92 protein-coding genes and 4 pseudogenes are annotated in these 100,734 nt (G+C 70.4%); 44 read left to right on the top strand and 52 right to left on the bottom strand.

The window, feature by feature from the left end:
* From AC27LF_RS33915 to AC27LF_RS33875, 9 genes are all read left to right on the top strand, one after another.
* Nucleotides 1–487 (top strand): cupin domain-containing protein (locus tag AC27LF_RS33915; RefSeq protein ID WP_479663262.1); only part of this gene is annotated, 487 nt, incomplete at its 5' end.
* A complete protein-coding gene (locus tag AC27LF_RS33910) occupies nucleotides 484–1,011 on the top strand; it encodes a YbhB/YbcL family Raf kinase inhibitor-like protein (RefSeq protein WP_479663263.1) in 528 nt (175 codons plus the stop codon). The genes AC27LF_RS33915 and AC27LF_RS33910, both read left to right, overlap by 4 nt.
* 23 nt (nucleotides 1,012–1,034) lie before the next feature.
* A complete protein-coding gene (locus AC27LF_RS33905) occupies nucleotides 1,035–2,195 on the top strand; it encodes an FAD-dependent oxidoreductase (RefSeq protein ID WP_479663264.1) in 1,161 nt (386 codons plus the stop codon).
* Nucleotides 2,189–3,130, top strand: coding sequence for an MBL fold metallo-hydrolase (locus tag AC27LF_RS33900; RefSeq protein ID WP_479663265.1), 942 nt, complete (start codon nucleotides 2,189–2,191; stop codon nucleotides 3,128–3,130). Before AC27LF_RS33905 ends, AC27LF_RS33900 begins: the two co-directional genes overlap by 7 nt.
* Before the next feature lie 32 nt (nucleotides 3,131–3,162).
* Nucleotides 3,163–3,546, top strand: a complete 384-nt coding sequence (locus tag AC27LF_RS33895; RefSeq protein ID WP_479663266.1) for a carboxymuconolactone decarboxylase family protein — start codon at nucleotides 3,163–3,165, stop codon at nucleotides 3,544–3,546.
* A complete protein-coding gene (locus AC27LF_RS33890; protein ID WP_479663267.1) occupies nucleotides 3,543–4,445 on the top strand; it encodes an NAD(P)-dependent oxidoreductase in 903 nt (300 codons plus the stop codon). The genes AC27LF_RS33895 and AC27LF_RS33890 overlap by 4 nt, the downstream gene beginning before the upstream one ends.
* Nucleotides 4,442–5,872 carry an aldehyde dehydrogenase family protein gene (locus AC27LF_RS33885; RefSeq protein ID WP_479663268.1) on the top strand — a complete coding sequence of 477 codons (1,431 nt, stop codon included), beginning with the start codon at nucleotides 4,442–4,444 and terminating at the stop codon, nucleotides 5,870–5,872. The genes AC27LF_RS33890 and AC27LF_RS33885 overlap by 4 nt, the downstream gene beginning before the upstream one ends.
* 46 nt (nucleotides 5,873–5,918) lie before the next feature.
* Nucleotides 5,919–7,406: an aldehyde dehydrogenase family protein gene (locus tag AC27LF_RS33880; protein ID WP_479663269.1), complete on the top strand. Its 1,488-nt coding sequence runs from the start codon at nucleotides 5,919–5,921 to the stop codon at nucleotides 7,404–7,406.
* On the top strand, nucleotides 7,403–8,989 hold the full coding sequence (locus AC27LF_RS33875; protein WP_479663270.1) for a GMC family oxidoreductase: 1,587 nt from the start codon (nucleotides 7,403–7,405) through the stop codon (nucleotides 8,987–8,989). The genes AC27LF_RS33880 and AC27LF_RS33875 overlap by 4 nt, the downstream gene beginning before the upstream one ends.
* Here the strand turns inward: AC27LF_RS33875 and AC27LF_RS33870 are convergent.
* On the bottom strand, nucleotides 8,956–9,549 hold the full coding sequence (locus AC27LF_RS33870; protein ID WP_479663271.1) for a CAP family protein: 594 nt from the start codon (nucleotides 9,547–9,549) through the stop codon (nucleotides 8,956–8,958). The genes AC27LF_RS33875 and AC27LF_RS33870 overlap by 34 nt on opposite strands.
* Before the next feature lie 243 nt (nucleotides 9,550–9,792).
* Here AC27LF_RS33870 and AC27LF_RS33865 point away from each other — a divergent pair, with 243 nt between their 5' ends.
* Nucleotides 9,793–11,346 (top strand): bifunctional metallophosphatase/5'-nucleotidase, encoded by a 1,554-nt coding sequence (locus tag AC27LF_RS33865; protein ID WP_479663272.1) that lies wholly within the window; start codon nucleotides 9,793–9,795, stop codon nucleotides 11,344–11,346.
* A 39-nt stretch (nucleotides 11,347–11,385) separates the two neighbouring features.
* Here the strand turns inward: AC27LF_RS33865 and AC27LF_RS33860 are convergent, their stop codons facing one another.
* The 9 genes from AC27LF_RS33860 to AC27LF_RS33820 form a co-directional block, all read right to left on the bottom strand.
* The gene (locus AC27LF_RS33860) at nucleotides 11,386–11,928 is read right to left on the bottom strand and encodes a DapH/DapD/GlmU-related protein (RefSeq protein WP_479663273.1); all 543 of its coding nucleotides are present in this window, start codon (nucleotides 11,926–11,928) and stop codon (nucleotides 11,386–11,388) included.
* A gap of 378 nt (nucleotides 11,929–12,306) precedes the next feature.
* Nucleotides 12,307–13,233, bottom strand: a complete 927-nt coding sequence (locus AC27LF_RS33855) for a LysR family transcriptional regulator (RefSeq protein ID WP_479663274.1) — start codon at nucleotides 13,231–13,233, stop codon at nucleotides 12,307–12,309.
* Between the two features lie 40 nt (nucleotides 13,234–13,273).
* Nucleotides 13,274–14,641, bottom strand: a complete 1,368-nt coding sequence (locus tag AC27LF_RS33850) for an MFS transporter (RefSeq protein ID WP_479663275.1) — start codon at nucleotides 14,639–14,641, stop codon at nucleotides 13,274–13,276.
* Between the two features lie 61 nt (nucleotides 14,642–14,702).
* Nucleotides 14,703–15,194 carry a hypothetical protein gene (locus AC27LF_RS33845; protein ID WP_479663276.1) on the bottom strand — a complete coding sequence of 164 codons (492 nt, stop codon included), beginning with the start codon at nucleotides 15,192–15,194 and terminating at the stop codon, nucleotides 14,703–14,705.
* Nucleotides 15,191–16,336, bottom strand: coding sequence for a M20 family metallopeptidase (locus AC27LF_RS33840; protein WP_479663277.1), 1,146 nt, complete (start codon nucleotides 16,334–16,336; stop codon nucleotides 15,191–15,193). Before AC27LF_RS33840 ends, AC27LF_RS33845 begins: the two co-directional genes overlap by 4 nt.
* Nucleotides 16,336–17,010: a DUF1028 domain-containing protein gene (locus AC27LF_RS33835; RefSeq protein WP_479663278.1), complete on the bottom strand. Its 675-nt coding sequence runs from the start codon at nucleotides 17,008–17,010 to the stop codon at nucleotides 16,336–16,338. The genes AC27LF_RS33840 and AC27LF_RS33835 overlap by 1 nt, the downstream gene beginning before the upstream one ends.
* Nucleotides 17,007–17,477, bottom strand: a complete 471-nt coding sequence (locus tag AC27LF_RS33830; protein ID WP_479663279.1) for a RidA family protein — start codon at nucleotides 17,475–17,477, stop codon at nucleotides 17,007–17,009. The genes AC27LF_RS33835 and AC27LF_RS33830 overlap by 4 nt, the downstream gene beginning before the upstream one ends.
* A 9-nt stretch (nucleotides 17,478–17,486) precedes the next feature.
* Nucleotides 17,487–18,773 (bottom strand): flavin-containing monooxygenase, encoded by a 1,287-nt coding sequence (locus AC27LF_RS33825; protein WP_479663280.1) that lies wholly within the window; start codon nucleotides 18,771–18,773, stop codon nucleotides 17,487–17,489.
* 290 nt (nucleotides 18,774–19,063) lie between these two features.
* The gene (locus AC27LF_RS33820; RefSeq protein WP_479663281.1) at nucleotides 19,064–20,197 is read right to left on the bottom strand and encodes a saccharopine dehydrogenase NADP-binding domain-containing protein; all 1,134 of its coding nucleotides are present in this window, start codon (nucleotides 20,195–20,197) and stop codon (nucleotides 19,064–19,066) included.
* A gap of 124 nt (nucleotides 20,198–20,321) precedes the next feature.
* On the opposite strand from AC27LF_RS33820, the gene AC27LF_RS33815 reads away from it, so the two are divergent.
* A complete protein-coding gene (locus tag AC27LF_RS33815; protein WP_479663282.1) occupies nucleotides 20,322–20,888 on the top strand; it encodes a TetR/AcrR family transcriptional regulator in 567 nt (188 codons plus the stop codon).
* Nucleotides 20,889–20,915: 27 nt separating this feature from the next.
* On the opposite strand, the pseudogene AC27LF_RS33810 reads toward AC27LF_RS33815, so the two are convergent.
* Nucleotides 20,916–21,071: pseudogene (locus AC27LF_RS33810) on the bottom strand (GntR family transcriptional regulator); the annotation flags it as partial.
* 206 nt (nucleotides 21,072–21,277) lie between these two features.
* Between AC27LF_RS33810 and AC27LF_RS33805 the strand changes: the two are divergent.
* Nucleotides 21,278–21,544 carry an ATP-binding cassette domain-containing protein gene (locus AC27LF_RS33805; RefSeq protein WP_479663283.1) on the top strand — a complete coding sequence of 89 codons (267 nt, stop codon included), beginning with the start codon at nucleotides 21,278–21,280 and terminating at the stop codon, nucleotides 21,542–21,544.
* A complete protein-coding gene (locus AC27LF_RS33800; protein WP_479663284.1) occupies nucleotides 21,541–22,272 on the top strand; it encodes a DUF1045 domain-containing protein in 732 nt (243 codons plus the stop codon). Before AC27LF_RS33805 ends, AC27LF_RS33800 begins: the two co-directional genes overlap by 4 nt.
* Nucleotides 22,273–22,620: 348 nt before the next feature.
* On the opposite strand, the gene AC27LF_RS33795 is transcribed toward AC27LF_RS33800, so the two are convergent.
* The 3 genes from AC27LF_RS33795 to AC27LF_RS33785 all read right to left on the bottom strand — a co-directional run bounded on the left by AC27LF_RS33795 (nucleotide 22,621) and on the right by AC27LF_RS33785 (nucleotide 24,993).
* Nucleotides 22,621–23,010: a RidA family protein gene (locus AC27LF_RS33795; protein WP_479663285.1), complete on the bottom strand. Its 390-nt coding sequence runs from the start codon at nucleotides 23,008–23,010 to the stop codon at nucleotides 22,621–22,623.
* A complete protein-coding gene (locus AC27LF_RS33790) occupies nucleotides 23,007–24,134 on the bottom strand; it encodes a mandelate racemase/muconate lactonizing enzyme family protein (protein WP_479663286.1) in 1,128 nt (375 codons plus the stop codon). Before AC27LF_RS33790 ends, AC27LF_RS33795 begins: the two co-directional genes overlap by 4 nt.
* Before the next feature lie 94 nt (nucleotides 24,135–24,228).
* On the bottom strand, nucleotides 24,229–24,993 hold the full coding sequence (locus tag AC27LF_RS33785) for a creatininase family protein (RefSeq protein WP_479663287.1): 765 nt from the start codon (nucleotides 24,991–24,993) through the stop codon (nucleotides 24,229–24,231).
* 41 nt (nucleotides 24,994–25,034) lie between these two features.
* Between AC27LF_RS33785 and AC27LF_RS33780 the strand changes: the two genes are divergently transcribed.
* Entirely contained in the window at nucleotides 25,035–25,994 is a 960-nt protein-coding gene (locus AC27LF_RS33780) for an ROK family protein (RefSeq protein ID WP_479663288.1), read from the top strand.
* 38 nt (nucleotides 25,995–26,032) lie between these two features.
* Here the strand turns inward: AC27LF_RS33780 and AC27LF_RS33775 are convergent, their stop codons facing one another.
* From AC27LF_RS33775 to AC27LF_RS33755, 5 genes are read right to left on the bottom strand one after another with little or no spacing between them, the layout of a single operon-like run.
* A complete protein-coding gene (locus tag AC27LF_RS33775; protein WP_479663289.1) occupies nucleotides 26,033–26,950 on the bottom strand; it encodes an ATP-binding cassette domain-containing protein in 918 nt (305 codons plus the stop codon).
* Complete coding sequence (locus AC27LF_RS33770; RefSeq protein ID WP_479663349.1) at nucleotides 26,947–27,786, bottom strand: ATP-binding cassette domain-containing protein; 840 nt, start codon at nucleotides 27,784–27,786, stop codon at nucleotides 26,947–26,949. The genes AC27LF_RS33775 and AC27LF_RS33770 overlap by 4 nt, the downstream gene beginning before the upstream one ends.
* A 14-nt stretch (nucleotides 27,787–27,800) precedes the next feature.
* The gene (locus AC27LF_RS33765; protein WP_479663290.1) at nucleotides 27,801–28,715 is read right to left on the bottom strand and encodes an ABC transporter permease; all 915 of its coding nucleotides are present in this window, start codon (nucleotides 28,713–28,715) and stop codon (nucleotides 27,801–27,803) included.
* Nucleotides 28,712–29,704, bottom strand: coding sequence for an ABC transporter permease (locus AC27LF_RS33760; RefSeq protein WP_479663292.1), 993 nt, complete (start codon nucleotides 29,702–29,704; stop codon nucleotides 28,712–28,714). Before AC27LF_RS33760 ends, AC27LF_RS33765 begins: the two co-directional genes overlap by 4 nt.
* A complete protein-coding gene (locus AC27LF_RS33755) occupies nucleotides 29,701–31,239 on the bottom strand; it encodes an ABC transporter substrate-binding protein (RefSeq protein WP_479663350.1) in 1,539 nt (512 codons plus the stop codon). Before AC27LF_RS33755 ends, AC27LF_RS33760 begins: the two co-directional genes overlap by 4 nt.
* An 87-nt stretch (nucleotides 31,240–31,326) precedes the next feature.
* Here AC27LF_RS33755 and AC27LF_RS33750 point away from each other — a divergent pair, with 87 nt between their 5' ends.
* Both AC27LF_RS33750 and AC27LF_RS33745 read left to right on the top strand, forming a co-directional pair.
* On the top strand, nucleotides 31,327–32,184 hold the full coding sequence (locus tag AC27LF_RS33750) for an IclR family transcriptional regulator (RefSeq protein ID WP_479663293.1): 858 nt from the start codon (nucleotides 31,327–31,329) through the stop codon (nucleotides 32,182–32,184).
* Nucleotides 32,181–33,218, top strand: a complete 1,038-nt coding sequence (locus tag AC27LF_RS33745) for a serine hydrolase domain-containing protein (RefSeq protein WP_479663294.1) — start codon at nucleotides 32,181–32,183, stop codon at nucleotides 33,216–33,218. The genes AC27LF_RS33750 and AC27LF_RS33745 overlap by 4 nt, the downstream gene beginning before the upstream one ends.
* Nucleotides 33,219–33,395: 177 nt before the next feature.
* On the opposite strand, the gene AC27LF_RS33740 is transcribed toward AC27LF_RS33745, so the two are convergent.
* Entirely contained in the window at nucleotides 33,396–33,866 is a 471-nt protein-coding gene (locus AC27LF_RS33740; protein WP_479663295.1) for an RICIN domain-containing protein, read from the bottom strand.
* A 254-nt stretch (nucleotides 33,867–34,120) separates the two neighbouring features.
* Between AC27LF_RS33740 and fxsT the strand changes: the two genes are divergently transcribed.
* On the top strand, nucleotides 34,121–36,397 hold the full coding sequence (gene fxsT / locus AC27LF_RS33735) for an FxSxx-COOH system tetratricopeptide repeat protein (protein WP_479663296.1): 2,277 nt from the start codon (nucleotides 34,121–34,123) through the stop codon (nucleotides 36,395–36,397).
* A 146-nt stretch (nucleotides 36,398–36,543) separates the two neighbouring features.
* On the opposite strand, the gene snpA is transcribed toward fxsT, so the two are convergent.
* The 3 genes from snpA to AC27LF_RS33720 all read right to left on the bottom strand — a co-directional run bounded on the left by snpA (nucleotide 36,544) and on the right by AC27LF_RS33720 (nucleotide 39,787).
* A complete protein-coding gene (snpA, locus tag AC27LF_RS33730) occupies nucleotides 36,544–37,218 on the bottom strand; it encodes a snapalysin (RefSeq protein WP_479663297.1) in 675 nt (224 codons plus the stop codon).
* A gap of 400 nt (nucleotides 37,219–37,618) precedes the next feature.
* A complete protein-coding gene (locus AC27LF_RS33725) occupies nucleotides 37,619–38,479 on the bottom strand; it encodes a methyltransferase domain-containing protein (RefSeq protein ID WP_479663351.1) in 861 nt (286 codons plus the stop codon).
* Between the two features lie 102 nt (nucleotides 38,480–38,581).
* Nucleotides 38,582–39,787 carry an MFS transporter gene (locus tag AC27LF_RS33720; protein ID WP_479663352.1) on the bottom strand — a complete coding sequence of 402 codons (1,206 nt, stop codon included), beginning with the start codon at nucleotides 39,785–39,787 and terminating at the stop codon, nucleotides 38,582–38,584.
* A gap of 60 nt (nucleotides 39,788–39,847) precedes the next feature.
* On the opposite strand from AC27LF_RS33720, the gene AC27LF_RS33715 reads away from it, so the two are divergent.
* A complete protein-coding gene (locus AC27LF_RS33715; RefSeq protein ID WP_479663298.1) occupies nucleotides 39,848–40,213 on the top strand; it encodes an ArsR/SmtB family transcription factor in 366 nt (121 codons plus the stop codon).
* Nucleotides 40,214–40,252: 39 nt separating this feature from the next.
* Here the strand turns inward: AC27LF_RS33715 and AC27LF_RS33710 are convergent, their stop codons facing one another.
* The 4 genes from AC27LF_RS33710 to AC27LF_RS33695 all read right to left on the bottom strand — a co-directional run bounded on the left by AC27LF_RS33710 (nucleotide 40,253) and on the right by AC27LF_RS33695 (nucleotide 44,366).
* Nucleotides 40,253–41,221, bottom strand: a complete 969-nt coding sequence (locus tag AC27LF_RS33710) for an ABC transporter substrate-binding protein (RefSeq protein WP_479663299.1) — start codon at nucleotides 41,219–41,221, stop codon at nucleotides 40,253–40,255.
* A 29-nt stretch (nucleotides 41,222–41,250) separates the two neighbouring features.
* Complete coding sequence (locus AC27LF_RS33705) at nucleotides 41,251–41,967, bottom strand: amino acid ABC transporter ATP-binding protein (protein ID WP_479663353.1); 717 nt, start codon at nucleotides 41,965–41,967, stop codon at nucleotides 41,251–41,253.
* Nucleotides 41,968–42,062: 95 nt separating this feature from the next.
* Entirely contained in the window at nucleotides 42,063–43,034 is a 972-nt protein-coding gene (locus tag AC27LF_RS33700) for an amino acid ABC transporter permease (RefSeq protein WP_479663300.1), read from the bottom strand.
* A gap of 210 nt (nucleotides 43,035–43,244) precedes the next feature.
* On the bottom strand, nucleotides 43,245–44,366 hold the full coding sequence (locus AC27LF_RS33695; protein ID WP_479663354.1) for a pyridoxal phosphate-dependent aminotransferase: 1,122 nt from the start codon (nucleotides 44,364–44,366) through the stop codon (nucleotides 43,245–43,247).
* A gap of 395 nt (nucleotides 44,367–44,761) precedes the next feature.
* Between AC27LF_RS33695 and AC27LF_RS33690 the strand changes: the two genes are divergently transcribed.
* The 3 genes from AC27LF_RS33690 (at nucleotide 44,762) to AC27LF_RS33680 (ending at nucleotide 46,652) form a co-directional block, all read left to right on the top strand.
* Entirely contained in the window at nucleotides 44,762–45,646 is an 885-nt protein-coding gene (locus tag AC27LF_RS33690; protein ID WP_479663301.1) for a MurR/RpiR family transcriptional regulator, read from the top strand.
* Nucleotides 45,647–45,826: 180 nt separating this feature from the next.
* The gene (locus tag AC27LF_RS33685; protein WP_479663302.1) at nucleotides 45,827–46,225 is read left to right on the top strand and encodes a VOC family protein; all 399 of its coding nucleotides are present in this window, start codon (nucleotides 45,827–45,829) and stop codon (nucleotides 46,223–46,225) included.
* A 208-nt stretch (nucleotides 46,226–46,433) separates the two neighbouring features.
* Nucleotides 46,434–46,652: a hypothetical protein gene (locus AC27LF_RS33680; RefSeq protein ID WP_479663303.1), complete on the top strand. Its 219-nt coding sequence runs from the start codon at nucleotides 46,434–46,436 to the stop codon at nucleotides 46,650–46,652.
* A 92-nt stretch (nucleotides 46,653–46,744) separates the two neighbouring features.
* On the opposite strand, the gene AC27LF_RS33675 is transcribed toward AC27LF_RS33680, so the two are convergent.
* On the bottom strand, nucleotides 46,745–47,281 hold the full coding sequence (locus AC27LF_RS33675; protein ID WP_479663304.1) for a Chromate resistance protein ChrB: 537 nt from the start codon (nucleotides 47,279–47,281) through the stop codon (nucleotides 46,745–46,747).
* A 507-nt stretch (nucleotides 47,282–47,788) separates the two neighbouring features.
* Here AC27LF_RS33675 and AC27LF_RS33670 point away from each other — a divergent pair.
* From AC27LF_RS33670 to AC27LF_RS33635, 8 genes are all read left to right on the top strand, one after another.
* On the top strand, nucleotides 47,789–48,613 hold the full coding sequence (locus AC27LF_RS33670) for a COG4280 domain-containing protein (RefSeq protein ID WP_479663305.1): 825 nt from the start codon (nucleotides 47,789–47,791) through the stop codon (nucleotides 48,611–48,613).
* A 788-nt stretch (nucleotides 48,614–49,401) separates the two neighbouring features.
* Nucleotides 49,402–50,328, top strand: coding sequence for a phosphate/phosphite/phosphonate ABC transporter substrate-binding protein (gene phnD / locus AC27LF_RS33665; protein ID WP_479663306.1), 927 nt, complete (start codon nucleotides 49,402–49,404; stop codon nucleotides 50,326–50,328).
* 19 nt (nucleotides 50,329–50,347) lie between these two features.
* Nucleotides 50,348–51,163: a phosphonate ABC transporter, permease protein PhnE gene (phnE, locus tag AC27LF_RS33660; RefSeq protein ID WP_479663307.1), complete on the top strand. Its 816-nt coding sequence runs from the start codon at nucleotides 50,348–50,350 to the stop codon at nucleotides 51,161–51,163.
* A 158-nt stretch (nucleotides 51,164–51,321) separates the two neighbouring features.
* Nucleotides 51,322–52,188, top strand: a complete 867-nt coding sequence (locus tag AC27LF_RS33655; RefSeq protein WP_479663308.1) for a phosphonate ABC transporter ATP-binding protein — start codon at nucleotides 51,322–51,324, stop codon at nucleotides 52,186–52,188.
* The gene (locus AC27LF_RS33650) at nucleotides 52,185–53,291 is read left to right on the top strand and encodes an NAD(P)/FAD-dependent oxidoreductase (RefSeq protein ID WP_479663309.1); all 1,107 of its coding nucleotides are present in this window, start codon (nucleotides 52,185–52,187) and stop codon (nucleotides 53,289–53,291) included. Before AC27LF_RS33655 ends, AC27LF_RS33650 begins: the two co-directional genes overlap by 4 nt.
* Nucleotides 53,292–53,609: 318 nt before the next feature.
* Nucleotides 53,610–54,614 carry an NAD/NADP octopine/nopaline dehydrogenase family protein gene (locus AC27LF_RS33645; RefSeq protein WP_479663310.1) on the top strand — a complete coding sequence of 335 codons (1,005 nt, stop codon included), beginning with the start codon at nucleotides 53,610–53,612 and terminating at the stop codon, nucleotides 54,612–54,614.
* 220 nt (nucleotides 54,615–54,834) lie between these two features.
* Nucleotides 54,835–55,455, top strand: coding sequence for a hypothetical protein (locus AC27LF_RS33640; RefSeq protein ID WP_479663311.1), 621 nt, complete (start codon nucleotides 54,835–54,837; stop codon nucleotides 55,453–55,455).
* Between the two features lie 488 nt (nucleotides 55,456–55,943).
* The gene (locus tag AC27LF_RS33635) at nucleotides 55,944–57,080 is read left to right on the top strand and encodes a PQQ-dependent sugar dehydrogenase (RefSeq protein WP_479663312.1); all 1,137 of its coding nucleotides are present in this window, start codon (nucleotides 55,944–55,946) and stop codon (nucleotides 57,078–57,080) included.
* Nucleotides 57,081–57,330: 250 nt separating this feature from the next.
* Here AC27LF_RS33635 and AC27LF_RS33630 read toward each other — a convergent pair whose 3' ends face one another.
* The 4 genes from AC27LF_RS33630 to AC27LF_RS33615 all read right to left on the bottom strand — a co-directional run bounded on the left by AC27LF_RS33630 (nucleotide 57,331) and on the right by AC27LF_RS33615 (nucleotide 62,351).
* Entirely contained in the window at nucleotides 57,331–59,577 is a 2,247-nt protein-coding gene (locus tag AC27LF_RS33630) for an alpha-galactosidase (protein ID WP_479663313.1), read from the bottom strand.
* A 67-nt stretch (nucleotides 59,578–59,644) separates the two neighbouring features.
* Nucleotides 59,645–59,950, bottom strand: a complete 306-nt coding sequence (locus AC27LF_RS33625) for an FAD-dependent oxidoreductase (protein ID WP_479663314.1) — start codon at nucleotides 59,948–59,950, stop codon at nucleotides 59,645–59,647.
* A 121-nt stretch (nucleotides 59,951–60,071) separates the two neighbouring features.
* Nucleotides 60,072–61,055: a LacI family DNA-binding transcriptional regulator gene (locus AC27LF_RS33620; RefSeq protein ID WP_479663315.1), complete on the bottom strand. Its 984-nt coding sequence runs from the start codon at nucleotides 61,053–61,055 to the stop codon at nucleotides 60,072–60,074.
* Nucleotides 61,056–61,328: 273 nt separating this feature from the next.
* A complete protein-coding gene (locus AC27LF_RS33615; RefSeq protein ID WP_479663316.1) occupies nucleotides 61,329–62,351 on the bottom strand; it encodes a LacI family DNA-binding transcriptional regulator in 1,023 nt (340 codons plus the stop codon).
* Between the two features lie 182 nt (nucleotides 62,352–62,533).
* Between AC27LF_RS33615 and AC27LF_RS33610 the strand changes: the two genes are divergently transcribed.
* The 10 genes from AC27LF_RS33610 to AC27LF_RS33565 all read left to right on the top strand — a co-directional run bounded on the left by AC27LF_RS33610 (nucleotide 62,534) and on the right by AC27LF_RS33565 (nucleotide 75,407).
* Entirely contained in the window at nucleotides 62,534–65,308 is a 2,775-nt protein-coding gene (locus tag AC27LF_RS33610) for a sugar-binding protein (protein ID WP_479663317.1), read from the top strand.
* 133 nt (nucleotides 65,309–65,441) lie between these two features.
* On the top strand, nucleotides 65,442–66,905 hold the full coding sequence (locus AC27LF_RS33605) for an ABC transporter substrate-binding protein (protein WP_479663318.1): 1,464 nt from the start codon (nucleotides 65,442–65,444) through the stop codon (nucleotides 66,903–66,905).
* Nucleotides 66,902–67,861 (top strand): carbohydrate ABC transporter permease, encoded by a 960-nt coding sequence (locus AC27LF_RS33600; RefSeq protein WP_479663319.1) that lies wholly within the window; start codon nucleotides 66,902–66,904, stop codon nucleotides 67,859–67,861. The genes AC27LF_RS33605 and AC27LF_RS33600 overlap by 4 nt, the downstream gene beginning before the upstream one ends.
* On the top strand, nucleotides 67,858–68,796 hold the full coding sequence (locus tag AC27LF_RS33595) for a carbohydrate ABC transporter permease (RefSeq protein ID WP_479663320.1): 939 nt from the start codon (nucleotides 67,858–67,860) through the stop codon (nucleotides 68,794–68,796). Before AC27LF_RS33600 ends, AC27LF_RS33595 begins: the two co-directional genes overlap by 4 nt.
* A gap of 76 nt (nucleotides 68,797–68,872) precedes the next feature.
* Nucleotides 68,873–70,168: an enolase C-terminal domain-like protein gene (locus tag AC27LF_RS33590; RefSeq protein WP_479663321.1), complete on the top strand. Its 1,296-nt coding sequence runs from the start codon at nucleotides 68,873–68,875 to the stop codon at nucleotides 70,166–70,168.
* Nucleotides 70,168–71,070, top strand: a complete 903-nt coding sequence (locus AC27LF_RS33585; protein ID WP_479663322.1) for an NAD-dependent epimerase/dehydratase family protein — start codon at nucleotides 70,168–70,170, stop codon at nucleotides 71,068–71,070. Before AC27LF_RS33590 ends, AC27LF_RS33585 begins: the two co-directional genes overlap by 1 nt.
* Before the next feature lie 55 nt (nucleotides 71,071–71,125).
* Nucleotides 71,126–71,362 (top strand): hypothetical protein, encoded by a 237-nt coding sequence (locus tag AC27LF_RS33580; RefSeq protein WP_479663323.1) that lies wholly within the window; start codon nucleotides 71,126–71,128, stop codon nucleotides 71,360–71,362.
* On the top strand, nucleotides 71,319–72,278 hold the full coding sequence (locus AC27LF_RS33575; protein WP_479663324.1) for an acetylxylan esterase: 960 nt from the start codon (nucleotides 71,319–71,321) through the stop codon (nucleotides 72,276–72,278). The genes AC27LF_RS33580 and AC27LF_RS33575 overlap by 44 nt, the downstream gene beginning before the upstream one ends.
* Before the next feature lie 132 nt (nucleotides 72,279–72,410).
* On the top strand, nucleotides 72,411–74,036 hold the full coding sequence (locus AC27LF_RS33570) for an FAD-dependent oxidoreductase (RefSeq protein ID WP_479663325.1): 1,626 nt from the start codon (nucleotides 72,411–72,413) through the stop codon (nucleotides 74,034–74,036).
* A 144-nt stretch (nucleotides 74,037–74,180) separates the two neighbouring features.
* On the top strand, nucleotides 74,181–75,407 hold the full coding sequence (locus AC27LF_RS33565) for a glycoside hydrolase 5 family protein (protein ID WP_479663326.1): 1,227 nt from the start codon (nucleotides 74,181–74,183) through the stop codon (nucleotides 75,405–75,407).
* A 78-nt stretch (nucleotides 75,408–75,485) separates the two neighbouring features.
* Here the strand turns inward: AC27LF_RS33565 and AC27LF_RS33560 are convergent, their stop codons facing one another.
* The 3 genes and pseudogenes from AC27LF_RS33560 to AC27LF_RS33550 form a co-directional block, all read right to left on the bottom strand.
* Complete coding sequence (locus AC27LF_RS33560) at nucleotides 75,486–75,923, bottom strand: hypothetical protein (RefSeq protein WP_479663327.1); 438 nt, start codon at nucleotides 75,921–75,923, stop codon at nucleotides 75,486–75,488.
* A gap of 197 nt (nucleotides 75,924–76,120) precedes the next feature.
* On the bottom strand, nucleotides 76,121–76,408 hold the full coding sequence (locus AC27LF_RS33555) for a hypothetical protein (protein ID WP_479663328.1): 288 nt from the start codon (nucleotides 76,406–76,408) through the stop codon (nucleotides 76,121–76,123).
* 46 nt (nucleotides 76,409–76,454) lie between these two features.
* Nucleotides 76,455–76,967, bottom strand: a pseudogene (locus tag AC27LF_RS33550) (ferredoxin reductase domain-containing protein); the annotation flags it as partial.
* 55 nt (nucleotides 76,968–77,022) lie between these two features.
* On the opposite strand from AC27LF_RS33550, the gene AC27LF_RS33545 reads away from it, so the two are divergent.
* Nucleotides 77,023–78,224, top strand: a protein-coding gene (locus AC27LF_RS33545) for an IS3 family transposase (RefSeq protein WP_479663329.1) whose coding sequence is annotated in 2 segments (ribosomal slippage) — nucleotides 77,023–77,308 and nucleotides 77,308–78,224 — 1,203 coding nt in all. Because the reading frame shifts where the segments join, the coding sequence is not laid out codon by codon here.
* 20 nt (nucleotides 78,225–78,244) lie between these two features.
* Here the strand turns inward: AC27LF_RS33545 and AC27LF_RS33540 are convergent.
* Nucleotides 78,245–78,967 (bottom strand): annotated as a pseudogene (locus AC27LF_RS33540) (globin domain-containing protein); the annotation flags it as partial.
* A gap of 454 nt (nucleotides 78,968–79,421) precedes the next feature.
* On the bottom strand, nucleotides 79,422–80,084 hold the full coding sequence (locus AC27LF_RS33535) for a TetR/AcrR family transcriptional regulator (RefSeq protein ID WP_479663330.1): 663 nt from the start codon (nucleotides 80,082–80,084) through the stop codon (nucleotides 79,422–79,424).
* Nucleotides 80,085–80,149: 65 nt separating this feature from the next.
* On the opposite strand from AC27LF_RS33535, the gene AC27LF_RS33530 reads away from it, so the two are divergent.
* On the top strand, nucleotides 80,150–81,658 hold the full coding sequence (locus AC27LF_RS33530) for a monooxygenase (protein ID WP_479663331.1): 1,509 nt from the start codon (nucleotides 80,150–80,152) through the stop codon (nucleotides 81,656–81,658).
* Nucleotides 81,659–81,767: 109 nt separating this feature from the next.
* On the opposite strand, the gene AC27LF_RS33525 is transcribed toward AC27LF_RS33530, so the two are convergent.
* Together AC27LF_RS33525 and AC27LF_RS33520 are read right to left on the bottom strand one after the other, a co-directional pair.
* Nucleotides 81,768–82,187: a hypothetical protein gene (locus tag AC27LF_RS33525; RefSeq protein ID WP_479663332.1), complete on the bottom strand. Its 420-nt coding sequence runs from the start codon at nucleotides 82,185–82,187 to the stop codon at nucleotides 81,768–81,770.
* A 433-nt stretch (nucleotides 82,188–82,620) separates the two neighbouring features.
* Nucleotides 82,621–82,794 carry an alpha-L-rhamnosidase-related protein gene (locus AC27LF_RS33520; RefSeq protein WP_487231285.1) on the bottom strand — a complete coding sequence of 58 codons (174 nt, stop codon included), beginning with the start codon at nucleotides 82,792–82,794 and terminating at the stop codon, nucleotides 82,621–82,623.
* A gap of 285 nt (nucleotides 82,795–83,079) precedes the next feature.
* On the opposite strand from AC27LF_RS33520, the gene lanKC reads away from it, so the two are divergent.
* The 3 genes from lanKC to AC27LF_RS33505 all read left to right on the top strand — a co-directional run bounded on the left by lanKC (nucleotide 83,080) and on the right by AC27LF_RS33505 (nucleotide 87,898).
* Nucleotides 83,080–85,647 (top strand): class III lanthionine synthetase LanKC, encoded by a 2,568-nt coding sequence (gene lanKC / locus AC27LF_RS33515; protein WP_479663335.1) that lies wholly within the window; start codon nucleotides 83,080–83,082, stop codon nucleotides 85,645–85,647.
* An 85-nt stretch (nucleotides 85,648–85,732) separates the two neighbouring features.
* Nucleotides 85,733–85,861, top strand: a complete 129-nt coding sequence (locus AC27LF_RS33510) for a SapB/AmfS family lanthipeptide (RefSeq protein ID WP_479663336.1) — start codon at nucleotides 85,733–85,735, stop codon at nucleotides 85,859–85,861.
* A 114-nt stretch (nucleotides 85,862–85,975) separates the two neighbouring features.
* On the top strand, nucleotides 85,976–87,898 hold the full coding sequence (locus tag AC27LF_RS33505) for an ABC transporter ATP-binding protein (RefSeq protein ID WP_487231284.1): 1,923 nt from the start codon (nucleotides 85,976–85,978) through the stop codon (nucleotides 87,896–87,898).
* A gap of 288 nt (nucleotides 87,899–88,186) precedes the next feature.
* On the opposite strand, the gene AC27LF_RS33500 is transcribed toward AC27LF_RS33505, so the two are convergent.
* The 13 genes and pseudogenes from AC27LF_RS33500 to AC27LF_RS33440 all read right to left on the bottom strand — a co-directional run.
* On the bottom strand, nucleotides 88,187–88,447 hold the full coding sequence (locus AC27LF_RS33500) for a hypothetical protein (protein ID WP_479663337.1): 261 nt from the start codon (nucleotides 88,445–88,447) through the stop codon (nucleotides 88,187–88,189).
* Nucleotides 88,448–88,822: 375 nt separating this feature from the next.
* Nucleotides 88,823–89,623 (bottom strand): class I SAM-dependent methyltransferase, encoded by an 801-nt coding sequence (locus AC27LF_RS33495; RefSeq protein WP_479663338.1) that lies wholly within the window; start codon nucleotides 89,621–89,623, stop codon nucleotides 88,823–88,825.
* 38 nt (nucleotides 89,624–89,661) lie between these two features.
* The gene (locus AC27LF_RS33490; protein WP_479663339.1) at nucleotides 89,662–90,531 is read right to left on the bottom strand and encodes a phytanoyl-CoA dioxygenase family protein; all 870 of its coding nucleotides are present in this window, start codon (nucleotides 90,529–90,531) and stop codon (nucleotides 89,662–89,664) included.
* The gene (locus AC27LF_RS33485) at nucleotides 90,528–92,135 is read right to left on the bottom strand and encodes a phosphoketolase family protein (RefSeq protein ID WP_479663340.1); all 1,608 of its coding nucleotides are present in this window, start codon (nucleotides 92,133–92,135) and stop codon (nucleotides 90,528–90,530) included. The genes AC27LF_RS33490 and AC27LF_RS33485 overlap by 4 nt, the downstream gene beginning before the upstream one ends.
* Nucleotides 92,136–92,250: 115 nt before the next feature.
* Nucleotides 92,251–93,144: pseudogene (locus AC27LF_RS33480) on the bottom strand (enolase C-terminal domain-like protein); the annotation flags it as partial.
* Entirely contained in the window at nucleotides 93,144–94,208 is a 1,065-nt protein-coding gene (locus tag AC27LF_RS33475) for a radical SAM protein (RefSeq protein ID WP_479663341.1), read from the bottom strand. The gene AC27LF_RS33475 and the pseudogene AC27LF_RS33480, both read right to left, overlap by 1 nt.
* Nucleotides 94,209–94,283: 75 nt before the next feature.
* Nucleotides 94,284–94,709 carry an ATP-binding protein gene (locus AC27LF_RS33470; RefSeq protein WP_479663342.1) on the bottom strand — a complete coding sequence of 142 codons (426 nt, stop codon included), beginning with the start codon at nucleotides 94,707–94,709 and terminating at the stop codon, nucleotides 94,284–94,286.
* Nucleotides 94,710–94,984: 275 nt separating this feature from the next.
* Nucleotides 94,985–96,226 (bottom strand): helix-turn-helix domain-containing protein, encoded by a 1,242-nt coding sequence (locus tag AC27LF_RS33465; RefSeq protein WP_479663343.1) that lies wholly within the window; start codon nucleotides 96,224–96,226, stop codon nucleotides 94,985–94,987.
* An 85-nt stretch (nucleotides 96,227–96,311) separates the two neighbouring features.
* The gene (locus AC27LF_RS33460; RefSeq protein WP_479663344.1) at nucleotides 96,312–97,436 is read right to left on the bottom strand and encodes a helix-turn-helix domain-containing protein; all 1,125 of its coding nucleotides are present in this window, start codon (nucleotides 97,434–97,436) and stop codon (nucleotides 96,312–96,314) included.
* Nucleotides 97,437–97,604: 168 nt separating this feature from the next.
* Nucleotides 97,605–97,877, bottom strand: a complete 273-nt coding sequence (locus AC27LF_RS33455) for a hypothetical protein (protein ID WP_479663345.1) — start codon at nucleotides 97,875–97,877, stop codon at nucleotides 97,605–97,607.
* A 398-nt stretch (nucleotides 97,878–98,275) separates the two neighbouring features.
* Complete coding sequence (locus tag AC27LF_RS33450; protein ID WP_479663346.1) at nucleotides 98,276–98,512, bottom strand: hypothetical protein; 237 nt, start codon at nucleotides 98,510–98,512, stop codon at nucleotides 98,276–98,278.
* 406 nt (nucleotides 98,513–98,918) lie between these two features.
* Nucleotides 98,919–99,986 (bottom strand): aldose 1-epimerase family protein, encoded by a 1,068-nt coding sequence (locus AC27LF_RS33445; protein ID WP_479663347.1) that lies wholly within the window; start codon nucleotides 99,984–99,986, stop codon nucleotides 98,919–98,921.
* The coding region (locus tag AC27LF_RS33440; protein WP_479663348.1) for an SDR family NAD(P)-dependent oxidoreductase at nucleotides 99,983–100,734 on the bottom strand (752 nt) is incomplete at its 5' end. The genes AC27LF_RS33445 and AC27LF_RS33440, both read right to left, overlap by 4 nt.

Below are 100,734 nucleotides of genomic sequence, written 5' to 3'. Positions count from 1 at the left end.
CGGTGACGCCACCATCACCGACGCCGACGGCACCAGCCACGAACTGACACCCGACAGCGTGCTCGTCCTGCCCTACGCCTGGGAGGGCACCTGGCAGATCCGGGACACCATCCGCAAGGTCTATCTGCACACCACCCCCGTGCCCCCGCTGCCCGGCGCCCCCGTGCCCTGCGCGTTCACCCCCGCAGAACAGGTCCTGCACGCCCCGCTGCCGGGCGGGCGGGCCGTCCTGTCCGACGGGCCCGACGGCCGCTGCGCCCTGCTCGCATGCGAGCCCGGCGGCGCCCCGCCGACCGAGCCGGGCCGCGCGGTGTTCCTGCACGTCCTGGACGGCGAGGCCACCGTCACCGACGCCGACGGCACCCGCCACGAACTGACCGCGGGCAGCTCCGCCGCCCTTCCCTCCGGCTGGACGGGCACCTGGGACGTCCACCGCACCCTGCGCATCCTCGCCGTCCACAGCACCCCCCGACAGGACACGCCATGATCCACGACGACCCGTACGCGGCGGTCACCCCCGCACCCGCCCTGAACCTGCGCAGTGACGACCTGCGCCACGGCGAGCGGATGCCACAGCCCTTCCACGACCCGCAGATCGGCGGCGAGAACACCTCGCCGCACCTTTCCTGGACCGGCTTCCCGGAGCGGACCAGGAGCTTCGCGGTCAACTGCTACGACCCCGACGCGCCGACCGGTGTCGGCTTCATGCACTGGGCCGTGGCCGACATCCCCGCGGACGTCACCTCGATTCCCAGGGGCGCGGGATCTGCCGGCGGCCTGCTGCCGCCGGGCTCGCTGACCGTCCCCAACGACCTGCGGATGCGCCACTACATCGGCCCCAACCCGCCGCCGGGCACCGGCCGCCACCGCTACGTCTTCATCGTCCACGCCGTCGACGTTCCCCGACTGGACCTGGACCCCGACACGACGCCGGTCGTCCTCGGTTTCCACCTGCACTTCCACACCCTGGCCCGCGGCAGCATGACCGTCTGGGTCGACGCGGCGGACTGAGATCCGGCCCGGGAGGTACCGACATGACAACGCAACGCACCACCGCCCGGCACGCCGAGATCGCGGGAGCCGGTTTCGCGGGCCTGACCGTCGCCACCGCCCTGGCCCAGCGCGGCTGGACCGTGCGCCTGCACGAACAGAACGACGACGTCCGCGACTTCGGCGCCGGCATCCTGCTGTGGCGCAACGCGATGCTCGCCCTCGACGTCATCGGCGTCGCCGACGCCATCCGCGCCGACGGGGTACAGCCCCGGTACTACGAGACCAGCCTCGGCGGCAGCACCGTCTCCGCCGAACTGCCCGGCTACCCCTACTGGGCCATCACCCGGCCCCGGCTGCACGCCCTGCTGGCCGACGCCGCCCGCGCCGCGGGCGTGGAGATCGTCACCGGCTCCCGCGCCGTCGGCGCCGATCCGGCGGGCGCCCTGCTGCTGGCCGGCCGGGGCCGGGCCGAGGCCGACCTGGTCATCGGCGCCGACGGCGCCGGCTCGGCCGTACGCGACTCACTGACCGACCTCTCCCAGGAGCGCAGGAAGTACACCGACGGGGTGTGCCGTCTGCTCGTCCCGCGCCCCGAGACCTTCCGCAGCGAGCGGTGGGACCGGGTCATCGACTTCTGGACCCTGGAACCGGACGCGATGCGCATCCTGTTCATCCCGACCGGCCCCGACACCATCTACCTGGGCATGATGGCCGAGACCCGCAACCCGCGCGCCTCGCGGATCCCCGTCGACGTCGAGGTGTGGTCGCAGCGCTTCCCGCACCTGGCGCAGGTCATCGAACTCGCCGGCAAGGCCGAGGGCGGTCGGCACGACACCTACCAGACCACCCGGGTCACCCCCTGGTCCACCGGCCGTGCCGTCCTCGTCGGCGACTCCGCGCACGCCATGTGCCCGGCACTGGGCCAGGGAGCCAGCGTCGGCATCGTCAACGCCGTCGACCTCGCCCACGCCCTGGAGCAGGGGGACGACATCGAGGCGTCCCTCGCACGGTGGGAGGCCCGCGAGCGCCGCATGACCGACGACGCTCAGGCCCGCAGCGCCCACATGGCCGCCACCCGCGGCCTGGCCCGCGGCAACGGATTCACACCGGAGCTGTTGGAGACCGCCAACTTCGTCTCGGCGGCCGTCTCCGAAGAACTCCAGGCCCGCTACCCCGTGCCGGAGGCGAACCGCTCATGGTGAGACCCCAGCCCGTCATGGTCGGCGACGCCGAGGTCCTGCGGATCAGCGAGTACGCGGGGCCCAGCCCCGCCACGCCCGCCTTCCTGTTCCCCGACAGCGACCCGGCCTACTGGAGCGACAACGCGGACCGGCTCGACCCGGACTTCTACGACGCCAGGCGCGGCACCCTGCGCTCGGTGCTGCACACCTGGCTGATCCGCAGCCAGGGCATGGTCATCCTGGTCGACACCGGCGCGGGCAACGGCAAGGAACGCCCGTACGCCCCCGTCTACGCCCACCACCACACGCCGTACCTGGAGAACCTGCGGGCCGCCGGGGTCCGCCCGCAGGACGTCGACATCGTGGTCAACACCCACCTGCACGTCGACCACGTCGGCTGGAACACCCGGCTGGACGACCGGGAGTGGGTTCCCACCTTCCCCAACGCCCGCTATCTGATGGGCGAACCGGACTTCGTGCGCTGGGACCCCGTGCGCACGCCCCGCCCACAGGGCGACGGCAACCAGAACGTCTTCGAGGACAGTGTCGCGCCGGTCCACCGGGCCGGGCAGGTCGGCCTGTGGCACGGCAGCCACCGCGTCAACGGCGAACTCGTCCTGGAGGCCGCCCCGGGCCACACCCCGGGATCAGCCGTCGTACGACTGCAGTCCCGAGGCGAAGGCGCGCTGTTCGTCGGGGACATCCTGCACTCGCCCGTGCAGATCGCCCGCCCCGACGTCAACAGCTGCTTCTGCGAGGACCCGGCGCTCGCCCGGTCCACCCGGCGCAGGCTGCTCGCCGAGGCGGCCGACCGCGAACTGCTCGTCTTCCCCGGCCACTTCGGCGGCCGGTCGGCCTGCCGAGTACGGCGGACGGCCCCGGCCGACCCGGCGGCGCGACCGCCGGGCACCGACGCCTTCGCCGTCCGTGACTGGGCCGGCTTCGACCCGGTCTGACCACTCCCGTCCACTCTCCCGAGGAGCCCGCAGTGAACCACGATCTCTACGACGACGGCCTCGCCCTGCGCCGCCGGGTGCTCGGCGACGCCCATGTCGACGCCTCGCTGGCGGCGGTCACCGACTTCTCCCGCGACATCCAGGAGTACGTCACCCAGTACTGCTGGGGCGACCTGTGGCACCGCCCCGGCCTCGACCTCCAGGAACGCAGCCTGGTCAACCTCGCCATGATCACCGCTCTCAACCGGGGCCACGAGTTCAAGGCCCATGTCCGCGGCGCCGTCAACAACGGCGTGTCCCGCGAGAAGATCAAGGAAGTGCTCATGCAGAGCGCCTTCTACTGCGGCGGCCCCGCCGCCCTGGAGTCCTTCCGGCTGGCCGCCGAGGTCCTCGACGCGATGGACGCCGAACGGTGAGCGCCGAGATCGGTTTCGTCGGCCTGGGCAACATGGGCGGGCCGATGGCGGCGCGGCTGGCCGCCGAGGGCCACCGGCTGACGGTCGCGGACGCCGCCCCCGGCGTGGCCGCCGCCTTCGCCGCCGAGCACCCCACCGCCCAAGTCGCCGACGGCAACGCCTCGTTCGCACGGGCGCAGACCCTGGTGCTCATGCTGCCCGACTCGGACGTCGTCGAGCAGGCGCTGGAGGGCGACGGCCTGGCCGAGGCGCTGCCGCCGGGCTGCCTGGTCATCGACATGAGTTCGTCCGAGCCGCTGCGCACCCGGGCGCTGGCCCGCCGGCTGGCCGGCCGTGGCCTGTCCCTGCTGGACGCGCCGGTGTCCGGCGGCGTCCGCGGCGCCCGGGCCGGCACCCTGTCGGTGCTGGCCGGCGGGGCACCGAAGGACCTGGCACGGGCGGCCCCGCTGCTGCGCGCCATGGCCCGTACCGTCGTCCCCGTCGGCGGCATCGGCTGCGGCCACGCCGCCAAGGCGCTCAACAACCTGGTCTCGGCCGCCACGGTGTCCGTCACCGTCGAGGCGCTGGCGCTCGGCGAGGCGTTCGGCATCCCGCCCGAGACGATGACACAGGTGCTCAACAGCTCATCGGGCCGCACCAACACCAGTGAGAACAAGGTGGCCCAGTTCATGACGAGCGGCACCTTCGACTCCGGGTTCGCCCTGCGGCTGATGTCCAAGGACGTGGACATCGCCGTCGGCCTGGCGCGCTCCCTGGACCGTACCGCGGAGCTGTCCGACCACGTCGCCGACCAGTGGCGCCGCGTCGCCCGCTCGGTCCCGCCGCAGACCGACCACACCGCGATGTACGCGCTGCTGGGCGCGGCGGCCGACGAGGACGACAAGGAGGCGACCCGATGACCGGGGCGCTGCTGCACTGGATCGACGGCGCCGCCGTACCCTCGGCGGACGGCACCACCCGCGTCGGCACCGACCCGGCCACCGGCGGCCCGGGCGCCGAGGTCACCCTCGGCACCGCCGCCGACGTCGACCGCGCCGCACGCGCCGCCCAGGCCGCCGCCCGCGGCTGGCGGCACCTCGCCTCCGCGGAACGCGGACGGCTGCTGGCCGCCATCGGCCGCCGGCTGCTCGCCGAAACCGACACCCTGGCCGCCGCGGAGAGCGCCGAGACCGGCAAACCGCTCGCCCTGTCCCGGGCCGAGATCCAGGGCGCCGCCGAGTACTTCGAGTTCTACGCCGCCCTCGTCAACCTCCCGGCGGGCGACGTCCTCGACATCAGGCCCGACCTGCACGTCTACACCCTGCGCGAGCCGCTGGGCGTGGTCGGCGTGATCACCCCGTGGAACCTGCCGCTCAACCAGGCGGCCCGCGCCTGCGCCCCGGCCCTGGCCGCCGGCAACACCGTGGTGGCCAAACCCGCCGAGTCCACTTCCCGCACCACCGTCGCGCTGGCCCGTATCGCCGGCGAGGTGGGCCTGCCACCGGGTGTGTTCAACGTCGTCCTCGGCCGCGGCACCGAGGTCGGCACCGCGATCGTGCGGCACCCCCTGGTGCGCAAGGTGGCCTTCACCGGCTCCGTGCCCGTCGGGCAGGAGATCGGGCGGATCGCCGCCGACCGTGTGCTGCCGCTCACCCTGGAACTCGGCGGCAAGTCCGCCAACATCGTCTTCGCCGACGCCGACCTGGGGTTCGCCGCGACCGAGGCCGTACGCGCGTTCACCACCAACGCCGGCCAGGTCTGCTCCTCCGGAACCCGGTTGTTCGTCGAGCGCACCGTTCACAAGGAGTTCACCGCCGCCGTGGTGGCCGCCACCCGCCGGCTGCGGCCCGGCCGGGAGATCGGCCCGATGATCACCCGCGGCCAGTGGGAGACCGTCCAGCGGTACTTCCGGATCGCCGAGCAGGAGGGCGCCACCGCCGAGACCGGCGGCCGGGTGCCGGACGAACCGGGCCTGGCCGGCGGCTTCTTCGTCGAGCCCACCGTCTACTCCGGTGTCACCAACGACATGCGCATCGCCCGCGAGGAGGTCTTCGGACCGGTCCTGGTCGTCCTCCCCTTCGACACCGAGGACGAGGCGGTGGCCCTGGCCAACGACTCCGAATTCGGCCTGGCCGGCGGGGTGTTCACCGCGGACATCTCCCGGGCCTTCCGGGTGGCCGAGGCCCTGGAGGCCGGACAGGTCTACATCAACTCCTGGTCCACCCAGTCCGTCCAGATGCCCTTCGGCGGCCACAAGAACAGCGGGTACGGCCGTGAGAAGGGCATCGAGGCCCTGCACCACTACACGCACGTCAAGAGCATCAGCATCCGCCTGACGGGCCGCTGAGGACCCGCGCACCCCCAACCGGCGCAACCACAGGAAGGGCACAGCCATGGCCGACACCCGTGACGTCCAGGACGACATCCTCCTCGCACGCACCATGTTCATCGACGGCGAGTGGGTCGGCGCCCTCGACGGCGGGACCTTTCCGGTCCACGACCCGGCCGACGGACGGGTCATCGTGCACGCCCCGGACGGGCAGGCCGCAGACGTCGACCGGGCGGTGGCCGCGGCCCGCGCCGCCTTCGCCCCCGGCAGCGCATGGCGGACGATGACGCCCCAGGAGCGCGGACGGCTGATCTGGCGGCTCGCCGACCTCGTCGAGCACCACGCCGAACGGCTGTCCGCGCTCGACTCGGTCGACAGCGGCAAACCCCTGGACGAGATGCGCCACTTCGACGTGCCGTTCTCGGTGGACGTCCTGCGCTACTACGCCGGCTGGACCACCAAGATCACCGGCGACACCATCCCGATCTCCTACCCCGCCTCCTTCGGAGGCCGCTTCCACGCCTACACGCTCAAGGAGCCCGTCGGTGTCGTCGCCGCCGTCGTGCCCTGGAACCTCCCGCTGCTGATGGCCGTCAAGAAGCTCGCCCCGGCCCTGGCCACCGGCTGCACCATCGTGCTCAAGCCCGCCGAGCAGACCCCCGTCTCCCTCGCCCTGCTGACCCGGCTCACCATCGAGGCCGGCATCCCCGCCGGCGTCGTCAACTACGTGACCGGAGACGGCGAGAGCGCCGGCGCGGCCCTGGTCCGCCACCCGGGCGTGGACAAAGTGACGTTCACCGGGTCGGTCACGACCGGCAAGGCCATCGTCCGCAGCGCCGCCGACGACCTCAAGCGGGTGTCCCTGGAACTGGGCGGCAAATCCCCCAACATCGTCTTCGACGACGCCGACCTCGACGCCGCCGTCGCCGGGGCCGCGGCCGGCGCCTTCGCCACCCAGGGGGAGAGCTGCATCGCGGGATCGCGGCTCTACGTCCAGCGTGGCGTCTTCGACGAGGTGGTGCGGCGGCTGGCCGACCACGCGGCCTCGCTCAAGCTCGGTCGCGGCACCGAACCGGGCACACAGATGGGTCCGCTCATCTCCGCACAGCACCGCGACCGGGTGCTGGAGTACATCCGGATCGGCCTCGCCGACGGCGGCCGGGCGGTCACCGGCGGACGCGCCCCCGAGCGCGAGGGCTACTTCGTCGAGCCGACCGTACTGGTCGGTGTCCGGCCCGACTCGCGCGCCATACGCGAGGAGATCTTCGGCCCGGTCGTCTGCGCCGTCCCCTTCGACACCGAGCAGGAGGTGGTGCGCCTAGCCAACGACACCCGCTTCGGGCTGGGCGCCGCCGTGTGGACCAGGGACGTCTCGCGCGCCCACCGGATGGCCGCCGCCGTGGAGTCGGGGCAGGTCTGGGTCAACTGCTACCAGGCCGCGGACTCCGCGCTGCCGTTCGGCGGTGTGAAGGAGTCCGGCTGGGGCCGCGAGACCTGCCGGGAGAACCTGGACGAGTACCTGGAGACCAAGACGGTGGTGGTGGCGCTGTGACCCGTACCCTCACCCACGACTACGTGGTCGTCGGCGCGGGGACAGCCGGCTGCGTGGTGGCGGCCCGGCTCACCGAGGACGGCGCGCGCAGCGTCCTGCTGGTCGAAGCCGGCGCCCCCGACAGCAGTGAGCGGATCACCACCCCGCACACCTGGCCGGCGCTGTACGGCACGGACGTCGACTGGGCGTTCCGCACGGTACGCCAGCTCGCGACAGGTCATGTGCACGATATTCCCCGCGGTCGCACGGTGGGCGGCACCGGCAGCACCAACGCCATGGCGTTCCTGCGTGGCGACCCCGGCGACTTCGACACCTGGGCCCGCCAGGGCTGCACGGGCTGGGACTACGCTTCCGTCCTCCCGTACTTCCGGCGCTCGGAGACGGCGCCGCACGGTGACCCGCGCTACCGAGGCAGCGGCGGACCGCTGCGTCCTGCGCCCGCGGCGGCACCGCACCCGCTGTCCCTCACCTACCTGGAGGCGGCGCAGGAGGCCGGCCACCCGCTCACCCAAGACCTCAACGGGCCACAGCTGCGCGGAGCGAGCAGCCACGACCTGCTCATCGCCGACGGACGCCGGCAGAGCACCGCCACGGCCTACCTGGAACCCGCCCTCGGACGCCCGGGACTGGACCTGCTGCCCAGGGCCCTGGTGGAGCGGATCACCTTCGACGGCGACCGCTGCACCGGAGTCGACGCGGTCGTGGACGGTGAGCCGGTCCACTGCGCGGCGGGCACCGAAGTGGTGCTGTGCGCCGGGGCGATCGGCTCGCCGCACCTGCTGCTGCGCTCCGGCGTGGGGCCGGCCGAGGAGATCGAACGGTCCGGAGTGAAGGCCCTGCACGACCTGCCCGGCGTCGGCCGCAACCTTCAGGACCACATCATCCTCGCCGGGCTGACCGTGCCGTCACGCGGGCCGCTGCCCCCGCCCTCGCACAACCTGGGGGAGGTGACCCTGCTGCTCGACAGCGAGCCGGGACGCGCCTCGGTGGACCTCCAGATCGTGTTCATCCACGTGCCGTTCACCAATCCCTGGCAGCGCGCGCCCGAACACGGCTACACCTTCGGCGTCGGGCACATGCGCCCGGCGAGCCGGGGGCGGCTGTCACTGGCGAGCGCCGACCCCGAGGCGCCGCCGCTGCTGGATTTCCGCTACCTGGACCAGGCACAGGACCTGCGCGCCCTGGTCGCGGGCGTCCGGCACGCGCTGGAGATCAGCCGGACCGCGCCGTTCGACGCCTGGCGCGGCGCCGAGCACCCGCTGGTCGACGCCGACGACCGGGCGGTGGAGGCGTTCGTCCGGGACGCGGTGCAGTCCTACGGGCACGCCGCCGGGTCGTGCCGGATGGGCGTGGACGCGCTGTCCGTCGTCGATCCTGAGCTGCGGGTGCACGGCCTGACGGGCCTTCGGGTGGCCGACGCCTCGGTCATGCCGGAGATCGTGTCGACCAACACCAACGCGGCCACCGTCATGATCGGCGAGAAGGCGGCGGACCTGCTGCGCGGGCGCGACCGAGCCGAGGACTGGGACGCCGGCCCACGGCCGCCGGGTCAGCCGGGCCTGCCGACGTTCCGCGAGAAGTAACTCCCGTCCGAGGTCACGATGTTCCCCGCGGGCTGGTACAGGCACACGATGTACGTCTCGTACCAGGCGGAGCCGCGGCCGGTCGCCCGTGCGCAGCCCAGCGCGTTCGTGGACTTCCACACCACCTGGGTGAAGAATCCCGTGTCCTTCGAGAAGCCAGGGTGGCCGTAGTCGTACGTGACTCCCTCCGAATACCACGCCTTCACGGCATCGGAGCAGGTCGCCACCTGGCCCGGAGAGGAGGAACCGAACCAGAAGACATTCTCGCCGTACCCCTGACGAAGACCCGCGTGACCATGGCTCAGCCCCTCGTACTGGCTGATCAAGGTGACGCGCTCCCTGGATTGGTCCACGGTGGCCTGATCCGTCTTCAGGGGCGGAGCGCCGTGCCGCGCTCGGTAACCGTTGTGGGCCTTGAGGCAGTCCTGCTGGAAGGCGTCATCGGTGCTCAGCGGCAGAGGAGGGCGCGCCCACGCCGGTGCGCAGAGGCCGAGTGACAGTGCCAGCACGAGCGCGGTGAACCCGCTGAGTGCGGCCGCTGAGCGGGTTCTTGTACACATGTGGGGCATGACCACTCCAGGGAGCTGCTTGCTGATTGCGTGTCAACCAGGCAAACGTCGCAGCCCTGCGAAAGACACGAAGTGCCGTGGAACCGGCGCACTTCGTCCTGGACAGCCGCCTTGCCCCCACCGGCGCAGGCATCCGCCGCCGGTCACGCACCGTTCACCCGTGGGGGATCATGCCTTCAACGCCGCGGGCTAGCGTGCCGAGCCGTAAGCGATGCGTTCGTCGGAGGTTCTGCCATGCACCGTCCTCTCGCCCGCGCAGCCGGGCTCCTCGGCGCGCTCGTGCTCGTGTCCGGGCTGACCGTCTCGGGTCTGACCCCCGCGGCCGCCGAGACACCCACGGCACGGCCTCAGGGGCACGCCGAGGCGCGTCCCCAGCACACGGCGTCCCTCCTGTACTTCAACGACGCGCACGAGATCGGCCCGGTCCTGACCGGCGGCCAGGACCGGGGCGGCGTCGCACGGCTGGCCACGGCGGTGCGCTCGGTCGAGGCTCAGAACCAGGCCACGGCGGTCGTCTTCGGCGGGGACCTCGCCGGCGGCACCCTCTTCGGCGGCCTCTACAAGGGCGTGCCCATGGTCGACGCGTTCAACAAGATCGGCGTGGACCTGGCGAACTTCGGGCAGCACGACTTCGACTTCGGCGTGGAGCACGCCCGCGAGCTGGTCGCGGCGTCCGACTTCCCGTGGATCACGTCCAACCTGACCGACGCCGACGGGTCGCCTTTCGTGGAGAACGGCACCTGGGCGGTGCGGCGGGTGGGCAAGGTCCGCGTCGGGTTCGTGGGGCTCACGGACGCGATCGACACGACTTCGGCCGCCGGGAAGGTCGTCGAGACGGACCCCGTCGAGGCGGCCCGTGCCGCCGTCGCCGACCTGAGGGCGCACGCCAAGGCCGACGTCGTCGTGGCCGTGAGCCAGTACCCGATGGACGAGAACCACAAGCTGGCGCGCGCCGTGCCGCAGTTGGACGCCGTGTTCGGCGAGGAGGTGGCCGAGTACGACTCGGTGATCGAGTACGAGGGCCATGTGCCGCTCATGGCGCCCGAGGGGAACATCGGGTCGATGATCCGCCTGGACATCACCAAGCGGCGCGGCCAGTACCGGGTGGAGCCGTCGGTGGTCGAGGTGGACCACACCGTCACGCCGGACCCGGAGCTGCGCGAGGTCGAGAAGCGATACGCCGCGGAGATGGAGCAGCGGCTCTCCGAGGTCCTGGCGGGCCTGCGGACCCCGCTCCGCCGGGAGGGCAGGCTGTCCGGCGAGACCACGCTGGGCGACTTCGTCGCGGACGCGTTCCGCGAGCGGCAGCATGCCGACATCGGCTGGATGAACGGGGGTGGCCTGCGCGCCGAGGCGCCGGGACCGGACTTCACGCTCCGGGACGCCTACTCGATCGCCCCGTTCGGCAACCGGCTCATGAAGGTGCGGGTCACGGGCGCGGGGCTGCGACAGTCGCTGGAGGACGCGGTCTCGCGGGTGGAACACTCCGGCGGTGGCTTCCCGCAGGTCTCCGGCATGACGTACGCCTACTCGCCGACCGCCGCCGCGGGCTCGCGCGTGAGCGACGTCAGCGTGGGCGGGCAGCCACTCGACTTGGGCGCCACCTACACGGTCGCGGTGACGAACTACGTGGTCAATGGTGGCGACGGCGTCAGCGGGTTCGCGGACGCCGAGGTGCTGGTGCCCCTCGCGGACGCCCCGGTCGACGCCGAGGTGATCGCCGAGCACGCCCGCACGCTGGGCACCATCGACGTCGCGACGGAGGGCCGCATCACGGTCCTGCCGTGAGGCGGCCGTCCAGGGGGACGTGTGGTCCCGGTGAGTTCGTCACCACCGTCGGTGCACGGCCGCCTTGCCGCCGGTCACCAGACTTGCCGGCGGCACGTCATCGGCCACGACCGCGCCGGCGGCGACCACGGCATCACGGCCGATGCTGACGCCGGGCAGGATGGTGGCTCCGGCACCGATCCACACGTTCTCCGCGACGTCGATGGGCGCACCGGTGAGATACAGCCGCCGCTCCTCGGGATCGACCGGGTGGCCGCTGGTGATGAACGTGACCTTCGGCCCGATCATCACGCGCTCGCCGAGCCGTATGCCGGCGTAGTCCAGGAACGTGCAGTTCTGGTTGATGAACACGCGCTCGGCGAGGTCGAGGTGGAGGCCGTGGTCCGTGTAGAAGGGCGGATAGATCGTGACTCTCCGCGGTAGCGGCTTGCCGAGGATCTGCTCGAACAGTTCCGCCTTGGCTGCTTCGTCCTCGAACGGCAGGGTGTTCAGACGGGAGGTGAGCTCGGTGACCCGCAGAACCCTCTCGGCCATGGTCTGGAACTCGGCGCTGTGGATACGCATGAGACGGTCGCTGGACATGCCACGATCCTTTCCGGTGTACCGCTGACTGACCTGGTCGATTCTCGCCGCACAGGCCACATGCCCAGCATGGTCCGGGCACCCTCCCGTCGATGCCGCCACCGAACACCCAGACGCCGGCTTCCTTCTCTCCACGCGACGGCGCTCGAAGCCGGGGCAGCGACCGGTGTGTTCGCCCTCGCCGTCAGCGCGCAGGACCCGGCGCACGGACTGGTCGCCCTGGAGGACGGCTGCGGTCCGCACATCATCGGCCACGACGCCGCTCCGCGCCCGGCGACTGATCCTCGCCCACGTCCGGGCGGTGACGGACTGCGCCGAACTGTGCCGCACCGAGGGCGCGGCACAGGGGGTGTCTTCGACCGCGCGGGGGAAGGCGGCTCAGATCTCGGCGGGGCGGGCGGCGATCTCCCGCAGCAGTTCCATCACCGCCTGGGCCCGTGCGCTGTGTGTCAGGCCCTCCACGGAGGCGAGTTTGACTTCGAGCGCGGGGCCGCCGTCCCGCAGCTCCAGTTCCGCGACCTCGCCCCCGCCGTAGGTCTTGCTGGTCGCCGGCCGCTGGTTCAGCACGGAGAAACCGAGTCCCCGGGCCACCAGGGAGCGCACCGTCTCATAGCTCTGGGTGCGGTAGCGGACATCGGGAGCGGTGCCCGTGGCGGCCACCAGCGAGCGGAAGTAGTCACGGCTGTGGGGGAGGTCCAGCAGAACGAGCGGTTCCGTGGACAGTTCGGCCAGCTCCACGCTGCCCTGACCGGCCAGCGGGTGGTCGGCCGAGACGATGACATAGGCCGGGGCGCGGGCGATGGTCTCGCCGCGCAGGGCCGGCTCGGCTGCCAGGCCGAGGCCGTAGGTGAGGGCGAAGTCGATGCGTCCCGCCGCGAGGGCATGGACGAGCTGGTCCGTCTCCGCCTCCACCACGTCGAGCTCGATGCCCGGATAGCGCAGGGTGCACTCGCTGAACAGGGGCGGCAGATAGAACGGGACCAGGGTCACGAAGCAGCCGACGGCCACCGGTCCGGAGATGATCTCACCGTCGCCCCTGGCCTCCCGTTCCACCTCGCGGGCGCGGGCCAGCAGATCCCGCGCCTGCTGCTGGAGCCTTTCCCCGGCGGGTGTGAGGGTCAGCCCCCGGCCCCGCCAGCGGATGAACAGCTGGACCTGTAGGTCCCGCTCCAGGTTGTAGACGGCCGCGGACACGGCGGACTGCGCGATGTGCAGCTTGGCCGACGCCTCCGTCATCGAACCGTGCTCGGCGGCGACGAGGAAGTAGCGGAGCTGAACGAGTGTGAAGCCCACCGGTGACGTCATACGTGGCCCTTGCGCCTGGTGATCTGTGCCTGTCCCGACCCTAGACGGAGTTGCCCGTGGGCGCTGCGGCAGGCGGGCCGGGGACGTCCTCGGCGCGCAGCAGCCCGGAACCGGCGGTCTCCCGCAGGGACAGAGCCGCGACCAGACCACCCCCGGCGAACACCATCAGGTACGGGCCGGGCACCAGGGTGCTGCCGGTCGCGGCGATGAGCACGGTCATCAGGTACGGCACCGTGCCGGCGAACAGGGCGGCGGTGACGTTGTAGGAGAGGGACAGGCCGCTCTGCCGGGTGCGGGTCGGGAATGCCTCCGCCGACCACACCGCGTAGGTGCCGAGGATCGCCGCCAGGATCACACCGAGCAGCAGACCGGCGACCCACGTCCCGGCGAGTCCGGTCCGCATCAGCAGGAAGGCCGGGGTGGAGACCACCAGCAGGGCCGCGGTCGCCCCGACGAACACCGGCTTGCGTCCCACCCGGTCGGACAGCAGCCCGAACAGCGGCACGAGCACCAGTCCCAGGAGCGATATCACCGTGGACAGCAGGGCGGCGCTGTCGGCCGAGTGCCCCAGGTGATCGGTCTCGTAGGTGACGAGGTAGGTCAGCACCGCATAGAAGGGCACGTGCATGGCCGCCATCAGCCCCGCCGCCTGGAGCAGCTGTCGCTTGTGGGAGCGCAGCAACTCCCGTACGAGACTGCGCGGGACGGTGTCGTTCGCCTCCATCGCCCGGTACTCCGGGGTGTCCTCGATCTTGTTGCGGATGATGAAGCCGATGACGCCGAGCGGCGCGGCGATCAGGAACGGGATGCGCCAGCCCCAGGAGGTCAGCCGGCTCTCGTCCAGCCCCGACGACAGCAGCAGGAAGACGAACGACCCGGCGAGGAAGCCCAGCAGGGAGCCGACCTCCAGCCAGCTGACACCGAATCCGCGACGGCGCCGGGGCGCGCTCTCGGCGAGGAAGCTGGCCGCGCTGCCGAACTCACCGCCGGCGGCGAACCCCTGGATCAGGCGCAGGACCACCAGAAGCACCGGGGCGGCCACACCGATCGACGCGTAGCCCGGAAGCAGACCGATGGTCAGGGTCGCACCGGACATGGTGAAGATGACCAGCGACAGGGTGCGCTTGCGGCCGATGCGGTCGCCGAGCGGGCCGAAGACCAGGGCACCGACCGGCCGGATACCGAAGGACACCGCGAACACACCGAACACGGCGAGCAGTCCCGTCGTGCTGTCCCCGGACGGGAAGAACACGGTGGCGACCGTACCCGCCAGATAGGCATAGGCAGCCCAGTCGAACCAGTGCACGAACACGCCCACGGCTCCCGCAGCAACGCTCCTGCGCAGTGAGATCACATCGGTGGCCACCTCGACCTCGGTTGTCGTGGCGTCACTGTCAAAGGTGCGCATACGCGCCTCCTGGTGAGGATGGGTGGAGAAACGGAGCTGTGCGGGTGCCCCGGCGCCGGCCTCAGCGGGCGGGCCGGCCGGTCAGGGAGGCGGGACTGGTGAGTTCACGCGGTTCCGCGTCGGTCAGCAGCGGGCGCTCCCGGACCAGGTCGAGGGCGGGCCTGCCGCTGTGGTGCGCTTCCAGTGCCATGGCGCAGGCCGCCGCGTAGCCGAGTGCGGGGCTGAGCGCCGTGACCAGCCCGGTGGAGGCGGCGACGGCCTGGGCGAGCCGGTGCCGGTTGGCGGTGATGCCGCGTACGCAGTGCCGGGTGAGGACGGCTGCACCGGCGGCGAGGTGGTCAAGGCCGGCGCTCAGGCTCCTGTAGACGACCGGCTCGAACGGCATGGCCGGGGCTTCCCCCGCGACCGCGGTGTGGATCCGGGCGCGGGCCTGGACGGCCGCGACGACGCAGACCGCCCGCCAACCCCGGCGCTCCCTCAGCGCCACGCCTGCGACCGCGCCCGCAGGCGTCCCGGCCACATGACTGGTCAGCGCGGCGGCTGCCCCGGTCACGACACCGCTCCCCGGCCCGTGACGCTTCGGTCCACGCCGGTCCAGGCCAGCGCGACCGCCCCGTCGAGCAGGGCTCGCTGTGCCGCCGAGCCCACACAGTACGCGGCGAACTCGTGCTGGTGGTTGGTGGCGGGCAGGGAACCGATGCCGATGTAGGGGTGGATGGCCGGCACCACCTGCGAGACGTTGCCCATGTCGGTGGAGGCACGGTTCATCCGCGCGGCCTGGCCGGGCGGCGCGAACTCCCGGCCCAGCGCGAGGGCGTTGGCACGGTAGTACGCCAGGGCGGTCTCGTCCGTGCGGAACTCCGCGTACGGCTTGCTCTCCGGCTCGATCTCCAGCTCGCAGCCGGTCGCCAGGGCACCGGCCTGGAACGCCCGCATGACCCGCGGCTCCAGCTCGCCCAGCTCGGCCAGCGTCTCAGCCCGCACGTACCATCGGCCGGTCGACCGCTCCGGGATGGCGTTCGGGGCGTCCCCGGCGTGTGTCACCACCCCGTGCACCCTGGCCGAGGCCGGCAACTGCTGACGCAGCAGGGCGATGGCGACCTGAGCGACGGTGAAGGCGTCGGCCGCGTTGACTCCGGCCTCCGGATAGGCCGCGGCGTGCGCCGACCTGCCGGTGTAGGAGATCTTGGAGTGGCTGACCGCGAAGGGGCGGGCCTCGGCGACGTCGACCGGCGCCGGGTGCACCATCATCGCGAGGTCCACCCCGGCGAAGGCTCCCCGGTCGAGCATTTCGATCTTGCCGCCGCCGCCCTCCTCCGCGGGAGTGCCGTACACCTCGACGGTCAGGCCCGCGTCGTCGGCGACGGCGGACAACCCGAGCGCGGCGCCGACCGAACTCGCCGCGATCAGATTGTGCCCGCACGCGTGACCGAGGCCCGGCAGCGCGTCGTACTCCGCGCACAGCGCTATCCGGACGGGCCCGCTCCCGATCCGGGCGAGGAACGCCGTCTCCAGGCCCAGATAGGACGCGGTGACATCGAATCCGGCGCGGTCCAGCAGTTCCGGAACCGCGGCAGCGGCCCGGTGCTCCTCCCAGGCGGTCTCCGGGTCGGCGTGCAGCCGCTCGGACAGGCCGATCAGTTCTTCGGCATGACGGTCGACCGCCTGCCGGGCCGCCTCCTTGAGCGCGCCCATCACAGGTCACCCGGGACGCCGTACGAGGGTGACGTCGCCGGGTCGAGTCCACGGCGCACGTAGTCGTCCCGCTGCGGCAGCCAGACGTCGAGGAGTTCGCCGAGCCGGTCCACGGGATCGTCGGCCCAGTCCACCCGCAGGTCGGTCACCCGCCAGCCCACGTCCGCCACGACCGCCAGGCCCGCGGAGCGCACCGGGCCTTCCTCTCCGCCGGCCGCGACGGCCGCCTTCAAGGCGGCGATCATACGCTCCTCCAGCTCACCGTCGGCCGTGAGGTAGGCGTCGAGGAGGATGCCGGGGATGTGCTCGCCGGACAGCAGGTTGCCCGCCGCCACCGCGCCGTCCGCGGTGGCCGAGGCGTGCCTGCCCAGCGTCCCCGGGCCGCTGAAGGCGAATCCGGGACCGCGGCGGCCGAGCACGGTCAGCTGCCGGTACGCGATGGTCCGCGCGTTCCGCGCCGCACCGGTGACGTCGGCCAGGGCGCGCTGCGCGTCCCCGTGCTCCGCCAGCCGCTCCAGCAGGCTCCGTCCGAGCGTGGGATCGGTGATGTTCTGCGAGGCCGCCGCGCCGACCCCGGGGCGCAGATGGACGACCCGGGCCGCGACCGCCGGACTGGACGAGCTGACCGCGATGGCGAACCGCTCGCCGTCGCGTGCCAGAAGGGAGAAGGTCATGCCCGCTCCTCCCCGGGGATCACCGCGATGGCGTCGATCTCGCACAGCCACTCCGGGCGGGCGAGGGCGGAGACCACCAGACCGGTGGAGATGGGGTGCACACCCTTGGTCCAGCGGCCCACGGTGCGGTACACCGCCTCGCGATAGCGCGGGTCGATCAGGTAGATCGTCAGTTTGACCAGGTGTTCCATGCGGCTGCCCGCTTCTTCGAGCAGCATCTTGATGTTGGCCATGGCCTGTTCGGCCTGGGCCTCGGCGTCGCCGACGCCCACGGACTCACTGGTGTCGAGGTCCTGGCCGATCTGACCCCGCACATACACGGTGTTCCCGGCGACGACGGCCTGGCAGAGGTCGTTGTCGAGGTTCTGCTCGGGATAGGTGTCGCGGGTGTTGAACGGCCGGATCCTGGTGTGTCCGCCCGCGACGATCGGGGCCTTCACCTGGCGGCCCTCGCTGGGGGAGGTCATGACTGCTCCTCAGTTCTTCCGCGGCGCCGCGGTGACGCCGGGCCGGTCGTCGGTGCCGTACGCGAGGTAGTTCCGCCGGGTCGCGATGTGGTCGGACACATATCTGGCGTCGTGCCACACACCCCAGATGAAGCTCGACCCGCGGCGGGACAACCAGGGCAGGCCCAGGAAGTAGACCCCCGGTTCCGAGGACACTCCTCGGCGCTGCTCGGGCCGGCCCCTCGCGTCGAACGCGTCGACCTTCAGCCAGCTGTAGTCGGCGGCGAAGCCCGTCGCCCAGACGATCGAGGTGACACCCGCCTCGGCCAGATCGAGCTCCAGCCGAGGCACGCGCACGCACTCCGGGTCCGGACCGAGGACATGTGCCTCCGGCTCCCGCGGCAGGTCGAGGCCGTTGCGCTCGACATACTCGTCGGCCGCCCGGAGGAATGCCAGGTACTTGTCGTCGCCGAGCGCGATGTTGGTGCCGAGGTCCGGCGCGAAGCCCAGTACGCCCTCGTCGTAGGACGCGGTCATGCCGACGAGCTCGATGCCGGTCGCGGCCAGCGCCCGGAAGTCCACGGTGTGGCCGCCGCGCGCGCCGCTGACCGCGATGGTGACATGTTCGCCACCTCGGGGAGGGGCTTCCATGTCCCAGATTCCGAGGACGCCGAGCCACCAGCAGAAGTCACGCCCGCGGTATGCACGGGGAGGCCGGTCGTGCGGGCCGACGGAGAGGAACACCCGGCGGCCGGACCGACGCAGCTCGTCGGCGATCTGGACCCCCGAGGAGCCGGCCCCGACCACGAGGACCGCGCCCTCGGGCAACTGCTCAGGGTTGCGGTACGCGCTGGAGTGGATCTGCGTGGGGACGGCACCGTCCGGGACGATGGGCGGGATCACGGGCCGCTGGAACGGTCCGGTCGCCGCGACGACGAAGCGCGCGTCGATGGCGCCCTTCGATGTCTCGACCTGGAATCCGGGCCGGCGGGTGTGCCTGCGCACCGATGTCACCTCGACGCCGCAGCGGACCGGTGCGCCGATCTTCTCGGCGTACGCGACGAAGTAGTCGGCGATCTGCTCCTTCGAGGCGAAGGCGTCGGGGTGGACGTCGGAGAACTCAAGCCCCGGGAAGCGGTCGTGCCACGCCGGCCCGTTCGCGACCAGTGAGTCCCACCGCTCCGAGCGCCACCGCTCGGCGATGCGATGCCGCTCCAGGACGATGTGCGGTATCCCGTGCGCTCCCAGGTGCTCGCTCATCGCCACGCCCGCCTGGCCCGCCCCGACGACGACTACCTCAGTCTCTTCACTCGGCACTTCAGCCTCCGCTCATGCGGCAGTCCGTCCCGGTGTCGTGTCGACCGGGCTGCCGCAGGAGACATCCTTGGGATGACCTGGAGAGCTGTCCAACAGATGTTTCCGTTATAGGCAATCTGATTTAGCGATACGGACTCCCGCCGGCCACCCCAGTGAGGCGCTGGGCGCGGATCGCTGCGGCCGTGGTCCGCACGCGGGCCATGTCCTTCGGCCCGGGCGGACCGGTTGTCGCGTGCGTTCGCCGAGGCCGCGGGACCGCGGCCACCGGTGCTCCTTGGTCCAGGTGCTCCTCAGTCCAGTACGAAGGTGCCCCCCGCGGTGGTCGCCAGGTCGGCCCCGAGGGCGGCGGCCGGTGTCCAGGCCCCGGGCCTGCCGGCGCCGCGGGCCAGCAGTTCGGTGACGGCCGCGGTGACGTCGGCCGTGTAGTCCATGCCGTCGTCGGCACGCAACCATCCCTCGTGCCGGGTGCCGTCCGCCCACTCGACGACGGCGTGCCCCCAGGAGTGCTTGCGCGGACGGGGTACGGCCTTGACCCGTACCCGGCCGAGCCGGTCGACGGCGAGGCGTCGCAACGCCGGCACGGACAGCAGACGGCCCAGCAGCGGCACCAAGGCACGCATCGGCGCAGCGGTCGGCGCGAGAGCGGACGTGGCGGTGACGAACGGTGCTCCGCTCACCGCGTGCGCCGCGATGAGCTCGCCGGACGCGACACCTGCCGACTTCGCCGACTCCCCGTCCGGGAAGGTGAGTTGCTGCGGGTCGGCGCCGAGGCGCGACGTCACCGGCCGCCCGTTCTCGTACCGCCGTCCGCCGGCGGTGAGCGCGTCCGCGATGCTCGCCGCCAAGGCGGTACCGAGCACACCCGCCTCGACGGCCACCGAGGCCACGGCGTCGACCCGCACCCGGTGCGGCACGGGCCGCCCTTCGCACAGCTTCGCCACCACCGCCTCCGTCGCCAGCACACCGAATCCGGCGCCGGTGACCAGGGTGCTGCCCGCCCGCACCGCTTCGTCGTGCAGGGCGAGCAACCGCTCCACGGCGACCACGTCGTTGGCCTGGTCGACGTAGTGGCCGCCGGGCATGCAGGCACGGGCGATCACCGGTGCCGTGGTGGCGAAGGCACCCATCGTGTTCACCACCACCCGCGGGCGCCCCCGGACGATCTCCTCCGCTATCCGCTCGGCCGAGTCGGCGACGACTACCTTCGCGCCCCCGGGCAGACCGGCCTCGGCCCCGGCGGCGACCATCCGCTCCCGGCCGCGCCCGACCGGCACGACCGTCAGTCCCCGTGCGGCCAGCCGCGCGGTCACGCCCCGGCCCACACGGCCGGTCGCCCCGACTATCCACACCTCGTCGTTCGTCCTGCTCTCGCCTGTCGTCCCGCCGGTCCTGTCGGTCCCGCTGGTCCCGCTGGTCCTGCTCATGTGAACGTCACCCTGCCTGCTCCGGGCCGCACCGGGGATGGGCGTCCCCAGTGATGACACAGTGTGTCATGAGTGCAGGCTAGCACTGACGACACAGTGCGACATCACCTGTTAGAGTCACCCCATGGCGAGGTGGGATCCGGGTGCCGAGCAGCGCCTGAAGCGGGCGGCTCTGGAGCTGTACGTGGAGCGCGGCTACGACAACGTGACGGTGACCGACATCGCCGAGCGGGCCGGACTCACCCGGCGCTCCTACTTCCGCTACTTCCCGGACAAGCGTGAGGTCCTGTTCGCCGGCTCGGAGCGGCTGCCCCCGGCGCTGGCGGAGGCGGTCCTGACGGCGGATCCGGATGCGGCTCCGCTGGCTGCCGCCCTCGACGCGCTGGCGCGAGTCGGCGCCCAGCTCGTCGAGTACGTGGACGGCGCGGCGGAGCGCCGGGCGGTGATCGACGCCAGCCCGGAGTTGCAGGAGCGCGAACGGACCAAGACGGCCGCGATCACCGAGGCGGTCCGCGAAGCCCTGATGCGGCGTCAGGTGAGCGCCGGGACGGCCGAACTGGTCGCACAAGTCGCCACGGTGGCCTGCACCAGTGCCTTCCGGCGCTGGATCGAGGCCAAGGGGCGTGCGAGTTTCGGCAGTTGCCTGGAGGCGGTGACCGGCGAACTGCGAGCCGCCCTCGCCGGAATGTGAACGGGGCGCCTGACCGGCGGACGGGCGCTACCCGAAGCGGCCACGTGGCTCGACGCCCGCCTGCCCGGGCTCCGTGCAGAGTACGAGCTCGACTGGATCGTGGCGCACGGTGGTGCGGTGCACACCGAATCGGCCGGCGAGTTCACCCTCGGTGGGCAGTTTCGCTTCGGGCGGGAACGAGCCGTCGCATAGTGCAGCGGAGGCTACCGCCTGTCGGCGACGTCACGGCAACCTGCCCGCGTGTTCACCTCGCATCCACCCGATGGCCGTCTGGCCGGATGGGCGCATGTGTGGGTGGCTGGCTACGTTCGATTCATCCAAGGAGCCGGACACATCCGGAGGTTCGAGTGACGAGTCCGACTGAAGGAAGCGCGGCGCGAAGGCGGTGGATGCCGGCGACGTTCTCCGGCGGCGAGCGGCAGCGGGTCAACATCGCGCACGGCTTCATCGCCGACCTGCCGATGCTGCTCCTGGACGACCCCACCGCCTCCCTCGACGCCCGCAACCGCCGCGTGGTCGTGGATCTGATCGCCGAGAAGATCGAAGCGGGCACCGCGATGCTCGGCGTCTTCCACGACGCGGACGTGCGCGAAGCCGTCGCGGACCGTGTCGTGCCGGTCGAGGACTTCACCCCGATGAACGGGGCGGCGGCGTGAGTCACCGGTACGCGATCTACGCCGTGCCCGGTGCGGGCAGCACCGACGGCACAGAAACGCTGCTGCTTGAGCGCGCGGAATCCTGGCTCGGGCGAAGCGTCACCGGCCGCGCCACCCCCCAGGGCGTGCCGGAAGGATGGACGCGTGCGGCCGTCGACCGGATCACTCAGGACGCGCGCCGATACGGCTTCCACGGCACCCTCAAACCACCCTTCCGCCTCGCTGCCGGACACACCGCCGACGACGTCGTCGCCGCCACCGCGCGACTGGCCGCAGCGACCGCACACGTCACGATTCCGCGGCTCACGCTCAGCCGCATCGGCCGCTTCTACGCGCTCACCCCTGGCGAGGACGCGCCGGCCTTGGACGCGCTTGCCGCGTCGGTCGTGACGGAACTGGACCGGCTTCGGGCGCCGGCGACACCCGAGGAGATCGCGCGGCGACAACCGCACACGCTCACGGAGCGCCAGCGGACCCTGCTCACCGACTTCGGATACCCCTACGTGCTCGATGAGTTCCGCTTCCACCTGACCCTCACCGACCGGGTGCCGGACGACCGGCAGGACCACGTCGAACAGACGCTGCGGCACTGGTTCCGCGACTGCCTCGACCGGAACGTCGGCCTCGGTGCGCTCGCCGTCTTCGTGGAGACGGAACCCGGCGCACCCTTCCGCATCCACTCACTCCACCCGCTGGAAGGCTCCCGACGACCAAGGAACTCGTTCTGACCCATGCCCGCCTGGTCCTCGGCGACCAGGTCGTACTCGGCTCGGTGGTCGTCCGAGACGGCCAGATCGCCGACATCGCCACGGGCACCACGTCGGCGGGCGACGACCTCGACGGCGACTACCTGCTGCCCGGCGTCGTCGAAGTGCACACCGACCACGCCGAGTACCATCTGCGTCCCCGGCCCGGCGTGCACGGGGAGGCCATGCCCGCCGACCAGGCGATCCACCTGCGGTGCGAGGTCTCCGGCGAGGACTGCCTGGACCACCGAGGTCCACTTTGTCCTGACCGGGCCGATGTACACCTGCGACGAGCGGACCTCGGACCGGCCTGGGCGTGCGGTCACGGCCTCAGTGGGGGAGTGCGGCGACGACGTCGATCTCCACGAGGATGTCCATCAGGTCCGACCCGACCGTGGTGCGTACCGGGTACGGTTCGGTGAAGAACCTGCGGTAGACCGCGTCGTAGGCGGCGAAGTCGCGGCTCGGATGCTGGAGATGGACCGTCACCTTCACCACGTCGTCCATGCCGAGCCCGCGCGCCGCGAGCACCGCCCGCACGTTGCGCAGGACCTGAGCCGTCTGCTCCTCCACCGTGTCGGGCACCGCACCCGTTCTCGGATCCTGCGGGCCGAACCCGGCCGTGAAGAGCAGCCCCGCCGCCACCACGCCCTGGCTGTACGCCCCCGCGGGGCGCGGCGCGTCCTCGGTGCGCACCGCCTGCTTTCCGCGCCCGGTCATCGCGTCAGGTCACCCTCGCGCTCGTTGACCGCGGCGAAGTGCCGCAGCTTGTCCTCGTCCACGGTGACGCCGAGGCCGGGTCCCTCCGGCAGGCGCAGCCGCCCGTTCTCCAGGTGCAGCGGCTCGATGATGTCGTCGGCGTGCAGGTAGTACATGCTGTCGATGGCGCGTGAGAGCACGGGCGTGCTGGCGACGACCGCGAGGTGCGCCGCGGTCGCGATGCCCAACTCGCCGCCGCTGTGCAGGTTCATGCCGAGCCCGAAGGTCTCGCAGTGCGCGGCGAGCGCCTTGGTGGCCGCGATGCCGCCCCACTTGTAGACGTCACCGTGGATGATGTCGACGGCGTTCAGCCGCATCGCGGGAGCGAACTCCTCGAACCGCACCACACACATGTTGGTGCACAGCGGAATCCGGACCTTCGCCTTCACCTGGCTCATGCCCTCGATGCCCGAGCAGGGGTCCTCCAGGTACTCCAGGTCCAGTTCCTCCAGGGCGATGCCCGCCCGCACCGAGTCCGGCACCGACCAGGCCGCGTTGGGGTCGACCCGCAGGTTCACCTCGGGAAGCGCCGCCCGCAGCGCCCGCAGGATGGCCACGTCCCCCCCGACGTCCCTGGTGCCTTTGAGCTTGACGGCGTCGAAGCCGCCCTCCTCGACCACCCGCACCGCGTGCTCGGCGAGCGCCCCGGCCAGCGCGGCGCCACTCGCCCCGGCGGCGTCCGCGCGGGTGATGAGGGTCGTGATCGGGACCTCGTCGCGCACGCGACCGCCCAGCAGATCGGTCACCGGCCGGCCGGTCGCCTTGCCCATCGCGTCCCAGCACGCCACATCGACGGCGGCGAGCGCCGCGTAGCCGAGATAGCCGTGGAAGAAGGGCACCATGTGGTGCCTGCGGTGGAAACTCTCCAGCGCGAACGGGCTGGTGCCGATCAGGTCCTTCCCCAGCGACTCGACGATCGCGGCGACCGGCCGGCCCCACATCGTCTCGCCCCAGCCCTCGACGCCGCTGTCGGTACGGATGCGGACCACCGTGCGGGTCTCTCCCGTCTTCGTCTCGAACGAGCTGGTGAACGGGTTGACCAGCGGAAGGTTGACGACCCACACGTCGACATCGACGATCTTCATGCTTCTTCTCTCCAACTCGGTGGTGCTCCGTGGTGCCGGGCTCAGTGGTGACCGGCCCGGCGATATCGGGCTCGGCGGTGGCAGTGGCCGCGGCTCAGCGGGTGGCCGCATGGAACGCGCGGATCGCGCGGGCCAGCCCGGCGGCCCGCGCCTGAAGCAGCCGGTGGCCGCGCTCCGCGTCGGCCGACGAGGCGTCGTCGGTCGCCCCGCCGACCCTGGCCCACTCGCCGTGGCGCTCCACGGTCAGGCCCGGATGGGGCGGGTTGTCGAACAGCGGCGGCGGCTGAACCTGCGCGCGCGGCGGGACGGGGGTGCGGACGAGACGCGGATGGGCCGCCAGCATCAGCGATGTCTCGAACCAGCCGGCGTGCCCCGGTGTGACCTCGGGACGCTCCGCGTCGTCATCGCCGGACGTCACCGTCCAGTACGAGCAGGCCGCCGCGGTCACATCGCAGCGCAGCGCGAACCGCTTGACGGCCAGCCGCATGATCTCGTCGTTCCCGCCGTGCCCGTTGACCACCATGACCCGGCGGCAGCCGGAGGTGGCCAGCGAGTCCAGGACGTCGTCGAGGACCGCCCCCAGGGTGGCGGCGCTGAGCGACACCGCGGCCGCGAACAGGTGGTGCGGGCTGTGCCCGAAGGGCAGCGCGGGCAGGCGCACCAGCTCCGGGGTGTCACCGTCCTGCGCGAGCAGCGCGGTGGCCCGGTCGAGCATCGCTTCCACGAGCAGGGTGTCGGTGCCCATCGGCAGGTGGGCGGCGTGCTGCTCCTGGGACCCGATGGGGAGCAGCGCGATGCCCCGGGCCCCGGCCGCCCGCACCTCCTGCCAGGTCGACTCGGTCAGTTTCCGGTGGATCACAGTGCTACCTTCCTGACGGCCGGTCGTGGCAGAGTCGGGCCATGACCGATGAACGTGTCCCCTTGCGACTGGTGCCCGAGCCGGAACCGCGACCGGTCGCACCGCGTGCTCCGCGCAGACTGGGGGCGGTCGAGCTGGTGCCCGGCCGGATCAGGGCCGCGGTCCTGGACATGTCCGGCACGGTGCTGGAGCGGACCGAGACCGGGTACGACGCGGCCACCGCGCTGCCCGCCGACCTCGACGCGGCGCTCGCCCGCGCCGCCCAGGTGTTCGCCGGCGGCCCGCCGCAGGGCATCGGCGTGGCGGCGGCCGGGCTTGTCGACCCCGACGCGGGGCTGATCACCGAGGTCAACGACGTGCCGGCGCTGCGCGGTTATCCGGTGGTGGAGCGGCTGCGGGCGCTGACCGGGGTGCCGGTCAGGGTGGAGCACCACGCCAGGCTCCAGGTGCTCGGCGACCGGTGGTTCGGTCCCGGCCGCGGCCGGCGCACGTTCGCGTCGGTCTCGACCGGGGAGGTGCTGGGCGTGGGCATCCTCTACGCCGGCCGGGTGCTCGCCCCGCCCGGCGGCCGCAGCGGCGCCCACATGACCGTCTCGGCCAGCGGGGAGCGCTGCACCTGCGGCAGCCGCGGCTGCTGGAAGACCGTCGCCACCACCCGCTGGCTGCAGGCCAGGGCGCGGGCCGCCGGCCTGGGACCGGCGGTCTCGCTGGCCTCCCTGATGGCACGCGAGGACGACACGGCGCGGCAGGTGCTGGCCGAGTACGCGGGGAACGTGGTGCTGGGCCTGGTGAACGTTCAGCAGCTCTTCGCGCCCGGCCTGTTCGTGCTGCACGGCGAGGCGCGTGAGGGCGGCGAGCGGTTTCGCGGGCTGATCGAGGAGCGACTGCGTTCGGACGTGGTGTGGGCGGGCGCGGAGAGGCCGCGGGTCGTGGTGAGCACGGCTGCCGTCGATGACGTGGCGCTGCTCGGCGGCGCCGGGATGGTGCTCTCGCAGCTGTAGCGGGGGCGCCGCCGCGCGGCGGCCCCGCCGGCTCCCGGTCATCGCCCGTCCCCCGCGGATGCCGGGCGGCCGTCACCCGTCTCACCTGCACGTGGACTTGCGTTGGTGGCGGTGGCGGTGGCGCGGGCCCGGCGTCCGCGGCGCGGATCGGGCACCGGCACCGCGTCCAGCAGTTGCCGGGTGTACGGGTGCCCCGGGTGCCGCAGCACCTGCGCCGCCTGGCCGACCTCGACCAGCCGGCCCTGCCGCATCACGGCGATGCGGTCGGCCACCTGCCGCACCACGGCGAGGTTGTGGGACACGAAGAAGTAGGTCAGCCCGCGCCGCTGCTGGAGTTCGGCCAGCAGATCCAGGATGCGGGCCTGCACCGACACGTCCAGGGCGCTCGTCGGCTCGTCCAGCACGATCAGCCGCGGTTCGACGGCCAGGGCGCGCGCGATGGAGATGCGCTGGCGCTGCCCGCCGGAGAACTCGTGCGGGTAGCGGTCCTGGATGCCGGCGTCCAGGCCCACCGACTCCAGCAGCGCGCCGACCCGTTCCCGGACGTATCGCCGGCCGCTGCGACCGCGGGCCTCGGGATCGTGGGTGACGATGGGTTCCGCCACGATGCCGGCGATGTTCAGACGCGGGTTCATGCTGGAGTACGGGTCCTGTAGGACGACCTGGAACTGGCGGCGCAGTCGGCGCAGTTCGGCCGGGGCGAGGGCGGCGAGGTCCTGTCCGTCGAAGTGCACGCTGCCGGCGGTGGGTTCCTCCAGCCGCAGCAGCAGCCGGGTCAGCGTGGTCTTGCCGCAGCCCGACTCGCCGACCAGCGCCAGTGTTTCGCCTTCGCCGACCGTCAGCGACACATCGTCCACGGCGACGCTCGCGCGCCGCCCGCCGAACTCCTTGCGCAGTCCTGCCAGTTCCACGAGGGGTCGGCGGGACTCGGGTGCCGTTGCGGCTTCGTTCGTCATGCCGGCTCCAGTGTGGGGGTGGCGGCCAGCAGCCGCCGCGTGTAGTCGTCGGACGGGCGGTGGAAGACGTCGAGCACGTCACCGGTCTCCACGACGCGGCCCTGGTGCATGACGGCCACCCGGTCGGCGGTCTCCGCGACCACGCCGAGGTCGTGGGTGATCAGCAGGACGGCCATGCCGTGCCGCTCCTGAAGGGAGACGAGCAGGTCGAGGATCTGCCGCTGCACGGTGACGTCCAGTGCGGTGGTCGGCTCGTCGGCGATGAGCACGCGGGGCCGGCCCACCAGGGCGCCGGCGATCATCACACGCTGGCGCAGGCCGCCGGAGAGTTCGTGCGGGTACTGCCGGAACCGGAGTTCGGGGTCGGGGATGCCGACCTCGTCCAGCGCATCGACGGCCGCCGCGGCGGCCTCCGCGCGGGACAGGCCCTGGTGGTGGCGGAGCACTTCGGCGACCTGGGTGCCGACCCGGCGCAGGGGGTCGAGGCTGGTCATCGGGTCCTGGAAGACCATGGCGATGTCCTGGCCTCTGATCCTGCCGAGGTCCTTCTCGGAGAGGGTGAGCAGATCGCGCCCGTCGAAGAGGATCCGGCCGCCCGTGTAGACGCAAGGCGGCTGCGGGTTGAGCCGCAGCACGGACAGCGAGGTGGCCGTCTTGCCGCTTCCCGACTCGCCGACGACGGCCAGCGTCTCGCCCTGCGCGAGGCGCAGGTTCACACCGCGGACGGCGTGCACGGTGGTGGTGTCCAGCCGGAAGTCGACGCTCAGGTCGGCGATCTCCAGGACCGGCTCGGTGCTCGGCCTGCCGGCGGTGGTCATCGGCTTGTCGGCGGGCATCGGCTTGTGTGTGGTCATCGGCGGTACGCCTTCGGGTCCGCGACGTCCCGCAGGGCGTCGCCGGTGATGTTGACGGCGAGCGAGGTGAGCATCAGGGCGATGCCGGGGAAGACCGCGACCCACCAGGACGTGCCGAGGTACAGCTGGCCGTCGGCGAGCATCGACCCCCAGGTGACGGTCTCCTTGGGCACGCCAAGTCCCAGGTAGCTCAGGGACGCCTCGGCGACGATCGCGGCGGCGACGTGCAGCGTCCCGATGGTGGCCAGCGGCGCCATCACATTGGGCAGCAGGTGGCGGCGCATGATGGCCACGTCGGTGACGCCGATCGCCCGTGCCTCGGTGACGAAGTCGCGGGAGCGCAGCGACATCACCTCCGAGCGGACCACCCGGGCGTACGACACCCAGCCGGTGATGCCCAGCACGAGGATGACGTACCACAGGCCGGAGCCGAAGAACCCGACGATGGCCAGCGCCAGCAGGATCGAGGGGAAGGCGAGCTGGATGTCTGCCAGCCGCATCAGCACCCGGTCCGGCCGGCCGCCGAAGTAGCCGGCGGCCAGGCCGACCACGGTGCCGATCACGCCGGCGAGCAGCGCCGCACCGGTGCCGACCAGGAGCGAGACGCGGGTGCCGTAGACGACCCGGGAGAGCATGTCGCGGCCGAGCTGGTCGGTGCCCAGCAGGTGGGCGGCGCTGCCGCCGTGCTGCCAGGCGGGCGGCTTCAGCCGCAGCAGCAGGTCCTGCGCGTTCGGGTCGGCGGGCGCGAGCAGCGGGGCGAACACCGCGGCGACCAGGAGGACCGCCAGGACGGCGAGTGCCACCACGGCGAGTCGGTTGCGCAGCAGGGTGCTCAGCGCGGCGGGGCGCCGGCCGCGCTTCGCCGCGGCGGCGGAGCCCGTGGTGGGCGCGGCTTGGGAGGTCAGGGTCATCGGGGGGTCCTCACTCTCGGGTCGAGGAGGCTGTAGGAGAGGTCGACCAGCAGGTTGACCACGACGAACGTGGCCGCGAAGAACAGCACGGCCGCCTGGACCAGGGGGAAGTCGCGGTTGGAGACGGCCTCGACGGTCAGCTGGCCGACGCCGGGCCAGGAGAAGACCCGTTCGGTGAGGATCGCGCCGCCCAGCAGGCTGCCGACCTCCAGTCCGATCACGGTGACCACCGGCAGCGACGCGTTGCGCAGGCCGTGGGTGAGCACCGTCTTCACCGACCCGAAGCCCTTGGCGCGGGCGGTGCGGATGTGGTCGCAGGAGAGCACGTCGATCAGCGACGAGCGCAGCAGCCGGGCGACGACCGCGACGGAGTAGACGGACAGGGTGACGGCGGGCAGCACGAGGTGGGCGAAGGTGCCGTAGCCGGAGGCGGGCAGGGCGTGCAGGCCCACGGCGAACACCAGGATCAGCAGGATGCCCACCCAGAACGGCGGGGTGGACTGCCCGAGCAGGACGCCGGTCATGATGCCGCGGTCCGCGGCGCGGCCGCGGCGCATGGCCGCCACGATGCCGGCCGGGAGGGCGATGACGAGCGTCACCACCAGGGCGGCGGCGGCGAGTTCCAGGGTGGCCGGCAGCCGCTCGGCCAGTACGTGGCCGACGGGCTCGTTGTAGGAGATGGAGTTGCCGAAGTCGAAGTGGAGCAGGCCCCGCAGGAAGTCGAGGTACTGCGTGACCAGGGGCCGGTCGAGGCCGAGGCCGGCGCGCAGGGCGGACTCCTGCTGGGCCGTGGCGTCCGGCGGGAGCAGCTGCTTGACCGGGTCGCCGGACAGCCGGACGAGGAAGAAGGAGACGGTCGCCGTGCACAGCAGCACGAGCAGCGCCGTGCCGATCCGTACCAGGGCGGCGCGCAGCAGCCCGGCGCGGGCGTCCGGCCGCGGCCGGCTGGGCCCCGCCGCGCGCGGCGGCCGGAGGGTGAGGTCGCTCATCGGGAGATCTCCGCACTCTGCATGGCCAGCACACCGGCGGACCCCGGCTTCCAGCGGGGCCGGTTGTTGCGGGCGTAGATGTTGTCGATCTGGTAGAGGGGGACGAACGGGGCCTCCTGCTGGATCAGCCGCTGGAGGCCGAAGAAGGCGCGCCTGCGTTCCGCGGGGTCCCCGGACAGCTCCTCGATGTCGATGAGGCGGTCCGCTTCCTTGTGGTGCCACCTGCTCTGGCGGCGGTCGCTGCGGACGTTGGACTGGAGCATGCTCTCCCCGTCCAGCGTCCAGACGGTGCTCGCGGCCAGGTACATCGGTCCCAGCGCGCCGCGGTCGTCGGAGGTGAGCCGGTCGGCGTAGGTCCCGGGGTCCAGGAGCCGGACCCGGGCGTGCACGCCGGCCCGGGACAGCAGGCCGGAGATCGCCTCCGCGACGTTGGAGTCGACGTTGGACGCGGTCAGCGAGGTCGAGAAGCCGTGCGGGTGTCCGGCCTCGGCGAGCAGCCTGCGGGCGGTGTCCACGGAGCGGGTGAACGGCTCGACCGAGGGGTCGAAGCCGAACGCCCCGCGCGGGATCATCGCGGGCACCTCGGTGGCCTGGCCGCCGAGCACCGCCTTGATCAGCAGTGGCACGTCCACGGCGTGGTTGAGCGCCTGGCGCACCCGGCGGTCCTTCAGGGGCCCGTTCTCCAGGGTGTTCAGCGACAGGTAGGAGGTCCTGATGCCCCGGTAGCCGTCCAGTCTGACGCCGCCGTAGCCGTCCAGCTGCTGTGCCGCGTCAGGGGTGAGGCCGGCCACGAGGTCGACCTGGCCGCTCTGCAGCGCGGCGAGTGCGGAGGAGGGGTTGGGCTGGGGGCTGAACACCAGCTCGTCCACGTGCGGGCGCCCCTGCCAGTGGCCGGGGAAGGCGCGCATGCGCAGCTCGTGGTCGCGCTGCCAGCGGACGAAGGTGAACGGGCCGGTGCCGACGGGGTGTTCGGCGAACCCGGCGTCCCCGACGGCGGCCAGGTGGCGCGGCGGGACGACCACGCCACCGAAGAGCGAGAGCTTGTCCGGCAGGATCGGGTCGTGCACGGCCGTGTGCACGTCCACGGTGAGCGGGTCGACGACGGAGACCGCCTTGACGTAGCGGAGTTCGACGATCGGCGACTTGGTCGCGGGGGCGAGAACGCGCTCGATGCTGAACTTGACGGCCGTGGCGTCGCACGGCTCGCCGTTGTGGAACCTGACGCCGGGGCGCAGCGTGAAGCGCCAGGTCGTGGCCCGGCGGGCCGTCCAGGACAGGGCGAGCCGTGGCCGCAGGATGTTGTCCATGCCCCGCGTGGTGAGCGTGTCGAACATGTTGATCAGGGCGTTCATGGAGGTCATGTCGCCCTGCTTGTGCGGGTCCATGGTCTTGGGATCACCGGACTGGGACACCCGCAGGACGTTCCCCGCGCCGCTCGCGGTTTTGGTGCCGCACCCGGTGAGCACCGCCGGAGCCGCAAGCGCCGGGACCAGCAGTCCGCCGAGCCGCAGGATGTCGCGCCGGGCCGGGCGCATGCGGTCCACGCCTCTGACTTGACGAAGTCGTTCCATCAGGCATCACATCCGTTCCGGCAGATGGAATGATCGGTTAAGCTAGGCGACATGGCGAAGACCGTCAACACTCACAACACCGAGCAGAGTCGTGCGAAGGGCCCGACCGACAAGGCGATGGAAGTGCTCGAAGCGCTCGCCGAACCCGGTGGGCCCCACCGGCTGGGCGAACTGGCACGGCGTACGGGCCTGTCGAAACCGACCGTCCACCGCCATCTGCGCACCATGGCGGAGTTCGGGTTCGCCCAGCCCGTCGAAGGCGGCTCCTACCAGGTGGGACCGCGGCTGCTCGGACTGGCCGCCGCGGCCCTGCACGACGACCGGGACCTGCGCCTCGCCCGTCCCGTGCTGGCGGAACTGCACCGGCGCACCGGCCAGTTCGCCCACTATGCCGTGCGGCACAGGGACGAGGCGGTGCATCTGGAACACTCCGAGTCGCCCCCGGAGTTCCGGTTGGGTGTGCCGCCGGGCGGCCGTACGCCCCTGTACCGCAGCGGCGTCGGCCTCGCGATGCTCTCCGCGCTGCCGCACGACGAGAGCGCCGAGGTACTGGACGGCGTGCCGCCACAGACCTGGGACGCGCATCCGGCCGCCGGTCCGGCGGCGGTCCGCACGCTGCTCAGGGAGGCCGCCGAACGCGGCTACGCGGTCGACGACGGCTACGGCGAACCGGACGTCCGCTCGGTCGCCGCGCCCGTACTCGACCGGACGGGACGCGTGGTCGGCGCGATCGGCATCTCCGGGCTGACGTTCACCCTCGATGAGGAGAGCGTGCGGTTGTACGGCCCGATGGTGCGCGCGGCCGCCCGCGCCGTCTCCGCGGGCCTCGGCGGGCGGGCCCCGGCCCTTGGCGTGGTCGGCCCGGGCGCGGGGGAGCGGGACGGCGGACGTGACGGAGGGCCGGCATGAGCGCGTTGCGCGAACTCCTCGCCGCCGGCCGGGACCGCGGGGTCTACTCGGCCGCGGCATGGTCCGTCGGCGACGCCGCCGCGACCCTGGACCGCGGCTGGACCGGCACCAGGAGCTGGGGCGGCGAGACCTTGGACGGCGGCGAGTTGTGGGATCTCGCCTCGGTCACCAAGCCGGTGGTGGGGCTCGCGGTGATGGCCCTGGTCGACGAGGGCGCCCTGCGGCTGACCGACACCGTGGGCGACCATCTGCCCGAGTACCGTGGCGGCGACAAGGCCGAGTTGACGGTACATCAGCTGCTCGCCCACACCTCCGGCATCCCGGGCCAGGTCCCCCTGTACCGCGAACACCCCACCCGCGCTTGCCTCTTGGAGGCGATCCGCCTGCTGCCGCTCACGGCCGCACCGGGCACGCGGGTCCAGTACTCCTCGCAGGGATTCATCATCCTGGGTCTGATCGCGGAGGCCGCCGCCGAACAGACGCTGGACGTGCTGGTGCGGCGACTGGTGTGCGACCCGCTCGGCATGACGGGCACGGGATTTCGCCCGGACGCCGAGGCGCGGCGGCGGGCCGTGGCCACCGAGGACTGCCCGTGGCGCGGCAGGGTCGTGATCGGCGAGGTGCACGACGAGAACGCGGTGGTGCTCGGCGGAGTCGGCGGGCACGCCGGTCTGTTCGCCCCGCTCGCCGACATGGAGCGGCTGGGCAGGTCCCTGGCCGGCGGCGCACGCGAACTGCTCCGCCCCCGCACCTTCGCGCGGATGACGGCCGTCCACACCGAGGGCCTGGGACTGCGGCGCTGTCTGGCCTGGCAGGGCCAGGACCCGAAGGACTCCCCGGTCGGCCGGTCCTTCGGCCCCCGCGCGTACGGGCACACCGGCTTCACCGGCACCAGCATCTGGGTCGACCCCGAGACGGGCCGCTACGCCGTCCTGCTGACGAACCGCGTCCACCCCTCCAGGGCCGGCGACGGCATCACGGCCGTCCGCCGCGCCTTCCACGACGAGGCCGCGGCGCCGACCGAACGGTCTTGATCCTGCCGGGTTCCAGGGCAGTGGACGGGGCGGGTCGCCGGCCACCGGGGTGGCCGCCCCTCGACAGGCACGGTCTTCCCCTCGGATCACAGGGTGTCGCACACATGGTCACGGACAAGCGGGTCGGCGGGCCGCCACAGGGGCCGGCCCGCCGCGCTCACGGCGTCAGCCGATTCCTCACACCTGGTCGATCACCCAGCGGGACGCCGTTGCGATGGTGGGCTGGAAGACGACCTGGGCCCCGACTTTGCCGTTCGCGTCCAAGTACTTGCCGCTCTGGGTGTGCCTGATGGACTTCGGACTGCCGGACGTGGTCGTCCACTTCTGGTACGCGCCACCGTTGCACGGGTACGTGTAGACATCCGTGCCGTTTCCGTCGAGGCAGTGGCCCGATGCCGGGTTCCTGAAGATGCCGCCGCTGATCTGCCACACCTGCTTCGCGCTGCGGTCACAGGTGCCGAGGACGAGGTTTCCCTTGCCACCCGAGATGTTCACCTGGAGGCAGGAGTTGCTGCTGTTGCCGTTGATCACCTGGTAGTTCACCGGCGCCGCCTGCGCAGCGGTCGCGCCGCCCACCAGCAGCGTCGAACCGAATGCGATCGCCGCGCCCGTAGCGGCGAGTCGAATGACGTTTCCCTTGAGTGCCATGACTGATCTCCTCGACGAGTTCAGATGATCGGCGCGCCGCCGGGGTGCCGCCCGGTTGTTCGGTTCGCCGTTGTCCCGTTGCTGTCGTACTGCTGCGGCACCTGTACCGGCGTCTACGTTGAGGGGCGGCGCCGCTCGGAGGCGGCGGTCTCGGAGAAGCCCGGATCCGCTGGGCTCCCCCGCTGGATGGGGTACATTCTTGGGCTCCGAAGTCCGGACGATTCCGGAGAGCGGGACGGGGGAGAACGGGGCACATGAGGGGACCGACCTCACCACAGAGCTGGTTCGTCAACCGGTTGCAGCGGCTGCGTACCTCGTCGGGGTCGCCCACCCAGGCGCAACTGCTGGCCCACGACGAGAACAAGGTCCTCACCCGGTCGTCGCTGTCGGACCTGCTGGCAGGCAAGTTCACCAAGCCGCCCCCGTGGGAGCGGGTCGCGGCCTATGTGACCGCGTGCGTCCGCGCCGCGCACGCCGGTCAGATCGACCTCTGCTGCGAGGACGAACTCGCGCGACTGCGAGGTGACCACGCCACGCTCACCGACCTGTTCGAGACCGCTGCCAGGGAGGTCCGCCCGCCGGCGGCGCGTTCCTCGGGCTCGCGGCCCCGTCCGGCGACGTATCGGCTGCCGCCGCGCAACACCAACTTCACCGGCCGCGACACCGCGTTGCGGGAGTTACGGCGGCGCCTCACCTCGGGCGACGACGGCGCGATGCAGGTCGTGCACGGGCTGGGCGGTGTCGGCAAGACGCAGCTCGCGGTGGAGTACGCCTACCTGTACCGGTCGGAGTACCGGTTCGTGGCGTTCGTGGACGCCGAGGATCCCGACCTGGTGGCATCGCAGTTCGCGTCGCTGGCCAGGGAGCTGGGACTGGCGGAGGTGAGCTCCGAGCAGGTCGTCCCACGGGTGTACGGCACATTGCTGGACCACGGGCCCTGGCTGATCATCTTCGACAACGGGGAGAGACCCGGCACGCTCGTGGACGCGCTGCCGTCGGGTGACCTGGGGAGCGCAGGTCACATCATCGTCACGACCAGGTTGCGCGGCTGGTCGAGCAGAGCCGGCGTCATCGACCTGGACGTGTTCACCAGGCGGGAGGCGGTGGAGTTGCTGGCCCGGCGGGTGTGCGGCATGACCACAGTGGTGGCGGACCGGATCGCCGAGCACCTGGGGGACCTGCCGCTGGCGCTGGAGCAGGCCGCCGGGTACATGGACTACAACCACACTCCGCCCGAGGAGTATCTGGCTCTGCTGACGTCACGGCCGGAGGACATGATCGCGCTGGGCGAGCTGGCGGACCGGCCGGCGGTCGTGGTCGCGACCCTGTGGCAGCTCAGCGTGCGCAAGCTGGAGACCGAGCGGCCGCAAGCGATGCGGCTGCTGGAGCTGTGTGCCCTGCTGGCGCCGGAGCCGATCCCGCTGTACCTGTTCAGCGGCGGCACGGAACCACTGATCGCGGCCGCGGCCGACCCGGTGGCCTGGGACACGACGGTCGGTGCTCTGGCCGGCCTGGGGCTCGCGCGGCGCCAAGCCTCCTCCCTGGTGCTGCACCGGCTGGTGCAGGCCGCCATCCGCGCCGCGATGCCGGACGACGTGCGCACCGACGCCCGGGTGAAACTCTGCCGGGCGTTGCTCGCGGCCGTGCCACACGACATCCACGGCGACCCGGACGCGCGATCGCGATGGCAGGAACTGCTCCCGCACGCGCTCGCGGTGACCAAGGACGAGTCGCCGGCCGAGTGCGCCGCGCAGACGGCGACGCTGCTGAGGCTGGCGTCGGTGTTCCTCCTTTCGATCGGGGACCACTCCGTGGCACTGCCCCTGTGCGAGCGCGCCTTCGCGATCGACCGATCGCTCGAACGAAGGGATGCGGAACTCGGCTTCGACCTGATCACCTTGGCGCAGATCCACCGGGACCGCGGTGCGCCGGAGCGAGCGCGTCCGCTGGCGGAACGTGCTCTGAGCCTGCACGAGACCTGTCTGCCGGCGGACAGTCCCGCCATCGCGACGGACTTGGCGACCCTGGCGCGCATCCGGCACCTTCTCGGTGACCATGAGGCGGCGGTGCCCTTGGCCGAGCGGGCGCTGCGGATCGACGAGGCGGCGTACGGGCCCGACGACCCGTATGTGAGCTTCGACTTGATCGCACTGGCGAGTGTCCACCTCGACCTGGACGAGCACGCCGTGGCCCTGCCGCTGATCTCCCGGGCGCTACGGATCCGCGAGGACAGTTACGCGCCGGATCACCTGTACATCGGGTACGCCCTGCTGCTCAAGGCCCGAGCCGTGCACGCGTTGCACGACCCCACCGCGGCGACCCTCGCGCACAGGGGCGCGCTGATCCTGAACACCCGGCTGGGCAAGACCCACCCCAAAACGGAGGACGCCTTCGCTCTGGCCAACCGTCTGCTGAACCACGACAGCCGCCAGGAACACGCCGAACCCGTCGTGCTCGGCGAGACCTACGACACCAAGGCCGCACCGAGCACGGACGCACATCGGCCACGGACGCCGAGGGCGACGCTGTGAGCCGTCACGGAGCCGCGGAACGCGTTGACCGAGCAGGCCCGGCGAAGTCTCTTGCCGGCGGCGGACGCGGGGCTGGATCCGAGGACTGCCCGGCCCGGTCGGCGTCGTTCCGGCGGTGCGGCGCTGAGGTAGGTCGGCGGGCCAGGTCACCGTGCCCAGGGCGGCTGTGTGCGTCCGGTGGTCCACAGTTGGTCGACACGCGCACGCTCGGCGGCGTTCGGGTAGCGGTTGGTGCAGGACGGGCCGGGGCCGGCACCCGACATCAGCTCACTGCACGGCCCGCTGTAGTCGTCCGGCAGGCCCAGCACATGCCCGGTCTCATGGGTGGCGACGCGGACCGAGTCGTTCTGCTGGCTCTGCGTGTAGTCGAGGAAAATGTAGCCTTTTCCGTGGCCGTCGGTGGAGGCGTAGGACCCGCGTGGGTCGTTGCCCTCGTAGTAGGAGAAGTCGGCACCGCTCGACGCCGCCTGGAGCTTGACGTTGGACACGGAGCTGTTCCAGATCGAGGCCGCGCTCGCTATCTGCGAACGGAAGCTCGGTGCCTGGGAGGCGTCGTAGTAGAGGGTCACCGCCTGCCCGTACGGCCGGACGGCGCGCTTCTCGGCGACCGAATTCAGCACAGCGTCGAAGAACGCCTTGTTGTGCGCGGCATCCTCGACCGACCCGGCGTACCGCGCCACGGAGGTACTGGCGGCAGCGGACGGGGTGGCGGCCGTCTGGGCGCTCGCCGGCACCGCCGCGCCCAGCGCGCTGGAGGCCAGACCCAGACCCAGGCCGAGAGCGAGGGCGAGGGGTCTCGCGGACGTTCGGGACGACTTCATGTGGGGGGCTCCTACTCACTCGGTGACGCCGAGCGCCCGGTGTGTGCTCGACTCGGCGTGAACACCGGTTCCGAACTGCGGCGACGTCCTGTGGGTCGCCATTCTTAGAACGGCTCGACAGGGAGCACAACGGGGTCCCGCCACTACGTCGCCTCGTAGGCCCCCGGACCACCGCCAGGGCTGTGCGCGGGTCTTCGGTCCGCACAGGGCGGCAGGAGAGACAGCTGTCGCGCCGTCAGAAAGGCTGTTCCACAAGGCAACCGACGTCCGGGCAGGCAGGGCGGGATCCCGGGACGCGCAGCGACTTCCCCATACGACCCAAGACGGACAAATCATTAAATGTCTGCCAAGTCGTGCCTACTAAGCACGCCGCTTGATTGACGGAGCCCTGTGACCGACGTCATAGAACATGAGCTTCCGTTCCTTCCGAGCCCCACCGCCCTCGGGGCCGGTAGACGGTGGCCAGCACGGAGACGGTGATCTCGTCGGGCAGCAAGCTCTCATCGGTGAGGTCCGCGCGGCCCACGTGGTGTGCGCTCGGCGTCATCGCCACCAGGTCCAAGGCGTCCGACCTGGCCAGGGCCGCGGAGTACTCCACCTGTTCGGTGACGTTGGCTGTGAAGAAGGGCTCCAGCGCCCGGTGCAGACGCTGTTCCTTGGCCGGGTCGACCGTGACCATCGCAGGCAGACGGCCGTACAGCTCGGCCAGGTGCTGACCTGTGGGACGGACCACGATCAGTCGGCCGGACGGGCGCAGCACGCGGTGGAACTCGGCCGGGTTGCGCGGGGCGAACACGTCCAGCACGACATCGGCCATATCGTCGGCCAGCGGGAAGGGACGGAAGACGTCCCAGGCCACCGCGGCGGCTCTCTCGTGCGCTCGCGCTGCCGAGCGCAGCGCGCGCACCGATGTGTCCAGGCCCAGACCACGGGCGCCGGACAGCTCGTCGAGGACACCGGCCAGGTAGTAGCCCGTGCCGCATCCCACGTCCACCACGGTCGCCTGCCCGGACACCGCGTCGGCCGCCAGGCGGGCCGTGGCTTCGCGGATGGGCGCGTAGATGCCGGTGGGCAGGAATCGGTCGCGGGCCCGGACCATGGCCGTGTCGTCGCCACTCGTGGCGCGGGTGCCCGTCAGCAAGCCGGCGTAGCCGTGGCGGGCGATGTCGAAGGTGTGGCCTACCGGGCAACGCAATGCGCCGCGGCCGGGACGCAGACGATGTGTGCGGCACACTTGGCAGCGCAGCAGGCCGAGGAACAGTCGGAGACACCCAGGGCGACCTCGTCCTGCCCTGGATCGGAGGCATGACGGGCGGGCCGTGGGCGGTGCTGGAGGCGCCGTTGCGGCGTTGGGCGTGGCTGCTCAGGCACTCGGCGACGTCATCGGGGCGGCTGCGTCGGCCGGTGCGCGGCGCTCGGGTGCCGTCAGCCAGGTGATGCCGAGCACGAGCGCGGCGGCGACGGCGGCGGCGGGGGCGAGCCAGAGGGCTCCCGCGGTCGAGAGCACCACGCCGCCGAGGACTGCTCCGACGGCCGTACCCACGTAGTTCATCGACCCGTTCAGGCTGAGCGCGACGGCAGCGGCATCACCACCCGCGGCGAACACGCGATTCTGTTGTGGGACGAACAGGAAGGATCCGACGAGGCCGAGGACGAACAGCGTGGCGAGGGTCGGCACGAACCAGTGTTGAACAACGCTGAGGGCGGCCGTCGCGAAGATCGTGACGGCCAGCGCGGCCGTGAGAGTCCTGAGGGAGCCGAATCGGTCGGTGATCCCTCCGACAAGGCGATTGCCGGTGAAGAAACCCCCACCGAAGACACACAGCGCGACCAGCACAGCGTTGCCGGCCGACGTGCTCACACCGACGACGGCCGCCGCGTAGGCCGTCACCAGGTAGAGCGGAGCGAGCACGAGCGCACTGACGACGAGCAGAAGGAGGACCCGTGGGTCGACGAGCACCAAAACCCTGCTCCGCAGCGATGTCGCAGGCAGTGTGACGGAGGGCAGGGCGGCAGCGGCGAGCACCGCGGCGACGGCTGCGAGCGCGGCGATCGTCCACATCACACCGCGCCAGCCGAGCCACTGCCCGATCAGCAACCCGAAGGGCACGCCGAGCACCGAGGCCAGACTGGAACCCGCGCCGATCACCGCGAACGCCCGAGCCCGGCGCTCGGGACGGGACAGCACACCGGCCAGGGCGAAGGCGTTGGCCTGGAAGGCCGCCGCGCCGAGCGCCGCGATGACGCGCCCGATCAGCACGACCGCGTAGGAAGGGCCCGCGGCCTGCAGAACCATGCCGGCCAGGAAGGCGACCATGCCGGTGCCGATGACGACGCGCCGGTCCAGTCGACCGGTCGCTGTCGCGATGAGCGGCGAGCCGACCGCGTAGGCAACGGCAAACGCGGTGGTCAACTGGCCGGCGGTGGCGATGCTCACCGACAGGTCCGCGGCGATGTCGGGCAGCAGTCCCGGCAGCACGAAACCGTCGACGCCGAGCGCGAACGTGCCGACGGCGAGGACGACAAGGCGCCAGGCTCCCAGACCATCATTTGATGGTTGTCGAATCATCACACGCTGGAGGGTAGAGTACGATTCGATGAGCGTCAAAGAATTGAGAGGAGGTCGCACATGCCGCGCACGCTGCCCGAGCCCTCGGTCGACTCCTTCGACCTCACCGTCATCCTCAGTGCCCTCGCCGACCCCGGCAGACGGGCGCTGATGACCGCGCTGTACCACAGCCCGGAACCCGCCGACTGCGCCGTCGTCGTGGAAAAGGCCGACCTCGGTCTGAGCAACCCGACCATCTCCCACCACTACCGCGTCCTGCGCGAGGCGGGCCTGATCAGGTCGGTCGCCAGCGGCCGCAAACGAATCGTCACAGTGCGCCGCGACGACATGGAGACACGTTTCCCCGGCCTCCTGCTGGCCGTACTCGGCGGGCAACGAACGCCTGGTGGCCCACAGGTGTGGGAGCAGGAGGCCGAGGAGCGGTAGTTCTTCCGGCTCGCGGCGCGGGTGTGACGTCCCGGGTGCCTACTTGTCGTTGAGCGACAGACCGGGCGGGTTGAGCTGCGAGGTGGTCACCCCGTCGCTGGTGAGCCCCCAGCGGGACAGGATCTTCCGATAGACGCCCTTCTCGATCAGGTAGTTGATCGCGTCGTTGAGTGCCTTGCCGAGGCCGTTGTCCTTCTTGGTGGTCGCGGCGATCAGGCCCTGCAGATCCTTCTGGGCGCCCGAGAGGGTGCCGATGACCTGGGTCTGGCCGGAGGTCATGGAGTGGTACCGGGACTCGGGGTTGGGATGGAGATAGGCGTCGATCTGGCCGGACTGGAGGGCGAGGTAGACGGCCGATTCGTCCTGGTAGTACTTCACATCGATGGGCTTGCGGCCCGCCTTGACGTTCTCGGCGTTCCAGTCCAGCAGGACCTTCTCCTCAGTCGTCCCGGTGGGTACGGCGATGGTCCTGCCCGCCACGTCCTTGGGGCCGGTGACCCGCCACTGGGTGCCCTTCTTGGCCTCGAACGCCTGCTCGTCCTTGCGGTAGGTGGCCATGTCGTACTTCTGCTTGCGCAGGTCGGTGACGGTGATGTTGGAGACACCGACGTCGTACTTGCCGCTGTCCAGACCGACGAAGATCTGCTCGAAGGAGACCGGGTTGTAGTGCACCTTGAGGCCGAGCACCGAGGCGATCGCGTACGCCGTGTCCGGTTCCACGCCGATGAGGGTCTTGTTGTCCTTGGCGAAGAAGGTGAGCGGTGCGGTGCTCCCCTTGGAGTTGCCGATTTCGAGGGTGCCTCGGGCCCGGATGGCCGCGGGTACTTCAGCGGCGATGGAGGCGACCTTGGGTGCCGCGTAGCGGTTCTGGTCGGGGCTGGAGTTGAAGCGCTCCTTGGACGTCGATCCGGATGCGTCCGTCGCGGAGGAGCCGCATGCGCTCAGGGTGAGCGCGGCGGCGGTGACCAGGGCGAACGCGGCGAGCTTGGGGCGGATGAGCACGGACATGGTGGTGCTGCCTTTCAGGAGAAGCGGGGTCAGAGGACCTTCGAGAGGAAGGTGCGGGTGCGCTCGTGCCGGGGGGAGTCGAGCACGTCGGCCGGCGCCCCCTGCTCGACGATCCGGCCACCGTCCATGAAGACCACGGTGTCGGCGACCTCACGGGCGAAGCCGATCTCATGGGTGACGACGATCATGGTGGTGCCGGCGCGTGCCAGATCCTTGATCACATCCAGCACCTCGCCGACCAGCTCCGGGTCGAGGGCGGAGGTGGGCTCGTCGAAGAGCAGCACCTTGGGTTCCAGAGCGAGCGCGCGGGCGATGGCGATGCGCTGCTGCTGGCCGCCGGACAGCTGCCCGGGGTAGGCGGTCGCCTTGTCGCGCAGGCCGACGCGCTCCAGCAGCCGCTCGGCGCGTGCCTGGGCCTGGGCCCGCGGCACACCCAGCGCGGAGACGGGCGCCTCGACCAGGTTGTCCAGCACCGTGAGGTGCGGGAAGAGATTGAAGTTCTGGAACACGAAACCGATGTGGGTGCGCTGGCGCAGCACCTCCCGCTCGCGCAGCTCGTGCAGCCTGTCGCCGACCCGCCGGTAGCCGATCAGTTCGCCGTCGATGGTGACGGTGCCGCGCTTGACCTTCTCCAGATGGTTGATGCAGCGCAGCAGGGTGGACTTGCCGGATCCGGACGGGCCCAGCACGACGGTCACCTCGCCGGCCCTGACCTGGAGATCGACTCCTTTGAGCACCTCCACCATGCCGTAGTTCTTGTGGACGTCGCGTATGTCGACGACAACCCGGGCGGGATCGGCCGCGGCCTTGTGGGCACGGTCGGCGGAAGACGATTTCGCGGTCACCGGAGGGTCCTTTCTTCCGCGGCGGCCGCGCGGAGATTGCCGATGGCGAGGCGCACCCGCTCGATGGGGGTCGGCGGCAGCGCCCGCGTCGTGCCCTTGGCGTAGCGCCGCTCGACGTAGTACTGGAAGATCGACAGGAGGGTGGTCAGCAGGACGTACCAGGCGGTCGCGACGAGCAGCATGGGTACGACGCGGGACGTGCGCCCGTAGATGACCTGGACGGTGTAGAACAGCTCCATGATCGCCATCACGGAGACGATCGAGGTGTTCTTGAACAGCGAGATCAGCTGGTTGGCCGCGTTGGGCGCGATGGTCCGCATGGCTTGGGGCAGCACGATCCGTACGAGCTGACGGCGCTTGGGGATGCCCAGCGCGGCGGCGGCTTCCAGCTGACCCTGGCTGACGGACAGCACGCCCGCACGGACGATCTCCGAGGCGAAGGCGGCCTCGTTGACCGAGAGCGCGATGACGGCCGCGCTCACCGAACTGACCAGATTGGTGGTGCTGAAGGAGAAGAATTCCGGCCCGAACGGTACTCCGATGCTCAGACGCGAGTACAGGTAGGAGATGTTGAACCAGAAGAGCACCTGCACCAGCAGCGGCACGGAGCGCACGACCCAGACGTAGCCGTAGGCGGTCACGCGCAGCAGCGGATTGGGGGAGAGCCGCATGAAGGCCAGCGCTATGCCGCCCGCGAAACCCGCCAGCGCCGCGTAGAAGGTGAGCTCGATGGTCAGCCACACGCCGTGCAGCACGCTGGGGTCGAAGAAGTACTGCCGGAACGTCACCCACTCCAGGCCGGGGTTGGTGGCCAGGGCGTGCACCAACTGCGCCACCAGGACGAGGGCGACGGCCACGGCCACCCATCGGCCGGGGTACCGGACGGGGACGATCTTGGGGGGCCTGGACTGCTCGGCGTCGCCGCCCGGTGGTGCGAGCGCGGTGTTGCCGTCAGTGGCAGAGGTCATGGTGACGCCTCCGATTCAGCGGTGAGTTCGGGTGGCCGGGGCGGACGGAGCATGCGGAGGAACACGGTGCGGGAGACCATCGCCCGCTACCGGCACAGACCGCTCGGGGCGGGCGAAGAGCACACCGAGGCGGCCCCGCCGGCTCTTCGGCGTCATGCCGCGGGCCCTGGTACCGAGGGGAGTGGATCGGCGGATGGCCGGGCGAGCGCATCAACCGGCCCAACCGCCGAGCAGCTTGGCCATGGCCGACAACCCCCGGCGCAGGTGTTCCTCCGCGATGGCGAAGCTCAGCCGCAGATGCCCCGGAGCCCCGAAAGAGGCACCGGGCACCGTGACCACGCCGGAGTCCAGCAGGCGGTCGGCCACGGCTACGTCGTCGGGGGCGAACCCGCGGATGTCGGGGAAGACGTAGAACGCGCCGTCAGGAGGCGTCCGGAACAGCCCGAGAGGTTCCAGCACGCCCTGACAGATCTTCAGCCGGCCGTGGAGGACCGCCCGGAACTCGGCCGTCACATCCGGTCCGGTGAGGGCGGCGAGGGCAGCCGCCTGGGCGATGCGGCTGACGTTCGAGGTGGTGTGGGACTGGAGGGCGGCGGCCGCGTCGACGACCTTCGCCGGGCCCGCCATCCAGCCCACCCGCCAGCCCGTCATGGCGTAGGACTTGGACACGCTGCCGACCGTGATGAGTCGGTCGCTCACGCCGGGCTCGACCCGGCCCGGCGCGGGGACGGGCCGGAAGCCGAGGTCGACGTAGGTCTCGTCCGAGACGATCCAGATGCCGTGCTTCGCGGCCCACGCCAGGAGCGCGCGCAGCTCGGAGGCGTCGTAGACCAGCCCTGTCGGGTTGTTCGGTGAGCACAGCACCATCGCCCGGGTGGACGGGGTCCGAGCCGCCTCCAGGTTGTCCGGGGTGACCTTCAGCTCGCCGGCGGACGGCTGGACGATCACCGGACTACCGCCCGCCAGCCGGACCGAGGACGGGAAGGTCACCCAGTACGGCGCCGGTATCAGGACCTCGTCCCCGGGCTCCAGCAGCGCCATGAACGTGTTGAACAATGCCTGCTTGGCACCGTTGGTGACCAGCACGTTCGACTCATCGAGGGGGCTCGCGGCCCGCGGGAGGAGCCGGTCGGCGATCGCCTGACGCAGGCGGGTCTCGCCACCGGTCGGCCCGTAGTGGTGGTTCTCCGGCCTGCCGGCGGCGTCGATGGCCGCGGCGACGATGTGGGCGGGGGTCGGCAGGTCGAGCTCGCCTGCCGAGAAGTCGAAGACTTGGACGCCCGCACGGCGCAGTCTCGCGGCGCGTTGGCGCAAGGCGGCGGTCGGCGACATGGTGACCACGGGGGTATTCCTCGTTTCCGGAGTTGATCGGCCGCCTGGACGCGGCGGACGCAGGGCCTTGACGCACGGGACCTCGGTACGGGGCCGGCGCCGGACGCCCGACAGGCCCACAGAAGGTGTGGTGACTCTCCATACTCTTGGGGCCGCTTCGGGGTCGGTGTCGCCGTCCCGTGCGGCCGCCCACTGAGGAGCGTTCGAACACCTGTCGGCCCGTGCCGACGGTGCCAGGTTCGGAGCCGCGGATGGCGGGGGAGACAAGCCGGGGTTACCGGAGGATGAACTATCCAGGTATGGCTGGAACGCAGGATGGATAATCCATCCCGTGCTAGTGTCCTGCTCACATCGACAGTCGATCCGTACTCTGTGAACGAAGGAACGGGGGCCCCGTGGCCGCAGGCAAGCCAGCCCTGGTGAGCGGCGAGTTCGTCACCCGTGCCCAAGCCGCGCTGCCCAGCCTGGGCGCCACGGACAAGCGGGTCATCGAGCTGATCCTCCATGAGCCCGAAGCGGTCGTGTACGGCTCGGTGACCGAGGTCGCGCAGAAGGCGGGCGTCGCCCAGTCCTCCGCGGTCCGTGCCTGCCAGCGCATCGGGTACCGGGGCTATCAGGACGTCAAGCTCGCCATCACCCGCGACCTCGCCCAGCAGGAAGAACAGGAACAGGAGCTCGCCCACGAAGAGGGGGTCGACAACCAGACACCCGCCGGTGACATCCTCGACCGCGTACTGCGCCGCAGCGCCCGGGCCCTGGTCGACGCGGCACAGACCATCGACGCCGAGTTGCTGTCCCTCACCATCGACCGCATGGCGGTGGCCGCGCGCGTCCTCGTCGTCGGGAACGGGACCTCGGCCGCCCCGGCCCACGACGCCGCCTACCGGCTGTCCGCGCTCGGCCTCGTGACGACGTACCCCACCGACGTGATGGCCCGGCATCTGGCCGCACGCCATCTCGACGACACGTGTGTGTGTCTGGTCATCAGCCACACCGGTGCCAGCCGCGAGTCGCTACGGGTCGCCGAGGCGGCCCGGGCGGCGGGCGCCTTCGTCGTCGCCGTCACCAGTTTCACCAACTCGCCCCTGACCCGTGTCGCGGACGCCGCGCTGATCGCGGGAGGCCCCGAGTACGGCTTCCGACTCGAAGCCATGGCAAGCCGCCTCGCCCATCTGGGCATCGTCGACGCGCTCTTCGTCGGCATCGCGGTCCGCCGCCCCAAGGCGTCGGGCAACGCACTCGACGTGATGGCCGACATCACGATCGAACACTCCCTGTAGAACGCACACGCCTGTGCCCCACCGCGACCACTCCCCGGTCATCGATCCGGCGTCGACGGCCGCGCGCCGATTCCACGGGCGCGGGGCATGTTCACAGCCGCGCGCATACAGGACCGATTCTGTCCACTATCTCTCCTAGCCTGCGACGTGCACGCCTCCAGCACAGTCAAGGAGATTCCCATGGACTTCATCTCGATCCGCATCATCACCAGCGATGTCGCGCGCCTCGTCACGTTCTACGAGCGAGCCACCGGGGCGCGGGCGACGTGGGCCACCGAGGACTTCGCCGAAATCAAGACCGCGGGCGCCACCCTCGCGATCGCCGGCACCCGCACCGTCCCGCTGTTCGCCCCGGGCTCTGCCCGCCCGGCGGACAACCACAGCGTGATCACCGAGTTCCTGGTCGACGACGTGGACCGCGTTCACCAGAACCTGACCGGCTTCGTCACCGACTTCGTCAACGAGCCCACCACGATGCCCTGGGGCAACCGGTCGCTGCTGTTCCGCGACCCCGACGGCAACCTCGTCAACTTCTTCACCCCCGTCACACAAGCGGCGATCGAGAAGTTCGCACGGTGACACCACGCACAGCAGGTGCGGTGCGCGGTGCGGCCTGTGGCTGCTTCCTCTTCCGTGGCGAACTCGATCGCACCACAACGACTGTTTGACGCTAGGCGTAACAGTCGTTAGTCTCGTCATTGCTCGGACCGTCTCGTGGTGCTCACGCCCAGGCCGCTGCGCCCGTGTCCGTCGGTTCCGTGATCGAGCCCAGGCGAGGGAGTTGAGCATGACGTTTGTGCGGGCGTTCGCTGGATTCTGGTACGACTTCGTCATCGGTGATGACTGGAAGATCGCCGCGGCTGTGGCCCTCGTGCTCCTGTGCGGTGCCGTGGCCGTGCTGAGCGGCGCCGGCGGCGCCGCCCTGCTCCCGCCGTTGCTGGCAGTCCTGTTCGGCGCCGGTTTCACCGTGACCATGCTGATCGACGCGCGGAAAGCTCACGGCTGACGGAAATCTGGCGTCAGTGGAAACGCGGCGCGCTCGGCTGGAGAGCGGGCGCGCTGCGAGCGTCGACTGCGGGTGTCGCGGCGTGACCGGTGTCAGTCCTGGTCCTCCTCCCTGAACACCCGGTTGGCATAGTCTTCGAGGACCTGCACGCAGGAGTTGAGCTCCTTCTCGGCCGCACTGCGCTGAGCGGCGCCGAGAACGTCACGATCGACAACCTTCGCGAGCCACTTCTGGAGCTTGTGCAGATCCTCCTCGTTCTCTTCGAGTTCGGCATAGGTGAAGTGGTTGTCGTCGTACTCCTTTTTCACCTGTGCTCGGAAATCAGCGCACTTGTCGATGATCTCTTCGTACTCGTCGTCCCGGGAGGCGTTGAAGGCGCCGACGACATCCGAGGCGCCCGCGATGACCCGGGAACTGAGCAACGACGCGGTGCCGCCCATGTCCAGGATCTCCTTGCGCAGCGAACGCAACGCCCGTTCCGCCGCGGGACTGGTCGGCAGAGCGGCGACCGAGTTCTGCAAGTACAGGGCTCCCAGGCCCTTGAGCCGGCGCCACACCGTCGCCCGGAGGCGAGAGGGTTCCGGCGGGACCCGATAGATCAGCACCAGCCACACGGGAGCTTCGTTCATTCGCTCGTCCTTGTTTGTCCGTTTGTCCGCGCCGGGCGCATGTGCCCGGCATTCGACGCCAGGGCATCGCTCGTGCCCGGACCGGTTGCCATCCGCTGCCGCACACAGACGGCGGGTGACGGGTGTCAACCGTTCGAACTCGTTCTGAACGGATGATACTCCGCTGCCCTAACGGCCGAAGCGCTGGAGCCGCCCCGCTGCGGATGGGCGCCGGGCCTCATGGCGTGGCGACAGGGCCCGCACGATGGAGAGTTGTGCCACCGTCCCGCCCCTCGCGTCCCGGCGGCACAGCTCGATCTCGCACCCCGCTGCTGCCGTGTCCGTGCGACATCTCCATGATCCTCGCACTTCACGCGCGCCCGGAGCGCGAGGACGTCACCTTCGTATCGAGTCATGCGACAGAGTTACAGCGTAACGATCCATAGACGCCAGATGTAGCGGCTGTTAGAGTCCGCATGTAATCGTCGTTTGTCGTGCTTGTGTCGGCGAGAGGTGAGGGGACAGGTTATGTCTGTTGGTACCGAGGCTGTCTGGGCGCTGGCTGTGGCCGTGTTCCTGGCGTGTCTCGTGGAGGCGGTGGAGGCCGTCACCATCGTCGTCGCGATGGGTATGACCCGTAGTTGGCGGTCTGCGATCGCCGGCACCGTGGTCGGTCTGACGGCGGTGGTGGCTTTCGCGCTCGCGGCGGGTTACGCGGTGGTCACATGGCTGCCCGAGGCGGCCCTGCAACTTGTGATCGGAGCACTCCTGTTGGTCTTCGGGCTGCAATGGATGCGCAAGGCGATCCTGCGTTCGTCCGGCCGGAAGGATCTGCACGACGAGGGGAAGATCTTTGAGAAGCAGAGCGCCCTGGCTCGTCAGGCGGGCGGGCGGCCCTTCCTCGGACTGGACTACTTCGCGTTCACGGTGAGTCTCAAGAGTGTGTTTCTTGAGGGTGTCGAGGTGGTGTTCATCGTCATCACCTTCGGTCTGCGGGCAGGCGATGTTCCGGTGGCCACGATCGCGGCGGTGCTGGCGACGGCCGTCGTCACGGTCGCGGCGGTGGCGGCACGGGGACCGTTGACAAGGGTTCCGGAGAACACCTTGAAGTACGCGGTGGCCGTACTGCTGGCGACGTTCGGCACGTTCTGGTGTGTCGAGGGCCTGGGTATCTTCGGCCCGGACCGGCACCCGCTCGACTGGCCCGGCGACACCCTCGCGCTCGGTGCGGTTCTGCTCGGCTGGCTGGCGCTGTCCCGGTGGCTGATCCGCGTCCTGCGGGTGCGACCGGCGGAGGGGGTGTCTCCGGCGGTCGCAACCGGGAGGGTGACCCACGAGGACGCCGGGCGGTGAGAGCGCACGGGCGATTCCGCAGAGTCCCATGCCCCCACCGCGAAACTGCCTGACTCGTGGCGGCGCACACCTTGCGCCGGCCGGATTTCTGACACAGTGAGTTCTGGCGAGCTTTCACGGTATTACGTCTCACCGCGGCCTGCCGGACGGAGACGCTGGGCAGCGGTATTACCGTGGTGAGGACGAGAGAGGGCGGGGAATGGGTCCCGCCCGGAATGCCATCGGTGGAAATTCCAGGTCGGTCCATTTTGCGACGCAACCCGCGATGAGGATTTCTTCGAACCCTGAGAAAGCCAGGTGACGAAATCGATGCCCAGGCCGGGAGAACGGACTGGGAGCTCGTGCGCTCTGCTTACTCCGCAGGCTCAGTGACCAGCATCTCCGCCGCCACAGGCGCCTGTCGGGCGACCGCCCAGGTGGCGTCCACCGCGGCTCCCCTTCTCCGAACGGTTCTCCCTGCCGCGTCCGTCACGGCAAGGCGCTCCGTACCGCTTCTCCGGGAAGAGGCTTTCACGCGCTGATATTCCTCCCGTACACGGTCCTGGATCCCGACGACCCTCTTTCCTGCCCATCAACTGGCAGGGGCAGGTGTCGTCGGGCCTTCTGGCGTTGGACTATCCATCCAGGAATTCGCCGCAATACGAAAAATTCATCCAGGCGTGGCCCGTTGCAGCTGGGAGTTCATGTGTGCCGAATAAATTCCGGAGAAGTCCCGAGCCGGGACGCGGGCTCGGAGGCAACCGGCCTCGTTGCCCGGAACTGTCCAGCCAAGAATGGAGCCTGGACCGATGACCGGAGCATTCGGCGTGCGCAAGGCGCCTGTCCTCTTGCTCGTCCACGTCTTGATCCTCACCGGGCTGCTGGCCGCGTGCGGCAGCTCCACCACAACGACCCGTTCATCCGTCGACAACCCCACCACCCTGACGCTGGCCATCTCCAGCGTGGAAGGCTCCCAGCAACTGCAGAAGCAGTTCGGGCCCCTCCAGGCCGAGCTGACGAAGATCCTGCACATGCCGGTCAAGCTGTTCCCGGTCGCCGACCGGACGGCCGCCGCGGCGGCGATCGAGTCCAACCATCTCGATCTGGTCATGGCCGGGCCCGCCGAATACGTCGCCCTGCGAGCGCAGTCCGGCACGCTGCCGGTCGTCGGTCTCAGCCAGCCCGGCTACCGGACGCTGTGGGTCGTGCACGGCGACAGCGGGATCAACGCGCTGCCCCAGTTGAAGGGCAAGACCGTCGGCCTGACCGACCCGGGCTCCACGAGCGGATACGTATACCCGCTGAAAATGCTCCTCGACGCCGGCCTGAAGCCGGGCAGCACGGTCACGACCCAACCGCTGAGCAGCAACCAGGCAGCCGCGTTCCTCGGCCACAAGGTGGACGCGGTCGCCACCTACCCGGCCGGATACGCGGCCCTGCTGAAGCTCGGTGGCCTCACACCCCGGCAGGCGCCCGTCATCGCGAAGAGCCCGCCGTTCCCGCCCAACCTCATCATCGCCAACCCCCGGCTCTCCACGTCGCTGCGCAACCGCATCAAGACCGAGTTGTCCGCGAACAGCACCGCGATCATGAAGTCCATCCAGGCGGCCGGGGGCGTCTACGTCAGCAGCTACGCCGACTCGAAGATCATCCCGGTCACCGACGGGGAGTTCGACATGATCCGCCAGGCGTACCGCCAGGACGGATATCCCAACCTCGCGAAGATTCCCTCCTGACGTGGAAGGCAGCAACCGGATGTCACACACCCTGGTTGACCGGTCGCCGCTCCAGGCCGGTCACCCGCCACCTCGCCTGCCCCGCATCTCCCCGTTCCTGCTCCTCGTGATGGTCGCCGTCCTGGGCGGATTCGTCTGGGGAATCGTCTGGAGCGGTCTGAGCCCCAGCACGCTCGTCTCCGGGGCTCCGGGGCTGATCGACTTCCTGGGCAAGGCGTTCCCGCCGGTGCTGGAGCAGGGCCGGACCGTCGCCTCCGCCACCGGACAGACCATCGAGATGGCCATCGTGGGCACCGTCTTCGGTGCGCTGGCCAGCCTCCCGGTAGCGGTGCTGGCGGCACGGAACCTCAGCCCCGCGCTGCTGGCGGGAACGGTGCGGTCGCTGGTCACCTCGCTGCGGGCCGTTCCGGACCTGGTCTGGGGTCTGGTGTTCGTGGTCGCGGTCGGGCTGGGACCCGCCGCCGGCATCTGCGCGATCGCCGTCGACACCATCGGCTACTGCGGCCGGTTGTTCGCCGAACGGATCGAAGAACTCGACCCGGCACCCTTGCGGGCGCTGCGCGCCACGGGTGCCCGCACCCCGGCCGTGATCGTCTGCGGTGTGGTGCCCAGCGTCCTTCCGTCGTTCGTGGCCACGAGCATGTTCGCCCTGGAGAAGGCGGTCCGGTCCGCCGTCGTACTGGGCCTGGTCGGCGCGGGCGGCATCGGCATCGACCTGTCCACCTCGATGCAACTGTTCCAGTATCAGCAAGCGCTGACCATAGTGATCATCATCTTCGGTGTCGTCATCACCGTCGAGCGCGTCTCCGCCGCGGTGCGCAGGCGGATCCTGTGATGCGCCCGCAGGCCCGGGAGCGTGACAGAAAGGAATGAACCAATGCCGCCCATGACAACAGCTCCCGTCGGAGGGGACCGGTCGCTCAGCGAGGTGGACGCGATCGGACGGGCCTCAAGGCTGCTCGCTCCGAGGAACGGCGTCTCGGGGTGTTCACGATGACCGCGCCCGACCCTGTGACCACCTCCGACACGGCGCACCCCGCTGACGGCATCCCCGGCCCCCAGGCCACCGGGATGCCCATCGAGGTGACGGAACTGACCAAGACCTACGGCGACGACCCCGCCGTCCGCGGCGTGTCGTTCACGATCAAGGCAGGCGAACGCGTCGTGCTGCTGGGCCCGAACGGATCCGGGAAGTCGACACTGCTGCGCTGCCTGGTGCGGCTGGAGCAGCCGACCGCCGGGACCGTGACGATCGGCGCTCGCACCGTCACCGCCCTGGACGGACACGGACTGCGCGCACTGCGGCGCGAGGTCGGCTTCGTATGGCAGACCCATGACCTGATCGGATACAGCACGGTGTTCGCGAACGTCCTGCACGGCGCGCTCGGCCGGGGCGGCATCCGGTCGTGGTGGCCCGCCACCGCCCCGGGCGCCGAGCGTGACTTCGCGTACGAATGCCTCGCTCGGGTCGGGCTCGCCCACCTCGCCCGGCGACGCGCCAGCACCCTGTCGGGCGGACAGCAGCAGCGCGTCGCCATCGCCCGCATGCTCATGCAGCGTCCCCGGCTCATCCTCGCCGACGAACCGATCGCCAGCCTCGACCCACGGGCCGCCACCGAGGTGATGGACCTGCTGTGGAACCTGGCCTCCGAAACCGGGGCCACGGTCGTCTGCACCCTGCACCAGGTCGACGCCGCGAAGCACTATGCCGACAGGATCCTCGGCATGCGCGGCGGGCACCTCGTCCTGGACCGGCCACCAGCCGACATCAGCGGCAACGAACTCGACCTGCTCTACACCGGAACCGAAGCACCGCCCACCACCGGTGAGCCGGTCACGAACGGAAGGAAAGCCAAATGAGAGTTGCGGTCCTCGGCGCCGGCATCGTCGGAACCGCCATCGCGTGGCGGCTCGCGGAAGCCGGCGCCCGCGTCCTCGTCGTCGACGCGAGCCAGCCCGGCGCAGCCACCTCAGCGGCAAGCCTCGCCTGGGTCAACGCCAGCAGCGCGGCATCGGAAGACTACTTCGCTCTTAGGGTGGCGGGCCTGGACGAGCACCGGCTGATCTCGAAACAACTCCACGGCGACTGGACCCTGGCATCCGGCCACCTCCAGTGGGCCGCCACACAGCCGGAGACCAAGGTCCTGCGGGACCGGTACACGCTGCTGCGATCGCGAGGGTTCCCGGCCGAACTCCTCACCCCGGACGAGGCGAGCGCCACCCTGGAACCGTCCGTCCGGTTCGCGGGCCCGGAGCATCCTGTCCTGTACACCGCGGACGAGATGGCCGTCGACGCCCCGGCCATGGCCAGGCAACTCCTGCGTGCCGCTGTGGCCCGTGGGGCCGTCCCCGCTCTCGGTGCACCGGTCCGTTCCATCACCATGCGCGGCGGACAGGTCACCGCCATCGGCGTCGGCAACACCAGCCACGATGTCGACGCCGTCGTCAACGCGGCCGGGGCGAACGCCCATCACCTGGCCGACATGGTCGGGCGCCGACTGCGACTGCGCGACGAACCCGGGCTCGTCGCCCGGCTGCGCTGCGACCCGGTGCCGGTCCGGCACACCATGCACGCGCCCGGTATCGAGATCCGGCCCGACGGATCACGACAGGTCCTGGTGCACAGCCGTGCCGTCGACGCCCAGTTGCTCTCCGACGGCTACCCCCACGACCAGCTCGTCGACGACCTGTGCCGACGCGCCGCCGACATCGTGCCCGAGCTGGCCGACGCCGAAGTGCACGATGCCCGCGTGGGCTGGCGCCCCATCCCCGAGGACCTGATGCCCAGTGTCGGCGGCCTCGCGACGATACCCGGCTACTACGAAGCCGTCACCCACAGCGGCGTGACCCTCGCGGGAATCGTCGCCAAGCTCCTCACCGAGGAAATCCTCACCGGCACGGTCCACCCGCTCATCGCGCCCTTCCGGCCCGACCGCGACAGCCTGCGTCCGACGGACGCATGAGGCCGCTGCCCGGCTGCGCAGGCGATCGCGTCGATCGCCTGCGAGAGCCGGGGCGAGGTCGGCTCGGGGACCGGCGCTGGTCCGACGGCCAGTCCGTTGTCCCCGAGCCGCCTCGCGGCGCGCACGGCTCTCGGCCGGCGGCACCCACCGCTGTTCGCGTCACCCCGTGTCAGTCCAGGGGTCCGCTGTGAGGCCGACGCAGAGACCTTCGGGGCAGGACGCATCTCGTCGGCGACATCCGTCGGCGCGACGGTGCCGCTGGGCTCGGGATCTCGATGCCGCTGTCGCCCTCTTCCACACACACGCACTGGAGATCTGATGAGTATCGCTGTCATCGGGCAGTCGCATCAGCGACTGTCCGCCGCCGCCTACCTCGCCACGCTCGGCGAGACGGTCGCCACCCCGTGCCTCGACAGAACCGAGCATGAAGTCGCCGTACTCTCGCACCCGTCAACGCTCGCAACCATCAGCCGACTGGAAAGCACCCCGGCGGACGAGGTGGAAGGCGTCCTCATCATCGATACGCCCGAGACGCTACCGACCACCGTTGACACCTGGGCGCCGATCCTCACGGATCGCGTGGTCGTGGTGGCCGCCTGCGGCCTCAGCGGTCCGATCCTCGTCGAGTCGCTGTGCCGGCGACACAACGTCCGGCCCGCCGTCGTCGCCGACGCGGCCGGCTATCCGGTCCTCGGGGAAATGCGGGGCTCCGTGATGACGATCCGCGCAGTCAAACGAGGACTTCTCGTCGGTGTGCCGGGACAGCCGGAACCCGGTGCGATCGATGTGCTGCGTCGAGTCGTGCCCGACGGGACGGCCACGGACCGCCTCCGGTCGTCCTTGTCCAACACCAACCCGCTGCTTCATCCGCCCATCGCCGTACTCAACGTGACGAACATCGAGCGCCGAATCGAGACCACCCTGTTTCGCGACGCGCTGACACCCGCCGTGACAGAACTCATCGACGCCGTCGACGACGAACGACTGCGCGTCCTTGACAAGCTCGGTCTCCCCGATGTTCCGGTTCTTGAACACTTCGTCACGTATTACGGAGACCAAGGGCTCACCGGTTCGAATCTGCGGGATGCGCTCTCGACGTTTCCCGCCTTCGCACACTCGCGACTGCCCGATCAGCTTCACTGCCGCTTCCTCGACCAGGACGTACGCCACGGTCTGGCCCCGATGGCCGCGCTCGGTGACCTGATCGGTGTCCCATGCCCGCGCACCCACGCAGTCGTCGAGATCGCATCGACGCTGCTGCGGCTCGACCTTCGCAAGAACGCGGCAGATCTGGCCCAGGCCGCGCTCGCCGACGTCGTGTAGCGCTCACACGTGTCGGCCTCGATCGTCCGTGACGATGGGCCGACGATGTCCAGCCGCCGCCGGCCGCTGCCCACCGCTGCCGGGGCGGCGCCCTCGCGCACACCGCGGCCGCCTGACCTGCCCGTCCGTCGAGCGGCGCGCATCGATGCGGTACCAGCGGGTACGTGGTGGGCCAGGCAGGTGTCCAGGAGAGACGACGTCGCCGGAACGGGAGGGTGTCATGTCACCCGAGGTGAGGATCCACACATGGTCGCTGGCCCCCTTCTCTCTCGCTGAGCGGCTGATCGAGGCGGTCCCGCGGATCCCGGTCCGCGACCTGAACACCTTGCGGCGGCACTTCCCCGGTCTCGGCCCCGAGGAGATCGCCGACCACCTGGTCACCGGTGCGATGCGGGCCACCGAGGCCGTCGGAGCGGGCGTCGGGTCTGCCGCGGCGTTGCCCACACCTCCGGCCATGCCCGCCGAACTGGCCGCGGGCATCCTCGGAACGGCGGCCGTCGAATTCAAGCTCATCGCCGAACTGCACGAGGTGTACGGGCTGCGGGCCCCTGGCACCGCACGACAGCGTGCCGCGCTGTATCTCGCGGAATGGACTGAGGGCCGCGGCCTGAACATCACGAAACCGGCCTCCGCCGTCGGTCTCATGCTCAGCGTCCGGGTACGAAGGGAACTGCGCCGACGGCTCTTGAGCCTCACCGTCCGCCGGATCCCCATGCTGACGCCGTTCATGGTCGGCGCGGCCATCGGCGCCTCACTGAACCGCTACGACACCCAAAGGCTCGCCCAGCGCATTCGCGCGGACCTGCGCGCCCGTCAAGTGCCCTGGGAGTCATTTCATTGATCGTGACCCGCACGGGTCCAAGACCGCCGACGTGACCTCGTGATATCGGGTACCACGCGGGCCGACCTGCGTCGGATGTGGGCGAGGACTTGCTGCACCGGATGTCCGAGTGCGTCTCCGATGGCGGCCGGTTCCTTGTCGCTGAACGAGGCACGCTCGGGGTTCCAGATGGTGATCTCGAATCGAGCAAAGCCACAGGGCCAGTCCTAGTCCAGGGCGTCCAGCGAGGTCGCGGCGCCGCGGCAGGGTGAAGTGGCTTTCGGCGGGCGGGTGTTGGGGAATGAGGCCGGGCGGGCGCGACGGTGGACACAACGGGGGCAGACGGCTGGATTCCTGGTCCACCCAAGTGTCCCTGTCCCCGTATCCTCATCCATGGCCAGTAGCACACCGTCCCCCACCCGGGTTGCGTGCTGGCGCGGGCGATACCCCCTGAACCTGCCCGAGCAGCCGGGTGACCTCCCCCGTTCACGGCCTTCAGGAGGATCACGGTGAAAGTTCGCACCCGAAGCGCAGCGGTCATCGGCGCCATCTGCCTCGTCGCTTCCCTCGCTTTGACGACGGCGTCCGCCGACGAGTCCGCCGGCCCGCGTCAGGCGGCGAGGGTCGTACTCACGGAAGTGGCCACGGCCCAGAATCCGTCCGCGGGCACCGCCGGCCCCGGTGGCACGGTCTGGTTGGCCGAACGTGCGGGCACCGTACGGGTCCTGGACGCCCATGGGCTCGGCGAGCCGGTCCTCGACATATCCGGCGACACCACCACCGACGGTGAACGCGGCCTGCTGGGCATCGCGTTCGACAAGAGGTTCGCGCACTTCTACATCTCGTACACGGACCTGGAAGGCACCGGCACCGTGGACGAGTTCGCCGTGCGGCACGGCAAGATCCGGCCGGAGACCCGCCGCACCGTCCTGACCCAGGCGCAGCCCTACTCGAACCACAACGGCGGCGACATCAAGGTCGGCCCCGACGGCTACCTCTACATCGCGTTCGGTGACGGAGGCTCAGGCGGTGACCCGCACGGCAACGGGCAGAACCTCGGCACGCTGCTCGGCAAGCTCCTGCGGATCGATCCGCGGGGCGGCAAGCCGTACGCGATCCCGCCGGACAACCCGTTCGTCGACGACGCGGACGCGAAGGGCGAGATCTGGGCGTACGGGCTGCGCAACCCATGGCGGTTCTCCTTCGACGCGGGCACCGGCGACCTGCTGATCGGCGATGTCGGCCAGAGCGACTGGGAGGAGATCGACTGGGCCCCCTCGGACAGCAGGGGCGGCGAGAACTACGGCTGGTCCCAGATGGAGGGCAGCCATCCCTTCCGCGGCGGCACCGAGCCCGCGAACCACGTGCCGCCCGTCTACGAGTACGACCGCAGCGGGCTGGGCTGCTCGGTGACCGGCGGATACGTCTATCGGGGCAGGGCGATCCCGCAGCTCAGGGGCCAGTACGTGTTCAGCGACTACTGCGACGGCACCCTGCGCTCCGTGCGGATCGAGAACGGCGAGGTGACCGCAGTGAGCGATCTGGGAGTCAACGGCGGCGAGGTCGTCTCGTTCGCGCAGGGCGGCAACGGCGAGCTGTACGTACTCGATCTGGGCGGCAGCGTCTCCCGCATCGACCCGGCGTGACGTGACGCCCCGGGTACGCAGGTCCGCGACCACCGCTCGGCCGATCGTTCCGCCGGCCCCGGTGACCGGGACCCGGCGCAGCGTGCCGGTGCTGACGGTGCCGCCAGACGGCCGTCGGGCCTGCGCACCTGCGCCGCCCGGCGTTCGAAGAGATGGACGGTGGCGGGGCGAGGGCAGAAGCATCGATTCGGCCGAGAGGGAAGCTCGATCTCACCACGGCTTCAACGCTCCGTTGGTTGTGGCGGCCGGGTCACACGTGACCGTTCTCGCTCTCGGAGCCGTGCGGCGTTCGCGTGTGCTCGATCACGTCGACGTGGTAGATGACGGACTGATCAGGGTGCAGTCGCGGCATGGCGACTCCCACCTGCTGCAGTGCCTGCCCCGACAGCACCGTCCCCGGGAACACCGTGCCGTCCTGGTCGCCCGGCCCCCACCACAGCGGAGGAATCAGGCCCGAGGGCGCCTGTGCCGGGAAGACGGGACGTATCCGGTAGACGCGCGCCGGGTCGAGGCCGCGGAGCCTGAGGCGGGCCGAAGGATCGGGGTAGGCGGTGTCCACAGCGGCGTGGGCGAAGATCGCGCGGGAGCGGTTCTCGCTGACGACACCCTGGGCGAAGACACGGGGGTCCGGGGTGTCGATGCGGACGAGCGTGCCGGCGAGCAGCAGGTGCCGTTCGCTCTTGTAGTACGCGATCCAGCGGCGCAGGGCGTCGAACTCCTCGTCGGTCGCCTGGGTGAGGTCCCACTCGATGCCCAGATGACCGAAGACGGCCGTCGCGGCCCGGAAGGCCAGGTCGTGGCGGCGACCGGTGGAGTGGGAACGTCCGGAGGCGATGTGTGAGCCCACGTATTCGGGCGGGAGCAGTTGTGCGGTCCAGCGCAGTATGGACTGGCGGTCGTGGGGGTCGATGTTGTCGGACGCCCAGACACGGTCGGTCCTTTCGAGGACCTCAAGGTCGACTCGCGCACCGCCGGAAGAGCAGGACTCGATCTCCAGTCCTGGGTGAGCGCGGCGGATGTCGTCGAGAAGTCGGTAGAAGGCGAGCGTCTGGGCGTGGACGGCCGGCCGGCCCTCGTCGTGCTGGGACCCCGCCTCGATGAGGTCGCGGTTGTGGTCCCACTTGATGCAGTCGATGGGGTACTCGTCCAGCAGGGCGAGAATCCGGGACCGGATGTGGGCGTACGCCTCAGGGATCGTGAGGTCGAGAACCTGCTGGTTCCGGGACGCCAGCGGCAAGCCGGCACGCGCGGACATGATCCAGTCAGGGTGCGCGCGGGCGAGATCGCTGTCCGGGTTGATCATCTCCGGTTCGAACCAGAGGCCGAACTGCATGCCGAGGTTGCGGACCGTGTCGACCAGAGGATGCAGGCCCTCGGGCCAGACCTCGGCGGAGACGACCCAGTCGCCAAGGCCCGAGGTGTCGTCCCGGCGCGAGCCGAACCAGCCGTCGTCGAGGACGTAGCGCTCGACACCGAGCGCCGCCGCGCGTTCGGCGAGGTCGACGAGACGGCCGAGATCGTGGTCGAAGTAGACCGCTTCCCAGACGTTGAGGGTCACCGGTCGCTCGGCCGAGACCTTCTCGGCGCGGCTGCGGACATGACGGTGGAATCGCTGGGCCACCGCGTCGAGCCCCACCCCGTAGGAGGCGTACAGCCAGGGGCTCCGGTAGCTCTCGCCCTGGGCGAGTCGTGTTTCGCCGGACCACAGAAGTTCACCGCCGCCGATCAACTGCTCGCCGGTGAAGACCTGTTCGGCAAAGTGGCGATGGTTGCCGCTCCAGGCGGTGTGTACGGCCCAGACCTCGCCGTCCCCGAATCCGAAGCCGGGTGTTCCGGCATGCAGGACGTAGGCGCTGTCCGCCCCGGTGCGGCCCCGGTGATTGTCGCGGACGTGGACGCCGGTGCGCAGTGGGGTGCGTTGCGGGACCCGCTCGTTGTTGTGCCCGCCGGCGAAGTCGAGGAGTTCCGTCGCCTGCGCGGGGATCGGCAGAGCGAGGAACAAGCCGTCCACACCGTACGGATCGGAGGCGAGGTTGGTCACGGAGGCTCGGGTCCGCAGCAATCCGCCCTCGCGCAGTTCCACGGTGAGACTCAGGCCCAGGCGGCCGGAGTCGTCGACCGCTGTGAGATCGAGGACGCCACCGGCGGCCTGGACGAATCCGGACACGGGCTCGTTGTCGAGGGTGAGAGTGCGCGTACGGAACAGGGGTGACCAGCCGCGTCCGGCGAAGGAACCGCGCAGGCCGGGCTGCCCTGTCCAGCCGCTGTGATGCTCTGGCAGGAGGGCCGGGCGCGGCGGCGCGGCAACGGCGTTCGAGGCGATCACCGGGACACTCGCGGTGATCAGTGCGCGTGCCATCTCCCCGTCCAGAACGGGGAGTTCGGCTCCCCAGTGCACGACGGCGGGCAGGCGCCCTTCGGTCAGGTCGAGAAGCACGGTCACGCCGGAGGCGGTCAGGGCGATGACGGCGTCGGGCCGGGAAACGGAGGAAGACATGGATGCCTCATGCTCGGAGTGTTGTCGAGGTGCTGTCGACGGGGGCGGAGCGAGCCGGTGCTCAGACCTACGGCGACGCGTACGCGCGGAGGGCCACGACGTGAGCGGAGGGAACCCCGTTGCGTCGCCGGTTCTTCGACACTCGGCTCAGCACCCTCCACTCTTGGTGGTGCAGGTTGATCAGGTCCTCGTTGACGTCGTCCTCGGCGATGACGTCGACGCGGCTCAGGGCCACCGGCTGCGGCCAGGACAGGGGCCTGTTGTTGATCAGGGCGACGGTGCGGCCGAGCCGGGCGGCGGCTGTCGCCGCGCAGACGCCGGCCAGGCCGCCTCCGACGACGGTGACGTCGGGTAGGGCGGTTTCGTTTCTCATGACGAATCAGCCTTCGGTTGTGGGTGCGGCGTGGTGGCAGCGCGCGCGGTCACCACGCAGCGCCGCTCGGCGGTCCCGCTCGTCCGGCATGCCGGACGGAGGCCGGCCCTCGCCGAGCCGCTCAGCGCGCGCGTACGGGACCGGTGGAAGCACGCGGAACCAGGCGGGAGCCGATCTCCACGCAGGGGCTCGGGCCGCTGCCGGTACGGCCGTTGATCGTGTCCAGGAGCAGTTCGACGGCCCGGGTGGCGAGTTCCTCGGGGTCGATCCGGATGGTGGTGAGGTGGGGCGAGGAGACCGAGGCGAGCAGTGTGTCGTCGATGCCGATGACGCTGACCTCGCCGGGAACCGCGATGCCGAGGCTCGCCAACTGGTGCAGCACGCCGAGCGCGACCAGGTCGTTGTGGGCGAGGACCGCCGTGACCTCGTGCGCGGCGACGAGCGTGGCCGCGTGCACACCGGTCTCGAACCGCGGCTGGTACGGGCCGAGTTCGACCACGGACATGCCGAGCGCATCGAACGACTGGTGGACGGACTTGCCGCGGTTCAGTTCGGGGCGGGCGGCGTTGATGAACGCACAGCGCCGGTGGCCATGGGCGCGCAGGTGCTCGGCAGCTTGGGAGACTCCGGCGGACAGGGAGATGCGCAGCTCGGGAATCCCCGGGACGCGACGGTTCACCGACACCACCGGCATCCGACCGGCGAGTTCGCGAAGCCGGTCCTCGGAGAGCATGGAGGCCCACAGCACCAGGCCGTCGACCCGCTTGGACACGGCGGCGATGGTCTCCAGCTCGTCGGCCTCCCGCTCGTCGGTGTCGGCGACGAGGACGGTGTGGCCGGTACGACGCGCACGCGCCTGCATCGCCTTGAAGATCGGCGGGAAGAAGGGATTGGCGATGTCCGGGACGATCAGGCCGAGCGTCCCGGTGCCGCCACCACGCAGCACGCGGGCCGCCGGGTTCGGTACGTAGCCGAGGGTGGCCGCCGCGTCGAGAACGCGCTGCCGGGTACGGGGCTGTACCTGCTCGGGCGCGGTGAAGGCGCGGGACACCGTGGAGATCGAGACACCGGCGGCGCTCGCCACCTCGCGGATCGTGACTGGCACGCAGGGCTCCTCGCCGCCTCACCGCGGCCGGAGGATCCCTCCGGACCGGCATGTGGTTGATGCGCAGGATCCTTGCGAACGTTTTCAGCAGTGTCAAGACGCCGTGTGTGCTCAACTACCCTGACACAGCCGGGGTATTCATGCACGATGGACATGCATGATGCCGCATACGCAGGGCCGTACAGAGAATCCCGGGAACGTTTTCATTGCGCTCAAGCCCACTGCCGACGAGCCTCGTGTCGGCCGTGATCACGGCCGACACGAGGCTCAGGCTCAGGGAGCGGTGGTCGCGCCCAGAATCAGCTCGCCCGGCACGGGCTGGGGCCCACCGGGGAGGGGCGCGGCCCCTGTCGCCGCCGCCACCAACGCCTCGACGGAGCACCGGCCGATCTCGCCGAGCCGCGGATCGACGGTCGTGAGGTGCTGCCGGCGCGGGTACTTCTCGCCGGGCCAGCCGTGCCCCTCCGCGTTGTCGTATCCGACGAGAGCGATGTCGTCCGGCACGCGAACACCGTGACGGGTGAGGACGGACTCGACGCCGAGAGCGATCGCGTCGTTGCCGCAGAAGATCGCGTCCAGCTCGCCGACGCGCGGCAAGAGGCGGCGTGCGGCCTCCTCGCCCCAGCCGCGGCTCCAGTCTCCACGCAGTGCCCGTCGGACCACCATCTGCGTGTCCCGCTCACGCAGGCGCTCGACAAAGCCCTTGTACCGTTGCTGTGCGGCCATCGAACCGCTGGTGGTGACATGGGCGAAGCGGCTTCGTCCCAGGTCGAGGAGGTGGTCGGCGACCATGCGTCCGGCGCCGACGCCGTCGGTGACGAAGCTGGTGTCCTTCCGGTTCGCCGAGATCGCGTAGGCGAATGCCACCGGCACCCGAAGGCCGCCCGTGGGCACGTCGAGCGGCTGCTCGGGGCCCTTGCCGAGGACGAGCAGCGCCTCGATCTGGCGCGAGCGCATACGCGCCGTGACGCGTTCCAGGGCCGAGGCGTCTCCGCTCGCGTCGTAGTGCAGCATCGCGATGTCGTGTGCGCCGAGGGCGAGTGAGGCGCCACCGAAGGTCGGCAACGCGAACGTCTCGGCGGCATCCTGAGTCAGGACGCCGAAGGTGCGACTGGTGCCGCGAGCGAAGAAGAGCGCCTGCGCGTTGGGCACGAAGTCCAGGTCACTGGCGGCCTTGAGGATCCGTTCCCGGGTCGCGGGTGACACCTTTCCCTGACCGTTGAGGACACGGGAAGCGGTCGAGTAGTGCACCCCCGCACGGGCCGCCACATCGTGCAATGTCACTGATGGGGCCATGGAACCACCGTGATTGTGGATGAGTGGACCACTGCTGCCGGCACAAACATCGGATGAGGTTACCACCGTGCGACGAGGTCTTGACAGTACGGGAGTGCGCGGCGCAGCATCCGTGGGGCAAACGTTTGCCCCTGCTTGAGCCGTTCATCTTCCCGTCAGGTCTCACATTTTGAGGACCAGTCATGAGGAGTTCCGTCCGCTCCACACGTCCGTCTCCGCCAAGAGCCGCGCGCCTCGCGGCCGCCCTCTGCACGGCCCTGACCGCCTCGGTCGTATACGTCATGACGCCGTTCGGCTCCGCCGAAGGCGCTCCGAGAGCCGAAGCGGCGACGCTGACGCTCAGTCAGACGACGACGGGCAACATCTTCGCGCCGTCCGTCCCCCGCACCATCGTGGCCGACACCACCGGCACATCGGTCCGCTGGACCCTCAGCGACATGGACGGTGTCACCGTCAGAACCGGCTCGGCCACCCCGTCGGACGGCGCCGCGACCATCACGATTCCCGCGAACGTTCCGAACGGGTGGTACTCGCTGAAGGCGACCGGCGCTTCCGGTGAGACGGCGTCGACCACACTGGCCACCGTGGCGGCACAGCCCTCGGGCACCGGACGCTTCGGCGTCGCGACGCACTACGCGTTCGGCCGCGACACCTCCACCCAGGCGCTCATCCTGCCCAGCGGGGCCACGACCGTACGGGACGAGGTGTTCTGGAGCAGAGCCGAAACCACGAAGGGCGTCCTGGACTGGACGGCCGCGCACACGTACCTCGATCCCCTCTTCGCCAAGGGCATCCGACCGCTGCTCATCGCCGATTACGGCAACAGTCTCTACGACGGCGGTCAGGGGCCGACCACGGACGCGGGACGTGCCGCGTTCGCGAAGTACGCGGCGGGCATGGCCAAGGAGTTCGGCTCGCACATCGCCGGTATCGAGGTCTGGAACGAGTGGGACGTGGGCACCGGCAACAACTCCACGAGGGATCCCGACCATTACGTCGCCCTGCTGAAGGCCGCGTCGGCCGCGATCAAGGCCGCGGATCCGTCGGTCCCGGTGCTCGGTCCTGCGGTGGCGAACCTCTCGACGTCCTGGCTGGAGACGACGTTCCAGAAGGGCGCCCTGGACTACGTCGACGCCGTCATCGCCCACCCCTACAACTGGCCTGCGTCAGCCGACGGGTTGGGAGCGCAGATCACAGCGGTGCAGTCGCTGGTACGCACGTACCACAACGGCGCCGACAAGCCTTTGTGGATCACCGAGGACGGCTGGCCCACCGGCAGCGACGTGCGTGCCGTGAGCGAGGCCGACCAAGCACGAAACACGGCCAAGGCGGCCGCCATCGCTACCTTCCACGACGTGGCGAAGTACTACGCCTACGACTTCATCGACGATGGTGACGACCCGTCAAACCCGGAGCACAACTTCGGGCTGATGCACAGCGGGACGAACGCGCTCGGCGCCCACACGCCGAAGCCGGCCTACGCCGCCTGGGCGACCGCGACACGCCAACTGGCGGGGGCGAAGCCTCTCGCGCCCGTCACCACGCCCAGCGGGGTCACGGACCTGCGCTTCCAGACCGCGGACGGTGGACGCGTCCAGGCGGTGTGGGCGGACAAGGCCACCACGTTGTCCTTCCCCGGCGCCACCGGGAACGTCGTGGTCACTGACCTGGGCGGTGCCTCTCGGGTGGTGAGTCCGGTCGACGGCAAGATCACCGTGCAGGCCGGAACCTCTCCCGTGTGGATCCGCGGAGCCCTTGGCGCGCCCACCCGGACCGCGGACAAGCTCGTTGTCGAACCGGCCGTCGCCGGCGAAACCGCGACGGCGCACTGGACGGTGCAGAACCCCGACACCGCCAAGGCTCACGAGTTCCGCCTCACGGTGGGCCGCGCATCAGCCGTCGCCCGTGTCGAGCCCGGAGCCAGCCGTGACGTCGACCTCTCCCTCCCGGCGCAGCCGACCCCGGCCGGCGTCGTCTACCGGGCGGCGGTCACGATGGACGGCAGACCGTTCCTGCGCCTGTCGTCCACCGGCACGGTACGGCCCCCCATCAGCGTCGACGGTACTCACGCCGTATCGGACGACGGCAAGCAGTCGCTGCGCCTGAGCGTGGCCAACGCCGCGTCCACGGCCGCCGAGATCAAGAGCGTGACCTGGCAGATCGGCAGCACCACGGGCTCCGGCCTGGAGGGCACCTCCGTGGCGGCGAAGGCAGCCGCCGTACTGACCGCACCACTGCCCGCTCTCACCTCGGACACCACATGGTCGGCCACCGCCACGATGAACGACGGCACGACATACCAAGCGAGCGGCACACTACGCCCGTTGGGCCGGGACGCCATCACCACCGTCCCGCGTACGAGCGTGGACGTCGACGGCACCGTCGACGCCGCCGTGAAGGCACAGCCCGGCATCGACCTTGACGCGGCCGAGTTCGTCCCCACCACGTCCGGCACCGCACGGCCGAGCGGGTTCGGCGGCAGGGCCTGGTACGACGCGGACGCCACCCACCTCTATGTGACGGCCGTCGTCTCCGACCCGGTCCACCACCAGACCAGCTCCGGCGCCGACATCTGGCAGGGCGACTCGCTGCAGGTCACGGTCGCCCGCGGCGGCCCCGGCGAGCAGACCACCTGGAACGAGCTAGGAGCCGCCCTCACCCCGTCCGGCCCCCAGCTCCACCGCTGGCTGGACCCGGCGGAGCCCGCCCGCACCTCGGTCGACGGAGCCGAGGTCGCCGTGTCCCGGGACGAGAACGCCCACACCACCACGTACGAGATCGCCCTGCCGTGGGCCTCGCTCGGCGGGCCCCAGGCATCCGACGGACTGTTCTCGTCGTCCCTCGTGGTCAACGACGCCGACGGCGCCACCCGGCTCGGCTGGGTCACCTGGGGCGGCGGCATCGCCGACGACAAGGACTCAGCCAAGTTCCACGCCCTGCACCCGCAGAGCCCCTGACCCCTCCACCCGCAGCGAACGGGCCGACGGGGCCCGCCGCCCCTGACGGCCACGGGCCCCGTCACCCGGCTCCTCGTCCCTCCCCGCGCCATCACCCCTACTCGACGACAACCACCTACGTATGGAGCACGACATGAACTCGCACCGGACAACGTCCGCCCGCGACCGGCGACTCGACGGCCCGACGGACTTGTCGCATCCGCAGGACGGCGAGGGCCACCCCGTGCAGCGCGGTTCCTTCGTCCGGGCCGTCGGGGTCGTGATGGCCTGCGCGCTCGTGGGTTCCCTGGCCGCTTGTTCCGCCGGCAGCGGCGACGGCAAGGTGAGCATCACGGTGCAGGGACTGCCGCCCAAGAGCGATCCCGCAAGCCGGAAGGCGTTCCTGGCCAGGGTCGCCGCGTTCGAGAAGGCGAACCCCGACATCACGATCAAGCCGACGGACGCGACATGGGACGCCCAGACGTTCGCCGCCAAACTGGCCGGCGGCAGCGCGGAAACCGTGTTCACGGCCCCGCTCACCGAGCCACAGGGACTGATCGCCCGACGCCAGGTCAAGGACCTGACCTCCGACCTCACGTCCTGGCCCCAGTACAGCCAGTACAACCCGAAGCTGCTGGCACCCACCAAGGACGCCGCCACCGGCAAGGTCTACGGCCTGACCGCGCCCGGCGCCGCGTACACGATGGGGCTCGTCTACAACCGCGCCCTGTTCGCCGAGGCCGGTCTTGACCCCGACAAGCCGCCCACGACGTGGGAGGAAGTCCGCCGGGCCGCGAAGGCCATCCATGACAGGACGGGCAAGGTCGGGTACGCCGAGACCACCACCACCAACACCGGCGGATGGCACCTCACGTCGTACACCTACTCGCGCGGCGGAACGATGGAGAAGAAGCAGGGCGACACGTACGTCCCGGCCTTCACCGGGAAGCCGACCAGGGACGCCCTCCAACTCCTGCACGACATGCGCTTCGTGGACAACTCGATGGGCAGCAACCAGCTGCAGAGCCAGATGGACGTCCAGCGCCGGTTCGCCGCCGGCGAGGTCGGCATGTACATCGACGGGCCGAACGCGGTCGGGCCGATCGTGCAGCAGTACGGCGGCAAGCTGAAGGACTTCGGAGCCGGAGCCATGCCGCAGGACGGCGGCAACGCCACCCAACTCGGCGGCTCGGTCGTCATGGTGACCGCCAAGGCCACCGCGGCTCAGACCACGGCAGCCGTCAAGTGGATCCTCGCCGAGTACGTGAAGGCCCAGTACGACCCCAAGGAGGCGGCGAAGCGCGACAAGCTGACCTCCGCCGACCCGAAGATCCTCATCGGGGTGCCGCACGTCGCAGCCTTCTCCGAAAAGGTGCAGCAGCAGGTCGTCGCGGCCCGAAAGCCCTACATCAACGTGCCGTTGGGCAACTTCCAGCCCTACGTCGACGGCAACTCCAAGCTCAAGCTGCTGACCGAGCCGCCGGTGGCGGCGCAGAAGGTGTACGCGGCTCTCGACCCGGTCGTCCAGGCCGTTCTCACCAAGAAGGACGCCGATCCGGCAGCGCTCCTTGACAAGGCCGCCCAGCAGGTGTCCTCGGACCTGGAGCGCGGGCAGTGAGTTCGCTCGACGTGCGCACCGGCCCGCCCGGCGGGTCGGTCCGCAAGACGGAGACCGCCACGTGTCACGCGCCGCCCCGCAAGGCACGCCGCCGGCTGCACAACGACCTGGTGGCCCTGGCGTTCCTGCTGCCCGCGCTCGTCTGCTTCGGCTACTTCGCCTGGTGGCCGCTGGTCCGCGGACTCGAACTGTCCTTCCAGCAGACCAACCTGGTCGATCCGGCGCAGTGGGTCGGACTGCGCAACTTCCAGCGCGTCCTCGACGACCCGCTGCTCGCGACGGCCGTGCAGAACACCCTGCTGTTCGCCGGGCTCGCCCTGGTCATCGGCTTCCCACTGCCGTTGCTGCTGGCCGTGCAGATGTCGACGGTGCGCCGTCTCGCCGGCCTCTACCGGTACCTCGTGTACCTGCCGGTCATCCTGCCGCCGGTGGTGGGCGTGCTGCTGTGGCAGATGTTCTACGAACCGGACCACGGACTGTTCAACAAGGTGCTGGGCCTTGTGGGCCTCGGCCCCTACCCGTGGCTGCAGTCGACGCACTCGGCCATGCTCAGCCTCGTCCTCGAATCGACCTGGGCCGGCATGGGATCGGCGACCCTCATCTACCTGGCCGCACTCACCCGCGTGCCGTCGGAGCTGTACGAAGCCGCCGAGACCGACGGCGCGCACATCTGGCGCCGGATCTGGCACATCGCGCTCCCGCACCTGCGCGGCACCGTGCTCCTCCTGCTGCTGATGCAACTCATCGGCACGCTCCAGGTGTTCGCCGAGCCGTACCTGATGACGGACGGCGGCCCCGAGAACGCCACCGTGACCGTGCTCCTCCTGATCTACCGCTATGCCTTCATCGACGGCGACTACGGCGCGGCCAGCGCCATGTCGCTGATGCTGGCGGCAGCGCTCTGCGTGCTGTCCGCCGTGTACCTGTGGTCCACCCGCCGCTGGAGCACTCCATGAGCCTGATCACCGAAGACGGCACGCGGCACACGTCCGAGCGGCCCGTCAGGAGCACCGAGCCGCTGAGCCGGCTGGTCTCGCCGCACGACCGGCGGCGGCCCGTGGTGGGGATCGGGCTGCGGACCACCGAGATCGTCGTCCTGTTCCTCCTGATCGCCTTCTGCGCCGGGCCGATCCTGTGGATGCTGAAGGCGGCGGTCTCCCCGTCGAGCGACATCGTGGCACATCCGCTGTCGCTGTGGCCCTCCGAGACCCGCTTCGGCAACCTGAGCGAGGCACTCAGTGGTCTGGAGATCGGCCGCTACCTGCTCAACAGCGTGTATCTCGCGGCAGGTTGCCTGGTCGTCCAGTTGACCGTGTCGACCAGCGCGGGCTTCGCGCTGTCGGTGCTCAAACCCCGCTACGGCAAGGTCATGTACGCCATGATCCTGGCCACCCTGCTGGTGCCGGCGACGGTCAGTCTCGTCCCGCTCTACCTCACGGCGCAGCACCTGCCCGGACTCGGCGTGAACCTGATCAACTCGTTCTGGGCGATCTGGCTGCCCGCCGGTGCCAACGCGTTCAACGTGCTGCTCGTCAAGCGCTTCTTCGACGGCATCCCGACCGAACTGTACGAAGCGGCACGGGTGGACGGCGCGGGACCGCTCACCCTGCTGTGGCGCATCGTGCTGCCGATGTCCCGACCCGTCCTGGCCGTCGTGTCGCTGTTCACACTCATCGCGTCGTGGAAGGAGTTCATCTGGCCGCTGATCGCCCTCACCGACCCGCAGAAGCAACCCATCGCCGTGGCATTGCCCACCATCGCCAAGACATCCGACCAGGGCCTGCTCATCGCCGGGCTCCTCCTGGCGAGCGTGCCGCCCCTGCTGCTGTTCGTCGTCTTCCAGCGGCAAGTGGTCAACGGAGTCGGCGGAGACACCGGTTCCAAGGGCTGAGCCCCGAACCGCAACCGAAGAGCCCGCGACGGACACCCCTGCGCGGGACCCGCACCTCACAGAACCTAGGACGCACATGACCGGGCACGATCCGAACCGCCTGCTGGACGCCACCGGCGCACTCCCGCAGGCGAGCCCACCGTGGACACACCGCGACCGCCTGCACATCACCCGAGTACGGGCGATCGTCACGGCCCCCGAGGGCCTACCCCTGGTGGTCGTGCGGGTGGACACCTCCGACGACGGCCTGTACGGGCTCGGCTGCGCCACCTTCACACAGCGCTACGAGGCCGTGGTCGCCGCGGTGGAGGGACATGTCGCACCCCTGGTGATCGGCCGTCACCCCGCCGACATCGAGGACATCACCAGGCTGGTGCACTACTCGTCGTACTGGCGCAACGGGCCGGTGCTGAACAACGCGCTCTCCGGTGTCGACCAGGCGCTGTGGGACATCGCCGGCAAGCGCGCCGGCCTGCCGGTGCACGAACTGCTCGGCGGGCGTGCCCGCGCGGCGATCGAGGTCTACACACACGCCGCGGCTCCCACGATCGAGGCCACCCTGGACCAGGCCGAGGAGTACATCGCACGCGGCTACCGCAACGTCCGCCTGCAGACGGGCCAGCCGGGCGTGGGCGCCTACGGAGCACCGGGCACGCCGGGCAGCTACCCCCGCTCGCCGTACCCCGACGGATGGGACGCCGAACGCTATGTGCGCAGCACACCCGCGCTGTTCGCCGCGGCCCGCGAGCGGCTGGGGCAGGACATCAACCTGATGCACGACGTGCACAGCCGCCTCACTCCCAAGCAGGCGGTGGTGCTGGCCAGGGCCCTTGAGCCGTACGGGCTCTCGTTCCTGGAGGACGTCATCGCGCCCGAGCACTACGACCGGCTCCCGGAGGTCCGCGCCGCCTCGCCGGTGCCGATCGCGGTGGGGGAGCAGATCGGATCGGTGGCCGACGCCGCCCGGCTGGTGAAGGACGGCGGCGTGGACCTGCTCCGGCTGCACACCTCCTCGATCGGTGGCCTGACCCCCACCCGCAAGGTCGTGGCGCTGGCCGAACTGTGCGGCGTACGGACCGCGTTCCACTCGCCCGGCGACATCTCCCCGGTCGGCGTCGCCGCGAACCTGGCCGTCGACATCTCCACCCCCGCCTTCGGGTTCCAGGAATCGCACGAGTACAACGACGCGACACACGAGGTCTTCGCGGGCACCCCGGTCGTGCACGACGGCTGTCTGAGCCCGTCCGAGGAGCCCGGCTGGGGTGTGGACCTGGACGAGAAGGCGGCGGCCCAGTACCCGCCGACCAAGTTCCTGCACGAGAAGTGGGCGGCGCGAGTCCGTCGTCCCGACGGCGGACTTGAGGCCCCGTGATGCGTGACGTCGCCGACAGCGAGGCACATCGGCCGCGACGGGTCCTGGTGACCGGCGCCGCCGGGATGGTCGGACGTGCCGTCACCGATCTGCTGCGTGCACGGGGAGTCGAGGCCACCGCGCTCGTGCTCGACGACCCCGGGGACCTGCCGGTGGACCGGGTGGTCACCGGAGACGCCGGAGATCCCGCCACCGTCCGCGCGGCCCTGGAGGGCGTGGAGGCCGTCATCCATCTCGCGGCCCGGCCCTCGCCGCACCACGGCACGCCGCTGGAGGTGTACCTCGGCAACACCCGGGCGACCTTCGTCGTGCTGGAGGAGGCCGGGAAGGCGGGGGTCAACAGGGCGATGATCGCCAGCAGTTACTCGATCCTCGGCATCCCCTGGGCTCCGACGAGGCTGCATCCCGCGTACTACCCGATCGACGAACGGACACCGGTACAGATCACCGACGCGTACGCGCTCTCGAAGCAGGCCGACGAGGGCACCGCGGAGATGATGGCCCGGCGGCACGGCATGGGCATCGTCGCCATCCGCTACCCCTTCGTCTCCGACGAGGCCCGACTGGCACAGCGGCTGAACGCGACCCTGAACGACCCGGGTGTGGCGGCCGCGGACTCCTGGGCCTACCTCGACGTGCACGACGCGGCCGAGGCCGCGTGGCATGCCGTCACCGAGCCGCTGACCGGCTTCCACGCCGTGTTCACCGCGGCCCCGGACATCCTCGCGCCCTACCCCACACAGGAACTGATCGCCGCCTACCACCCTGACACGCCGCTGCGTCGGCCGATCCCCGGACGTCGTACGCCGATCGACACCACGGCGGCGACCCGGCTCCTCGGCTTCACCCCACGGGCGATGACCGATCTCGACGAACGCCCCCTCGGGGCGGCCGCGGGCTGACGACGCCTGTTCCCCTCTCCCCGTAAAGATCAAGAGATCTGGAGACACCCGTTCCATGACCTCCCCCTTGAGGGTTCAGCTCTACTCGTTGCGTGACCCCCTCGCCGAGGGCCGCGGCGGCACCCTGGCCCGGCTCGCCGGGATCGGTCACCGAGGGGTGGAGGCCACCGGCCTCCACGACGATCCGGTCGGCCCGCGGAAGACCGGCTTCGCCGAGACCATGAAGGAGAACGCCTGTGTTTGTCGACATGCCTTTGCCGGAACTCCTGGCCTACCGGCCCGATCCCAGTGAGCCCGAGGACTTCGACGCGTTCTGGCAGCGCACGCTGGACGCGGCCCGCGCCGCCACCGCGCCGACGAGGTTCGAGCCGTACGACAGCGGCCTGCGGACGGTGGAGGTGTTCGACATGACCTTCAGCGGATTCGCCGGACAGCCGGTGCGCGGCTGGCTGTTGCTGCCCCGGAACACCGAGGGGCGGCTGCCGTGCGTCGTGCAGTACATCGGCTACAACGGTGGACGGGGTCTGCCGCACGAGTATCTGACCTGGTCGGCCGCCGGGTACGCGCATCTGGTGATGGACAACCGCGGGCAGGGCAGCGGGGGTTTCGCCCATGCGGTGACACCCGACCCGGATCCCTCGGGCGAACCGTCCACCCCTGGCTTTCTGACGCGCGGCGTCACCTCACCCAAGACGTACTACTACCGGCGGCTGTTCACCGACGCCGTGCGTGCGGTGGACGCGGCGCGGGAGCATCCGCGTGTCGACCCCGAGCGGATCGCGCTGCACGGCGGCAGTCAGGGCGGCGGTATCGCGATCGCGGCCGCCGGGCTCAGCGAGGGCATCGCGGCGGTGACCGCCGATGTGCCCTTCCTGTGCCACTTCCGGCGCGGAGTGGAGATCACCGACGGGAGCCCGTACAAGGAGATCGCCACCTACTGCCGTTCGCACCGGCTCAGTGAGGAGCAGGTGTTCAGCACGCTCGACTACTTCGACGGGGTCAATCTCGCGGCTCGTGCCACCGCGCCTGTGCTGTTCTCGGTGGCGCTCATGGACCCCGTCTGCCCTCCCTCCACGGTCTTCGCGGCGTATCACCGCTGGTCCGGAAAGGACAAGGAGATCAAGGTGTGGAAGTTCAACGGCCACGAGGGCGGAGGCGCCCATCAGACGGCTGAACAGATCAGCTTCCTGGCCACGACCCTGCTCTGACGGACGCGGTCGTCACCACCGGCTCCGCCCCGGGCGCGGAGCCGGCCCCCTTCCCTTTGTGCCGTCCCGCGAGAAGGCCGCCGCTGCCGGACGTGACGCGGCGCGCCGCGGGCCCCATCGAGAGGTTTCCCCATGACCGTGCAGGAGACGGACGTCCTCGTGGTGGGCGGTGGTCTCGGCGGTGTCGCCGCGGCGCTCGCCGTGGCGAGGCTCGGGCGTCGGGTCGTGCTGACGGAGGAGTCGCCATGGCTCGGCGGCCAGATCACATCACAGGCCGTGCCCCCCGACGAACATCCGTGGATCGAGCAGCAGGGTGCCACGCGCAGCTACCGACGCCTGCGGGAGAACATCCGCGCCTTCTACCGCCGCGCCTACGACCTCGACGAGGACGCCCGCACGGCCCCGCTGCTGAACCCGGGCGGGGGAGCGGTGAGCGCGATCTGCCACGAGCCCCGGGTGGGCGTCGCGGCCATCGAGGAACTGCTGGCGCCGTACCGGTCCGACGCCCAGGTGACCGTACGGGAACAGCACGCACCGGTGTCCGCGCAGACCGACGGGGACCGGGTGAGCGCCGTGACCCTGCGCTCCCGGGTGACCGGTGCCGAACTGACCGTGAGCGCCCCCTACGTCCTGGACGCGACGGAGCTGGGCGATCTCCTGGAACTCGCCGGCGTCGAACACGTCACCGGAGCGGAGAGCCGCGAGGAAACCGGAGAACCGCACGCACCGGACGGGCCGGCCAACCCGCTGGACCAGCAGTCCTTCACCTGGTGCTTCGCCATGGACTACCACCCGGACGAGGACCACACGATCGACCGACCGGCCGACTACGCCTTCTGGCGCGACTACCGACCGAACTGCTGGCCGGGCCCGTTGCTTTCCTGGCAGGACGTGCACCCGCGCACGCTCGCCCCACGCCATCAGGCGCTGTTCGAGCACGTGGACTCACCACGCGGCCATGCGGCACCCGACCGTTGGAACTACCGCCGCATCTTCAGCGCGGCCCACCACACACCCGGCCGCTACAAGAGCGACATCACCCTGGTCAACTGGCCCCAGGTCGACTACATGGCCGGGCCGTTGACCGGCGTCGACGAGGAGACCCGGCAGCGCCACCTGGCGGCTTCCCGGCAGCACAGCCTCTCCTTCCTGTACTGGATGCAGACCGAGGCACCACGGCTCGACGGCGGCACCGGCTACCGAGGTCTGCGGCCGCGCGATGACGTACTGGGCACGACCGACGGTCTCGCCCTGCGCCCCTACATCCGTGAATCACGCCGAATCCGGGCCGAGTTCACGGTCCTGGAACAGCACGTCGGCGTCGAGGCGCGCAAGAAGGCGGGGCTGCCCGCCGGTTCCGAGATCTTCGCCGATTCCGTCGGCGTCGGCTCGTACCGCATCGACCTGCATCCCAGCACCGGCGGTCCCGACGGGCCGGGCTCGTACATCGACATCGCCGACTACCCGTTCCAGATCCCGCTGGGTGCGCTGATACCCCAGCGCGTCGAGAACCTGCTGCCGGCCAACAAGAACATCGGGACGACACACATCACCAACGGCTGCTACCGGCTCCACCCCGTGGAGTGGACCATCGGCGAGGCCGCCGGGGCCCTGGCCGCGCACTGCCTCAACACCCGCACCACGCCCCGCGCGGTCCGCAATGATCCGGCGCGACGCGAAGCGTTCCAGCAGGTGCTCACCAGCACGCTGGGATTCCAACTCGGCTGGCCCGAACACATCAGGACCGCCGAACAGTGAACGCCGCGTGAGCTCGTGCGCACCGACGCCACCGGCGACCTCGTCGAACGCCGGCTGACACCTCGCCCACCACCTCGCCGGCGAACCGACCGCACCCCCTCCGTTCCTCCTTCACCTGAGACGTCATGGGAGAACCCGCAAGCCATGAGCGAGCCCCAATCCCCGATCGGAACAACCAGGTTCGGCGTCAACTACGTTCCGTCGCACGGCTGGTGGTACAGCTGGCTGGACTGGGAACCGTCCGCCGTCGCCGCCGACCTGCGCGCCATGGCCGGCCTGGGCATGGACCACATCCGCATCCACTGCCTGTGGCCGGTCTTCCAGCCCAACCCCGGACACATCAGTGCCACCGCGCTCACCCGCCTTCGCTCACTGCTGGAACTCGCGGACGAGTGCGGCCTCGACGTCAGTGTCACCGTCCTGAACGGGTGGCTCAGCGGCTTCTACTTCCGACCCGCCTGGCAGCACGAAGGCGTCAACCTGTTCACCGATCCCGAGGCCGTCACCGCGCAGCTCGATCTGCTGACCGCCATGGCCGAGCGGATCGCGGAGCACCCCCGGTTCCTCGGGTTCGACATCGCCAACGAACCCAATGTGCTGGCTCATTACCCCGGCAACGGCATCACCGCGGCCGAGGGAGACGCGTGGACCCGACGTCTGCTGGACCACTGCGAGGCCATCGCGCCGGGGCGGATGCACGTCGCGGGATTCGACCACGCGCCCTGGCTCACGGACTCCTCCCCGTTCAGCCGTGAGGTTCTGGCCCGGACCGGCAGCGTCACACCTGTGCACGCCTGGATCGAATTCACCGGAGCTCTCAAGCGTTACGGGTATCCGTCCACCGCCACACACCATCTCGGCGAATACCTCATCGAACTGGCCAAGGCGTTCCAGTGCGATCCCCACCGCCCTGTGTGGCTGCAGGAGTTCGGAGTGGCACCCCAGTGGATCCCCGAAGCCGCCGTCGTGGACTTCACCGAGTCGTTCACCGCCTCCGCCCTCAGCTGCGACCAGCTGTGGGGGGTCACCTGGTGGTGCTCCCATGACGTCGACCGGGGGCTCACCGGGTTCGCCGACCTGGAGTACGACCTTGGCCTGCTCACCGTCGACAACCAGGTCAAGCCCGCCGGGCGACGCCTGGCCACGCTCATCGCCCGCCATCGCGAGCAGCCGCCCACACCCGCCGCCCGCAGCACCGCGCTTGTGCTCGACGACACCCGAGCCCCCGACTGGGCTTTCGCCGAGCGTTTCTTCTCGCTCGTGGACGACGGCATACGTCCCGCGATTGTCCGCTCCAGCCATCAGGACGACCCCGCTCATCTCGCCGAGCGCGGCATCACCGAGATCCACGACTCCGGTGCGGTTTCGTGATCTGTCCAGTCGAACATCGCCCGCCGGCAAGCCGGGTCCATGCCATGGCCTGCGGCCCGGGACTACTGGTCGCAGCGATCAGCCGTTGTTGTCGATCCACGCCGACCACCTGGTGCAGCCTCCGTCCTGGCACAGCCTGAAGCGGACCTGACTGCCCCGTCCCCCCAGCTTGTTGAGGCTGGAGGATTCGTAATAGTCCTTGTTGCAGACACCCCAATTGTCGTAGGGCCATGGGTTCACGCATTCTCCGCTACGGTAGCTGTGCCAGACCCCGTTTTTGTCGACGAGCTGGTTCTCCCAGTCGACGGAGGGCCATCCCCCGGCGGATCCGTCATAGATAAACCACTGGTCGCCGTACTTGCGGAAGCATGCCCTGTTGTCGTCGAGATCTGTCGGGCCGCAGATCGTGCCCTGCGGAGCAGCCGGGCCGGCCGAATACCAAGCCGCGTATTCCGACCCCTCGTCATCGGCAGAGGCAGACGTGTTGGCCGTCAGTGTCATCGCGGAAGCTGCCACGAGAACGACTACCGCTTTCCTTGTTCCGAGCATGTGTACCAATCCTCCCGACACGGTGATCTCCCCCCGGTGCAGAAATCTCGCCGGGGCGGAAGTGGGGTGCTGTTCTTGCTTCGAAGATGCACAACAGACCTTGGCAAAACCTGGAAGGAAGCTCGAAACAGCTGACCGCACACCGCGGCTGCCCGTAGCAGGGGCTACGTCGCAGCACTGTGAAGTCCCACCGCCGGGGGCTTTCGCCCAAGGTCATGGAACGCGGCGCCGGTGTCCGCGACCGTGGCCAGGAAGGCGTCGGAGGACAGGCCGCGGCCCAGCAGGACGATCATGCCCTCGTGCAGGGAGCGGGTGGGGACATCGAGGTAGGTGCCGTCGACGGCGACGACCGCTTCCCACGTCCGGCATTCCCAGATCAGACCCCACTTACAGCCGCCGACCCGATGCCCAACTTCATGCCTTGTCTCAAAGGGGAGCGTGAACCACTGCAAGACGCGTGCACGGGGCGCACCTTCCATGGCACCGCAGGGCCTTGGGTTACTTGCTCAGCCAGAGATCGGGGCCGAACACCTCGTAGCGGATGGCGGCAGGGTGGAGACCTTGGGCGAGCAGCGCGCCGCGAACGGCCTGCATGAACGGCAGCGGGCCGCACAGATAGGCGGTCGTCTCGTCGGGCAAGGCGAGAGTGGTCATGTCCGCGCGGCCTTCACGCACCCGCACGCGGGGTTCCTTGATCTCTTCCGCGTCGGCTTCGTACCACAGGTGCATGGCCGAGTTGGGAAGCCGTTGGGCGAGTTCGGTGTGCTCCTCGCGGTGTGCGTGGTGGCTGGGAGAGCGGTCGGCGTGGACGACGGTGACGGGACGGTGGGGGGAGGAGTCGGCGAGGTGGTCCAGCATGGACAGCATGGGGGTTATGCCGATGCCGGCGGAGGCGAGAAGGAGCGGGCCGTCCCCTTGGGGGAGGACCAGGTCGCCGAAGGGCAGGGAGACATTCAGGATGTCGCCGGGGCGGGCGTGGGTGTGGAGCCGGCTGGAGACGGGGCTTGACCCCGGATCTTGGACACCCGAGAGACTTGGATCTTGAGTCCAGGAGAACGGATGTCCCGTGGTCATGAAGCACTATCCGCCGGAGTTCAAGGCGGACGCGGTCGCGTTGTACGAGTCGCGGCCGGAGGCGACGATCAGGTCGGTCGCCGCTGATCTGGGGGTGAACCCGGAGACGTTGCGGAACTGGGTCCGGGCGGCCGGAGCGAGCCGGCCGCGGGGACGCCGGGCGGAGGCGCCTGCCGAGCCGCCCACGCCGCTGGAGGCGGAGAACGCGGCCCTGCGCAAGAAGGTCCGCGAACTGGAGGAGGAACGCGAGATCCTGCGGAAGGCGGCCAAGTATTTCGCCGGGGAGACGCGCTGGTGAACCGCTTCCAGTTCGTCGCCGACCACCAGCGCCGCTATGGCGTGAAGCGGCTGTGCACCATCCTCGGCATCGCCCGCTCCAGCTTCTATTACTGGCGCCGCACCGCTGCGGACCGGTCCGCCCGGCAGGCGGCCGACGCCGCTCTCGCTGCACGGATACGGGCCGTGCACCGTGAGTCGGACGGCACCTACGGCGTCCCCAGGATCACCGCCGAGCTCCGCGACGACGGCGAGCGGATCAACCACAAGCGGATCACGCGGGTGATGCGGAGCATCGGCCTGGCAGGCGTGCGGCTGCGTCGCAGGCACCGCACCACGGTCGCGGACCCGGCCGCGGCGAAGGCCCCGGATCTGATCGGCCGCGACTTCACCGCGAACGAGCCGAACACGAAGTACGTCGGCGACATCACCTATCTCCCCGTGGACGGCGGGAAGTTCCTCTACCTGGCCACCGTCATCGACCTCGCCTCACGCCACCTCACCGGCTGGGCGATCGCGGATCACATGCGCACTGATCTCGTCATCGACGCCCTGGCCGCCGCCGAACGCACCCGCGGCAGCCTCGCCGGAGCGGTCATGCACACCGATCACGGCGCCCAGTACACCAGCCAGGCGTTCGCCGACGCCTGCCGCCAAGCCGGCGTCCGCCAGTCCATGAGCGCGATCGGCAGCTCGGCGGACAACGCACTCGCCGAGTCCTTCAACGCGACGTTCAAACGCGAGACGCTCCAGGATCGCAAGCAGTGGTCCAGCGAGCGCGAAGCCCGCCTCGAAGCGTTCCGCTGGCTGCACCGATACAACACCCGACGCCGTCACTCCCGCCTCGGATACCGCAGCCCGATCGCTTACGAGGCAGCGTCCGAAACAACATCAACTACGCTGGCACCAGCCGCATAACCCGTGTCCAGGATTCGGGGCCAAGGCCCGACTTCACCCTCGGGGTCTTGGCCGCCGGCACCGCGCTCGTGCTTGACGGTGATGCGCCACGTCTTGTGACCGGGAGCGGCAGACAGGCTGTACTGGCGTATCTGCCGTGCTCCATCGGGGAGTTCGACCTGGACGCTGACGTACTGCCCGGGCAGGAAGGGCTCGGTGGGCAGTCCGTCGGGACGGCGTAGGACGAAGGAGGCGGCGTCCGGGGACTCCTCGGTGCGTTCGGCGATTTCCATCTCGCGCCAGACGTCGCCGTTCTCGACCTGGGCCTGCGCGTACAGCCGTGCCTCCATGGCGATCAGGGCATTGGCCATCAGCCAGTACACCTCGTCCCAGGCGGACGCGACCTGGGGGGTCACGGCGTCACCGAGGACCTTGGCGACGGCGCCCAGCAGATGGCGTCCGACGAGGGTGTACTGATCGGAGGTGATGCCCAGCGAGGCGTGCTTGTGGGCGATGCGGCTGAGGATGGCGTCGGGACGTTCACCGGGACGTTCCACCAGTTCGGTGGCGAAGGCCGCGACGGCGCCTGCGAGTGCTTCACGCTGGGCGCCGTTGGCCTGGTTCCCCCGGTTGAAGAGGTTCCGCAGCAGTTCCGGACGCTCTTCGAACATGTTCCGGTAGAACAGCTCGGTGATGGCGCCGAGGGAGGCTCCCACGGCCGGAAGAGTGGCGCGAACGACCGGGACGGCTTGTGCCGAGAGCATGACAGCTCCTATCTGGCATCTCAGATGCATATTTAAGGCGTTGCTCACGCGCCTGCGAGTGGACGCGGCGCGATTCAGCTGCGCGAGGTGCCACGGAGGGAGGGGGAAGCGGGCCGGTGGGGGAGCGGGCCAGGTCGGCGACCGTGAACTGCTGCGGGCGGATGACCGCCTTCGGTGTGTGTGCGTACGGCACCCGCCGGGCACCGGCGATCTGCTGGAAGCGACGCCTGTTCGTGGACGACCGTCAGGCGCACGACCGCTCGCGGTGCTGAATCCGTGTACTTGGTGAGTCGCACAGTGGCATCGTAGTTAATTGGCATTGCAGACTCCAATTAACAAGGTGTGACATGTGTCTCCTGGGCTGACTGACGGTCTTGGTGCGCCTTGGTGCTTGAACACCCTCGCGAGCGCCGCGGCGGGGCTGCCCGCGCCGCGGGGGCGTGTCGGCTGGGGCTCAGCGTCGCGTTCTCAGTCCCCCGATGAGCAGGTCCAGTCCGAATTCGAAGAGCCGGGTGAAATCGGTGCTGGTGAGCGTGGGCAGGCCGGCTTTGAGGTGTGGGTAGGTCCCGGCTGCCACCGCGTCGGCGAGGAGGCCCGGGTCCGCCGGGCCTCCGTCTCCCGGCAGGAGGGCGGCCTGTTCCTCCAATGTGTGGCCCACGGTGAAGTTGGCCATGACATGGAGCGCCCGCGCCGCGTCGTCGTCGGGGAAGCCTGCCGCGCGCATCACGCCTACGACCGTGTCGGCGAAGTTCAGGGTGTTCGCTCCTGTCGCGTGGGTGCCGGCGAACACCCGTGCACCGTCGCGGCGGGCGAGCAGGGCCGCGCGCATCGCACGGGCGAGGGCGGCCAGTTGTTCGCTCCAGTCGCCTCCGCGTGCCTCGGCGGCGGTATCCGCGACGCCCTCCATCATGCGCTCCGCCATCGCCGTCAGCAGGTCCTGCTTGGTCGCGAAATAGCGGTACAGCGCGCCGGCCTGCACGTTCATCGCGTCTGCGAGCCGTCTCATGGTCAATGCGTCGAGCCCTGACCGGTCCAGGAGGTCAAGGGCTGTCTGCACGGTGCGTGCACGGTCGAGTCGCGGGGGGCGGCCTCGGGTCGGGCTTGACGGGGAACTCATGCGCCCCACTATAGTGAACATCGTTCGCGTGAACGCTGTTCACGAAATGCGGGAGGGTAACTCTGATGAACGTCGATGTGATCGTCGTAGGCGCGGGACCGACCGGGCTGATGCTCGCGTGCGAGCTGGCGCTGGCCGGTGTGCGCACCCGGGTCCTGGAGCGGCGCATGGAGCCGCAGCGGAACTCGCGGGCACTCACCCTGCATCCGCGCAGCCTGGAGCTGATGGACCAGCGCGGCCTGGTCGACCGGTTCCTGCCGCTCGGCCGGACCGTGCCCGGCTGGCACTTCGCCCAGCTCCCCACCCATCTGGACTTTTCCGCGCTGGACTCGCGGCACGGCTACACGCTCTTCATCGCCCAGGCACGCACCGAGGCACTGCTTGCTCAGCGGGCCCGCGAGCTGGGTGTGGAGATCCTGCGCGGTCATGAGGTCGTCGCTGTGAGCCAGGACGGCGACGGCGTCGAGGTGCAGGTGCGGGGTCCCGGGGGTGTCGACAGCGTCCGTGCCCGGTACGCGGTCGGGTGCGACGGCGGACGCAGCCGGGTGCGGGAGGCTGCCGGGATCGGCTTCCCGGGCACGGACGAGACGCTCACCGGTGTGCTCGGCGACTTCGCCGTGATCGACACCGACCCGGCGGTCCTCGGCGCGGCCCGGGCCTCTGGCGTCCTGGTCGCGCCGCTGGAGGACGGTCTGACCCGGCTGGTCCTCGTGGATCCGGAGCGGATGCGGGTACCGGCCCGTGAGCCCGTGACCCTGGAGGAGTTCCGTGAGTCCCTGATCCGGATCTGCGGCCTTGACTGCGGTGTCGCCGAGCCCCGTTGGCTCTCACGCTTTGGCAACGCCACCCGCCTCGCGGAGAGCTACCGTGCGGGCCGCATCCTGCTGGCCGGCGACGCCGCTCACCTTCACTTCCCCGCGGCGGGCCAGGGACTCAACACCGGCCTGCAAGACGCCATGAACCTCGGCTGGAAACTGGCCGCCACTGTCAACGGCTGGGCCCCGCCCGGGCTGCTGGACAGCTACGACGAGGAGCGCAACCCGGTCGGCCGGGCGGTCACCGAGAACACCGAGGTGCAGACGCTGCTCGCGGAGCTGACGCTTGTCCCGCAGTACCGGCGGCCCGCCGCGGCCCTGCGTGAACTCTTCGACGAACTCCTGCGCGTGGAAGAGGTCAACCGCAAGCTCGCCGCCAAGGTCTCCGCGCTCGGCACCGCCTACCCGCCGGCCAGTCCCGGGGCCGACCCGCTGGTGGGAGCGCGGATGCCCGATCTGGGGCTCACCACCGCGGCATCGGAGCCGGTGCGGGTCTACGAACTGCTGCACCAGGGCCGGTTCGTCCACCTTTCTCTCGCGGCCGACCCGGAACTCGGTGCGGCCGCCACGGGCTGGGGATCACGCGTCACCGCCGTCACCGTCACGAAGCGGGACGACCACACGGACCTGGAGGGAGTGACCGATGTCCTCGTACGCCCCGACGGCCACATCGCCTGGGCCACGCGCACCGTCGACATCACCGCACGCCGTGACGAGCGGCGCGCGGCGCTGACGGCCTGGGCCGGAACGCCCTCCTGAGCGCCGCAAGGACCTGGTCATGGCCATTCATGTCCATACGATGCGTTACCTCCGGGGCGAATCGCGCGCTCCGTCTTCGGGGCGGGCCGCGGCGCGGTGTGGTCGGTCGTCAGGCCCAGTCGGTGCAGTAGTGGAGTCGCCGCGTGCCTTCGAAGGTGGCGGCTTCGATGCCGATGCCGCCGACGCCGTCCACGGTGTCCTGCGCCGTGGTGTTGAACGTCCTGGTCGTGCCGTAGCCGTCATAGTTGGGGTGCCACGTCCAGTAGCGAATGGCGTTGAGCGCTTCGTATCTCCGGGTCAGTAGACGGATACGGACGTGGTGACCATCGGAAGCGGTGTCCTTCACCTGAAGAGTGACCGTCCACACCTGCCCCCTGGAACGAGGGTCGTTCAGCCCGTACTGCCCGCTGACCGCCGCATAGCCGGTTGCCCCGGTGGTGCCGCAGTCGAGTATGTACGACGCTGCCGAATGAGCTGTCGTGGGCAGGGCCAAGACGAGGAGGAGAGCGGCCGCTCCCGCGGTCGTCATCGACAGGCTCGCTCTCCAACCGGCTTTCGGGCGACACCATGAACGCATCGTGGAGTCTCCTTTCTCGTGGGGTACCAGGAGCATGCGCATGCCCCGTTGTCTCCGCTCGTGCCGGCTGGCGCCAGCCGTCCGCCCACTGTCGCGGATGTTCCCCATGATGTCTTTGACCGTCGGTGCTCACGTAGTTGACATTCCGTACCCGAAGCAATGTGCTCGCTCGGGAAGCCGCAACGGGGGGACAGGCGCTCACACCTTGACCAGCCGTTCATAGGCATCTGGCCGGACTTCGGTGTCCGGCCAGTGGGGGAGTCGGACATCATGCGGCCGCGCGGCGTGATGTTTGCGCCGCGGATTGCCTCGGCGATTGGCTCCGCCAGGTCGGCGAAGTGACGGGCGTCGGCTTGCAGACCGAGGAGAGCGGCGGTTCGAGCGGTCAGCTGCGCCAACGGTAGAAGTACGCGGTGGCCACGATGCCTGCGTCGGTCTTGGCGTCGCCGGGCCGCTCGGGCGGCGCGTCGGGGTCGGGCCAGTCGCCGAACTGCAGCCCTTCCTCCCACAGCAGAGCACTGCCCGCCCGGTCCTGCACCACATCCACCCAGGCCGCCATGGACGCGTAACAGTCCCTGAGCGTCTGGTGGTCCTCGAAACACAAGCGCACGCACACGGCCGAATGCAGGAAGCGCCGAGCACCCCATCCGGTGCCGTACCCCGTCTTCGCGCCGGTACCGGCAGGCGCGCTGTGGCCTGCCGCCCAAGGTTTCCCCAAGGTCGGCCCTACACCATTGCCGATGTGTCCAGAACCAGGCGGTCCACCTCCGGACGGGACAGCGGACGTGTGTATCGCCATCGGTTGGCATCTCGAACGGGGAGCCGCGAGAGAACTGGGGGAGCCATGGATCCGCGATATGAGAAGTTCTGCCTGACCGATCCGGTGTTCTACGAAACTCTGGACATCCGCACGATGGACGGTGACGAGTACCCGATCCACCGTCGGGCACTACCGGAGGGTTGGCGCAGGGCCGCGATCGAGGGCTGGTGGTCCTACGCCCCTCTGGATACGAAGCTGCCGTCGCAGGGCTGGAAGCTCCATGTCTCCGCGAAGCCGGACAACGCGGTCGATGTGGCAACGATCGTGTACGACTACTGCCTGGAGCGCGGTCTGGCTTTCAAAATCACTGTGGGGCCACGGGAGTTTCTCATGAAGAACTCCAAGTACGCCGAACGCGCCGGCAGCGGAAAGCTGGCCACGATCTACCCGGTTGACGAAAACGCACTGCGACGCATCCTGGAGGAACTGGGCGGCAGGCTTGACGGCCGGCAGGGACCGTACATCCTCAGCGACTTGCGCTGGCAGGAAGGGCCCCTGTACGTACGGTACGGAGCCTTCCTGTACCGCCCCTTCGTCGATGGGACCGGAGCAGTGCGCCCGGGAATCGAGGACCCGGGAGGCAACCTCGTTCCCGATCCACGCGGCCCGGTCTTCAGAACCCCCGAGTGGGTCGTGCTCCCCGGCTTTCTCCAGCCCGAGCTGGACCGGCGCAACCGGCTCACCGTCAGTGCCTTCCCCTACAGGATCACGCGAGCAGTGCACTTCTCCAACGGAGGCGGTGTCTATGAGGCCGAGGACCCGGCAACCGGGAAGCAGCTGATCGTCAAGGAGGCCCGGTCACACGCGGGCCTGGACGCGGCTCTCCAGGACGCCGTGACCCGGCTGCGCGCCGAACGGGACATTCTGCGCCGCCTTGCCGGCCTGCCCTGCGTACCGGCGCTGGTCGACTACCTCTCGTTGGGCGAGAACGAGTACTTGGTGGAGGAGTTCATCGAGGGAACGCCCCTGAACGCCTGCTACGCCCAGCGCAATCCCCTCGTGGCGGACGGGCGGTCACCCGACGCTTTCACGGACTACGCCACGTGGTGCCGGCAGGTATGGCAGGCCGTCGAGAAGGCGCTGGAGGGCATCCACGAGCGAGGTGTCGTCTACGGTGACCTCCACCCCTTCAACGTTCTGGTCCAGGAAAGCGTTGCGGGCCCCCGCGTCACCCTCGTCGACTTCGAGGCCGGCTGGCTGGAGAAGGAGCCCAGACGCCTGACACTGGGCCATCCCGGATTCGGCGCGCCACCCGACCGGACAGGATTCGACGCCGATCACTACGCGCTGGCCGCGCTCCGCCTGGCACTGTTCGCCCCCGTCACCACCCTGATACGCCTGGATCCGGGCAAGGCCCGCCAACTGGCCGACCTGATCGCGCGCGCGTTCGGCCTGCCGCCGTCGTACTTCGATGATGACGTGGCCCTTCTCGGTCACAGGCGCTCGACAGCGGGCACTGCCCACGCGCACACCCCGATCGGGATCGACCTGGACGAACCGACCTGGCCGACGACTCGGGACACACTGGCCGCGGCGATCACGGCGAGCGCCACGCCGGGGCGAGGTGATCGCCTGTACCCCGGAGACGTCGAGCAGTTCCGTGGGCATGGAGGGCTGAGCTTCGCCTACGGCGCGGCGGGTGTGCTCTGGGCACTGCGGTGCACCGGTGCCCAAGACCATGCGGAGGGAGCCAGGTGGCTGGTCCGTCAGGCGCGGCGCTCGAAGGACACCCTCACACCCGGTTTCTACGACGGCTCGCACGGCATCGCATACGCACTGTGGGCACTGGGGTGTCGGGACGAAGCCGTGGAACTGCTGGAGCAATGCCTGGATCTGCCGTTCGACCGCCTGGACAGCAGTCTGTATGCCGGGCTCTCGGGTATCGGCCTGAACCTCCTTGCTTTTGCCGAGTATTGCGGCAGCGGTCAGTACCGCGCCCTGGCCGAGCATGTCGTCGGACTCGTACAGAAGCGCATCGCAGTCCGGACGCAACGTCAGCCGGCCTCGGGGCCTCCAGCACCCGCAGGTCTCATGCGAGGCGCTTCTGGTCCCGCGCTGCTTTTCATCCACATGTTCGAGGCCACCGGATCCCATGACTGCCTGGACGCAGCCGCTGCCGCGCTCAGGCTGGACCTGGAGCGCTGCGTAACCGACGTCCATGGGGCCCTGCAGGTCGACGACGGCTGGCGCGTGCTGCCGTATCTCAACACCGGCAGCGTGGGCATCGCGTTCGTCCTGCGCCGCTACCTTGAGCACCGTCAGGACCCGCACTTCGCGGAGAGCCTGCGCGCGATCGAGAAAGCGGCTCGGTCCCGCTTCTACATCTTTTCCGGCCTCTTCGACGGTCGTGCGGGCATGGTCCTGTTCAATGCGACTGCTTTGCCGACCTCCCCGAGTCACACCGTTGAACAGGTGAGGGGCCTCAACTGGCACGCGCTGCAATGGGAAGGGCACACCGCATTCCCCGGAAACCAGATCCTGCGCCTGTCCATGGATCTGGCGTCCGGAAACGCCGGGGTGCTGCTGGCCCTGGCCGCCGCCCATGGCGTCAGGCACCGTAACCGGTTGGTCAGCCTTCCCTTCCTGACGTGAACACACACTGAGCTTCCCGGGCTGGAACACCGCTCTGGGAGAAACCCGCCCCCTGACGCAGGGGGCACGACACAGGAGGAACGGTATGAGCATCTACGACTTGCAGGGTCTCGCCCCTGCCGAGACAGAATCCACCATCATGGCGAGCGATGTGAGCTTGTGGTCGTGCGGCGACAACCGCCCCAGCGAGATCTCTCTCTTCGCCTGCGGCTGACATGACGGCAGCACAGTGACATGAGTCAGGGACGGGGCGCGGATCACAGGACCTGTGGGCCGCGTCCCTTCCTCCGAGCTGTTTCACTCACCGCCACCGAGACGGGGCTCCTCCATGACGCACGACGTCTACGCGTCTCTCCCTCACTTCCTTGCCCGTTATCGCACCCGGAGCATGCTGGCCGTTCTCCTCATCACCGTGAATGCCGCCGCGGGACTCCTGCCTCCGTTCCTTGCACAGCGTCTCATCGACGGAGGTGCCGTGGCTGGGGATCTCACCCGCGTGTATGCGCTGGGGGCGGCTCTGTTCCTCACCGGTGTGGTGGCCGCCGGCATCGCGCTCTGCGAACGCTGGATGGTGGCCCGGCTCGCCGAGGACATCACGGCCCGCATCCGACGCGACCTCTTCAGCCACCTTCAGAACCAGTCCGCGGCCTTCTTCAGCGGTGCACGCGCGGGAGCCATCGTCTCGCGGCTCCACGGTGACGTGGAGGGTATGCACGACCTGGTCGCCCGCACCTTACGCATGGCCGTCTCGTCACTGGTCACCCTCGCGCTCACCGGCCTTGCACTCATGGCCCTGGACTGGCGTGCCGCCTTGGTCGCCGCTGCCCTGATCCCCGCGGTTTATGCCATGACCGCGCGCGCCGGGACCGTACTGCGCGGTATCGCCCGGACTCAACTGGCCGCCACGGCGGATCTCGACTCACTGGCCGCCGAGCGGTTGAGTGCGGGCGGTGCGGAGACAATTCGGCTCCTCGGCGCGGGCACACGCGAAGCAGCGCGGTTCCGTCATGCGGTCACGGCCCTGCGGGACACGACGGTACGCGGTTCCCTGGTCGACGCCCGTATGGGCGCCGCTCTGACACTGCTGACCGTCTCCGCCACAGCCGTGGTGTACGTCGCGGCGGGGGCTTCGATCGCCGGGGGAGAGATGACGGTGGGCACCATCGTGGCCCTGGTGGGCCTGCTCACTGCCCTGTACGGACCCCTCACCGCTCTGCCGGCCTGCCGTCTCGACTTGGTCAAGGGCCTGGTCAGCTTTGACCGCATACGCGAAATCATGTGCTTCGCCCCGGCGATCACCGACCGTCCTGGGGCCCGCCCGGTCACAGGCCGTCAGATCTCCTTCACCGACGTGGCGTTCGCCTATCCTCCGCGGGAGACCACGACCCCTGATTCGCTGCGCCCCGCTTCCGTGAACGAGGGGGATGCCTCTGCGGCCAGTTCCCGCCCCGTGCTCCGGCACGTCACCTTCACCGTTCAGTCGGGGATGACGGTGGGGATCGTCGGGGGCACGGGAGCAGGCAAGTCCACCCTCACCCGGTTACTGACCCGATGCTGGGAACCCTCCGCAGGGCGCATCGAGGTCGGGGGCGACGACATCCGCGACCTTGCGCTGGACAGCTTGCGTGAACATATAGGGGTGGTCACCCAGGACCCCTTCCTCTTCCACGGCTCCCTCCGGGACAACCTGCTCATGGCCCGGCCGGACGCCTCAGACCACCATCTCCTCTCTGCCTGCGCGACAGCTCAGATCCGGCATCTCATCGACCAACTGCCGGATGGACTGGACACCGTGCTGGGTGATCGCGGTGTACGCCTCTCCGGAGGAGAGCGCCAACGCCTTGCCATTGCACGGGTACTGCTCAAGGAACCGGACATCGTCGTCCTGGACGAAGCGACATCGCACCTGGACAACACCACTGAGCACGCACTGCACACGGCCCTCCAGCCCTTTCTCCGCGATCGGACCTGCCTCATCATTGCCCACCGGCTCGCCACCGTCCGGCACGCCGACCTGATCGTCGTCCTCGACGACGGTAGGGTCGCTGAACAAGGCACACACGAACAGCTCGTCCTTCTCGAAGGCCACTACAGCCGACTCCTCGGCCTGGCTCGGGACAGGGGAACAGCCGCATACGCCCCAGCACCGCTTTCCGTACAGACGCGGCGGCCCGGCGGGGCCGGCGAGGGTGACCTGGTGGATGCGGCCGAGCCCGTTCCTGACGGTGCGCCAGGTGGCACGGTGCCGTAGGGACCGAGCTGGTCGGTCACGGTGAGCGTTGCCTGCTCCGCGACGCTCCGTCCGGGCCGACGAGGTGGACGTCCTGCCCGGACAGGGCGACCACCCGTCACTGCACACCGCGGAAGCGCACGTGAGTCCCCACTGCGGCTGCTCTCCGCCGCCACTGGCTGTGTCTGGCCACTCGATGGCCGTGGACGACCGTGATCACCGCGCCAGGCCCCCCACCCCCGGCTGAAGGCCGGTTGTCTGCGTCTCGTCCGATGGCCCGGCCCGGGATGCCGGATCCTGGTGGCGGGTTCAGCCGCCGAAGGTGACGAGAAGGAAGACGAAGTAGAGCAACGGCAGTGCGCCGGTCGCCAGGCCGACCGTGCATCGGACTCGGTGGACACGCTTGGCCAGGCCGAGGGCGCCGAAGGTGACGCCGAGGGCGCCGAACAGCACCGGGAAGGCGATGCCGACGTAGCCGGCGAGTACCGCGGTGATCAGGCCCAGTATCCCGAACGCCAGGGAGGCGCTTCCGTACAGGGAGGCGGGGCTGTCTGTGGCTCCGGTGGTCATGGCGGTCCTCAGCTGTTCGTCGTGATCGGCCCATGCGAAGAGGCATCCGCAGCAGCGGCTTCCCCTTCCTGACCAATGATCGCGTCTCGTTGAGCAGCGACACGGTGGCGCAGGCGGCGTCTTCGATGACGGTGCCATTGGTCCTGCTGGCGACCGGGTCCCCGACGGTGGCGGCTTGCGCTGCCGGAGCACGCAAGACGGATATGCGAACTCCCTCAAGCGGCTTGACAAGACATAGCGGCTTCGGGGGATGGTGCGGCTGCGAAGCGCCGTTATGCGGTCTGTCAATGTGTTCCAGCGCTGGAGTGTCTCAAGACGTCGCTACTGCCTGGACACGTGACGAGGAGTCATGGCCAGACAGCAGCGGGCGGCTGGTCAGGGGCGGGCGGCGATGATTGCTTCGGTTCGTACGACTTCGTCGAAGACGCCGTCGGGGTTGAACTCGGTGAGGGCCTGGCGCAGGTTGCGTTCGAAGGCGTCCTTGTGGTCGCCGAGTTGGGCGGGGCTGGAGTAGCTGTAGGAGAACTGAAGGCCAATCACCTCGTCCAGGGTGCGGGTGACGGTGCGGTCCCAGCGGGCGGTTTCGACGGTGGAGAACGGGGAGCGGGCGAGGACGTCCTGGTGGCGTTCCCTGGGGTGGGAGTAGGTGCCTGATCCGGCTCGTCGCTCGGGGCCGAGGTAGTGAGTGCGGACGTCGGCGACGACCTGGAGCCAGGGGGCGGGCTCGATGTCACCAGGGGCGCCGCCGGAGGCGAGGACGATGGCCCCGTTCGGTTCGACGATCTGGTCGAGGTCGCGAAGGGTCTGGTCGCGGTCCATCCAGTGGAAGGCGGCCCCCATCACGGTCAGCAGCACCGGTTCCAGGCCCATGCCGAGCAGTGTGGTGGAGTCGCCTTGGCGCCAGCCGATGTTGGTGATGTCCTGCTCGGCGGCGAGTTTGCGGCCTTCGTCGAGCATGCCGGGCTCGGGGTCGACGGCGGTGACGTGGCCGACGAGCTTGGCGAGGGGGAGCGCGAGCACGCCGGTGCCGGTGCCCAGGTCCAGAACGCGCTGAGTGCCGTCCAGGGCGAAGCGCGCGGCCAGCATGTCGTAGAAAGCCTGGTCGTAGCCGGGGCGGTAGCGGGCGTAGTAGGGGGCGGTGGAGGCGAACAGCTCGTCGGGCGTGTAAGAGGTCATCTCGTCAGTCTTTCGCGTTCAGTTGGCCGTGTGCGGTGTCATTCCGGAGAACGAGCCGGGTCCGGGTTGAGGTGCTGCCACCAGGTGCGCAGGGGGGCGGCTCCGGCGCCTTCGTGAGTGACGGAGCCGTCCGGATTGCGGTCGGGGCGGCCGAGCAGCTGCTGCTCGATGTCGGTCAGGTCCCCGCGTTCCAGTAGCTGGGGGGCGGGGTCGTCTACGGGGGCGAGCCAGCGGTAGCCGTACTGCATCATCACCGCCAGCCGGGGGTGGCCGGAGGTGTTCAGACCGCCCGCGTGCCAGGTGCGGTTCTCGAAGAGAAACGCGTCGCAGGGGCCGACGTCGGGGGTGATCGCGCCGGGCGGGTCGATGGCTCCGGCCGGGACGGTGACGGGTCCGGTGTCGGTGTGGCTGCCAGGGAGGACCATGGTGACGCCGGCGTCAGGAGTGAGGTCGCTGAGGAAGTAAGCGGCCTTGATCGACATGCGCGGGACAACATCGGTGCCGAGGTCGCGGGTGGCAGAGCTCATGTCACGGTGCCAGCCGTGCCGCTCGGGGACGCGGATGGTGCGCGTGCCGCCGGGCGGGATGGACGGCATGTAGATCAGGTTGCTGGACATCAGGTGCAGGTTCGCGCTCAGCAACGCGACGAGGGTGGGCAGCACCTTCGGGTTGGTGACCAGCGGAAGGAAGCTGTCGTCCATGGCGACGAGGCCGCGAAAGCCGTCCTTGCCGTCGACGCTGCGGTCCCTACCCAGGGTGCGGTCGCCGGCCAGCAGCCGCATCGCCGCCGCGGCGGCCTGCTCGCGCCACTCGGGCGTGATCACGTTGCGTAGTACGACGAACCCTTCGCGGTCGAAGGCGTCCAGGGCCTTCGGGTCGGGCGGGGAGGCCGTATCGAGGGTCGTCATCCGCTGTGCTCCTTGATCATGAGGGCGGCCTGGGCGGAGAGGGCGGCGGCCGAGAGGCCGCAGTGCTCCAGCAGGCCCTCGGGGGTGGTGGGACGGCTGGGCTCCCGGTAGCCGACGACGTGGAACCGGCTGGTCTCGCCACGGGCGGCCAGCAGCGCGCGGACGGGAGCGGGATGGGTGGGAACGGCCATCAGGACAGGGATATCGCTGCCGAACAGGCGGGTGAAGGTCCTTTCATCGAGAGCGTAGGGCCAGTGCGGTGCCGGGCCGAGAACCGCGAGGTCGTTGACATGCAGATAGCGGATCTTGACCTCGGGATGAGACCGGCGCAGCAGTGTGGCGGCGGCGGTCAGCTCGCGGGCCGGGATGTCCCCGGCCGAGGCGAGGACGAGGTGCGGGCGGCCGTGGTGGCTCAGGTGGGGCCAGACGGCGGCGCCGTCGGTGAGCTCGTCGCGAAACGGATCCGGCGGGAAGGCGGGGCCGGCGTGTTTGTCGGTGATCAGGAAGTTGACGCGGTCGCCCTCGGCGAGCATCGCCGCGAGGACGGCGGCGGCCCGCATGGCGTCCGCTGGGGTGTAGACGTGCACGAAGCCGTCCTCGATCTCCAGCATCGAGGAGACCAGGCCGGGGTTTTGGTGGGTGTAGGTGTTGCGCCAGCCCAGCGAGGTGATCAGGTAGTTGACCGACGGCAGCCCGCCCTGCCCGGTGAGGTAGCGCAGGCGCCGGTGCTTGAGATGCTGGACCAACAGGCTGGTGTTGACGGGGGCGAAGGCCTCGTACGTGGCCAGCACCGCGTCCCGGCCGGTCTCGGTGTAGCCCTGCAGCCAGCCATGACAGATCTCCTCATTCAGGATCTCGGTCGCCCAGGGCGGCAGCACATCGTCCGTCGTCACCCCCAGCCGGTTGGAGGCGATCTCGTCCGGGCTGAACAGGCGAAACGCCCCGTTTGCCGCGCGTTCGAGGACGACCGCGGACACGTCCGGCCAGGGCTGGGGCCCCCGGGAGGCGAGCGGGGCCGACGGCCGGGCCGTCCCCGGCTCGGGTGACGGTCCGGGCAGGGCCTGGCGGACCAGGTCGGTCGGGCGGCCCTGGGTGGTGAACAACTCGGCGGGCCGGTAGGAGGCGAGCCAGGCCGCCAGCGCGGCGAACTCCGCATCGTTGTGACGGGGGCTTTTCAGCGGGGTCTTGTGGACGGCCGGGGTGCCCGCTATCTGCCGCCCGGCCACCTGTTCAGGTCCGGTGTGGCCCTTGGGCATGGTCAGCACGAGCACCGGTTGCCGACCGGGCTCGCCGAGCGGCCGCAGCCGGGTGAAGGCGTCGGCCAGCAGCCGACGGAAACCGGGCAGGTCGCCGCCGTCGTGGATCAGCGGTTCGTAGCCGAGACCGGTGAAATATGCGCGTACCTCGTCCACGCTCATGCCGGCCAGCACTGAGGGGCCGCCCATCTTCAGTCCGTTGGCCAGCACCACCGGCAGCACCGCCCCGTGCTCTCCGCTGCCGTGCAGGGCGCGGCGGGCGAGCCAGGCCGCCGCGGTCGCCCCGGTCTCCAGCTCGCCGTCCCCGATCAGCGGGACGACCAGGCGGTGCGGGGCGTCCAGCACCATGCCCTGGGCGATGGCGAGGGCGGGGCCAAGCTGTCCGCCGGTGTGCCGGATGCCCGCCCAGGTCCGCGGCGAGCTCGGTGGTGTGCAGGGAGCGGGCCAGCCCGCCCGACCAGCCCGGATCGACCTGCCAGACATCCACCGCCTCGCCGGTCAGCAGCCGGGTCTGCTCGGACTCGTCGACGGCGTGTTCGCCCGCCGCCAGGGGAACTCCGGTTCCGGCCGCCCGCAGCCGGTGCCAGCCGAAGGAGCCGGGCGGCAGGAGTTCCTCAACAAAGGTCACCTGCAGATCGGCCAGGACAGGCAGCAACTGCATCGCCTCGTCCAGGCGGCAGCGGCCCAGGGCGTCGACCATGAACCGGCCGTCACCCGCCGCTTCCCGTAGCCGCCCGAGCGCCTTCGCGACCGCCCTCGGACCGGCGAGGATCAGCGGTTTGGGCAGCGGCCACTTCTGCCCCCAGAAGCCCGCCGCAGTGATCCAGGCCGCCGCCTCCGGGGCCGACGGGTGGGCCGGGTCGAGGCCGAGTGCCGAGGCGTAGGCGGGGACCTTGGGCCGGACGGTGCCGCCCAGCATGCCGGTCACGCTCACCCCGGTGGCGCGGGAGGCCAGGTCCCAGCAGGCCAGTTCGACCGCGGAGGCGGCCTGCCGGGCGTGTGCGCCGTTGCGGTGCCGCCCGGTCTTCTTGCGGTAGGCCAGGCGGCGGGGTGCGGTGGCATCGTGCCCGATCAGCCCGGAGGACAGGTCGTCGGCGATGATCTGCGCGACCGTCTCGGCGACCGGGGCATGCCAGCCGGAGACTCCGTCGCCGACCAGCTCGATGGCGAACCGGGTGCGGTGCTCGGCCCAGGCCGGGCCCGCCGGCGGCTCACCTGCGGCGGCGGCAACCGGCTCGGGCAGTTCGGACGGCAGCCCGGCGGGCTGTGGGGGCAGCTGCCAGGCGCGGACGGCGCGGACCACACTCTTCGTAGCCAGTCCGGCTTGGGCGGGTGCGCGAACCGTGAGGGAGGTCATCAGATCTTCGCCCCCGCAAGTTCCTCCCCGGCGAAGGTGAAGCACCACGGACTGCGGTAGTTCTGCCACCACTGCGGACGCAAGCCCGTGGGGGCGAAGAGCTCCTCCAGGTGCCGGCGCATGGTCAGGTGCCACTCGATCGTGTCCGAGCCCGGCGTGCGGTAGACGTCCATGAACGCGTTGTGAGCCTGGTAGGTCTGGAACCGGGGGAAGGCGGTAGTGACCGGCACGAACTCCTTCAAGTGCCCGATCGCTTCCTCGATCGGATCCAGGCCGACGATGTAGGTGAAGTCGGTGGTGACGCCCCGCTGCTTCGCCCGGCCCAGAGCGGCGGTCATCTCGGCGGGGGTGAGCTTGGCCTTGGACTCCTTGAGGATCTGCCGCCGCTCGGTGAAGCACTCGGCGGTCAGCGTCAGGTGGAACGGGCCCAGACCGGCGGCGGCATCCATGCCCTCGTCGCTGCTCAGCACCGAGGACAGGAAGTGCAGGGTGCCGGTGCAGCCGTTGTGGCCCATCGCCGCGCGGACCTCGGCGAGATGGTCCAGCGCGAGGTGCTCGTAGAGGAAGCAGCCGGTGCAGACCGTCACCGTCTCCACCGCCGACAGATCCTGCATGCCGGAGTTCGCCGCGAGAGCGCCGAGGTAGCCGGGCAGGTCCAGGGCCTTGATCTTCGGGTCGGAGGCGTCTTCGAGGGTGTTGGGGCAGAACACGCAGCCGGTGCACTGGCTGCGGGCGTTGGAGTTGAGGGTGAGCATCTTCGTGCCGTTGCGCCAGTAGCCCAGCACCGCGTCGTCGTCCTCGATGCCGTCGACCTCGCCGACCTTCTCGCCGTTCAGCCGCAGCTCGTACTCGTCCAGCTCGAACGGGGAGTCCTCACGGCCCAGCGAGAGGATCAGGAACAGCGGGGTGTCGGGGCGGGAGTCCAGCCGCAGCCGGAAGCGCATGCGCGGCTTGGTCAGCGGGGACCGGGCGCCGGAGGCGTTCAGCGCGATCAGCAGCACATCCTCGGGGTTGATATTCCACTCGCGGGCCACCTGGCCAAGGTGGCGGACCGATTCGAGCATCAGCTGTTCCCCTTCGTGTGGTGGTGGGAGGTGCAGGTCGTACGGCGCTGTAGCCGCCGTCTGACGCCAGGTGGATCAGGCCGCAACCGGAGCCAGCGGAAGACGGATGACGATCCGTTTGCCGCCCGTTTCGGCCTCCGGGAGGACCTCGGCTCTGCCGTGGACTTCCCTCACCAGGGCGTCGACCAGGAACAGACCGCGGCCACCGAGGTCGTGGGCAGCGAGGAGCGGCTTCGGCTTGAGCGGGTGGGCATCCGCGACGGCCAGCACCAGCGCGGACTGCTCCTCGACAGTGAGGGAGACAGCGGCGGTGGGCGAAAGCACAGCCGCGTGTTGCACCACGTTCGTCACCAGCTCGCTGACGATCAGACAGGCGGTGCCCACGACCTCCTCGGACATGCCCCAGCCGGCAAGGACCTTGGCGGTCTCGCGGCGGGCCAGCGGAACGTACTCGGCCTCGGAGATCACCTGGAAGTCGTGGCGCATCACAGTGCTGGACATCGCGGGACTCACCCTCTCTCCGAGCGGCAGCCGCCCGGACCGTGACCGAAGGTAAGAGCCCCAGCACGCAGAGGTGTTCACGATGGTGAACCCACGATCCCCGAGCCCCGAATCAAGGTCAGTGGGGGAATGCCTGCTCGGATGCGGGAGGTTGCGTACAGACCAACGTGCTCAACCGCGTACGGCGCCTGCACAGAAGCCACGTGCTGGCGAACGTCCAGCCACGCACGGGACTCAAGTGCTCAGCCCGGGCAGGGAGACGTAGACGTTGCCGGTCAGAGCGGCAGGCCGATGCGGTGGGCCAGACCGCGCAGGTCCCGCGCTGCGTGGGCGGGTAGCTGTCGGTCGGTGAGGAACTCGACGGTGTTCCTCACTGGCGCGTTGGCGTGGATGCGCTGCGGTGCGATCTCCTCGGCGGTCAGCAGGGCAGCGACCGCCTGGGCCTCCCGGCCTCGCAGATGGGCCAGCGACCGGCCCAGGTCGGCGTGGAAGGCGGCCTGCCGTCCCGGAGCCTCCGCCAGCGTCTCGGGATGGACCCCGTCCCCGGCGGTGACGGCCGCTCCGTGCCGACCGAGGTCGGTGTTCAGGCTCACCTTGTGGATGCCGACGTTGGTGGGGCCGAAGTTCAGGTGCCAGGCCCGCGTCTCGCCGGTGCGGCCGGCCAGGTTGGCGGCCTCCGCCAGATGGCCGCGGACATCCTCGGCACGGGTGTTGCCGGGCCGCTGCCGGTCCTGGGTCAGCGAGGTGGCAGAGATCAGGTGGAGTTCACCGAGCAGCGCATGGGCATCGGTGCTCGTCAGGTGCGCTTCGAGGGTGTTGGCGGCGGCGGTGGCCTGTGCCAGGGCTTGGGCGGGACTGCCAGCCGCCATCAGCACATGGGTGTGGAAGAAGCCGGACAGCGCGGAGTAGACCGGGTCGTCCAGCTCCGCGATCGCCTCGGCGGCACGGGTCACCGCGATGAACGCCAAGTCGGTGTAACCGAGGTTCTTCAGCAGCAGGGTGCAGGCCGGATGGTAGGCGTCCGCCAGCAGTTTCAGCAGCTCGCGGCGGGCTGCGCCGTCGGCGGCCTCGGCGGCTGCGTGCAGGTCGGCCAGCAGCGTCGGCAGCCCGGCGGCGAGGGTGCCGTATTCGGCCCCGTGATAGAGCCGGTTGGCCTTCGCCACCCGTTCGGTCAGCACCGCCGCCGGAACCTGCGGTGGGCGGCGGTCCGGCGGGGCGGCCATGGTCAGGCCCATCAGCGTCAGGCGCAGGGCGGGGATCGCCTCGCGGGCCGCGCTGGTGTGCGGGTCCACCGGGGCGAAGGGCTGGCCCGTCAGTTCGGACGGGGCGATCTGCAACGCCTCGGCGAAGGAGGTGATGAGGCTGGAGCGGTCCAGCAGCCGCTGGCCGTTCTCCACCATCGACAGGTAGCCGACCGACACTCCGGCCAGGCCCGCGAGGTTGCGCAGGCTCATCCCGCGCTGGCGGCGGGCCGAGCGCAGACGCTTGCCGATCCTGACCGCCTGATCTTCGTTCATCGCCCCCGCCTCAAGTCCCGTGCCTCAGCCGTAGCGTAGGGCGAGCCTGTCGCCTCCAGGGGTCTTTCCCGCCAGACGGGCGGCATCACCGCAGCCCGGCCCGCTCGGCCAGATCCCGCACCGCCGCGGTGTGAACGGTGGTTCGGTCGGTGAGCGCGGCAACCAGGTCCCGGGCGAAGGGGTCCAGCCGCAGCCGCAGCGGTGCCGCCGCGTCGGCCTCGATGAGCCGAGCAGCGGCCTGGTCGGCACGGTCCTGGCGGGCCTCGGCCGCCGCGGCGACCACCAGCAGACTGGAGCGATGGGCGCCGTCGAGCGCGGCATGATCCGCCGCGCGTACGTGGTCGGCGGACCCGGCCGCGTCGCCCACCTCGGCGGCGACGGCGGCGCGGGCCGCGATCACCAGGGCCGACTCCCGTGCGCCGTCGGCTCGCTCGGCGGCAGTGGCGAGGAGACGTTCGGCCTCCGGGCGGCGTCCGGTCATGGCCTGGGCGACGGCGGCCAGCGCCGGCAGCTCCCAGTCGGCTCCGAGGTCCTCGGCGCGGTCGGCGCGGGCCAGCGCGTACTCGGGCAGGCCGAAGTCGATCAGCAGGCGCACCTCCTCGACCAGTACCGGAAGCGGTTCGCGGGTGCCGGGGCGGGCCCGGTGCAGCAGCATCCACGCCAAGTCCTTGTAACCCAGGCGCCGAAGCAGTCCGGCGGCCAGTACATGCGCGTCCACACGCAGCCGTACCGCCTCTTCCCGGCCGGGCCCCGCAGCGGCGGCCAGCGCGCGGTCGGCCGCCTCGATCAATTCCGGCAGCGCGAGAGCGAGGTGGTGCTCATCGCCCGCGGAGTCGGCCCGTGCGGCGGCCCGGGTCCGCTCCGCCAGCTCCTCCAGTAGCACGCCGGGAGCGCGATCCGGTTGTCGGCGGACCAGGCTGCGCCGCAGGTGGAAGGCGACCGCCCGCACCGCCGCATGCTCCTCCCCACGCGGCGGGTAGGGCTGCCCGGTCAGGTCCGCGACATCCAGCCGCAAGGCGGCGGCCAGCGCTGCCAGCCGGCCGCGGCGGTCCACCCACTCCCGGCCCGTCTCCAGCCCGGCGAGGTAATCGAGCTCCAGACCGGTTCGGGAGGCGAGGCCATCCCGGGTCAAGTCCCGGTAGCGGCGCCAGGCGGCCAGGCGGGCCCCAATCGGGCCGCCGGCGGCCGTCTCGTCCAGCTCGCGCCTCACCAGATTGCTCGCATACTCACTCCCCCGGGCCGTGTGCTCTGTCAGACAAAGGTCCATACACCCCGTTCGGGGGAGGAACGTGTTCCCCGTGGGGGGACGCATATGCCTGGCGCGCGACACATTAGTCACACCGCTGAAGGGTGCGCGAACTGGCAGGTGACGCGCCCGTCAGGGCGAAGGTGGGCTCGGGGCCGGCAGGGCCGCGGCGTCGTCCCCGGACTGCCGCAGCCGTTCGAGGAGGCGGGCACTCTGGGTCTCCAGCTCGGCGTTGCGCAAGGCCACAACCTGGATCTCGTTGGCGTAGGTGGCCACGGTGTCCTTCAGCTCGCGGACCTCAGCGGCATGCTCGCTGCGAAGCTCACGCTCCGCCTTCTTCAGCTGGGATACCGCCGCCCGCAGTTCCTCCGGTTCCGGGCGGCGGGTCTGCGGCGCTTCCAGCACCCCGCCGGCCCCGCGCCGGCCTCGCGTGGCGCCTGGAGGACGCGGTGCACGCCCGTCGGCAGCCCCGCATCCGGGCAGTCGCCCGTCGGCAGGCCGCCACCCGCACCGGCATCGTCATCGAGATGCGCCCCGCTTCGGCTTCACCGCGGCCCCGGGTACCACCGACGACGCCCGCCTTCGGCCACATCACCCTCGCCCTGCCCCCGAGCACGCGGCCCGTCTCGTCCGGGCGCAGGACGTCGGCGCCACCGGCGACCAGCTCCGGCGGGAAGCCGCCGAAGCCCGGTGGAAGAGGGCCGAGAACATCGCCGGTCTGTGACCGATCGAAGCGACTTCCGTCACGGTCCGGCGCACGGGGTCAGACACACACCTTCTACCCGCCGGGGCTGCTGGGCAGCTCAGGCGACCGGTGGAGCGCCGTAGCCGGTGACACCGGTCCTGCTGTGCTTGCTGCTGGCGGCAGGCCTCGTCGTGCGGGAGGCACTACGTCCCCGGACCGCTCGGTCACGTGCGGCCGTGGCGCCCACCGTGGTCTCGGTCGGGCCGTAGGTGTTGAACAGCCAGGTGGCACCGCCGACCGCGGCCTGCCGGCGGCGCACCGGGTCGGGCGGCGCGGTCTCGCCACCGGTGATCACGCACCGCACACAGGCCGGCAGGCGGTCTCACGTCGGTCCAGGGCCGCGGCTGGGCGCGCACGGGGATGCCGGGCACGGTGGCGGTCGCGATGGGCTGCCAGAACGCCGCTGTCCGTGTCGCGATGGGCGTGCAGGCGCCGACCGCGTACCCTGAGGGGTCTGCTGACCGGGCTGTCACTGACGGGGTGACGGCCCCGGCGGGTCCAGTGGCGCGTCCTGGACACGATGACGCTGCTGATCCTTGGCGCGGCCGCCGTCCCGCTGCTGGAGCGCCTGCTGTCCGGCGCCGTTGCTCCCCGTGCTGCTGGTGAAGGCGGCGTTGCTGACTGTGTACGTGTGTGAGGGGGCCCGGCACACGCCGTGACGGGCCGCGCCGCCGTGTCCGCCCGAGCCGCGGATCCGGTGGTCAGCCCAGGTGGCCCACCCGGAACGTGGTCGTGTACTCCCGCTCCTCACCGGGGGACAGGAACGTCATGGACCCGTCCTCCCGGGCCGCGGTCTCGCCCTGCACATGGTGTGTGGACGGTTCGAAGCCGACCGCGTAGGCGCCCTCGCGCAGGTGCAGCCACTGGAAGAAGGACGGGAACTGCGCTGTGTCGAACTCCAACTCGAAGTAGACGCCGAGGCGTTCGTTGACCAGGCGGGGCCGGACCAGGCCCGCCGCGTCGGGCTCCAGTTCGTGTTCGTAGACCTGCTCGACGAAGCCCGGCAGCGGGGCGGGCATCTCGGTGTGGGACACGCCCTGCTCGGCGACGCTGCCGCTGCGCCACAGGGTGCGGTGCGGCGGCAACTCGTAGCGCGCGCCCTCGTCCAGGAAGGGCCAGCCGATGTTGACGTGGTACAGGTACATGTGCGGCGTCGGGTCGAAGCCGGCGTTGCGCACCCGGTCGATCAGGCGGATCTCGCTGCCGCCGAGGTCGGCCTCGATGCGGCGGGTGAGCCGCAGGTGCTCCCCGAAGACCGCGGCCTGGCGCACCTCGCCCTGTGCCCAGAGCACGCAGCGGCCGTCGTCCTGCCACCGCTCGCCGTACCCGGTGAGCCGGGCCGGCAGGTTGGCGACCCGCCCGTGGAGGGCGTGCACGGCCGTGCGCCGCGGCGGATAGCGGTACTGCGAGGCGTCCACCTCGGCGCCGAAGAGCGTGTGGTCCAGGCCCGCGGTGAGCAGCAGCCCCGAGAAGCTGCGCATCATGGACAGGCCGTCGTCGTCGCGGTACTCGTGCAGTCCGGGGTGCCTGAAGCCCGTCGCCGAGCGCCAGCCGAAGCCCCGGCCCTCGAACTCGGCCCCGCCGAGGTCCATCGCCCGGTCCACGAGCACGTCGAACGACAGTCCGGCACCGGTGCGGAACTCCAGCGTGCGGATGCCGCGTTCGGAGCCGTCGTCCAGGACGACGGACCGCACCCCGCCCGCCGCGCTCAGGTCGCCCGCGTGCCGGGCGAGGGACTGCCGGTCGTGGGAACGTCCGTACAGCTTCACGCCATCACCCACCCTCCGTTGACCTCGACGCACTGACCCGTGACGAACGAGGCGTCGGGGCCGGTGAGGAAGGACACCACCGAGGCCAGTTCCTCCGGCCGCCCGCGCCGCTTCAGGGCCTGGTGGTCGAGCACATGGCGCCGGTAGGCCCCGGGGTCCTCGTGGATGTTCTCGGCCGCGGTCGGAAAGGCTCCGGGGGAGACGCAGTTGACGCGGATCTCGGCGGGACCCAGTTCCCGGGCGAGGGCGCGGGTCAGGGCGACGGCGGCACCCTTGGTGGAGATGTAGGCGGCCAGTGAGTCCCAGCCGCCGTGCAGGGTGATCGACGCGACGTTGACGATCGCCCCGCCGCCCCCGTCCGTCATGTGCCGCGCGGCGGCCTGGGCGGCGACCCAGTACGCACGCTGGTTGACCGCCACGACCTCCTCGTATTCGGCGAGCGGTACGTCGAGGAAGGCCCGGCTCGGGTACACGGCCGCGTTGTTGACCAGCACGCGCAGCGCGCCCAGTTCGGTCACCGTCCGTCCGACGGCCTCCTCGATCGCCTGCGCGTCGCGCAGGTCGGTGGTGAGCGCGAGCACGCGCGCGCCGGTCTGCTCCACCAGCGCGGCGGTGCTCGCCAGGGACTCGGTGTCGCGGTCGAGTACGGCGACATCGTGTCCGTCGGCGGCCAGCCGGACGGCGGTGGCCCGGCCGAGGGCGCCGCCTGCACCGGTCACGAGTGCGGCTCGGGGTTGCTTCATGACGT

The organism is Streptomyces diversicolor (genome assembly GCF_057537855.1).
Note: the sequence above shows the minus strand (reverse complement) of the source record. Positions and strands in the feature narration are given on the sequence as shown.

Bases quoted from the DNA above. Each gene is read 5' to 3' on its own strand.
- AC27LF_RS33910 (WP_479663263.1), top strand. From the start codon at position 484: ATGATCCACGACGACCCGTACGCGGCGGTCACCCCCGCACCCGCCCTG.
- AC27LF_RS33905 (WP_479663264.1), top strand. From the start codon at position 1,035: ATGACAACGCAACGCACCACCGCCCGGCACGCCGAGATCGCGGGAGCC.
- AC27LF_RS33900 (WP_479663265.1), top strand. From the start codon at position 2,189: ATGGTGAGACCCCAGCCCGTCATGGTCGGCGACGCCGAGGTCCTGCGG.
- AC27LF_RS33885 (WP_479663268.1), top strand. From the start codon at position 4,442: ATGACCGGGGCGCTGCTGCACTGGATCGACGGCGCCGCCGTACCCTCG.
- AC27LF_RS33880 (WP_479663269.1), top strand. From the start codon at position 5,919: ATGGCCGACACCCGTGACGTCCAGGACGACATCCTCCTCGCACGCACC.
- AC27LF_RS33870 (WP_479663271.1), bottom strand. From the start codon at position 9,549: ATGTGTACAAGAACCCGCTCAGCGGCCGCACTCAGCGGGTTCACCGCG.
- AC27LF_RS33865 (WP_479663272.1), top strand. From the start codon at position 9,793: ATGCACCGTCCTCTCGCCCGCGCAGCCGGGCTCCTCGGCGCGCTCGTG.
- AC27LF_RS33860 (WP_479663273.1), bottom strand. From the start codon at position 11,928: ATGTCCAGCGACCGTCTCATGCGTATCCACAGCGCCGAGTTCCAGACC.
- AC27LF_RS33855 (WP_479663274.1), bottom strand. From the start codon at position 13,233: ATGACGTCACCGGTGGGCTTCACACTCGTTCAGCTCCGCTACTTCCTC.
- AC27LF_RS33850 (WP_479663275.1), bottom strand. From the start codon at position 14,641: ATGCGCACCTTTGACAGTGACGCCACGACAACCGAGGTCGAGGTGGCC.
- AC27LF_RS33840 (WP_479663277.1), bottom strand. From the start codon at position 16,336: ATGGGCGCGCTCAAGGAGGCGGCCCGGCAGGCGGTCGACCGTCATGCC.
- AC27LF_RS33835 (WP_479663278.1), bottom strand. From the start codon at position 17,010: ATGACCTTCTCCCTTCTGGCACGCGACGGCGAGCGGTTCGCCATCGCG.
- AC27LF_RS33830 (WP_479663279.1), bottom strand. From the start codon at position 17,477: ATGACCTCCCCCAGCGAGGGCCGCCAGGTGAAGGCCCCGATCGTCGCG.
- AC27LF_RS33820 (WP_479663281.1), bottom strand. From the start codon at position 20,197: ATGAGCAGGACCAGCGGGACCAGCGGGACCGACAGGACCGGCGGGACG.
- AC27LF_RS33815 (WP_479663282.1), top strand. From the start codon at position 20,322: ATGGCGAGGTGGGATCCGGGTGCCGAGCAGCGCCTGAAGCGGGCGGCT.
- AC27LF_RS33805 (WP_479663283.1), top strand. From the start codon at position 21,278: ATGCCGGCGACGTTCTCCGGCGGCGAGCGGCAGCGGGTCAACATCGCG.
- AC27LF_RS33795 (WP_479663285.1), bottom strand. From the start codon at position 23,010: ATGACCGGGCGCGGAAAGCAGGCGGTGCGCACCGAGGACGCGCCGCGC.
- AC27LF_RS33790 (WP_479663286.1), bottom strand. From the start codon at position 24,134: ATGAAGATCGTCGATGTCGACGTGTGGGTCGTCAACCTTCCGCTGGTC.
- AC27LF_RS33780 (WP_479663288.1), top strand. From the start codon at position 25,035: ATGACCGATGAACGTGTCCCCTTGCGACTGGTGCCCGAGCCGGAACCG.
- AC27LF_RS33775 (WP_479663289.1), bottom strand. From the start codon at position 26,950: ATGACGAACGAAGCCGCAACGGCACCCGAGTCCCGCCGACCCCTCGTG.
- AC27LF_RS33770 (WP_479663349.1), bottom strand. From the start codon at position 27,786: ATGCCCGCCGACAAGCCGATGACCACCGCCGGCAGGCCGAGCACCGAG.
- AC27LF_RS33765 (WP_479663290.1), bottom strand. From the start codon at position 28,715: ATGACCCTGACCTCCCAAGCCGCGCCCACCACGGGCTCCGCCGCCGCG.
- AC27LF_RS33760 (WP_479663292.1), bottom strand. From the start codon at position 29,704: ATGAGCGACCTCACCCTCCGGCCGCCGCGCGCGGCGGGGCCCAGCCGG.
- AC27LF_RS33755 (WP_479663350.1), bottom strand. From the start codon at position 31,239: ATGCGCCCGGCCCGGCGCGACATCCTGCGGCTCGGCGGACTGCTGGTC.
- AC27LF_RS33750 (WP_479663293.1), top strand. From the start codon at position 31,327: ATGGCGAAGACCGTCAACACTCACAACACCGAGCAGAGTCGTGCGAAG.
- AC27LF_RS33745 (WP_479663294.1), top strand. From the start codon at position 32,181: ATGAGCGCGTTGCGCGAACTCCTCGCCGCCGGCCGGGACCGCGGGGTC.
- AC27LF_RS33740 (WP_479663295.1), bottom strand. From the start codon at position 33,866: ATGGCACTCAAGGGAAACGTCATTCGACTCGCCGCTACGGGCGCGGCG.
- fxsT (WP_479663296.1), top strand. From the start codon at position 34,121: ATGAGGGGACCGACCTCACCACAGAGCTGGTTCGTCAACCGGTTGCAG.
- snpA (WP_479663297.1), bottom strand. From the start codon at position 37,218: ATGAAGTCGTCCCGAACGTCCGCGAGACCCCTCGCCCTCGCTCTCGGC.
- AC27LF_RS33720 (WP_479663352.1), bottom strand. From the start codon at position 39,787: ATGATTCGACAACCATCAAATGATGGTCTGGGAGCCTGGCGCCTTGTC.
- AC27LF_RS33715 (WP_479663298.1), top strand. From the start codon at position 39,848: ATGCCGCGCACGCTGCCCGAGCCCTCGGTCGACTCCTTCGACCTCACC.
- AC27LF_RS33710 (WP_479663299.1), bottom strand. From the start codon at position 41,221: ATGTCCGTGCTCATCCGCCCCAAGCTCGCCGCGTTCGCCCTGGTCACC.
- AC27LF_RS33705 (WP_479663353.1), bottom strand. From the start codon at position 41,967: ATGGTGGAGGTGCTCAAAGGAGTCGATCTCCAGGTCAGGGCCGGCGAG.
- AC27LF_RS33700 (WP_479663300.1), bottom strand. From the start codon at position 43,034: ATGACCTCTGCCACTGACGGCAACACCGCGCTCGCACCACCGGGCGGC.
- AC27LF_RS33695 (WP_479663354.1), bottom strand. From the start codon at position 44,366: ATGTCGCCGACCGCCGCCTTGCGCCAACGCGCCGCGAGACTGCGCCGT.
- AC27LF_RS33685 (WP_479663302.1), top strand. From the start codon at position 45,827: ATGGACTTCATCTCGATCCGCATCATCACCAGCGATGTCGCGCGCCTC.
- AC27LF_RS33680 (WP_479663303.1), top strand. From the start codon at position 46,434: ATGACGTTTGTGCGGGCGTTCGCTGGATTCTGGTACGACTTCGTCATC.
- AC27LF_RS33675 (WP_479663304.1), bottom strand. From the start codon at position 47,281: ATGAACGAAGCTCCCGTGTGGCTGGTGCTGATCTATCGGGTCCCGCCG.
- AC27LF_RS33670 (WP_479663305.1), top strand. From the start codon at position 47,789: ATGTCTGTTGGTACCGAGGCTGTCTGGGCGCTGGCTGTGGCCGTGTTC.
- phnD (WP_479663306.1), top strand. From the start codon at position 49,402: ATGACCGGAGCATTCGGCGTGCGCAAGGCGCCTGTCCTCTTGCTCGTC.
- phnE (WP_479663307.1), top strand. From the start codon at position 50,348: ATGTCACACACCCTGGTTGACCGGTCGCCGCTCCAGGCCGGTCACCCG.
- AC27LF_RS33655 (WP_479663308.1), top strand. From the start codon at position 51,322: ATGACCGCGCCCGACCCTGTGACCACCTCCGACACGGCGCACCCCGCT.
- AC27LF_RS33650 (WP_479663309.1), top strand. From the start codon at position 52,185: ATGAGAGTTGCGGTCCTCGGCGCCGGCATCGTCGGAACCGCCATCGCG.
- AC27LF_RS33645 (WP_479663310.1), top strand. From the start codon at position 53,610: ATGAGTATCGCTGTCATCGGGCAGTCGCATCAGCGACTGTCCGCCGCC.
- AC27LF_RS33640 (WP_479663311.1), top strand. From the start codon at position 54,835: ATGTCACCCGAGGTGAGGATCCACACATGGTCGCTGGCCCCCTTCTCT.
- AC27LF_RS33630 (WP_479663313.1), bottom strand. From the start codon at position 59,577: ATGTCTTCCTCCGTTTCCCGGCCCGACGCCGTCATCGCCCTGACCGCC.
- AC27LF_RS33625 (WP_479663314.1), bottom strand. From the start codon at position 59,950: ATGAGAAACGAAACCGCCCTACCCGACGTCACCGTCGTCGGAGGCGGC.
- AC27LF_RS33615 (WP_479663316.1), bottom strand. From the start codon at position 62,351: ATGGCCCCATCAGTGACATTGCACGATGTGGCGGCCCGTGCGGGGGTG.
- AC27LF_RS33610 (WP_479663317.1), top strand. From the start codon at position 62,534: ATGAGGAGTTCCGTCCGCTCCACACGTCCGTCTCCGCCAAGAGCCGCG.
- AC27LF_RS33605 (WP_479663318.1), top strand. From the start codon at position 65,442: ATGAACTCGCACCGGACAACGTCCGCCCGCGACCGGCGACTCGACGGC.
- AC27LF_RS33595 (WP_479663320.1), top strand. From the start codon at position 67,858: ATGAGCCTGATCACCGAAGACGGCACGCGGCACACGTCCGAGCGGCCC.
- AC27LF_RS33590 (WP_479663321.1), top strand. From the start codon at position 68,873: ATGACCGGGCACGATCCGAACCGCCTGCTGGACGCCACCGGCGCACTC.
- AC27LF_RS33585 (WP_479663322.1), top strand. From the start codon at position 70,168: ATGCGTGACGTCGCCGACAGCGAGGCACATCGGCCGCGACGGGTCCTG.
- AC27LF_RS33580 (WP_479663323.1), top strand. From the start codon at position 71,126: ATGACCTCCCCCTTGAGGGTTCAGCTCTACTCGTTGCGTGACCCCCTC.
- AC27LF_RS33575 (WP_479663324.1), top strand. From the start codon at position 71,319: ATGCCTTTGCCGGAACTCCTGGCCTACCGGCCCGATCCCAGTGAGCCC.
- AC27LF_RS33570 (WP_479663325.1), top strand. From the start codon at position 72,411: ATGACCGTGCAGGAGACGGACGTCCTCGTGGTGGGCGGTGGTCTCGGC.
- AC27LF_RS33565 (WP_479663326.1), top strand. From the start codon at position 74,181: ATGAGCGAGCCCCAATCCCCGATCGGAACAACCAGGTTCGGCGTCAAC.
- AC27LF_RS33535 (WP_479663330.1), bottom strand. From the start codon at position 80,084: ATGAGTTCCCCGTCAAGCCCGACCCGAGGCCGCCCCCCGCGACTCGAC.
- AC27LF_RS33530 (WP_479663331.1), top strand. From the start codon at position 80,150: ATGAACGTCGATGTGATCGTCGTAGGCGCGGGACCGACCGGGCTGATG.
- AC27LF_RS33525 (WP_479663332.1), bottom strand. From the start codon at position 82,187: ATGACGACCGCGGGAGCGGCCGCTCTCCTCCTCGTCTTGGCCCTGCCC.
- AC27LF_RS33520 (WP_487231285.1), bottom strand. From the start codon at position 82,794: ATGGCGGCCTGGGTGGATGTGGTGCAGGACCGGGCGGGCAGTGCTCTG.
- lanKC (WP_479663335.1), top strand. From the start codon at position 83,080: ATGGATCCGCGATATGAGAAGTTCTGCCTGACCGATCCGGTGTTCTAC.
- AC27LF_RS33510 (WP_479663336.1), top strand. From the start codon at position 85,733: ATGAGCATCTACGACTTGCAGGGTCTCGCCCCTGCCGAGACAGAATCC.
- AC27LF_RS33505 (WP_487231284.1), top strand. From the start codon at position 85,976: ATGACGCACGACGTCTACGCGTCTCTCCCTCACTTCCTTGCCCGTTAT.
- AC27LF_RS33500 (WP_479663337.1), bottom strand. From the start codon at position 88,447: ATGACCACCGGAGCCACAGACAGCCCCGCCTCCCTGTACGGAAGCGCC.
- AC27LF_RS33495 (WP_479663338.1), bottom strand. From the start codon at position 89,623: ATGACCTCTTACACGCCCGACGAGCTGTTCGCCTCCACCGCCCCCTAC.
- AC27LF_RS33490 (WP_479663339.1), bottom strand. From the start codon at position 90,531: ATGACGACCCTCGATACGGCCTCCCCGCCCGACCCGAAGGCCCTGGAC.
- AC27LF_RS33485 (WP_479663340.1), bottom strand. From the start codon at position 92,135: ATGGTGCTGGACGCCCCGCACCGCCTGGTCGTCCCGCTGATCGGGGAC.
- AC27LF_RS33475 (WP_479663341.1), bottom strand. From the start codon at position 94,208: ATGCTCGAATCGGTCCGCCACCTTGGCCAGGTGGCCCGCGAGTGGAAT.
- AC27LF_RS33470 (WP_479663342.1), bottom strand. From the start codon at position 94,709: ATGTCCAGCACTGTGATGCGCCACGACTTCCAGGTGATCTCCGAGGCC.
- AC27LF_RS33465 (WP_479663343.1), bottom strand. From the start codon at position 96,226: ATGAACGAAGATCAGGCGGTCAGGATCGGCAAGCGTCTGCGCTCGGCC.